Annotated in this window: 116 protein-coding genes and 1 pseudogene; 62 read left to right on the top strand and 55 right to left on the bottom strand. The window is 68.1% G+C overall.

The window, feature by feature from the left end; translation table 11 throughout:
• Nucleotides 1-125: 125 nt before the first annotated feature.
• The 4 genes from pabB to ACYQOP_RS19060 are packed head-to-tail and all read left to right on the top strand — an operon-like array spanning nt 126 to nt 3,391.
• Complete coding sequence (pabB, locus tag ACYQOP_RS19075) at nt 126-1,523, top strand: aminodeoxychorismate synthase component I (protein ID WP_461223468.1); 1,398 nt, start codon at nt 126-128, stop codon at nt 1,521-1,523.
• The gene (locus ACYQOP_RS19070; protein ID WP_461223467.1) at nt 1,520-2,122 is read left to right on the top strand and encodes an anthranilate synthase component II; all 603 of its coding nucleotides are present in this window, start codon (nt 1,520-1,522) and stop codon (nt 2,120-2,122) included. The genes pabB and ACYQOP_RS19070 overlap by 4 nt, the downstream gene beginning before the upstream one ends.
• Entirely contained in the window at nt 2,109-2,954 is an 846-nt protein-coding gene (locus ACYQOP_RS19065; protein WP_461223466.1) for an aminotransferase class IV, read from the top strand. The genes ACYQOP_RS19070 and ACYQOP_RS19065 overlap by 14 nt, the downstream gene beginning before the upstream one ends.
• The gene (locus tag ACYQOP_RS19060; RefSeq protein ID WP_461223465.1) at nt 2,927-3,391 is read left to right on the top strand and encodes a DoxX family protein; all 465 of its coding nucleotides are present in this window, start codon (nt 2,927-2,929) and stop codon (nt 3,389-3,391) included. The genes ACYQOP_RS19065 and ACYQOP_RS19060 overlap by 28 nt, the downstream gene beginning before the upstream one ends.
• A 37-nt stretch (nt 3,392-3,428) precedes the next feature.
• On the opposite strand, the gene mazG is transcribed toward ACYQOP_RS19060, so the two are convergent.
• On the bottom strand, nt 3,429-4,259 hold the full coding sequence (gene mazG, locus ACYQOP_RS19055) for a nucleoside triphosphate pyrophosphohydrolase (RefSeq protein ID WP_461223464.1): 831 nt from the start codon (nt 4,257-4,259) through the stop codon (nt 3,429-3,431).
• 739 nt (nt 4,260-4,998) lie between these two features.
• On the opposite strand from mazG, the gene ACYQOP_RS19050 reads away from it, so the two are divergent.
• Nucleotides 4,999-6,117, top strand: a complete 1,119-nt coding sequence (locus ACYQOP_RS19050; RefSeq protein ID WP_056425726.1) for a replication protein RepA — start codon at nt 4,999-5,001, stop codon at nt 6,115-6,117.
• Between the two features lie 89 nt (nt 6,118-6,206).
• Entirely contained in the window at nt 6,207-6,677 is a 471-nt protein-coding gene (locus ACYQOP_RS19045) for a winged helix-turn-helix domain-containing protein (RefSeq protein ID WP_461223463.1), read from the top strand.
• 3 nt (nt 6,678-6,680) lie between these two features.
• Here ACYQOP_RS19045 and ACYQOP_RS19040 read toward each other — a convergent pair whose 3' ends face one another.
• On the bottom strand, nt 6,681-7,379 hold the full coding sequence (locus ACYQOP_RS19040) for a DJ-1/PfpI family protein (RefSeq protein ID WP_461223462.1): 699 nt from the start codon (nt 7,377-7,379) through the stop codon (nt 6,681-6,683).
• 83 nt (nt 7,380-7,462) lie between these two features.
• Between ACYQOP_RS19040 and ACYQOP_RS19035 the strand changes: the two genes are divergently transcribed.
• The 5 genes from ACYQOP_RS19035 (at nt 7,463) to ACYQOP_RS19015 (ending at nt 12,150) form a co-directional block, all read left to right on the top strand.
• Nucleotides 7,463-8,476, top strand: coding sequence for a GlxA family transcriptional regulator (locus ACYQOP_RS19035; RefSeq protein WP_461223461.1), 1,014 nt, complete (start codon nt 7,463-7,465; stop codon nt 8,474-8,476).
• A 145-nt stretch (nt 8,477-8,621) separates the two neighbouring features.
• Entirely contained in the window at nt 8,622-10,361 is a 1,740-nt protein-coding gene (locus tag ACYQOP_RS19030; protein WP_461223460.1) for an ArnT family glycosyltransferase, read from the top strand.
• Nucleotides 10,358-11,101, top strand: a complete 744-nt coding sequence (locus tag ACYQOP_RS19025; protein ID WP_461223459.1) for a glycosyltransferase family 2 protein — start codon at nt 10,358-10,360, stop codon at nt 11,099-11,101. The genes ACYQOP_RS19030 and ACYQOP_RS19025 overlap by 4 nt, the downstream gene beginning before the upstream one ends.
• Nucleotides 11,102-11,189: 88 nt before the next feature.
• The gene (locus ACYQOP_RS19020; RefSeq protein ID WP_056425711.1) at nt 11,190-11,531 is read left to right on the top strand and encodes a lipid-A-disaccharide synthase N-terminal domain-containing protein; all 342 of its coding nucleotides are present in this window, start codon (nt 11,190-11,192) and stop codon (nt 11,529-11,531) included.
• Between the two features lie 10 nt (nt 11,532-11,541).
• On the top strand, nt 11,542-12,150 hold the full coding sequence (locus ACYQOP_RS19015; protein ID WP_461223458.1) for a pyridoxamine 5'-phosphate oxidase family protein: 609 nt from the start codon (nt 11,542-11,544) through the stop codon (nt 12,148-12,150).
• Between the two features lie 116 nt (nt 12,151-12,266).
• On the opposite strand, the gene metC is transcribed toward ACYQOP_RS19015, so the two are convergent.
• Complete coding sequence (metC, locus tag ACYQOP_RS19010) at nt 12,267-13,457, bottom strand: cystathionine beta-lyase (protein WP_461223457.1); 1,191 nt, start codon at nt 13,455-13,457, stop codon at nt 12,267-12,269.
• A 286-nt stretch (nt 13,458-13,743) separates the two neighbouring features.
• Between metC and ACYQOP_RS19005 the strand changes: the two genes are divergently transcribed.
• The 8 genes from ACYQOP_RS19005 to ACYQOP_RS18970 all read left to right on the top strand — a co-directional run bounded on the left by ACYQOP_RS19005 (nt 13,744) and on the right by ACYQOP_RS18970 (nt 22,953).
• Nucleotides 13,744-14,751 (top strand): amino acid ABC transporter substrate-binding protein, encoded by a 1,008-nt coding sequence (locus ACYQOP_RS19005; protein ID WP_461223456.1) that lies wholly within the window; start codon nt 13,744-13,746, stop codon nt 14,749-14,751.
• A 177-nt stretch (nt 14,752-14,928) separates the two neighbouring features.
• Complete coding sequence (locus tag ACYQOP_RS19000; protein WP_461223455.1) at nt 14,929-16,089, top strand: amino acid ABC transporter permease; 1,161 nt, start codon at nt 14,929-14,931, stop codon at nt 16,087-16,089.
• Between the two features lie 2 nt (nt 16,090-16,091).
• Nucleotides 16,092-17,225, top strand: a complete 1,134-nt coding sequence (locus ACYQOP_RS18995) for an amino acid ABC transporter permease (RefSeq protein ID WP_461223454.1) — start codon at nt 16,092-16,094, stop codon at nt 17,223-17,225.
• Nucleotides 17,222-17,983 (top strand): amino acid ABC transporter ATP-binding protein, encoded by a 762-nt coding sequence (locus ACYQOP_RS18990; RefSeq protein ID WP_311274576.1) that lies wholly within the window; start codon nt 17,222-17,224, stop codon nt 17,981-17,983. Before ACYQOP_RS18995 ends, ACYQOP_RS18990 begins: the two co-directional genes overlap by 4 nt.
• 134 nt (nt 17,984-18,117) lie before the next feature.
• Nucleotides 18,118-18,513: a hypothetical protein gene (locus tag ACYQOP_RS18985; RefSeq protein WP_056425689.1), complete on the top strand. Its 396-nt coding sequence runs from the start codon at nt 18,118-18,120 to the stop codon at nt 18,511-18,513.
• Nucleotides 18,514-18,688: 175 nt separating this feature from the next.
• Nucleotides 18,689-20,728 (top strand): YgiQ family radical SAM protein, encoded by a 2,040-nt coding sequence (locus ACYQOP_RS18980; protein ID WP_461223453.1) that lies wholly within the window; start codon nt 18,689-18,691, stop codon nt 20,726-20,728.
• A gap of 288 nt (nt 20,729-21,016) precedes the next feature.
• Nucleotides 21,017-21,922 carry an EamA family transporter RarD gene (gene rarD, locus ACYQOP_RS18975; RefSeq protein ID WP_461223452.1) on the top strand — a complete coding sequence of 302 codons (906 nt, stop codon included), beginning with the start codon at nt 21,017-21,019 and terminating at the stop codon, nt 21,920-21,922.
• Between the two features lie 38 nt (nt 21,923-21,960).
• Entirely contained in the window at nt 21,961-22,953 is a 993-nt protein-coding gene (locus ACYQOP_RS18970) for a P1 family peptidase (RefSeq protein WP_461223451.1), read from the top strand.
• 27 nt (nt 22,954-22,980) lie between these two features.
• Here the strand turns inward: ACYQOP_RS18970 and ACYQOP_RS18965 are convergent, their stop codons facing one another.
• From ACYQOP_RS18965 to ACYQOP_RS18955, 3 genes are all read right to left on the bottom strand, one after another.
• Nucleotides 22,981-24,546: a calcium-binding protein gene (locus tag ACYQOP_RS18965; protein ID WP_461223450.1), complete on the bottom strand. Its 1,566-nt coding sequence runs from the start codon at nt 24,544-24,546 to the stop codon at nt 22,981-22,983.
• Nucleotides 24,547-24,704: 158 nt separating this feature from the next.
• Nucleotides 24,705-24,983, bottom strand: a complete 279-nt coding sequence (locus tag ACYQOP_RS18960; protein ID WP_419952632.1) for a hypothetical protein — start codon at nt 24,981-24,983, stop codon at nt 24,705-24,707.
• A gap of 20 nt (nt 24,984-25,003) precedes the next feature.
• Nucleotides 25,004-25,210 (bottom strand): hypothetical protein, encoded by a 207-nt coding sequence (locus tag ACYQOP_RS18955; RefSeq protein ID WP_056425674.1) that lies wholly within the window; start codon nt 25,208-25,210, stop codon nt 25,004-25,006.
• A 269-nt stretch (nt 25,211-25,479) separates the two neighbouring features.
• Between ACYQOP_RS18955 and ACYQOP_RS18950 the strand changes: the two genes are divergently transcribed.
• Nucleotides 25,480-27,018 (top strand): ATP-binding protein, encoded by a 1,539-nt coding sequence (locus ACYQOP_RS18950; RefSeq protein WP_207411216.1) that lies wholly within the window; start codon nt 25,480-25,482, stop codon nt 27,016-27,018.
• Between the two features lie 202 nt (nt 27,019-27,220).
• Nucleotides 27,221-27,460 carry a hypothetical protein gene (locus ACYQOP_RS18945; RefSeq protein ID WP_461223449.1) on the top strand — a complete coding sequence of 80 codons (240 nt, stop codon included), beginning with the start codon at nt 27,221-27,223 and terminating at the stop codon, nt 27,458-27,460.
• Between the two features lie 47 nt (nt 27,461-27,507).
• Here the strand turns inward: ACYQOP_RS18945 and ACYQOP_RS18940 are convergent, their stop codons facing one another.
• From ACYQOP_RS18940 to rutA, 6 genes are all read right to left on the bottom strand, one after another.
• Entirely contained in the window at nt 27,508-28,839 is a 1,332-nt protein-coding gene (locus ACYQOP_RS18940) for a solute carrier family 23 protein (RefSeq protein WP_461223448.1), read from the bottom strand.
• Between the two features lie 74 nt (nt 28,840-28,913).
• Nucleotides 28,914-29,444 carry a flavin reductase gene (locus tag ACYQOP_RS18935; RefSeq protein ID WP_461223447.1) on the bottom strand — a complete coding sequence of 177 codons (531 nt, stop codon included), beginning with the start codon at nt 29,442-29,444 and terminating at the stop codon, nt 28,914-28,916.
• Nucleotides 29,445-29,591: 147 nt separating this feature from the next.
• On the bottom strand, nt 29,592-30,371 hold the full coding sequence (rutD, locus tag ACYQOP_RS18930; protein ID WP_461223446.1) for a pyrimidine utilization protein D: 780 nt from the start codon (nt 30,369-30,371) through the stop codon (nt 29,592-29,594).
• On the bottom strand, nt 30,368-30,757 hold the full coding sequence (gene rutC / locus ACYQOP_RS18925) for a pyrimidine utilization protein C (RefSeq protein ID WP_056425656.1): 390 nt from the start codon (nt 30,755-30,757) through the stop codon (nt 30,368-30,370). Before rutC ends, rutD begins: the two co-directional genes overlap by 4 nt.
• A gap of 206 nt (nt 30,758-30,963) precedes the next feature.
• Complete coding sequence (gene rutB / locus ACYQOP_RS18920) at nt 30,964-31,695, bottom strand: pyrimidine utilization protein B (protein ID WP_461223445.1); 732 nt, start codon at nt 31,693-31,695, stop codon at nt 30,964-30,966.
• Nucleotides 31,695-32,795, bottom strand: a complete 1,101-nt coding sequence (rutA, locus tag ACYQOP_RS18915; RefSeq protein ID WP_056425650.1) for a pyrimidine utilization protein A — start codon at nt 32,793-32,795, stop codon at nt 31,695-31,697. The genes rutB and rutA overlap by 1 nt, the downstream gene beginning before the upstream one ends.
• Nucleotides 32,796-33,138: 343 nt before the next feature.
• On the opposite strand from rutA, the gene ACYQOP_RS18910 reads away from it, so the two are divergent.
• Entirely contained in the window at nt 33,139-33,498 is a 360-nt protein-coding gene (locus ACYQOP_RS18910; protein WP_026175908.1) for a c-type cytochrome, read from the top strand.
• A gap of 70 nt (nt 33,499-33,568) precedes the next feature.
• Here the strand turns inward: ACYQOP_RS18910 and rutR are convergent, their stop codons facing one another.
• Entirely contained in the window at nt 33,569-34,210 is a 642-nt protein-coding gene (gene rutR, locus ACYQOP_RS18905; protein WP_461223444.1) for an HTH-type transcriptional regulator RutR, read from the bottom strand.
• A 140-nt stretch (nt 34,211-34,350) separates the two neighbouring features.
• Nucleotides 34,351-35,253: pseudogene (gene puuE, locus ACYQOP_RS18900) on the bottom strand (allantoinase PuuE); the annotation flags it as partial.
• Between the two features lie 589 nt (nt 35,254-35,842).
• Here puuE and ACYQOP_RS18895 point away from each other — a divergent pair.
• From ACYQOP_RS18895 to chrA, 9 genes are all read left to right on the top strand, one after another.
• Nucleotides 35,843-36,130 carry a type II toxin-antitoxin system RelE/ParE family toxin gene (locus ACYQOP_RS18895; RefSeq protein ID WP_461225386.1) on the top strand — a complete coding sequence of 96 codons (288 nt, stop codon included), beginning with the start codon at nt 35,843-35,845 and terminating at the stop codon, nt 36,128-36,130.
• A gap of 11 nt (nt 36,131-36,141) precedes the next feature.
• On the top strand, nt 36,142-36,432 hold the full coding sequence (locus ACYQOP_RS18890) for an addiction module antidote protein (RefSeq protein ID WP_056149621.1): 291 nt from the start codon (nt 36,142-36,144) through the stop codon (nt 36,430-36,432).
• A 67-nt stretch (nt 36,433-36,499) separates the two neighbouring features.
• Nucleotides 36,500-37,120 carry an urease subunit gamma gene (locus ACYQOP_RS18885; protein ID WP_056425642.1) on the top strand — a complete coding sequence of 207 codons (621 nt, stop codon included), beginning with the start codon at nt 36,500-36,502 and terminating at the stop codon, nt 37,118-37,120.
• A complete protein-coding gene (locus ACYQOP_RS18880; RefSeq protein WP_461223443.1) occupies nt 37,117-37,677 on the top strand; it encodes an HD domain-containing protein in 561 nt (186 codons plus the stop codon). Before ACYQOP_RS18885 ends, ACYQOP_RS18880 begins: the two co-directional genes overlap by 4 nt.
• Nucleotides 37,677-39,404 (top strand): urease subunit alpha, encoded by a 1,728-nt coding sequence (gene ureC, locus ACYQOP_RS18875; RefSeq protein ID WP_461223442.1) that lies wholly within the window; start codon nt 37,677-37,679, stop codon nt 39,402-39,404. The genes ACYQOP_RS18880 and ureC overlap by 1 nt, the downstream gene beginning before the upstream one ends.
• Nucleotides 39,405-39,412: 8 nt before the next feature.
• Nucleotides 39,413-39,940 carry an urease accessory protein UreE gene (locus ACYQOP_RS18870; RefSeq protein ID WP_461225384.1) on the top strand — a complete coding sequence of 176 codons (528 nt, stop codon included), beginning with the start codon at nt 39,413-39,415 and terminating at the stop codon, nt 39,938-39,940.
• Between the two features lie 94 nt (nt 39,941-40,034).
• Nucleotides 40,035-40,709, top strand: a complete 675-nt coding sequence (locus tag ACYQOP_RS18865) for an urease accessory protein UreF (protein ID WP_461223441.1) — start codon at nt 40,035-40,037, stop codon at nt 40,707-40,709.
• A gap of 11 nt (nt 40,710-40,720) precedes the next feature.
• Nucleotides 40,721-41,350, top strand: a complete 630-nt coding sequence (gene ureG, locus ACYQOP_RS18860; protein WP_056256188.1) for an urease accessory protein UreG — start codon at nt 40,721-40,723, stop codon at nt 41,348-41,350.
• A 197-nt stretch (nt 41,351-41,547) separates the two neighbouring features.
• A complete protein-coding gene (chrA, locus tag ACYQOP_RS18855; protein ID WP_461223440.1) occupies nt 41,548-42,762 on the top strand; it encodes a chromate efflux transporter in 1,215 nt (404 codons plus the stop codon).
• Between the two features lie 61 nt (nt 42,763-42,823).
• Here chrA and ACYQOP_RS18850 read toward each other — a convergent pair whose 3' ends face one another.
• Nucleotides 42,824-43,207 (bottom strand): hypothetical protein, encoded by a 384-nt coding sequence (locus tag ACYQOP_RS18850; RefSeq protein ID WP_461223439.1) that lies wholly within the window; start codon nt 43,205-43,207, stop codon nt 42,824-42,826.
• Nucleotides 43,204-44,121 (bottom strand): hypothetical protein, encoded by a 918-nt coding sequence (locus ACYQOP_RS18845; protein WP_056453735.1) that lies wholly within the window; start codon nt 44,119-44,121, stop codon nt 43,204-43,206. Before ACYQOP_RS18845 ends, ACYQOP_RS18850 begins: the two co-directional genes overlap by 4 nt.
• Before the next feature lie 265 nt (nt 44,122-44,386).
• On the opposite strand from ACYQOP_RS18845, the gene ACYQOP_RS18840 reads away from it, so the two are divergent.
• From ACYQOP_RS18840 to ACYQOP_RS18830, 3 genes are all read left to right on the top strand, one after another.
• Nucleotides 44,387-44,974, top strand: a complete 588-nt coding sequence (locus tag ACYQOP_RS18840; protein WP_461223438.1) for a nitroreductase family protein — start codon at nt 44,387-44,389, stop codon at nt 44,972-44,974.
• Between the two features lie 8 nt (nt 44,975-44,982).
• Entirely contained in the window at nt 44,983-45,594 is a 612-nt protein-coding gene (locus ACYQOP_RS18835; RefSeq protein ID WP_461223437.1) for a flavin reductase family protein, read from the top strand.
• 180 nt (nt 45,595-45,774) lie between these two features.
• Complete coding sequence (locus ACYQOP_RS18830; RefSeq protein ID WP_461223436.1) at nt 45,775-46,233, top strand: hypothetical protein; 459 nt, start codon at nt 45,775-45,777, stop codon at nt 46,231-46,233.
• Nucleotides 46,234-46,281: 48 nt separating this feature from the next.
• On the opposite strand, the gene ACYQOP_RS18825 is transcribed toward ACYQOP_RS18830, so the two are convergent.
• Both ACYQOP_RS18825 and ACYQOP_RS18820 read right to left on the bottom strand, forming a co-directional pair.
• The gene (locus tag ACYQOP_RS18825; RefSeq protein WP_461223435.1) at nt 46,282-46,962 is read right to left on the bottom strand and encodes an aldolase/citrate lyase family protein; all 681 of its coding nucleotides are present in this window, start codon (nt 46,960-46,962) and stop codon (nt 46,282-46,284) included.
• 52 nt (nt 46,963-47,014) lie between these two features.
• Nucleotides 47,015-47,932, bottom strand: coding sequence for a LysR family transcriptional regulator (locus ACYQOP_RS18820; protein ID WP_461223434.1), 918 nt, complete (start codon nt 47,930-47,932; stop codon nt 47,015-47,017).
• A 99-nt stretch (nt 47,933-48,031) separates the two neighbouring features.
• Between ACYQOP_RS18820 and ACYQOP_RS18815 the strand changes: the two genes are divergently transcribed.
• The 4 genes from ACYQOP_RS18815 (at nt 48,032) to ACYQOP_RS18800 (ending at nt 53,070) form a co-directional block, all read left to right on the top strand.
• Nucleotides 48,032-49,201: an MFS transporter gene (locus ACYQOP_RS18815; RefSeq protein ID WP_056425596.1), complete on the top strand. Its 1,170-nt coding sequence runs from the start codon at nt 48,032-48,034 to the stop codon at nt 49,199-49,201.
• A 116-nt stretch (nt 49,202-49,317) separates the two neighbouring features.
• The gene (locus ACYQOP_RS18810) at nt 49,318-50,457 is read left to right on the top strand and encodes a lytic transglycosylase domain-containing protein (RefSeq protein WP_461223433.1); all 1,140 of its coding nucleotides are present in this window, start codon (nt 49,318-49,320) and stop codon (nt 50,455-50,457) included.
• Nucleotides 50,454-52,109, top strand: coding sequence for a DUF2336 domain-containing protein (locus tag ACYQOP_RS18805; RefSeq protein ID WP_461223432.1), 1,656 nt, complete (start codon nt 50,454-50,456; stop codon nt 52,107-52,109). The genes ACYQOP_RS18810 and ACYQOP_RS18805 overlap by 4 nt, the downstream gene beginning before the upstream one ends.
• A 67-nt stretch (nt 52,110-52,176) precedes the next feature.
• Nucleotides 52,177-53,070, top strand: a complete 894-nt coding sequence (locus ACYQOP_RS18800) for an EamA family transporter (RefSeq protein ID WP_461223431.1) — start codon at nt 52,177-52,179, stop codon at nt 53,068-53,070.
• Nucleotides 53,071-53,267: 197 nt separating this feature from the next.
• Here the strand turns inward: ACYQOP_RS18800 and ACYQOP_RS18795 are convergent, their stop codons facing one another.
• Entirely contained in the window at nt 53,268-54,038 is a 771-nt protein-coding gene (locus tag ACYQOP_RS18795; RefSeq protein WP_056425585.1) for an NAD kinase, read from the bottom strand.
• 86 nt (nt 54,039-54,124) lie between these two features.
• Here ACYQOP_RS18795 and cutA point away from each other — a divergent pair, with 86 nt between their 5' ends.
• Complete coding sequence (gene cutA / locus ACYQOP_RS18790) at nt 54,125-54,445, top strand: divalent-cation tolerance protein CutA (protein ID WP_461223430.1); 321 nt, start codon at nt 54,125-54,127, stop codon at nt 54,443-54,445.
• Between the two features lie 102 nt (nt 54,446-54,547).
• Here cutA and ACYQOP_RS18785 read toward each other — a convergent pair whose 3' ends face one another.
• The 13 genes from ACYQOP_RS18785 to croR all read right to left on the bottom strand — a co-directional run bounded on the left by ACYQOP_RS18785 (nt 54,548) and on the right by croR (nt 66,712).
• Nucleotides 54,548-54,715 carry a hypothetical protein gene (locus ACYQOP_RS18785; RefSeq protein WP_156467719.1) on the bottom strand — a complete coding sequence of 56 codons (168 nt, stop codon included), beginning with the start codon at nt 54,713-54,715 and terminating at the stop codon, nt 54,548-54,550.
• A 222-nt stretch (nt 54,716-54,937) separates the two neighbouring features.
• Nucleotides 54,938-55,135, bottom strand: coding sequence for a hypothetical protein (locus ACYQOP_RS18780; RefSeq protein WP_056425576.1), 198 nt, complete (start codon nt 55,133-55,135; stop codon nt 54,938-54,940).
• Nucleotides 55,136-55,345: 210 nt separating this feature from the next.
• Nucleotides 55,346-56,641, bottom strand: a complete 1,296-nt coding sequence (gene oxlT, locus ACYQOP_RS18775; protein WP_056425573.1) for an oxalate/formate MFS antiporter — start codon at nt 56,639-56,641, stop codon at nt 55,346-55,348.
• Between the two features lie 135 nt (nt 56,642-56,776).
• Entirely contained in the window at nt 56,777-56,953 is a 177-nt protein-coding gene (locus tag ACYQOP_RS18770; RefSeq protein ID WP_461223429.1) for a hypothetical protein, read from the bottom strand.
• Nucleotides 56,954-57,264: 311 nt separating this feature from the next.
• Nucleotides 57,265-58,419 carry a glycosyltransferase family 2 protein gene (locus ACYQOP_RS18765; protein WP_461223428.1) on the bottom strand — a complete coding sequence of 385 codons (1,155 nt, stop codon included), beginning with the start codon at nt 58,417-58,419 and terminating at the stop codon, nt 57,265-57,267.
• Nucleotides 58,416-59,168 (bottom strand): lysophospholipid acyltransferase family protein, encoded by a 753-nt coding sequence (locus ACYQOP_RS18760; protein WP_311274599.1) that lies wholly within the window; start codon nt 59,166-59,168, stop codon nt 58,416-58,418. The genes ACYQOP_RS18765 and ACYQOP_RS18760 overlap by 4 nt, the downstream gene beginning before the upstream one ends.
• A gap of 59 nt (nt 59,169-59,227) precedes the next feature.
• The gene (locus ACYQOP_RS18755; protein WP_461225382.1) at nt 59,228-60,772 is read right to left on the bottom strand and encodes a phytoene desaturase family protein; all 1,545 of its coding nucleotides are present in this window, start codon (nt 60,770-60,772) and stop codon (nt 59,228-59,230) included.
• Nucleotides 60,773-60,953: 181 nt separating this feature from the next.
• Nucleotides 60,954-62,159 (bottom strand): ABC transporter permease, encoded by a 1,206-nt coding sequence (locus ACYQOP_RS18750; protein ID WP_461223427.1) that lies wholly within the window; start codon nt 62,157-62,159, stop codon nt 60,954-60,956.
• Entirely contained in the window at nt 62,156-63,133 is a 978-nt protein-coding gene (locus tag ACYQOP_RS18745; RefSeq protein WP_461223426.1) for an ABC transporter ATP-binding protein, read from the bottom strand. The genes ACYQOP_RS18750 and ACYQOP_RS18745 overlap by 4 nt, the downstream gene beginning before the upstream one ends.
• 11 nt (nt 63,134-63,144) lie before the next feature.
• A complete protein-coding gene (locus ACYQOP_RS18740) occupies nt 63,145-63,531 on the bottom strand; it encodes a DUF2141 domain-containing protein (protein ID WP_461225380.1) in 387 nt (128 codons plus the stop codon).
• Nucleotides 63,532-63,569: 38 nt separating this feature from the next.
• Nucleotides 63,570-65,177: a phytoene desaturase family protein gene (gene crtI / locus ACYQOP_RS18735; RefSeq protein ID WP_461223425.1), complete on the bottom strand. Its 1,608-nt coding sequence runs from the start codon at nt 65,175-65,177 to the stop codon at nt 63,570-63,572.
• Between the two features lie 143 nt (nt 65,178-65,320).
• Nucleotides 65,321-66,157, bottom strand: coding sequence for a TrmH family RNA methyltransferase (locus tag ACYQOP_RS18730; protein ID WP_461223424.1), 837 nt, complete (start codon nt 66,155-66,157; stop codon nt 65,321-65,323).
• 75 nt (nt 66,158-66,232) lie between these two features.
• Entirely contained in the window at nt 66,233-66,712 is a 480-nt protein-coding gene (croR, locus tag ACYQOP_RS18725) for a 3-hydroxybutyryl-CoA dehydratase (protein ID WP_056425543.1), read from the bottom strand.
• A gap of 179 nt (nt 66,713-66,891) precedes the next feature.
• Here croR and ACYQOP_RS18720 point away from each other — a divergent pair, with 179 nt between their 5' ends.
• From ACYQOP_RS18720 to ACYQOP_RS18710, 3 genes are all read left to right on the top strand, one after another.
• Nucleotides 66,892-67,503: a cation transporter gene (locus tag ACYQOP_RS18720; RefSeq protein ID WP_461223423.1), complete on the top strand. Its 612-nt coding sequence runs from the start codon at nt 66,892-66,894 to the stop codon at nt 67,501-67,503.
• 64 nt (nt 67,504-67,567) lie between these two features.
• The gene (locus ACYQOP_RS18715) at nt 67,568-68,419 is read left to right on the top strand and encodes a metallophosphoesterase (protein ID WP_461223422.1); all 852 of its coding nucleotides are present in this window, start codon (nt 67,568-67,570) and stop codon (nt 68,417-68,419) included.
• A gap of 116 nt (nt 68,420-68,535) precedes the next feature.
• Nucleotides 68,536-68,757: a hypothetical protein gene (locus tag ACYQOP_RS18710; RefSeq protein ID WP_056425532.1), complete on the top strand. Its 222-nt coding sequence runs from the start codon at nt 68,536-68,538 to the stop codon at nt 68,755-68,757.
• A 3-nt stretch (nt 68,758-68,760) separates the two neighbouring features.
• Here the strand turns inward: ACYQOP_RS18710 and ACYQOP_RS18705 are convergent, their stop codons facing one another.
• On the bottom strand, nt 68,761-69,138 hold the full coding sequence (locus ACYQOP_RS18705) for a 4a-hydroxytetrahydrobiopterin dehydratase (RefSeq protein WP_461223421.1): 378 nt from the start codon (nt 69,136-69,138) through the stop codon (nt 68,761-68,763).
• Nucleotides 69,139-69,452: 314 nt separating this feature from the next.
• On the opposite strand from ACYQOP_RS18705, the gene ACYQOP_RS18700 reads away from it, so the two are divergent.
• The 8 genes from ACYQOP_RS18700 (at nt 69,453) to ACYQOP_RS18665 (ending at nt 76,671) form a co-directional block, all read left to right on the top strand.
• Nucleotides 69,453-70,433 carry an ABC transporter substrate-binding protein gene (locus ACYQOP_RS18700; protein WP_311274602.1) on the top strand — a complete coding sequence of 327 codons (981 nt, stop codon included), beginning with the start codon at nt 69,453-69,455 and terminating at the stop codon, nt 70,431-70,433.
• Nucleotides 70,434-70,491: 58 nt separating this feature from the next.
• Nucleotides 70,492-71,229 (top strand): ABC transporter permease, encoded by a 738-nt coding sequence (locus tag ACYQOP_RS18695; RefSeq protein WP_419952672.1) that lies wholly within the window; start codon nt 70,492-70,494, stop codon nt 71,227-71,229.
• Nucleotides 71,210-71,959, top strand: coding sequence for an ABC transporter ATP-binding protein (locus tag ACYQOP_RS18690; RefSeq protein ID WP_461223420.1), 750 nt, complete (start codon nt 71,210-71,212; stop codon nt 71,957-71,959). Before ACYQOP_RS18695 ends, ACYQOP_RS18690 begins: the two co-directional genes overlap by 20 nt.
• A 210-nt stretch (nt 71,960-72,169) precedes the next feature.
• Nucleotides 72,170-72,499, top strand: coding sequence for a hypothetical protein (locus ACYQOP_RS18685; protein ID WP_311274603.1), 330 nt, complete (start codon nt 72,170-72,172; stop codon nt 72,497-72,499).
• Between the two features lie 164 nt (nt 72,500-72,663).
• Nucleotides 72,664-74,466: a lanthanide-dependent methanol dehydrogenase XoxF1 gene (gene xoxF1, locus ACYQOP_RS18680; protein ID WP_419952660.1), complete on the top strand. Its 1,803-nt coding sequence runs from the start codon at nt 72,664-72,666 to the stop codon at nt 74,464-74,466.
• Between the two features lie 134 nt (nt 74,467-74,600).
• Entirely contained in the window at nt 74,601-75,209 is a 609-nt protein-coding gene (locus tag ACYQOP_RS18675; protein WP_056424425.1) for a c-type cytochrome, methanol metabolism-related, read from the top strand.
• On the top strand, nt 75,209-76,063 hold the full coding sequence (gene xoxJ / locus ACYQOP_RS18670) for a rare earth element methanol dehydrogenase accessory protein XoxJ (RefSeq protein ID WP_207413130.1): 855 nt from the start codon (nt 75,209-75,211) through the stop codon (nt 76,061-76,063). The genes ACYQOP_RS18675 and xoxJ overlap by 1 nt, the downstream gene beginning before the upstream one ends.
• A 62-nt stretch (nt 76,064-76,125) precedes the next feature.
• A complete protein-coding gene (locus tag ACYQOP_RS18665) occupies nt 76,126-76,671 on the top strand; it encodes a L,D-transpeptidase family protein (protein WP_461223419.1) in 546 nt (181 codons plus the stop codon).
• A gap of 11 nt (nt 76,672-76,682) precedes the next feature.
• Here ACYQOP_RS18665 and folK read toward each other — a convergent pair whose 3' ends face one another.
• The 15 genes from folK to ACYQOP_RS18590 form a co-directional block, all read right to left on the bottom strand.
• Nucleotides 76,683-77,156, bottom strand: a complete 474-nt coding sequence (gene folK / locus ACYQOP_RS18660; RefSeq protein WP_461223418.1) for a 2-amino-4-hydroxy-6-hydroxymethyldihydropteridine diphosphokinase — start codon at nt 77,154-77,156, stop codon at nt 76,683-76,685.
• Nucleotides 77,153-77,530 (bottom strand): dihydroneopterin aldolase, encoded by a 378-nt coding sequence (gene folB, locus ACYQOP_RS18655; protein ID WP_461223417.1) that lies wholly within the window; start codon nt 77,528-77,530, stop codon nt 77,153-77,155. Before folB ends, folK begins: the two co-directional genes overlap by 4 nt.
• Nucleotides 77,527-78,363, bottom strand: a complete 837-nt coding sequence (gene folP, locus ACYQOP_RS18650; RefSeq protein ID WP_461223416.1) for a dihydropteroate synthase — start codon at nt 78,361-78,363, stop codon at nt 77,527-77,529. Before folP ends, folB begins: the two co-directional genes overlap by 4 nt.
• A 213-nt stretch (nt 78,364-78,576) precedes the next feature.
• The gene (locus tag ACYQOP_RS18645) at nt 78,577-78,945 is read right to left on the bottom strand and encodes a hypothetical protein (protein ID WP_207413125.1); all 369 of its coding nucleotides are present in this window, start codon (nt 78,943-78,945) and stop codon (nt 78,577-78,579) included.
• Nucleotides 78,926-79,639 (bottom strand): hypothetical protein, encoded by a 714-nt coding sequence (locus ACYQOP_RS18640; protein ID WP_461223415.1) that lies wholly within the window; start codon nt 79,637-79,639, stop codon nt 78,926-78,928. The genes ACYQOP_RS18645 and ACYQOP_RS18640 overlap by 20 nt, the downstream gene beginning before the upstream one ends.
• Complete coding sequence (pqqE, locus tag ACYQOP_RS18635) at nt 79,636-80,793, bottom strand: pyrroloquinoline quinone biosynthesis protein PqqE (protein ID WP_461223414.1); 1,158 nt, start codon at nt 80,791-80,793, stop codon at nt 79,636-79,638. Before pqqE ends, ACYQOP_RS18640 begins: the two co-directional genes overlap by 4 nt.
• Nucleotides 80,790-81,866 carry a pyrroloquinoline-quinone synthase PqqC gene (gene pqqC, locus ACYQOP_RS18630; RefSeq protein ID WP_056424405.1) on the bottom strand — a complete coding sequence of 359 codons (1,077 nt, stop codon included), beginning with the start codon at nt 81,864-81,866 and terminating at the stop codon, nt 80,790-80,792. Before pqqC ends, pqqE begins: the two co-directional genes overlap by 4 nt.
• A gap of 148 nt (nt 81,867-82,014) precedes the next feature.
• A complete protein-coding gene (pqqB, locus tag ACYQOP_RS18625; RefSeq protein ID WP_056424402.1) occupies nt 82,015-82,914 on the bottom strand; it encodes a pyrroloquinoline quinone biosynthesis protein PqqB in 900 nt (299 codons plus the stop codon).
• Nucleotides 82,915-82,958: 44 nt separating this feature from the next.
• On the bottom strand, nt 82,959-83,048 hold the full coding sequence (gene pqqA / locus ACYQOP_RS18620) for a pyrroloquinoline quinone precursor peptide PqqA (RefSeq protein WP_018043604.1): 90 nt from the start codon (nt 83,046-83,048) through the stop codon (nt 82,959-82,961).
• Nucleotides 83,049-83,227: 179 nt separating this feature from the next.
• Nucleotides 83,228-83,932, bottom strand: a complete 705-nt coding sequence (locus ACYQOP_RS18615; RefSeq protein WP_056424399.1) for a response regulator transcription factor — start codon at nt 83,930-83,932, stop codon at nt 83,228-83,230.
• A complete protein-coding gene (locus ACYQOP_RS18610) occupies nt 83,929-85,542 on the bottom strand; it encodes a sensor histidine kinase (RefSeq protein WP_461223413.1) in 1,614 nt (537 codons plus the stop codon). Before ACYQOP_RS18610 ends, ACYQOP_RS18615 begins: the two co-directional genes overlap by 4 nt.
• Nucleotides 85,543-85,634: 92 nt before the next feature.
• Nucleotides 85,635-86,009: a hypothetical protein gene (locus tag ACYQOP_RS18605; protein WP_461223412.1), complete on the bottom strand. Its 375-nt coding sequence runs from the start codon at nt 86,007-86,009 to the stop codon at nt 85,635-85,637.
• Between the two features lie 48 nt (nt 86,010-86,057).
• Nucleotides 86,058-88,826 (bottom strand): type I DNA topoisomerase, encoded by a 2,769-nt coding sequence (gene topA, locus ACYQOP_RS18600; RefSeq protein WP_461223411.1) that lies wholly within the window; start codon nt 88,824-88,826, stop codon nt 86,058-86,060.
• 210 nt (nt 88,827-89,036) lie between these two features.
• Nucleotides 89,037-89,870, bottom strand: coding sequence for a molybdopterin-binding protein (locus ACYQOP_RS18595; RefSeq protein ID WP_461223410.1), 834 nt, complete (start codon nt 89,868-89,870; stop codon nt 89,037-89,039).
• The gene (locus tag ACYQOP_RS18590) at nt 89,867-90,772 is read right to left on the bottom strand and encodes a cytochrome b/b6 domain-containing protein (protein ID WP_461223409.1); all 906 of its coding nucleotides are present in this window, start codon (nt 90,770-90,772) and stop codon (nt 89,867-89,869) included. The genes ACYQOP_RS18595 and ACYQOP_RS18590 overlap by 4 nt, the downstream gene beginning before the upstream one ends.
• 165 nt (nt 90,773-90,937) lie before the next feature.
• On the opposite strand from ACYQOP_RS18590, the gene ACYQOP_RS18585 reads away from it, so the two are divergent.
• The 4 genes from ACYQOP_RS18585 to dprA are packed head-to-tail and all read left to right on the top strand — an operon-like array spanning nt 90,938 to nt 95,025.
• Nucleotides 90,938-91,882, top strand: a complete 945-nt coding sequence (locus tag ACYQOP_RS18585) for an aspartate carbamoyltransferase catalytic subunit (protein ID WP_311275153.1) — start codon at nt 90,938-90,940, stop codon at nt 91,880-91,882.
• The gene (locus ACYQOP_RS18580; RefSeq protein ID WP_461223408.1) at nt 91,882-93,198 is read left to right on the top strand and encodes a dihydroorotase; all 1,317 of its coding nucleotides are present in this window, start codon (nt 91,882-91,884) and stop codon (nt 93,196-93,198) included. The genes ACYQOP_RS18585 and ACYQOP_RS18580 overlap by 1 nt, the downstream gene beginning before the upstream one ends.
• Nucleotides 93,195-93,803, top strand: a complete 609-nt coding sequence (plsY, locus tag ACYQOP_RS18575; protein WP_461223407.1) for a glycerol-3-phosphate 1-O-acyltransferase PlsY — start codon at nt 93,195-93,197, stop codon at nt 93,801-93,803. The genes ACYQOP_RS18580 and plsY overlap by 4 nt, the downstream gene beginning before the upstream one ends.
• 31 nt (nt 93,804-93,834) lie before the next feature.
• Nucleotides 93,835-95,025, top strand: a complete 1,191-nt coding sequence (gene dprA, locus ACYQOP_RS18570; RefSeq protein ID WP_461225378.1) for a DNA-processing protein DprA — start codon at nt 93,835-93,837, stop codon at nt 95,023-95,025.
• 279 nt (nt 95,026-95,304) lie between these two features.
• Here dprA and ACYQOP_RS18565 read toward each other — a convergent pair whose 3' ends face one another.
• From ACYQOP_RS18565 to ACYQOP_RS18535, 7 genes are all read right to left on the bottom strand, one after another.
• Nucleotides 95,305-96,234, bottom strand: a complete 930-nt coding sequence (locus ACYQOP_RS18565; RefSeq protein ID WP_461223406.1) for a beta-propeller fold lactonase family protein — start codon at nt 96,232-96,234, stop codon at nt 95,305-95,307.
• Nucleotides 96,235-96,410: 176 nt separating this feature from the next.
• Nucleotides 96,411-96,941: an SRPBCC family protein gene (locus ACYQOP_RS18560; RefSeq protein WP_056424374.1), complete on the bottom strand. Its 531-nt coding sequence runs from the start codon at nt 96,939-96,941 to the stop codon at nt 96,411-96,413.
• Nucleotides 96,942-96,969: 28 nt separating this feature from the next.
• Complete coding sequence (locus ACYQOP_RS18555; protein ID WP_056454114.1) at nt 96,970-97,566, bottom strand: DUF447 domain-containing protein; 597 nt, start codon at nt 97,564-97,566, stop codon at nt 96,970-96,972.
• 4 nt (nt 97,567-97,570) lie between these two features.
• Nucleotides 97,571-99,154: a DUF6513 domain-containing protein gene (locus ACYQOP_RS18550; protein ID WP_461223405.1), complete on the bottom strand. Its 1,584-nt coding sequence runs from the start codon at nt 99,152-99,154 to the stop codon at nt 97,571-97,573.
• Nucleotides 99,151-99,729 carry an amino acid kinase family protein gene (locus tag ACYQOP_RS18545; RefSeq protein ID WP_461223404.1) on the bottom strand — a complete coding sequence of 193 codons (579 nt, stop codon included), beginning with the start codon at nt 99,727-99,729 and terminating at the stop codon, nt 99,151-99,153. Before ACYQOP_RS18545 ends, ACYQOP_RS18550 begins: the two co-directional genes overlap by 4 nt.
• On the bottom strand, nt 99,726-100,433 hold the full coding sequence (locus ACYQOP_RS18540; RefSeq protein ID WP_311275160.1) for a (5-formylfuran-3-yl)methyl phosphate synthase: 708 nt from the start codon (nt 100,431-100,433) through the stop codon (nt 99,726-99,728). The genes ACYQOP_RS18545 and ACYQOP_RS18540 overlap by 4 nt, the downstream gene beginning before the upstream one ends.
• A 35-nt stretch (nt 100,434-100,468) precedes the next feature.
• A complete protein-coding gene (locus ACYQOP_RS18535; RefSeq protein WP_461225376.1) occupies nt 100,469-101,017 on the bottom strand; it encodes a DUF3280 domain-containing protein in 549 nt (182 codons plus the stop codon).
• A gap of 266 nt (nt 101,018-101,283) precedes the next feature.
• Here ACYQOP_RS18535 and ACYQOP_RS18530 point away from each other — a divergent pair, with 266 nt between their 5' ends.
• From ACYQOP_RS18530 to ACYQOP_RS18495, 8 genes are all read left to right on the top strand, one after another.
• Complete coding sequence (locus tag ACYQOP_RS18530) at nt 101,284-102,510, top strand: ABC transporter substrate-binding protein (protein WP_461223403.1); 1,227 nt, start codon at nt 101,284-101,286, stop codon at nt 102,508-102,510.
• 154 nt (nt 102,511-102,664) lie between these two features.
• On the top strand, nt 102,665-103,651 hold the full coding sequence (locus tag ACYQOP_RS18525; protein ID WP_461223402.1) for a YVTN family beta-propeller repeat protein: 987 nt from the start codon (nt 102,665-102,667) through the stop codon (nt 103,649-103,651).
• Nucleotides 103,652-103,743: 92 nt separating this feature from the next.
• Nucleotides 103,744-104,178, top strand: a complete 435-nt coding sequence (locus ACYQOP_RS18520; RefSeq protein ID WP_207413108.1) for a cupredoxin domain-containing protein — start codon at nt 103,744-103,746, stop codon at nt 104,176-104,178.
• Between the two features lie 14 nt (nt 104,179-104,192).
• Complete coding sequence (locus ACYQOP_RS18515) at nt 104,193-104,435, top strand: hypothetical protein (protein ID WP_056424355.1); 243 nt, start codon at nt 104,193-104,195, stop codon at nt 104,433-104,435.
• Entirely contained in the window at nt 104,432-105,187 is a 756-nt protein-coding gene (locus ACYQOP_RS18510) for an ABC transporter ATP-binding protein (protein ID WP_056424352.1), read from the top strand. The genes ACYQOP_RS18515 and ACYQOP_RS18510 overlap by 4 nt, the downstream gene beginning before the upstream one ends.
• Nucleotides 105,184-106,077, top strand: coding sequence for an ABC transporter permease (locus ACYQOP_RS18505; protein WP_461223401.1), 894 nt, complete (start codon nt 105,184-105,186; stop codon nt 106,075-106,077). Before ACYQOP_RS18510 ends, ACYQOP_RS18505 begins: the two co-directional genes overlap by 4 nt.
• Nucleotides 106,074-106,700 carry a hypothetical protein gene (locus tag ACYQOP_RS18500; protein ID WP_056424346.1) on the top strand — a complete coding sequence of 209 codons (627 nt, stop codon included), beginning with the start codon at nt 106,074-106,076 and terminating at the stop codon, nt 106,698-106,700. Before ACYQOP_RS18505 ends, ACYQOP_RS18500 begins: the two co-directional genes overlap by 4 nt.
• 478 nt (nt 106,701-107,178) lie before the next feature.
• A complete protein-coding gene (locus tag ACYQOP_RS18495; RefSeq protein WP_461223400.1) occupies nt 107,179-109,629 on the top strand; it encodes a TonB-dependent receptor in 2,451 nt (816 codons plus the stop codon).
• Nucleotides 109,630-109,728 lie beyond the last annotated feature (99 nt).

The raw sequence follows: 109,728 nt of genomic DNA, 5'->3' as shown, positions 1-109,728 counted from the left end.
CCATGCAGCCCGCGCGGCTTCCGTCGGATCGCGACCCGTGTCACCTGTGGCGCGTCATCAGGAAACCATGCCGCAGGAGGGGCCCGTGTCCCAGCCCGCGCCAAGCTCTTAAGTCCGACAGCATCATGTGGACCCGCGAGATCCCCTTCATCGATCCCGTCGCGGCGGCGGAGGCGTTCTCGTCCCTGCCGGGACTGGCCTTCCTCGACAGCGCCATGCGCCACGAGACCCTGGGGCGCGTCTCGATCGTGGCTGCCGACCCGTTCGGGCGGTTCCGCTACGCGAACGGCCGCGCGTCGCTCGACGGACGCCCGCTCGAGGGGTCCGGCCTGGAGGCCCTGCGCGCCTGCCTCGCGCCCTACCGGTTGGCGAGCGACGAAGCGATCGGCTTTCCCGGCGGGGCCATCGGCTATTTCGCCTACGATCTGGGCGCCTGCCTGGAGCGGGTGACGCCGCCGGCCCGCCGCGCCGGCCTCACCGACGACATCGCCTTCAATCTCTACGACACGATCCTGTCCATCGACCATGACAGCCGCACCTGCCGGCTCGTCGCCACCGGCTTTCCGGAACGGACGGATTCCGCCCGCGCCGACCGGGCACGGGCGCGGCTCGACCGTTTCGCGGAGTTGCTCGCGGGCGGCGGCGGCGCCCGGACGAGAGCAGAGGCCGCGCCCCTCGCCTGGCGCTCCAACTTCACCAGGGCTTCCTACGAGGCGGCGGTGGAGACGGTCCGCGACTACATCCGGGCCGGCGACATCTACCAGGCCAACATCGCCCAGCGCTTCGAGGCGGCCCTGCCGGCGGGATACGATCCCTTCTCGCTCTATCACCGCCTGCGTGAGACCAACCCGGCGACCTTCGGCGCTTATCTGTCCTTCGACGCTCTCACCATCGCGTCGAGCAGCCCCGAGCGCTTCATGAAGCTGCAGGGCAGGGCAGTGGAGACCCGGCCGATCAAGGGCACCGTGCGCCGGGTGGAGGACCCCGCCGAGGACCGGGCTCTGGGCGAGGCGCTCCAGGCCAACGTCAAGGAGCGGGCCGAGAACATCATGATCGTCGATCTCCTGCGCAACGACCTCTCGCGGATCTGCGAGCCGCACAGCGTCAAGGTGCCGGTCCTGTGCGGGCTCGAATCCTACGCCTCTGTCCACCACCTCGTCTCCGTGGTGACCGGGACCCTGCGCCAGGGGCTCGACGCCATCGACCTGATCGCCGCCACCTTCCCCGGCGGCTCGATCACCGGGGCCCCGAAACTGCGCGCCATGGACATCATCACGGAGATCGAGGGCGATGCCCGCGAGCTCTATTGCGGGGCCATCGGCGCACTCGGTTTCGACGGGTCGCTCGACACCTCCATCGCCATCCGCACCGTGTTCATGGACGGGGCCCGCGCCGTGCTCCAGGCCGGGGGAGGGGTGACGCTCCTCTCCGACCCGGCCGCGGAGTACGAGGAGACCCTGACCAAGGCGGCGCGGGTCTTCGCCGCCTTCGAGCCGGATCGCAACCGGGGCGAGGCGTCATGATCCTCGTCGTCGACAATTACGATTCCTTCGTCTTCAACGTGGTGCGCTACGTGGAGGAGCTCGGCCAGGAGGTGAGGGTCCTACGCAACGACGCCGTCGACGTCGCCGGCATCCGCGCGCTCGCCCCCGAGGCGTTGATCCTCTCCCCAGGCCCCTGCACCCCCAACGAGGCCGGCGTGACCTTGCCCGCCATCGAGGCCCTGTCCGGCGAGATCCCGATCCTCGGCGTCTGCCTCGGCCACCAGGCCATCGGTGCGGCTTTCGGCGGTCGGGTCGAGCGGGCGGCGCGGCCGCTCCACGGCCAGGCGACGGCGATCCGGCATGACGGGTCCGGCCTGTTCGCGGGCCTGCCCGACCCGATGCAGGTGGGCCGCTACCATTCCCTCATCGTCACGCCGCAGCCGGGCATGGACGAATCCCTCGTCGTCGATGCCGTGTCGGGGGAGGGCGAGGTGATGGCCCTGTCTCATCGGCGCCACCCGACGATGGGCGTGCAGTTCCACCCGGAATCGGTGCTGACCGAGAACGGCCACGCGGTGTTCGGCAACTTCCTCGATCTGGCGCGCCTGTGGCGGGAGAGCCGCGATGCTGTGGTTTGACGGTGCCCTCCACGAGGGCAGCCGCCATGTTTTCGACCTCGCCGACCGGGGCCTGACCCTCGGGGACGGCCTCTTCGACACGGCCCTCTGCCTCGGCGGCCGCCTCGCCTTCCATGAGGCGCATCTCGCCCGGCTCGCCGCCTCGGCCGACGATCTGGGCTTTTCCATCGACCGGGAGGCAGTGGGGGAGGCGATGCGCCGCGTCGCCGCCGCCATCGGCGACGGCGCGCTCCGCACCACGATCACCCGCGGCTCCGGCCCGCGCGGCCTCGCCCCGCCGGAGCCGGCCCGGCCGGTCTGGTGGATCGCCGCCACGCCGCGCCGGGCGGGGTCGGGTTTCGCGCCGGTCTCGCTGCATCCGAGCGGGATCCGCCGCAACGAGACCTCGCCGGCCGCGAGGATCAAGACGCTGGGCTATCTCGACGCCATCCTCGCCGCCCGGGAGGCGAGGGCGCGGGGATTCGACGAGGCCCTGTTCCTCAACACCAAAGGCTACCTCGCCTGCGCCGGGACCGGCAACCTGTTCGCAATCCTGGACGGGCGCCTCGTCACCCCGCCCCTGTCGGACGGCGTACTGCCCGGCATCGTCCGGGCGCAGGTTCTCGGCTTGGCACAATCCCTCGGCATCGGGACCACGGAACGCTCCCTCGCCCTCGAGGAGGTCCTGGCCGCCGAGGCGGTGCTCATGACCAATTCCCTGCGCGGCCTGTCTCCCGTCACGGCGATCGGGACGACGGCGTTCCCCGGCGGGCACGAGACCGTCGCCGCGTTGAGCCACGCGCTCCGCCGTCTCATCGCCGAGGAATGCGGCGTCGCGCCGGAAGTGGCGTGAGGCCGGGCGGCATCGCGCCGAAGGCCCCCACGACGGAGGCCCCAACGCACAGCCGCCTGCTCTCGCGGCTCGGCCTCGCCGCGCTCTATGGCGGCATCGGCCTCCTCCACCTCGCGGCCGCCGACAGGTTCCTGCCGATCATGCCCGATTGGGTGCCCTGGCCGAGGCAGGTCGTCATCCTGACGGGTCTCTACGAACTCGCCTGCGTGGCGGGCCTGTTCGTCGCGCGCACCCGCCGCGCTGCCGGCTACGCCCTGGCCGCCTACGCGATCTGCGTGTTTCCGGCCAATATCAAGCACGCGGTCGAGGGGATCTCCGTTCCCGGCCTGCCCGATAGCTGGTGGTATCACGGGCCCCGCCTCGCCCTCCAACCGGTTCTGGTCTGGTGGGCGCTCCACGCCACGCGGATCGTCGATTGGCCGTTCTGGCGGCGGTAGAGCGCGGGCGGGCGAACGGACCGAAGCAAGCCGGCGATCAGGCTTCCGAACGCTTCACCCGCTGCCAAGCCGCCTCCATGGCGGAAAGATCGGCCTCGTCCAGGCTTGCCCCATCCTCCGCGATCAAAGCCGCCATGGCGTGGAAGCGCCGCTCGAACTTGATATTCCCTCTTTTCAAGGAATATTCCGGGTCTATTCCAGAATGCCGGGCGAGATTCACCACCGCGAAGAGCAGGTCGCCGATCTCCTCGGCGAGGTGATCCGGGTCGTTCCGCCCGAGCGCGTCGGCGACCTCGTCCACCTCCTCGCGGATCTTGGCGACGACCGAGGCCGCGTCCGGCCAGTCGAATCCGTGCCGCGCCGCGTTGCGGCTGATCTTCTCGGCGCGGGTGAGGGCGGGCAGGGCCTTGGCGACGGAGCCGAGGAGGTCGCCCCCGGCGTGTTCGGACCGCCCCGTCTTCTCCGACCGTTCCGCCGCTTTCGCTGCATTCCAGTTGGCGTCGAGCTGCGCCAGGTTCAGGCGCTCGGGACCATCCGCCAGCAGCGACCCATCCGCCTCGAACACATGCGGATGCCGCCGGATCAGCTTGGCGCAGATCGTCCGGACCACGTCGTCGAAGGCGAAGCTCCCGGCCTCCTCGGCGACCCGCGCCTGGAACACGACCTGGAGCAGGAGGTCGCCGAGTTCCCCCTGGAGATCGGCGAGATCGCCGCGTTCGATGGCGTCCACCACCTCGTAGGCTTCCTCCAGCGTGTAGGGGGCGAGGCTGTCGAGGGTCTGGACCTGGTCCCAGGCGCAGCCCCGTTCGGGATCGCGCAGGGCCGCCATCAATCGCAGCAGGGTCTCGATCGGGGCTTCGGATGTCACGGGCTCACCATGCTGGAGAAAGTCAGGAAGGGGGAAGGGCGCAGGTCCGGGCTCGGCCACGGTTAGGCCAACCGGTGGCGTCCCCTCAAGCCGGTGTCGCAGGAGGCGCGATCCATCCTCGTCTGTGCCGAACCTGTGGACCGGGAGAGGAGGAATTCTGGAAATTCCAAGATATCGATCAAAAAAACGTGCCGTCCGGTAAAGCGAACGACCCACCGACCCATTAGGAAAGATATCAGTAACCTCTTTTTAGAGAGTCAGTTCAGCAAGTTATATGGGACGGCGAATTCGCGTGGTCTCCCCGTAGGTTGAGACCCTTTCGCGTATCGAACTCTGCGCGAGGACGTATCGAACTCTGCGTGGTGCCGTATCGGATTCTGCGCTGTCGCGGCCCCGATCCGTATGGGATTCTGCGCCGATCCGTATGGAATTCTGCGGGGAGAACGGGGTTTGCCGGTGAAGTATGGGGATAGAACGGAATTCCGGCCCGTATCGAACTCTGCGTAGACCTCGGAAGGGCTTAGAGGCGCGGTCTCTTCCGGCAGCGGGATCGCCGCACGGGTGCGGCGATCCCCCGGCTGCGGGGTTCCGTGGCCGAGCCCTTGGCCGAGCCCTTCGCCGAGCCCTTGGGCCGACTCCGTGGATTGTCGGGATAAGATCCGGCCCCGGCGACTCCTGGCCTCGGAATCGTGCGATGGCGGGAGTTCAGTGACCAGAGCCGCCGGTATCGATGACAGCCATGGGGATCGAGGAGAAGCTCGCCCAGATCCGTGATCCCGACCTCCTGGAGGAGGTCGAGGCCGGCCGCGGCAGCTTCCTGTTCGGAAGCATCGTCGAGCATATCCTCCATCGGCAGCGTGCCCGCGACGCCGAGGCGGCGAGCCTGCGCGAGGCCGCCGACATGCGCGGCGCCATGCCCCGCGACCGGCGCCGGCGCGACATGGTGCGCGAGGTCATCGAGAACGAACCGACCCTGCCGGAGAACCTGCAGCACATCCACAGCGTGCTGGCCTTGTGCGGCCTGCCCTATCGCGATCCGGGCGATGCCCGCGAGTTCTTCCGGGAGTACGGCCGCAATTCCCTCAGCCTGCTGGCCGGCCGCCTCAAGAACCCGGTCAATGGCGAGATGGAGTTCCAGGGCCTGCCCTACGGCCCCAAGGCCCGCCTCGTCCTGCTGCATCTCTGCACCGAGGCGGTGCGCCAGCGCAGCCCCACCATCACGGTGGCGGACAGCCTGTCGGGCTTCATGAAGGAGATGGGATTTTCCGTCACCGGCGGCGAGCGCGGCACGATCCGGCAGTTCAAGGAACAGCTCAACCGGCTCGCCGCCTGTACCCTGCAGATCGGCCTCTGGGACGGCAGCGACAAGGCCAGCACCCTCAACGTGCCGCCCTTCCGCCAGCTCGACCTCTGGCTCTCGCACGGATCGGGGGAGGGGCAGGTCTGGTCGAAGACCGTCCAGTTCCACCAGGATTTCTACGACAACCTGATCCAGCACGCCCTGCCGGTGGATATCCGCGCGGCCCGCGCCTTCGCCGGCTCGGCCCGCAAGCTCGATCTCCTGTTCTGGCTCGGCTACCGCCTGCGCGTCCTGCAGCGCCCGCTGCGGCTGACCTGGGCCAACCTGCACAGCCAGTTCGGTGCCGACAATGCCAGCATCCGCAGCTTCCGGCAGGCGTTCAAGGCCGATCTCGCCCATATGCAGGAGGTCTTCCCGAAACTACCCGTCTCCCTCGACGAGGCCGGCATGATGCTCCAGCCCGCCCATCCGAGCGCCCTGCTGGTTCCGCCCAGGCTCGGCGGGGCGAAGGCGGGCGCATCCAAGGCCGGTGCGGCACGGCGCGCCCTCGCGGGCTGAGACATCTTCCGAATATTCTAGAGGAATATTCCATCCCGGCACGCCTTCTGCTAGATATTCCGTAATTGGAATATTCCAGAGGTGCTACCATGTTCCTGACGGAAGCCGAGGCCGAGGCACGCCTCTCCGACCTCTATCGTGAGCGGGCCCGGATCGAGCGGGCCATCGCCGACCTCACGCTCTTCCTCGATATCGGCCGCCGGATATCCGAGCCCAGCGGAGGGGCGGGGGACGGGCGGCGCGATCCGGCCCCGGTCGCCCCGTCGCCGGATTCGGCAGGCGAGGAGCCTGCGGGCGAATCCGGCGGCGACCGGTCGCAGGCCCGGCGCGAGGGCCGTCTCCTCATGGAGGCCGCCTCCGAGATCCTCGAGGAGGCGGGCCGTCCCCTCCACGCCGCCGAGATCCTGGAGGGTCTGACCCTGCGCGGCCTGTCGGTCCCCGGCATCGATCCGGTGGCGGCCCTCAACACCCGGCTGTGGAAGCGCTCGGGACCCGACGGTCCGTTCCAGCGCCTCGGCGACGCGGTCTATGCCCTCGCCTCCGGACCCGATGACGAATGAGGCTCAAAACCCCCCGTTCCCGGTGATCCCCGCGATGATCGTTTCGCGGGCGGTGCGCGAGGCAGCGAATCGTGCGCGGGCAGCCGCGACCACCTCAGGCGAGGCGGTGCCGGGATGGCCCGCCGAGAAGGGCGGGGCCGGCGCGTATTCGAGAGCCAGCTGGATCGTCTCGGCTTCCGTCCGGCCCGCGAGTTCCGCCACCGCCGCGAGGGCGAAATCGAGGCCGGCCGTGACGCCGCCCCCGGTGATGATCCGTCCGTCGCGCACGATTCGCTCGTCGACGGGAATCGCCCCGAAGGCCGCCAAGAGGTCGAGGGCGCCCCAATGGGTCGTCGCGCGCTTCCCCCGCAGCAGGCCCGCCGCCCCGAGGATGAGGGCGCCGGTACAAACCGAGGTGACCAGGATCGGCCGCTCGGCTTGGGCGCGCACGAAATCGAGCACCGGCGCGTGCGTCATCAGGGCGTTCACGCCGATCCCGCCCGGAATGCAGAGGAGGTCGAGGGGCGGGCAGGCGGTAAGATCCGTCGTGGGCGTCAACGGCAACCCGGTGGCGCTGACCACGGTGGCGCGGTCGAGGCCGACGAGATGGACGCGCGCGCCGGGCAGCGAGGCGAAGACCTCGTAGGGCGCGGTGAGGTCGAGCTGCTGCACGCCCTCGAAGGTCAGGAGGCCGATCTCGAAGCGGATCTCGGTCTGCGGCATGGCAAGGGTCTCCGGGAGGGGGCGGCAACGGAAAGGCCGCGACTGGACAGATCCGACGATACCGGCGCAGGTTGCCGGCCGACATGACCAAAAACCCTCGTATCCTGCCAAACCAACCATTGCGGGAGCGACCACTCGCCGTGGCAATCCTGGCCTATCCGGGGGTGCAGCTCCTCGATGTAGCCGGTCCGCTCCAGGTTTTTGCCACCGCCAACGACCTTTTCGTCGACGCCGGACGGCCATCCCCTTATCGGGCCAGCGTCGTCGCCGAGCGTGCCGGCTCCGTCGTCACCTCCTCGGGTCTCGCACTGACCGCCGAGGGTCTGGTTCCGAATTCCGGCTCCATCGACACGCTGATCGTCGCCGGCGGGCGTGGGGTTCATGCCCATCTCGACAATCCCGGCCTGGTCTCCTGGCTGTCCGGCCGGGCCGCCCGGTCGCGTCGCGTCGCCTCGGTCTGCACCGGGGCCTTCCTCCTCGGGGCGGCGGGCCTCCTCGACGGCCGCCGCGTGGTCACCCACTGGACCCGCTGCGATGCCCTGCGGGCCCTCTATCCGGCGGCGAGGGTCGAGGCCGACCCGATCTTCATCCGCGACGGCGCGCTCTGGACCTCGGCCGGGGTCACCGCGGGCATCGATCTCGCGCTGGCCCTGGTGGAGGCCGATCTCGGGCGGGAGACGTCCCTGGCCGTGGCGCGTCACCTCGTCGTGTTCCTCAAGCGGCCCGGCGGGCAGGCCCAGTTCAGCGCGGCCCTTTCGCTTCAGGGCGGCGACGACCGGTTCGGCCGCCTCCATGCCTGGATCGGCGAGAACCTCGCCGCCGATCTGACGATCCCCGCTTTGGCCGACCGGGCCGGGATGAGCCCGCGCAGTTTCGCCCGGCATTACCGCGCCGCGACGGGCCGCAGCCCGGCCGAGGCGATCGAGGGCATCCGTTTCGAGGCCGCTCGCCGGCTGCTGGAGGAGACCGACCTGCCGCTGAAGCGCATCGCCGAACGCTGTGGCCTTCGTGCCGAGGAAACCCTGCGCCGGGTCTTCCTGCGCCGGATCGCGACGACGCCCGGTGATTACCGCCGTCGTTTCGCTGCTTTTGCGTGATCCTGGCAGCGCTCCTCCGATGCGGGCGAATTTGACTTTCCCGGCCGCATCATCGACACCGCCGCCCGTCGCGGCATCGACCGATCGTCAAGGGCTGCCCGTCGGCCCGGAGCCGCCCCATGTCCGCCCCACTGCGTCCCGTCTCATGAGAACCGCCGATGCCGGACATGCCGTCCCGCCCGGCGATGGAGCGGGCTTCCTCGACAGGCTGATCGAGGCGGCCTCGGCGAGCCATGCCCGCGCCTGCGCCCTGCTCCTGGCCCTCTGCCTCGTCTGTTTCCTGCCGGGCTTCGTCTCGCTCCAGCCGATGGACCGCGACGAGCCGCGCTTCGCCCAGGCCTCGAAGCAGATGATCGAGACCGGCGACATCGTCGACATCCGCTTCCAGGGCGAGGCGCGCCACAAGAAGCCGGTGGGGATCTACTGGGTGCAGGCCACGGTGGTGAAGGGGGCCGAGGCCCTGGGGGTCGACCGGGCCCGCACCACCATCGCGCTCTACCGCGTGCCCTCGCTGATCGGCGCGCTGTTGGCGAGCCTGTTCACCTATTGGGCGGCCCTCGCCTTCCTGCCGCGCCGGGGCGCGCTCGTCGCCGCCGCCCTGTTCTCGGCCTGCATCATGATCTCGGCGGAGGCGCGCCTCGCCAAGACGGACGCCCTCCTCACCGCCTGCTCGGTCGCCGCGATGGGCGCGCTGGCGCGGGTCTGGCTCGGCCGGATCACGCCCGGACGGACGCGGGGCCGGCCCGATCTCACGACCGTGCTGGTGTTCTGGCTGGCCATGGCGATCGGCATCCTGATCAAGGGGCCTATGGTGCCGCTCTTCGTCGGGCTCGCCGCGTTCGCGCTGTCGCTGAAGGAGCGGTCCGGCCGTTGGCTCATGGACCTGCGTCCCGGCCTCGGCCTCGGGCTGACCCTGGCCATCGTCGCCCCCTGGTTCGTCGCCATCGCGTGGAAGAGCGGCGGCGCGTTCTTCGGCGAGGCGGTGGGTCGCGACATGCTCGGCAAGGTGGGGGGAGCCGCCGAGAAGCACGGCGCGCCGCCCGGCACCTATCTGGCGGTGTTCTTCGCCACCTTCTGGCCGGGGGCCGCCTTCGCGGCGCTGAGCGCGCCCTTCGCCTTCGCCAATCGGCGCGACGATGCGATCGCGTTCCTCCTCGCCTGGATCGTGCCCGCCTGGATCCTGTTCGAGGCGGTGCCGACCAAGCTGCCGCATTACGTCCTGCCGCTGATGCCGGCCGTGGCGATCCTCACCCTCCTGGCCGTGGGGCGCGGCGCCCTCGATCCGGGCCGGCGGGGAGCCAGGGCCGTGGCCGCCCTGGCGGTGCTGATCCCGGTCGGCCTGACCCTCGGCCTCGTCGGCGTGGCCTGGACCTTCGACCACGTGATCCCCGTCGCCGGGCTGCCGCTGCTGCTGGCCTCCTGCGCCGCCGCGATCCTCGCTGTCGTGCTGTTCGCCCGCCGCCTGCCCGAACGGGCGCTGGCCTGCGCCATCCTGGCCTCGGCCCTGCTCTCGCCGGCGGTGTTCGGCCTGACCCAGCCGGTGCTCGCGGCGCTGAAGGTCTCGCCGCGCCTCGCCGCCCTCCGCGACGGGCTGCCCTGCGCCGCCCCGAAGGTCGCCAGCCTCGGCTACCGCGAGCCGAGCCTCGTCTTCCTCATCGGGACGGACCTCGCCATGCTGAATACCGGGGCCGAGGCGGCGGAGTTCCTGGCAGGGGGCGGCTGCCGCCTCGTCTTCGTCACCGAGCCGTTCCTGGACGAGTTCCGGCGGGCGGAGACACGCGCTAAGGATACCCCCGTCAAGGCTGCCCCGGTCGGCCGGGTCTCCGGCTTCAACATCAACAGCGGCCGGCGGATCGACCTCTCGGCCTATGCGGTGACCCCGTGACCCAAACCGACACAGCCCCCTCCACCCGCCTGTCCATCGTCGTCCCGGTGAAGAACGAGGCCGGCAATGTCGAGAGCCTCGTCACCGAGATCGAGCGCGCCTGCTCGGCCCTGGTCCCGTTCGAGGTGATCTATGTGGATGACGGCTCCACCGACTCCACCGGGGCGGTCCTTGGCGATCTGCGCCGTACCCGGCCCTGGCTGCGCGTGGTCCGCCATGCCCGCAGCGGCGGGCAATCGGCCGCGATCCGCAGCGGCGTCGCCGTGGCGCGGGGCGCCCTCATCGCCACCCTCGATGGCGACGGCCAGAACGATCCGGCCTTCATCCCCGCCCTGGTGGCAGCGTTGGAGGAGGGCGGCCGGAGCACGGGCCTGGCCCAGGGCCAGCGCGTCGGCCGCAAGGACGGGCGCCTGAAGACCCTCCAATCGCGCATCGCCAACGGCGTGCGCGGCCGCATCCTCAAGGACGACACCCGCGATACCGGCTGCGGCATGAAAGTGTTCCGGCGCGAGGTCTACCGGGCGCTGCCCTATTTCGATGCGCTGCACCGCTTCATGCCGGCCCTCGTCGCCCGCGAGGGCTACCGCGTGGTCCATGCCGACGTGGTCGACCGGCCGCGCTTCACCGGGCGCTCCAATTACGGCCTGTTCGACCGGCTCTGGGTCGGGCTCCTCGATCTCGCGGGGGTGTGGTGGCTGATCCGCCGCAAGCGGCCCTCGCCCGAGGCGGTGGAGATCTAGACCTTTGTCGTGCCAAGCTCTTTTTTCGCCGAACCGGCATCCACTTCGGCGCAGGGCGCTCTCGTGACCGGTGGGGAGGCCTGAACCCATGCTGATGCAGCTTTCGGAAGACCTGAGCGGCTACGCCTACGACATCTTCGTCACCAAGTTCGACGGCTGGCTCGTCTTCGGCATCCTGGCCCAGGTCGTGTTCGGTGCCCGCTTCATCCTGCAATGGCTGGCGAGCGAGAAGGCTGGCCGCAGCGTCATGCCGCTCTCGTTCTGGTTCCTCTCCATCGCGGGCGGGCTGATGACCCTGGTCTACGGGCTGGTGCGGCGCGAGCCGGTCATCATCTTCGGACAGGCCCTCTCGACGGGCATCTATCTCCGCAACGTCGCGCTGATCCTGAAGGAAAAGCGCCGGAAGTCCGGGGCGGATCCCGTTCCGTGACGTTCTCGGCATGACTCCCCCGACGATTCCGCTGCCGGATTTCTTCGACGATCTCGACGCCAGCCTGGCGCATCTCTGGCAGCTTCTGGAGGACGGGCCGAGGCTGCGCCGCAACGCCTTCCACATGCCGGCCCTCGCCACGGTGGATTCCGACGGCTGCCCGCAGGTCCGCACCATCGTCCTGCGCGAGGCCGACCGGCGGACCGGGATCCTGCGCTTCCATTGCGACCGCCGGTCCCGCAAGGCCGCCGAGATCGCCGCCTCCGGCCGGGCCGCGCTGCACGGCTACGATTCGGCGAGCAAGGTCCAGATCCGGGTCTCGGGCCCGGCCACGCTCCATACCGACGATGCCCTGGCGGATGCCGCCTGGGACGGATCGATGACGATGAGCCGGGTCTGCTATGGCGTGGCGCCGGGGCCCGGCACCGAACTCGCCTCGGGCGAGGGCTATTCCCTGCCGGAGACCGACGCGGCCATCGCCGCCGGCTGGCCGAATTTCTGCGCGGTTCAGGTGAGTGCCACCCGGCTCGAATTCCTGTTCCTCGACCGGCGGGGACACCGGCGCGCCGCCTGGAAGCGGGACGGCGACGGCTGGGCGGGGACCTGGCTGGCGCCGTGAAAGACCCTCCTCCCCCTTGTGGGGAGGAGTTGGAGGTGGGGGTGGCTGGGTGACCCTGTTGCGGAGTCCGGCGGAACCACCCCCACCCTCGATCCCTCCCCACAAGGGGGAGGGGCTCATCCCATCGAGGCGCGCAGGCGTGCGAACCCCGCATCGAGATCGGCCTGCAGATCCGAAATCTCCTCGAGGCCGATATGGAAGCGCAAACCCGGTCCGCCCGGCTCCCAGCGCGTGGCGGTGCGGTAGGTCCGGCAATCGAACGGGATGACGAGGCTCTCGAAGCCGCCCCAGGAAAAGCCCATCCCGAACAGTTCGAGCCCGTCGAGCATCGCCGCCACGGCGTTCGCCGGAGCCGGTTTGAGGACCACTCCGAACAGGCCGGACGACCCGGAGAAGTCCCGCTTCCAGATGGCGTGGCCGGGATCCTCCGGCAGGGCCGGATGCAGCACCCGCAGCACTTCCGGCCGCGCCTGCAGCCAGCGCGCCATGGCGAGGCCCTGGCGCTCGTGCTCGCGCAGGCGCAGGTTCATGGTGCGCAGGCCGCGCAGCGCCAGGAACGCATCCTCCGGCCCGGCGCACATGGCGAAATGCTCGAAGGTGCGGTGGAGCGCCGGCCAGTATCGTTCGTTGGCCGAGGTGAGGCCGAGGAGCAGGTCCGAGCCGCCGCTGAGATATTTGGTTCCCGCCTCCACGGCGATGTCGACGCCCCGCTCATGCGGCGGGAAGAACAGCGGCGTCGCCCAGGTATTGTCCATGATGACGGCGGCGCCATGCGCATGGGCGACCTCCGCGATGGCCGGCACGTCCTGCATCTCGAAGCTCTGCGAGCCCGGCGCCTCCACCAAAACCGCCTTGGTGTTCGTTTGCATCAGAGCGCCGATGCCGGCGCCGACGAGGGGATCGTAATAGGTCACCTCCACGCCGAAGCGCTTCAGCACGCCGTCGCAGAAGATGCGGGTGGGGCGGTAGGCACTGTCGGTGACGAGGAGATGGTCGCCCGCGCTCACCACGCTCATGAGGGCGACCGTGAGGGCGGCGAGGCCGGAGGGTGTCAGCACCGTACCCGCCGCCCCGGCGAGCTCGCTCCAGGCCTGGGTGAGCGAATCCATCGTCGGCGAGCCGCTGGTGCCGTAATCGTAGCGCCCGCGCCGGTGCTGCAGGTCGTCATAGGTCGGGAACAGCACCGTCGAGCCGCGATAGATCGGCGTGTTGACGAAGCCATGCTGCGCGGACGGATCGCGCCCCGCATGGACGAGGCGTGTGGCCGGGCCGAAGCGGGCGGGATCGCGGGGAGGGGTGTTCGACATGGAAACCCGTATGCGGGGAGGGCGGTTGCGCCGCAACCTCAGCCTCGCGGGAGACGACGCGTCAACCTCGCGCTGCCTAAGCCCACCGTCATTCCGGGTCGCCGAAGGCGAGCCCGGAATCCAGAGTCGCGACGGATGTTGGAATCAGCGCTGACGCGGCCGCATGATCGCGATCCATCCTCGCAATGTATGTGCGTCTGGATCCCGGGCTCCGCTATGCGGCCCCGGGATGACGATGGTGAGGGCGGCGGCTTGACCGCGGCGGCCGATCCTCTGCAATGCGCGGATGCGACTGGTCTCGATCCCGCTCCTCGCCATCCTCACCGCGTCTCCTTCCCTCGCCCAAGGCACCCTCGCTCAGGTCAAGGCGCGGGGGCATCTCGTCTGCGGCGTCAGCGGCGGGGTCGCGGGGTTCAGCATTCCGGACAGCCAGGGCCAGTGGCGCGGGCTCGACGTGGATTTCTGCCGGGCGCTGGCGGCGGCGATCTTCGACGATCCGGCCAAGGTGCGGTTCATCCCGCAATCCTCGGCCGCGCGCTTCACCGCCCTGCAATCGGGCGAGATCGACGTCCTGTCGCGCAACACCACCTGGACCCTGTCCCGCGACACCGCCGCCATGAACTTCCCGGTCATCACCTTCTATGACGGGCAGGGGTTCCTGGTGCGAAAGTCCCTCGCCATCATGTCGGTGAAACAGCTCGACCGGGCGACGATCTGCCTGCAGCAGGGCACCACCACCGAGCTCAACCTCGCCGATTGGTTCCGCACGCGGGGCCTGACCTACAAGGTCGTCACCTTCGCCAATAGCGAGCAGACGCTGGGCGCCTACGAATCCGGCCGCTGCGACGCCTATTCCACCGACAAATCCTCCCTCTACGGCGAGCGCCTGAAGACGGCGCATCCGGACGAGCACGTCATCCTCGACGAGGCGATCTCGAAGGAGCCGTTCGCCCCCGGCGTACGCCAGGGCGACGACCAATGGCGCGATCTCGTCGCCTGGACCCATTACGCCATGATCGACGCCGAAGAGGCGGGCATCACTCAGGCCAATGTCGAGGAGATGCGTCGATCGGCGCTCAGCCCCGACGCGAAGCGCATCCTCGGCCTTGAGGGCAAATACGGCGAGGGCCTCGGCCTCACCACCGACTGGGCCTACCGAATCGTCCGCCATGTGGGCAATTACGGCGATTCCTTCGAGCGCAATGTCGGCGCGCAGACACCGCTGAAGATCCCGCGCGGCCTGAATGGCCTCTGGAACCAGGGCGGCCTGCAATACGGGCCTCCGATCCGGTGAGGGGCGTGTGGGAGCAAGACCCTCCCCCCTTCGCGGGGGAGGGTGCCCGCGGAGCGGGCGGGAGAGGGGCCGGCACAGGTCTTTCCGGAGAGGGCGCTCCCCTCACCCGACCTTCGCTGACGCGAAGGCCACCCTCTCCCGCAGGGGGGAGAGGGGTTGCGCGTGGAGGATGCCGTCATGGCTGAATCCCGAAAGACCTCCCTGCGTGCCCTCGCGCTCCAGATCGTCCTGGCACTCACCGTCGCCGGTCTGGTCTATTTCGCCGCCTGCAATGCCGCGCAGAAGCTCGCGAAACAGGGCATCGTCGCCGGGTTCGGCTTCTTGTCGCGCAATGCCGGGTTCGACATCGGCCAGCGGCTGATCCCCTACGCGGCGGCGACCTCGACCTATCTCGACGCGTTCCTGGTGGGGCTCTGCAACACACTGCTCGCCGCGGCGCTGGGCATCGTCCTCGCCACGCTGATCGGCTTCGTGGTGGGCATCGCCCGGCTGTTGCCGAACCTCCTCGCGCGCGGGCTGGCCTCCGCCTATGTCGAGGCAATCCGCAACGTGCCGCTGCTGCTGCAACTGCTCGTCTGGTACGTGGCCGTGCGGGTGGCCCTGCCCTCGGCCGAGGCTCCTGCGAGCCTGGGGGGCGCCTTCGTCTCGCAGCGCGGTCTCGTTCTGCCGAGCCCCGAATTCTCAGGCGCCGCCTGGCTGGTGCCGATCGCTTTCCTCGCCGGCATTGCCGCCCTGTCGCTCCTGCGGCGGCGGGCGCGCCGCGCGGCCGAGACCGGCCTGCCTCCGGTCAGGGCCTGGCTGCCGGGGTTGGCCCTCACGATCCTCCTGCCGGGTCTCGCCTGGATCGGGCTGGCGCTGGCCGGCCATCCGGTCGCGGTCGATTGGCCGGCGCGCGGCCCCTACGACGTCGAGGGCGGCCTGCCGATCCTGCCGGAATTCGCCGCCCTGGTTCTCGGGCTCTCCACCTACACCGCCGCCTTCATCGCCGAGATCGTGCGGGCCGGCCTCTCCAGCGTGGCGCGGGGGCAGGGGGAGGCGGCCTCCGCCCTGGGGCTGAGCCGGGGCCAGAGCTTGCGTCTCGTGGTGGTCCCGCAGGCGATGCGGGCGATCGTGCCGCCGCTCACCAGCCAGTATCTCAACGTCACCAAGAACTCGTCGCTGGCCGTGCTGATCGGCTATCCCGACCTCGTCCACGTCTTCATGGGCACCGTGCTCAACCAGACCAACCAGGCGGTGGAGGTGGTGGCGATCACCATGGCGGTCTACCTCACGCTCAGCCTCGCCACGGCCTTCCTGATGAACCTCTACAATCGCCGCGTGACCATGGTGGAGCGCTGAGGATGGAGGGATTCGTCCGCGCCGATCTCGTCGCCTCGCGCCCGCCGCCCGCCACCGTCGGCGGACCGCTGGGCTGGCTGCGCCGGAACCTGTTCTCGAGCCTCGGCAATGGGCTCACCACCCTTGCGATCCTGGGATTGCTCGCCTGGCTGCTCCCCATCGCGATCCGCTTCCTCGTCATCGATGCGGTCTGGACCGGGGCGTCGGGCGATGCCTGCCGGCCGGAAGTGGCGGGGCGGCCGGTGGGGGCCTGCTGGGCCTTCATCGCCGACAAGTTCAACTACCTCGCCTATGGCTCCTACCCCGCCGCCGAGCGCTGGCGCCCGAACTTCGCCGTCGCGCTGCTGGCCTTCGCCGCCGGATGGATGCTCTGGCTCGGGGCGCCCCGGCGCGATCTCGGCGCGCTCTTCGCCTTCCTGGTCTTCCCGGTCCTGGCCTACCTGCTTCTCTCCGGCGCACCGTCCCTCGGGCTGACGACCGTCGCGACGGGCCTGTGGGGCGGCTTCCTCGTCACCGTGGTGGTGGCCACGGTGGGCATCGTCGTCTCCCTGCCGCTCGGCATCCTGCTGGCGCTGGGGCGGCGCTCGACCATGCCGGTGGTGCGCGTGCTCTCCACCGCCTTCATCGAGTTCTGGCGTGGCGTGCCGCTGATCACGGTGCTGTTCATGGCCAACGTGATGCTGCCGCTGTTCTTGCCCGGCGACATCACCGTGGACCGCCTGCTGCGGCCGCTCGTCGGCATCGCGCTCTTCGCCTCCGCCTACATGGCCGAGGTGGTGCGCGGCGGGCTGCAGACCGTGCCGAAGGGGCAGGCCGAAGCTGCGGCAGCGCTCGGCCTCGGCCGGGGCCAGGCGCTGCGCCTCGTCATCCTGCCCCAGGCCCTGAAGGTGGCGCTGCCCGGCATCGTCAACACGATGATCGGCCTGTTCAAGGACACCACCCTGGTCTCCATCGTCGGCATCAGCGATTTCATCCGCGTGCTGGAAGCCTCGCGCGCCGATCCGCGCTGGTCGGCCGCCACCATCCCGGCCACCGCCTACATCTTCGCCGCCCTCGTCTATTTTGCCGTCTGCTTCGGCATGGCGCGCTATGCCGGATTCATCGAGCGTCGCCTCGCGGCGGGAGAGAGACGATGACGAGTGAATCCTTGAAGGCACCGCAGACCTCCCCCGCCGTCGCGCTCTCCGGCGTCAACAAGTGGTTTGGCGCCCACCACGTCCTGCGCGACGTCGACCTCACGGTGGCGAAGGCCGAGAAGATCGTGATCTGCGGCCCCTCGGGCTCGGGCAAATCGACCCTGATCCGCTGCGTCAACGGGCTCGAGGCGCATCAGCAGGGCACGATCCGGGTGGACGGGATCGAACTCACCGGGGCGCAGGCGAGCGTGGACGCCGTGCGCCGCGAGGTCGGCATGGTGTTCCAGCACTTCAACCTGTTCGCCCATCTCACCGTGCTGGAGAACTGCACCCTGGCCCCCATCCACGTGAAGCGGATGGGCCGGGCGGCGGCCGAGAAACTGGCGATGGAGTATCTTGAGCGCGTCCGCATCCCGCAGCTGGCGGGGAAGTTTCCCGGCCAGCTCTCGGGCGGGCAGCAGCAGCGGGTGGCGATCGCCCGCGCTTTGTGCATGAGCCCGAAGGTGATGCTGTTCGACGAGCCGACCTCGGCCCTCGACCCGGAAATGGTGAAGGAGGTTCTCGACACCATGGCCGAGCTGGCGCGCGGCGGCATGACCATGCTCTGCGTCACCCACGAGATGGGCTTCGCCCGCGAGATCGCCGACCGCGTGGTGTTCATGGACGAGGGCCAGATCATCGAGACCGCTCCGCCGGCCGATTTCTTCGACAGGCCCCGGCATTCCCGGACACAAGCCTTCCTCAGCCAGATCCTGTGACCGTCTCCTGCCAGCGACATGAGAAAGGGTCAGAAAATGGCACGGTCCGCCCGCCCGCCGATGCTCGGGTTCGTTAACGGCCTTGGTTTAAAACCGGTGATCAAGGTGTTGAGTATTTGTAGAAAGCGTATCGCGTGCGTATCTTGCGCTTCCTCGTCATCGGCAGCGTCTTTGGGCTGAGCATCCTGGCGATCGGATTCGTCAGCGCCGACCGGCTGGCCCATCTTCCGGCGGCGCCCGCGCCACAGATGGTGCAGGCTCCGATCGTGAGCGAGCCTCAGGATACCGGCTCGATCCCGACCCTGCTCCAGCCGGGCGTCCTCTCCACCACAGGCCCGGTGGCCCCCCGCCCGACGGGCGCGAAGCCCGCCTCGGCAAAGCCCTCCGCCTCCTCGGCGGGCAAGCCCCCGGTGACCAAGACCGCTTCCGCGAAACCCGTCCCGGCCAAGCCGAAGGCCACGGACGGCTTCGACACCGAACGCCTCAACGCTCTCCTGCGCGGCGACCCGATCACCCCGCCACGGCGGTGATCGGGGGCCGCCCGTTCCTCGGGCGGCGGGGCGGGGTGTGAAGCGGCCGGCAGCAATTCGGGCCGGGTAAGCGGCTCGCCACCCATCTCGAGCCGCCGATGGTTTTTGGAAGGCCTCTTATTCGAATTCGACCTTTCGTTGAGCTTGCGGCCCGGGCGGTCTATGCACGGACCCCATGGACCTTCAAGCTTCCCCGAGTCGATCCGTGGCTCCCCTCGCCTGCAACCTGCAGCCTCTCCGGAAGGCGGCGCCGTTCCTGCCCATGTGCCGCGCCGAGATGGACGCGCTCGGGTGGGATGCCTGCGACATCGTCCTGGTGACGGGGGACGCCTATGTCGATCATCCGAGCTTCGGCATGGCGATCATCGGCCGGCTCCTCGAATCGCAGGGCTTCCGGGTCGGCATCATCGCGCAGCCCGACTGGCAATCGGCGGAGCCGTTCAAGGCGCTCGGCCGGCCGAATGTGTTCTTCGGCGTTACCGGCGGCAATCTCGATTCGATGGTGAACCGCTACACGGCGGACCGTCGCCTGCGAAGCGACGACGCCTACACGGCGGGCGGACAAGGCGGCGCCCGCCCGGACCGCTGCACAATCGTCTACACCCAGCGCTGCCGCGAGGCCTACAAGGACGTGCCGATCGTCCTCGGCGGCATCGAGGCGTCCCTGCGCCGCATCGCCCATTACGATTACTGGTCCGACAAGGTGCGCCGCTCGATCCTGGCGGACGCGAAGGCCGACCTCCTGCTCTACGGCAATGCCGAGCGCGCCGTGGTCGAGGTGGCGAACCGCCTCGCGGCCGGCGCGGCGCCGCACGAACTCGACTCCGTCCGGGGCGTCGCCCTGTTCCGCCGCGTGCCCGAGCATTACACCGAGCTGCCCGCCGACGATCTCGATTCCGCCGACGAGGCCGCCTCCCGCCGTCCCGGCGAGACCGTGATCCGGCTCCCCGCCTACGACGAGGTCAAGGACGACAAGGAGGCCTATGCCCGCGCCTCGCGGGTGCTGCACCGGGAGGCCAATCCCGGCAACGCCCGTCCCCTCGTCCAGCGCCACGGCGACCGCGACCTGTGGCTGAACCCGCCGCCGATCCCGCTCTCCAGCGAGGAGATGGATGCGGTCTACGACCTGCCCTACGCCCGCGCCCCCCATCCCTCCTACGGCGATGCGAAGATCCCCGCCTGGGACATGATCAAGTTCTCGGTGACGATCATGCGCGGCTGCTTTGGCGGCTGCACCTTCTGCTCCATCACCGAGCACGAGGGCCGCGTCATCCAGAACCGCTCGGAAGACTCGATCCTGCGCGAGATCGAGCTGATCCGCGACAAGACACCGGGCTTCACGGGCGTGATCTCCGACGTTGGTGGCCCCACGGCCAACATGTACCGGATGGCGTGCAAGGACCCGAAGATCGAGGCGGCGTGCCGCCTGCCGTCCTGCGTCTTCCCGGACATCTGCCCGAACCTCAACACCTCGCACGACGACCTGATCCGGCTCTATCGCAAGGTCCGCGAGGTGGAGGGCGTGAAGAAGGTGATGGTCGCCTCCGGCGTGCGCTACGATCTGGCGGTGCGAAGCCCCGAATACGTCGAGGAGCTCGTGACCCATCACGTCGGCGGCCGTCTCAAGATCGCGCCCGAGCACACCGAGCGCGGCCCCCTCGACCTGATGATGAAGCCGGGGATCGGCACCTACGACCGCTTCAAGGAGATGTTCGACGCCGCCGCCAAGAAAGCCGGCAAGAAATACTACCTGATCCCGTATTTCATCGCGGCGCATCCGGGCACGACCGACGAGGACATGATGAACCTCGCCGTCTGGCTCAAGAAGAACGACTATCGTGCCGATCAGGTCCAGACGTTCCTGCCCTCGCCCATGGCGACGGCCACGACCATGTATCACACCGAGATCAACCCGTTGCAGGGCGTGCGGCGCGGCGGCAGCGAGCCCGTCGACGCGATCAAGGGGATGCGGCAGCGCCGGCTGCACAAGGCGTTCCTGCGCTACCACGACCCCGAGAACTGGCCCATCTTGCGCGAGGCGCTGCGGGCCATGGGCCGCGCCGATCTCATCGGGCCGAGGCCGGACCAGCTGATTCCGTCCTCGCAGCCGCCGGGAACGGGGCTCGGTGCCGGCAAGGGACAGGGCCAGCCGCGCCCCATGCGCCATCCGGGCGCGCCGCGTTTCACCACGAAGGGCGTGCCGCTGAGGAAGTGACGGTCTCGTGCGTTCGGCAACTGAAGGCTTCAACGGCGGCTTTCAGGGTTCTTTGCCCCGAAGCTGATCTTCCCCGGGGCCGCTAAGGGGCAAAGCGGTCGATGACAGGCGACAGGTTTCGAGCAAGAAACCGCCGCTCTGCCGCTCTGCCGCTCCCGATCACGGTCATTCCGTCGCGGAACCGAACGGCCTCTCCATCCAGATCGGCTCCCCGATCCCCCACCGGAGCCGTCCCGCGAGACTTGGTGTAAACCCCGTCCCAACCTCGCAAGGGAGGGGAGGAACGTCGTGGGTCTGATCTACGCGCTCGGTGCCTATCTGAGCTGGGGCCTCGTCGTCCCGGTGCATTTCCGGCTGCTCGATGCCGTGCCGGCCGGCAGCATCCTGGCTCATCGCATCGTCTGGTCGAGCGTGCTCGTGGTCGCCCTGCTGGCGATTCTGCGCCGGCGGGTGCGCAACCCGTTTCCCCTGAGGCGGCGCCATCTCCTCCTCGTCGTCTCGGCCGGGCTCATCGCCGTCAACTGGCTGCTCTACCTCGTGGCGGTCCAGTCCGGGCACATGCTCGATGCGAGTCTGGGCTACTTCATCAACCCGCTGATGAGCGTGGCGCTGGGCGCCCTCGTCCTCGGTGAGCGGCTGCGGCCGGTCCAGGCCGTGGCGGTGGGGCTCGCCGCCGCCGGGGTGGTGCTCGCAGTGGTGCTGGCCGGGCACCTGCCCTGGCTGTCCCTGTGCCTCGCCGCCAGCTTCTCGCTCTACGGGCTGGTGCGCAAGGTCGTGGGAGTCGACGCCATGGTGGGCTTTGCCGCCGAGACCTTCCTGCTCCTGCCCCTCGCGGGAATCTACCTCGTCGGCCTCGCCGAGCCCGTGGTGAAGGGCGATCCCGTCCGGCTCGCGCTGCTGCTCCTCACCGGCGTCACCACCGCCCTGCCACTGATCTGGTTCGCTGCCGCCGCCCAGCGCCTCACCCTCTCCACCCTCGGGCTGATGCAATACCTCGCCCCCTCCTGCCTGTTGGGGCTCAGCGTCCTCGTCTATGGCGAGCGGCTGGAGCCGCATCGACTGGTCCTGTTCGTCCTGATCTGGCTGGCGCTCGCCCTCTATGCCGCCGATTTCCTCCGCGCCGCGCGGCGGGCCAAGACGCCGCCGGAACCCGTCGCCGCTGGCCTCGACCGCCCCGGCATGAGATCGTTCTGAGAGACATTTGGAGGATCCGCGAGATTCGGAGGATTCCGATGCGCAACCGCATCACCGACATCGCCGGTATCAGGGTCGGCCACGCCCATGACGCGCGGGTGGCGAGCGGCACCACCGCGATCCTGTTCGACGCCCCGGTGGTGGCCGGGGTGGACGTGCGCGGCGGTGGGCCGGGCACCCGCGAGACCGACCTCCTCGACCCCGAGCGCACGGTGGAACGCATCGACGCCCTGGTCCTCTCCGGCGGCTCGACTTTCGGCCTCGATGCGGGCGCCGGCGTCGTGGCCTGGCTCGCCGAGAGGGGGAGGGGGTTTCCCATTGGCGACATCCGCGTCCCCATCGTGCCCGGCGCGATCCTGTTCGATCTCCTCAACGGAGGCGACAAGGAGTGGGGCCGCGTCTCGCCTTATCGCGACCTCGGCTACGCCGCCGCCGCCGCTGCGTACGAGGATGTCGCCCTCGGCACCGTCGGCGTGGGCTACGGCGCGCGCACGGCCAACCTCAAGGGCGGCCTCGGCTCGGCTTCCTCCCTGGTGGACGGCACGCCCGCGCGGGTCGGGGCGCTGGTGGCCGTCAACGCCTTCGGCCGGGTCACGGTGGGGGAGGGGCGGCATTTCTGGGCCGCACCCTTCGAGCGGAACGGCGAATTCGGCGCTCTCGGCTTCCCCGATCCGATGCCGGCGGACGCCTTCACCTGGCCGCGCGAGGCTCTGCCCGGCAGCAGCACCACCCTGGCCATCGTCGCCACCGACGCGGACCTGACCAAGGCCCAGGCCCGCCGCCTCGCGGTGATGGCACAGGACGGGCTGTCGCGGGCGATCCACCCGGTTCATACCCCGCTCGACGGTGATGCGGTCTTCGCGGTCTCCACCGGCCGGGTCGCGCTCTCCGACCCCATCACGGACCTCGCCCGCATCGGCGCGGCGGCGGCCGACACGCTCGCCCGTGCGGTGGCGATCGGAATTCACGCAGCGACGAGCCTGCCGGGGCTGGCGATGCCGCCCGCCTGGCGGGACCTGTGGGGCGGGTGAGGTCCCCCCAGGTGGTTCTCGACGCTCCTACAAAACGTAGAAATCGTCCGCCGTCAGCTTGAGGTTCGCGTCGAGTGTGGCGAATTGCACGGCACTCGCACCGCCGTTGCCGTCGGCATCGTACGACACGGCGCCGGTCTTGGAATTGTAGAGGATCCGATGATCGGCATCGGTGGCCTTGGCGCCGATGATGAGGGCGTCGGAGGTGAGATGGCCCTTCGCGAGGGCGGCAAAGACCGGGTGATCGAGCCTGATCCTGTCGTCGGACACGGAAAAGTCGACGATCCGGTCGACGTTCGACACGGCATTCGGCGTGCTATCGAAGACAAAGGTGTCGTGGCCCGAACCGCCCGTCAGAATGTCTTTGCCGAGACCGCCGAAGAGAATGTCGGCTCCATCGCCACCCGACAGGCGGTCGTTTCCCGCAAGACCTCGAAGCGTATCGTTGCCGGCGAGCCCGAGGAGCGTATTCTTGAGCTGGGAGCCCGTGATGAAATCTATCAACTCCGATCCGGTGACGTTTTCGATGGAAATCAGATCGTCCTTTTTTCCCATCGTGTCGTAGCCGGACGATTGCTCCAGGTTCACCCTGACGCCGTTGAGCCATCCGGTGTGGAGAGAGTAATCCACCGTATCGATCCCTCGCCCGCCGTCGAGATGATCGGCGCCCCAGAGGCCGGAGAGGATGTTGTCCTCATCGGAGCCGATGATCGTATCGTCGCCTCCCGTTCCCACGACGTCTTGAATGCCGATCAACTTGTCGTCCTCGGACGACGAGAGGGAGCGCCCAAAGCCGCTCCCATCTGGATTGCCCACCAGTTCGACGATCACACCCGTCGAGGCCGTGATGTCGTACCGGACCGTGTTGTGGGTTCCGCCGCCGCCGTTGATGATGTCCGCGCCGGCACCGCCGCTGAACGCTTCGTAGGACGCCGTCTTCGATCCCATGAAGGAATCGGCCTTGCCCGTACCGATGATCAACTCGACGTTCTTGATCGAATCCACGAATCCGTAGGTATCGGTCGCCGTGCCCTTCTCGAGATCGACCTTGATGGCCCTGCCACCGGACTCGCGACTGTAGTCTACGACATCGTAATCCCCGATCCCTCCGTCGATCGCATCCTTGCCGGAGCCACCCACGAAGGTATCCGAACCGAAACTGCCGAGAAAGGTATCGGCCTTTTGGCCGCCGAAGAACTTATCGTCTAGAGACGCACCGTAGACGGTCAGTGCAATGGGGGCGAACAGCTTGAGGAGCGGCCCCTTATCATCGAAACTCGAATCGGTCAGTGCAATACGAAAGGCATTCGCGTTGAGCGAAAGTCCCGACATCGTCCATTGCGTTGATCCATCGACGTGGATCAGGCTGATCGACTTGATCGTCCCGGCTTTGATGTCTCCGCTTTTTGTGTATTGGAACCCGGATCCTACCAGTTCCATTCCATAGGAGGTGCCATCGTCGCGCGAGAGTGTATATTTGGTGGCCGATGTCTTTCTGAGAAATCCTGCGGACCATGCGCCATGGATTGCTTCAATATCGAAGTAGTTATCTTCAACTTGAACGGTGGCCATGGATATTCCCCAGTCGATCAAGGGAGCAATCATGGGTTTTCAGGTGGAAGTCGAGATTCTCTTCCGCAACACTCTTAAAATCGACGATCTGTTGCGATTTTGCCGCAAATCGACCGACAATGTGATTTGGTCGTGATGAGCAGCGCCCGAAGATGCGCGGGGAGGGAGGTCCGTAAGGCTCACGCCTCCTTGGCGTCCTCCACCAGCTGCGCCAGCCCGGCATCGACCTCGGCGCCGAGCATCGCCCGCTCGGCATCGCTGAGGTCGCGTGCCCATTTCGGCCCGGCGAAGCCGGCGGCGCATTTGGCGCGCTCTGCCGCGATATAGGCCTCGGTCTCCTCCGGCTGCCGACGCATCGCCTCGGCAAAGCCGAACCACGCTGCCCGCTCCACCACCGCGAGACGGGCGCGCAGGCGGATCATCACCGCCCGGTCCGGGCTGACGCTGTCGTCGCTCATGAGGATCGCGCTCCCGGATGTCAGCGCCGCTGGTCGCAGCGGGTCTTCACGTAGCTGTCCTTGTCGGCGCCGTGGCCGGCATTGGCCGCGAGGACCGGCCCCTGCATCAGGCATTCCTGCAGGGTGTGAGCCTGCCCGGTAATCACGTCGAGGGCGGTCTCCCGCGTGCAATCCGGGGCCTGGACGGTGGAGGCGCAGACGAGGGCGACGACGAGGATGGTGTTCATGACAGGCGAACTAGATGCCCCGGGCGAGCCGGCAAGGGAGTCCGGCAGGAAAATGCAACGCATCCGCCCCACTGCTCATTCGAGGCCTTCCTCTCGGGAAGGGCTATGCTCATAGGATAAAAGACCTACGTTAGTTGTCCTAGGATAATGGACCTATTCTTCTCCTGGAGCGTCCCTGTGGATGTGGGAAGGGCAGGGGGAGGTCGCCTGAGCCCATCCGTGCTAGGGTCGCCATCGTCGCGGACGGGTTGCGGGACAGCGGAGCGGGAATGACGGTCGGGATCGAGATGGGGCTGAGCATGGGCCCGGGCGAAGAGCCCGCCCGGCTCGATCTCGAGGAGCTGCTGGCCACCCGTCTCCTGGTCCAGGGCAATTCCGGCTCGGGCAAGTCGCATCTGCTGCGGCGGCTGCTCGAACAGAGCGCCGGCTCGGTCCAGCAGGTCATCATCGATCCCGAAGGCGATTTCGTCACCCTGGCAGAGGCTTACGGCCACGTGGTGGTGGATGGTGCCCATGGGGAGGGCGATCTCCAGGCCATCGCGGCGCGGGTGCGCGCCCACCGGGTCTCCGTGGTGCTCACCCTGGAGAGCCTCGACATGGAGGCACAGATGCGCGCGGCCGCCGCCTTCCTCGGCGGTTTGTTCGAGGCCGAGCGCAGCCATTGGCACCCCGTTCTCGTCGTCGTCGACGAGGCGCAGATCTTCGCACCGGCCGCGGCCGGCGACGTCTCCGACGAGGCGCGCAAGGCTTCCCTCGGCGCCATGACCAACCTGATGTGCCGCGGCCGCAAGCGCGGGCTCGCGGGCATCATCGCGACGCAGCGCCTCGCCAAGCTCGCGAAAAACGTGGCGGCGGAAGCCACCAACTTCCTGATGGGCCGCACCTTCCTCGATATCGACATGGCCCGCGCCGCCGACCTGCTGGGCCTCGACCGCCGCGGCGCCGAGCGGTTCCGCGACCTCTCGCGCGGCGAATTCGTGGCCCTCGGGCCCGCGTTGAGCCGTCGGCCGTTGGCCCTGCGCATCGGTCCGGTCTCCACCTCGGCGCGCTCGGGCTCCCCGAAGCTCGTGCCGCTCCCCGCCCCCGCCGATGCGGATCTGCGCGCCCTGATCCTCACCCGCTCGGCCGAGGACGGCCCTGCCTCCTGGGCCCCGGCTCCGCGCACCCCTCCGACACCGCGCGCCAGCCCGGCCGATCTGCTGCGTGAGCTCAGTGCCTACCGGCCCGAACCCGCCGAGGCGCCCGAGCCCCTGAGCGAGGAGGATCTGCGGGCCGGGCTCGACGAGATCCTGCGGGGCATCGCCACCGACCCGGATGCCGGGCGTCAGCCGGTGGCGGTGATCTATCAGGACTTCCTCGTCCGCTGCCGCATGCGTGGGCTCGACGGTGAGTCCCTTACTCTCGCCGCCTTCCGCCGCCGCCTCGGCGTCGCCCGTGCGGGAATCGACGGGCAAGGCGCCCCGGCCGACAGCGACGGGCGCTGGGAGGAGGCGCAAAGCGCCGCCGCCGCCCTGCCCGACGAGGTCCAGGGCCTGTTCCTGCTGCTCGCTCGCGCCGCTCTGGCGGGAGAGCCCTGCCCCGGCGACGAGGCCCTGGCCCGCGCCATCGGCAGCCGTTCGCCGGGCCGGGCACGGCGTCTGCTCGCCTATGTCGAGACCCGTGGCACCATCGTCTGCCGCATGGATTTTCGCGGCAACCGCGTCATCGCTTTGCCGTCGCTCGGCTGTGAGACCGGCCCCGGCGACCCGAAGGCGAGCCTGCCGGGCAGCGTCGAGCCCGAGATGCCGGGGCTGTTCGCGGCCGAATGAGCCGCGCTCCCGGCACCGAACCACGCTTGGTCCGCTCGATTCCTGCCGGATAGGGGCCGATCGTCCTCTGCCTGTCGGCAGCATGCTGCACAGTGCGGCGGCAATTTCTGTTGCTTGGTTGGGCAGTCCTGCTCAAGGATTGGGACCTCGAATCGATGATGCCGGTGGGTCGGCATCGGAATCGACGATGAGGACGACACCCATGACGGCACGTTTGTCCACCGGTCTTCTCGCCCTTGCCTCGGTCCTGGCAGCCTCCGCTGCCTCGGCCCAGAGCTATACCGCGCCGGCCGGCCTCCCGGCGGTCGTGGCACCCGGCGGCCTCGTAGGCCAGGCCGCCTTTGATGCTCGCGGCAGATACGCCGCCTCCGCGCCCCGCCGCGGGGATGAGCGCGACATCACCACCGGCTCCGCCCGTCGCAGCGGGTACAGATCCCGCTGAGGCCCGAGTGAGGCTCGGATCCGGGGGCGTCGTGAGACGGGGTCCGTTCAGGCCCGGACGCTGGCCGGATCGGCCGGTGCGCGTCCGAGCCTCGTCAGCCCGAGCAGATGATAGATGAGGATCGCCCCGAACGTGGCGGTGCCGATGCCGCCGAAGGCGAAGGAGCCGAATTTCAGGGTCAGGTCCCCGGCGCCGAGGACCACCGCGATCCCGACGGTGAGGAGATTGCGGGCATTGGCGAAATCGACCCTGTTCTCCACCCAGATCCGGCCGGCGGTGGCCGCGATCAGCCCGAACACCACCACCGACAATCCGCCGATCACCGGCACCGGCAGGGTCAGGATCAGCGCTCCGAATTTCGGGCACAGGCCGAACAGGATCGCGGTGAAGCCGGCCACCACGAAGACCAGGGTCGAGTAGATCCGGGTCATGGCCATGACGCCCATATTCTCCGCATAGGTTGTCACCCCGGTGCCGCCGAGCCCGCCCGACAGCATGGTGGCGAGGCCGTCGCCGAGGAAGGCGCGGGCGATGTAGGGGTCGAGGTTGCGGCTCGTCATCGCGCCGATGGCTTTGATATGGCCGAGATTCTCGGCGATCAGCACCACGAAGACCGGGGCGATGAGGGCGATCGCCTTGGTGTCGAACACCGGCGCGACGAAGCCCGGCACGCCGATCCAGGGGGCGGCCATGACGGCGGAGAAATCGATGGGCTTGGCGAGACCGAACCCGTTGGCGAGGAGGAGATAGAGAAGGTAGGCGAGGGCCGCCCCGATCAGGATCGGCAGGCGCCGGGCGAGGCCGGGCGCGTAGATGGTGATGACGCTGACGATGACCACCGTCAGGAGGCCGAACCAGGTGTCGAAGGCGGAGGCCGAGATGATCCGCGTCGCGATCGGCGCGAGGTTGAGGCCGATGGCGGCCACCACCGCTCCGGTCACCACCGGTGGCATCACCCGCTCCACCCAGGCATAGCCGACGAGGCCGATGACGGCGCCGACGAGGCCGTAGAGCAGGCCCGCCGCGATGATGCCGCCGAGCGCCACGGCGATGTTGGGGTTCGGCCCCGCCCCGGCATAGCCCGTGGCTGCGATCACCACCCCGACGAAGGCCGCCGACGAGCCGAGATAGCTCGGCACCCGGCCGCCGGTGGCGAGAAAGAAGATGAGTGTACCGATGCCGGAGAAGAAGATCGCCAGGTTGGGGTCGAACCCCATCAGGATCGGCATCAAGGCCGTGGCGCCGAACATCGCCACCACGTGCTGGAAGCCGAGGAGCACGGTCTGGCCCGCCGGCAGGCGCTCGTCGGGCATGACGTCCGCGGCCTCGGCCGTCGCATCTCTGGCGCGCCAGACGGGGAAATAGGGTTCGGCTGCCATGGTCTCGTGGTCTCCGGGCGGTGGATCGCGTGAGGCGAGGAGCGTGACGGGATGCTCGGGGCGAGGCCGGACGGTCAGACGGCGGCGGGGTGCGGCGGAGCGACCGCCACGGGCAGGGTGTGGTAGCGCCGGCCGGCATAGACGAGACCCTGTTGGCCGGCGGGCTCCGAGAGATCCACCACCTCGCAGAACAGCACGTCGTGGCTGCCGACGGCGTGGCGCGCCACGATGCGGCAATCGAAGGCGGTCAACGCCCCCTCCAGCACCGGTGCCCCGGTGGTGAGCACTCCCCAGGCCCCCGCCGCGAAGCGCTCGTCCATGGGGGTGCGGCCGCCGAAGGCGCCGGCGATGGCGGCCTGCCCGCCCGACAGCGTGTTCACGCACAGGGCCGCATTGGCGCTCACTGCGGCATAGGCGGAGGAGGTTCGGTTGATGCAGACGAGGAGCGTCGGCGGCGCGTCGCTGACGCTGCAGACGGAAGAGGCCGTGAAACCGGCCCGTCCGCCCGGCCCGTCGGTGGTGACGAGATGGACCGAACTGGCCAGATGGGCCATCGCCTCGCGAAAAGCTCCGGCCTCGACCGTGGGCAACGTCGTTTCGGTCATGGCGGAGCTTTCATCCTAAGCAGGTTCAGCAAAAGTGGTCACCGGTTTCGCGCCTGAACACCGGCAGCCCCTCGAGGATCCGAGCGAGATGGCGCGCTGGCTCGCCAAGACGAACCGGTCGAGCCGGATGAGCCATGACGAACTCCCTCAGGGCCGGTCGAGGAAGGTGACGAGGGTGCGGTTGAACGCCTCCGCCTGCGTCACGCTATGCGCGTGGCCGCCGCTCTTGGCCAGATCCAGCGTGGCGTTGGGCAACGCCGCCGCGAGTTCCTCCGAGCGCAGATAGGGCACGAGCACGTCGTCGGCCGCTGCCATCACGAGGGTTTCGTGCGGGATACCGGACAGATGCGCGGTGAGATCGAAGGCTTCCAGCGCCGCGATCCGCCGCAGCGTGTTCTCAGGTCCGGGAAAATGCGCCAGGGCATGAGCCTCGTCCGCCGCGACGCGCTCCGCGTTGAGCGAAAGCCAGGGCGCCGGATAGAGGAAGATCGCCTGCGCGGCCACGTAGGCTTCGGGGCCGGCATGGGCCAGCAGGGCCTTGCGGGCGGCAAAGCACCGCTTCGTCGCGGAATCGGCCCTGGCCCATCCGTTGATGACCACGAGCCGCCCCACCCGGGTGGGATGGGCACGCGCCAGTTCGAGGCCGATGAGCCCGCCGAGCGCATGCCCGACGATGTCGGCTGTGGCGATGCCGAGATCGTCCATCACCCGAAGGGCGTCGGCGGCCATGGCGGCGATGCTGTGACCCTGTTCCAGCGCATCGGGCGAGCGCCCGGTGCCGCGATGATCGTAGCCGACCACCCGGAACCGCTCGGCCAGGGCTGGAATCTGCGGCGCGAAATAGCCACACGATCCGCCGAGGCCCGGCGAGAGCAGGATGGTCCGTTCGCCGTCCCCGTGGATCTCGTGATGGATGGTCGCGCTCACGGCTTGCCCACATGCGCGACGGAGGCGATCTCCACCAGGGCGTCCGGCTTCACCAGGCCGCACTGGATGCAGTAGCGCGCCGGCTTCTCGCCGGGGAAGTAGCTGGCATAGACCGCGTTGATCGCGGCGTAATCGGCCCAGTCCTTCAGGAAGATGTGGTTGAAGGTGACGTCGTCCATGGTGCCGCCGGCAGCGGTCACGACGCCCTTGATCGTCTCCAGCACGTGTCTCGTCTGCGCGCCGGCATCGCCCACATGGACGACGTTGGCATCTGCATCCAGCGGCAGGGTGCCCGAGACGTAGAGCACGCCGTCGGCGAGCGTTCCCGGAACGTAGGGGGCCAGCGGCTTCCCGGTGCCGGGGGGAATGATCACGGTCTTGGGCATGGTTCGCGGTGCTCCCGTTCCATCGTCGAAATGGCCGTCTTCGTCGTCTGTGTCGTCTTGCCCACCCGTGACCTCATCTTGAGGTGCCCGCGTCAGCGGGCCTCGAAGGAGGCCTCCAGGCCCCTGGGAGCGAACTGAAAGCCTCCTTCGAGGCCTCCGCTACGCTGCGGCACCTCAAGATGAGGTCGAGGGCGCGAGGGAGGGTGTCACTCCGCCGCGGCGGCGTCCCGCTCGCCCAGGGCCGCCTCGAAGCTCGCGACATCCGAGACCCAGCCGAAGAAGGTCTCGATATTGGTGAGCGCGCCCGCCTGCAGGCTGTCCGGCCCCGCCTGATGCGTCGCGTCGGCGAGGACGATGCCGAAATATTCGAGGAAGAACCCGTCACGCAGAGTCGATTCCACGCAGACATTGGTGGCGATGCCGGTGAAGACCAGGGTGCGGATGCCGGCCGAGCGCAGCAGGCTGTCGAGCTGGGTGTTGTAGAAGCCGCTGTAGCGCGGCTTGCCCAGCACGATGTCGCCGGGCTCGGGGCTCAGCGCATCCACCAGGGCGTAGTCCCAGCTTCCCTTGGCGAGCAGCCGCTCGTTCATGTCGGGGCGGCTGCGCATGGTCTTGAGGGCGTTCGACTTGTGCCAGTTCGGCGAGCCCGGCCCTCCGGCCTCGACATAGTCCGGGTCCCAGCCGTTCTGGAACCAGACGATCCTGATCCCGGCCTTGCGGGCGGCAGCGACGGCCGTCGCGATCCGTCCGATCACCGGCCCGGTCGCCGAGACGTCGAACCCGGCGAGATCGAGATAACCGCCCTTCGTGGCATAGGCGTTCTGCATGTCGACGACGATGAGGGCCGTGGCCTCGGCAGCGAAGGCGATGGGTTCCGGCCGCGCGGGGAGGGTGATGCCGCCATGGCGTCCGGCTGCGTCGTGATAGCCGGCGATCATCACGCCACCTTCGCCATCGGCACCGCATCGGCGGTGACATGCGCCCGCGAGCGCATCAGCGGCTGGATGCGGGTGCCGTAGGCATCGAGCCCTTCGAGGAAATCGTCGAAGACCAGGAGCACGCCCTCGGTGCCGGGCACGGTGGCGACCTCGTCGAGCATGCGCGCCACCTCCGCGTAGGAGCCCACGAGGGTGCCCATGTTGATGTTCACCGCCGAGGTCGGGTCGGCCATCTGGCGCACGTTGGTGTCGGCCCCGGATTTTGTATCGGCCGCGCCCTGGACCCCGAGCCAGGCGATGGCCTCCTGATCCGCTCCCGCCTTGTAATGCTCCCAGGTGGCGCGGGCCTCCTCGTCGGTCTCGGCGGCGATGATCATGAACAGCACGTAGGAGGAGACGTCCCGGCCCGTCTCGGCCTTGGCGAGTTCCAGTCGCTCCACCGTGGGGGCGAAGGCTTTGGGCGTGTTCACGCCCTTGCCGAAGCAGAAATTGTAGTCGGCATATTTCGCCGTGAACGCCATGCCGGCGGCCGATTGGCCGGCGCAGATGATCTTCATCTCCGCCTGCGGCCGGGGCGAGAGCCGGCAATCGTCCATCTGGAAGAACTCGCCCTTGAGGTCGCAGGACCCCGTCTCCCACAAATCGCGCAGCACCTGGGCGTATTCGGAGAGGTATTCGTAGCGCCGCGAAAAGTACTCGTCGCCGGGCCACAGACCCATCTGCGAGTATTCAGGCCGCTGCCATCCCGTCACGAGGTTCAGCCCGAAGCGGCCGCCGGAGATGGAATCGATGGTGGAGGCCATCCGGGCGGTGATGGCGGGGGGCATGCACAGGGTGGCGGCGGTGGCGAAGAGCTTGATCCGGCTCGTCACGGCGGCGAGGCCCGCCATCAGCGTGAAGGATTCGAGGTTGTGGTCCCAGAACTCGGTCTTGCCGCCGAAGCCCCGCAGCTTGATCATCGACAGGGCGAAATCGAGCCCGTAGCCTTCGGCCTTGAGGACGACCTGCTTGTTCAGTTCGAAGCTCGGCTTGTATTGCGGCGCATTCTCCGACAGGAGCCAGCCGTTGTTGCCGATAGGAATGAAGACGCCGACATTCATGACAACCTCGCTGAGCTGGCAGAGATTGGACGATGGGATCCAATGCCGGTCAAGGTTGCGAACGGAGTGTACCGTGTTCGCCCCGTCCGATGGTGAACGGTAGCTGTTTGGACCATATGATCAAACTCTAAATCCAACAGATATAGGTGTTTGCCCAAACTCTCTCCGATTTGCCCGGTGGGGAGGCGGCGTCTGCTGAATTGCGGGGCGGATACGCGAATCTTCTCTTCCCATCCTCGTGACGTGACACGTTCTCGTGAGTCTTCCCTCTCGGACATTGCCTTCGGGAAGCATGCGGTCAGTAATCTGGAGGTATTCAAAACAACCACGGAGAGGAAACCCCATGCGGTACCCGATGCTCGGTGCTCTCGTCGCGATGCTGCTTCCGATGGCGGCCCATGCCGAGGGCGATGCTGCCGCCGGCGAGAAGGCGTTCGCGCCCTGCAAGGCCTGCCATGCCTTCGGCAAGAACGGCGTCGGCCCGGATCTGACGGGGGTTGTCGGACGCAAGGCGGCCTCCCTCGACGGGTATTCCTACTCGGCCCCGCTCAAGGCGTCCGGCCTCACCTGGGACGAGGCGAACCTGCACGAATGGCTGAAGAACCCGAAGGCCAAGGTGCCGGGGACGAAGATGGTGTTCGCCGGCTATCCCGACGACAAGAAGATCGATGACGTGATCGCGTATCTCGCCTCGAAGAAATAGGTTTTTCGGGGATCTCGCCGATGGGGCTCGCTTCCAGAGCGGGCTCCTGGACGCGAAATCCGCCGAGTGCCTATCGCAGGCCCAGCCCGGTGAGGATCAGGGCCTGCGTGCTCGCCACGGTGCTCTCGAAGAAGTCGGATTCGTCGAGGCTCCGGCCGGTGACCGCATCCACCTGGACCGCGAAATCGGCGTAGTGCTGGGTGATCGCCCAGATCGAAAAGATGAGGTGGTGCGGGTCGTGTGCACCGATGCGGCCCTGGTCGATCCAGCCGCGCAGGATCGCCGCTTTGCTTTCCACCAGCCCGCGCAGGGGGCCTTCGAGCTCGGCCCGCAGGAGCGGTGCGCCCTGGACGATCTCCAGGCAGAACAGCCGCGAGGCCTGCGGCGCATCCCGCGACAGGGTCAGCTTGGCGCGGATATAGGCCCGGATCGCGTCGGCGGGCTCGCTGTCCGCGTCGAAGGATTGCAGGGGATCGAGCCAGACGTCGAGGACGCGGCGCAGCACCGCCACGTAGAGCTCTTCCTTGGAGGGGAAGTAGTAGAGGAGGTTGGCCTTCGACAGGCCGGCCCGCTCGGCGAGCCGATCGACGCTCGCCCCGTGCAGGCCGAGCCCCGAGAACACCTCCAGTCCGGCATCGAGGATCGCCTCGCGCCGCGCCGCGCCGTCCTTGCGGCGACGGCGTTCGGGGGGCTTCTCGACGGTCGTTGGCACGGAGATGCGGTCCTGTCGGGTTTCGAAGAAGCGGCTGGGAACTCCACGGCCTCACGCGTTCCCCTCGTCCCGTCGGGGATACCGCTTCGAGGATGGAGTAGGAACGCCCGTTCCGTCCAGCGGGCGGGGGATCAGCCCGGCGGATGAGTGTTCATCCAATGCTCGGCGATATCGATCCGCCGCGCGACCCAGACGTCCTCATGGGCGGCGATATGGTCGAGGAAGCGGGCCAGCGCCGCGATCCGTCCCGGCCGCCCGACGAGGCGGCAATGCAGGCCCACCGACATCATCTTCGGCGCGGTCTCGCCCTCCGCGTAGAGCGCGTCGAACGTGTCGCGCAGGTAGGTGAAGAAGTGGTCGCCGGTGTTGAACCCCTGAAGGGCGACGCATTTCATGTCGTTGGCGTCCAGCGTGTAGGGCACCACGAGGCCGCGTCCGCTCGGCCCCTCGATCCAGTAGGGCAGGTCGTCGGCGTAGGAATCGGCGAGCCAGGTGAAGCCAGCCTCCACGCCGAGATCGAGGGTGTGGACCGAGGAACGGCCGGTGTACCAGCCCAGCGGCCGCTCGCCGGTGATCTCCGTGTGGATGCGGATCGCCTCGTCCATATGCGCCTTCTCCTCCTCGCGGGTGAAGTCGCGGTAGTCGATCCATTTCAGGCCGTGGCAGGCGATCTCCCAATCGGCCTCCTTCATGGCCGCGGCGATATCGGGATGGCGGGCGAGCGCCGTGGCGACGCTGAACACGGTGACGGGAACGTTCCGCGCCTGCAACAGCCGCCAGATCCGCCAGAAGCCCGCACGCGAGCCGTATTCGAACATCGATTCCATGTTCATGTGCCGCTGGCCCGGCCAGGGTTGGGCGCCGACGATCTCCGACAGGAACGCCTCCGAGGCAGCATCGCCATGCAGGATGCAGTTCTCGCCGCCCTCCTCGTAGTTGAGCACGATCTGCACCGCGATCCGCGCGCCGTTCGGCCAGCGCGGATGGGGCGGGTTGCGGCCGTAGCCGACGAGGTCGCGGGGATAGGTCACGGGGCCTGCCATGGGTGTCTTCGAGATTTGACGACGCCCCCGCATTCGACGCCGGAGCGAGGAGGCTGCGCAAGCCCCGGTACCAGGGCTTCGTATCGAGGTCGACGCAACTGTGAACGATGAGAGCATGAGCCGCTGCGTCTTTCCGCGGCCGCGGAGCGGAGCCCGGAATCCAGAACCGCTGCGAGTGCTGAATGTGGCCTTTGGGACTAAGCTCGCTTTTAGCGACTTGAAATGATGAAGAAGCTCGCTCGGAATCGAAATGACCGCCGCTAACCTTCGCGGCCTTGACCACGATACATCAGGTCGTTGACCCGTCGGGCAATCCGTGCGATTTGACCAGTATCGCGAGACGTATGAGTAGCACGCTCATCCTCGGGCATACCCCAAATCATCTAAGAACGACGCGCCCTTGCATCGCATGGGTCGAACAGGCGCGTCCAATCTCCTTTGCCGTGGTAGATCCACCCGAAGTTTTCAGGCCGTTCCTCATCCGAGGGCGGCCTTTTGCGTGTCCGAGGACCGACATATGCCTGCTCATCACAAATTCTCACTATCCACTGATTGCAAATCCGTAGCCTATGGGCTACGTGTTCTCGATATGGAGATTCGCCGCACCAACGAATTCGACCGTTGGCTGAAGGGGCTTCGCGATGTGCGCGCAAAGTCACGGATCGCGTTGCGCCTCGACCGTCTGGCCCAAGGCAATTCCGGCGATATCAAGCCTGTCGGCGAGGGAGTCAGCGAACTAAGGATCGATTATGGACCAGGCTATCGGATCTATGTCGTTCGTAGAGGCGAGGCTCTCGTTATCCTGCTGTGCGGTGGCGACAAGGGAGACCAGGTTCGCGACATCGCTCGGGCTAAGATGATCGCGCGGACTGTATGAGGGATCGAGTGATGACCACGACCCAGCCCTATGACTCGGCGGATTATCTCGACACAGATGAAGCTGTGGCCGAGTATCTGGCCGCCGCGTTCGAGGAGGGAGACGCCGCCCTCCTGCGGCATGCGCTCGGCGTCGCCGCGCGCGCTCATGGCATGACCCAGATCGCCAGAGAGACGGGTCTCTCCCGCGAGAGCCTGTACCGGGCCTTGTCCGACGAGGGCAATCCGAGCCTCGATACGACCATGCGCGTCTTGAAAGCCCTCAACCTGCGCTTGACGACGACGGTGGTCCCGGCGCCCTAGGAACCGGCCCGCGCATGGTCCTTGCCTGCCGACCGTCGCACCCCGCGACCAACACCCGAGGTTTCCCGTGCTCCTGACCCCGCGCGAAAAGGACAAGCTCCTGGTCGCCATGGCCGCCCAGGTCGCCCGCAACCGGCTCGCCCGCGGCGTCAAGCTGAACTATCCCGAAGCGATTGCGCTCATCACGGATGCCGTGGTGGAGGGCGCGCGGGATGGCCGCTCGGTCTCCGAACTGATGCAGGCGGGCGCCCATGTCCTCACCGCCGACCAGGTGATGGAGGGCATCGCCGAGATGATCCACGACATCCAGGTGGAGGCGACCTTTCCCGACGGGACCAAGCTCGTCACCGTCCACCACCCGATCCGCGGCGCGCCCTCGTCGGATGTGCCGGGCATTGTGACGACGCTTCCGGGCGAGATCGTCTTCAACGACGGCGCCCCGCGCACCCTGCTCACCGTGGCCAATGTCGGCGACCGGCCGATCCAGGTGGGCTCGCATTACCATTTCTACGAGGTGAATCCGGGCCTCACCTTCGAGCGCGAGAAGGCGAGGGGCCAGCGCCTCGACATCGCGCCGGGCACGGCGGTGCGGTTCGAGCCGGGCGCCACACGGGAGGTCTCCCTGGTGCCGCTGCTCGGTGCCCGGACGGTCTACGGATTCCGCGGTGACGTGATGGGGTCCCTATGACCGACGAGACATCCCGCCTGCGCGATGGCATCCTCCTCGTCACCCGTGCCGCCGAGTTCGCCGCGCGGCGTCACGTGGGACAGACCCGGAAGGGCGCGGCGCGCGAGCCTTACGTGAACCACCTCGCCGAGGTGGCCTCGCTCCTGGCCGCGACGGCCGAAGCGCCCGATGCCGATCTGGTGGCGGCGGGCTGGCTCCACGACACGGTGGAGGATACCGGGACGAGCCGCGAGGAGATCGAGCAATTGTTCGGTCGGCGCGTCGCCGAACTCGTGGCCGAGGTCACCGACGACAAGTCGCTGCCCAAGGCCGAGCGCAAGCGGCTCCAGGTCGAGCAGGCGCCGCACAAGTCGCCCGGCGCCCGCACCCTCAAGATCGCGGACAAGATCAGCAACCTGCATTCGCTCGTGGCGAGCCCCCCGGACGATTGGAGCGCGGAGCGCGTGGCGAACTACATCGATTGGGCGAAAGAAGTCGTTGCCGGCTGTCGCGGCGTCAACGCGGCGCTGGACGCTCTGTTCGACCGCGCCGTCGCAGAGGCACGAGAGGCCGCCTGATGTCCAACACACCCCGCCCCGCCTCCCTCGCCCGCTCGGCCTATGCCGACATGTTCGGCCCCACCACGGGTGATAAAATCCGTCTCGCCGACACCTCCCTCGTCATCGAGGTGGAGCGCGACCACACCACCTATGGCGAGGAGGTGAAGTTCGGCGGCGGCAAGGTCATCCGCGACGGGATGGGGCAGTCGCAGGTGACGAATGCCGATGGCGCGGTGGACACCGTCATCACCAATGCCGTGGTCCTCGACCATTGGGGCGTGGTGAAATGCGATGTCGGCATCGTGAAGGGGCGGATCTTCAAGCTCGGCAAGGCCGGCAACCCGGACATCCAGCCCGGCGTCGACATCATCGTCGGCCCCGGCACCGAAGTGATCGCCGGCGAAGGCAAGATCCTCACGGCCGGCGGGTTCGACAGCCACATCCACTACATCTGCCCGCAGCAGATCGAGGAGGCCCTGTGCTCGGGCGTCACCACCATGCTCGGCGGCGGCACCGGCCCGGCGCACGGCACCTTCGCCACCACCTGCACCCCCGGCCCCTGGCATCTCGCCCGGATGATCGAGGCGGCGGATAGCTTCCCCATGAACCTCGCCTTCGCCGGCAAGGGAAACGCCTCGCGGCCCGAGAGCCTCGTCGAGATGGTCCGCGCCGGCGCCTGCGCCCTGAAGCTCCACGAGGATTGGGGCACCACGCCCCAGGCCATCGACACCTGCCTCACGGTGGCCGACCTGCATGACGTGCAGGTGATGATCCATTCCGACACGCTCAACGAATCCGGCTTCGTCGAGGACACGATCCGCGCCTTCGCGGGGCGGACCATCCATGCCTTCCACACGGAAGGGGCGGGGGGCGGCCACGCGCCGGACATCATGAAGGTGGCGGGGCTGATGAACGTGCTTCCGTCCTCCACCAACCCGACGCGGCCGTACACGAAGAACACCATCGACGAGCATCTCGACATGCTCATGGTCTGCCACCACCTCGACCCGGCGATTCCCGAGGATCTCGCCTTCGCCGAGAGCCGCATCCGCAAGGAGACCATCGCGGCCGAGGACATCCTGCACGATATCGGTGCGCTCTCGATGATGTCGTCGGACAGCCAGGCCATGGGCCGGGTCGGCGAGGTCGTCATCCGGACCTGGCAGACGGCGGACAAGATGAAGCGCCAGCGCGGGAGCCTGCCGGGCGACGCCTCCGGCAACGACAACCTGCGCGCCCGCCGCTACATCGCGAAATACACGATCAATCCGGCCATCGCGCATGGCGTCTCGGCCCATGTCGGCTCGGTGGAGGCGGGCAAGCTCGCCGATCTCGTGCTGTGGACCCCAGCCTTCTTCGGGGTGAAGCCCGACCTTGTCATCAAGGGCGGCATGATCGCCACTGCGCCGATGGGCGACCCCAACGCCTCGATCCCCACGCCCCAGCCGGTGCATTACCGCCCGATGTTCGGGGCGATCGGCCGGTCGCCCTTCGCCACCGCGCTCACCTTCGTCTCGAAGGCCGCCATCGAGGACGGGCTCGGCGAGAGGCTCGGGGTGCAGAAGCGGCTCATCGCCGTGGAGAACGTGCGCGGCGGCATTTCGAAGAAGAGCATGATCCTCAACGACGCCACGCCGGACATCGAGATCGACGCGGAGACCTACGACGTGCGCGCCGATGGCGAGCTCCTGGTCTGCGAACCGGCCGAGGTGCTGCCGATGGCCCAGCGGTATTTCCTGTTTTGAGCTCTTCCCTGATCCGCGCCACGAAAGTGATCCGCCGAGACGCGCTCTCGGGCGAGATCGTCGACCGCATCGTCCTCGACCATGGCGACCGGCATCGCCGCCGCATGGCCATGCGCGGGGTCGGCGGACTGTCCTTCCTGCTCGACCTGCCCGAGCCGACGGTCCTCGACGACGGTGACGCCCTGGTGCTGCAGGATGGCCGCCTCGTCTGGGTCGAGGCGGCGCCCGAGCGGCTGCTGGAGATCCGGGCCGCCGACGATCTCGCCCTCAAGCGCCTGATCTGGCACATCGGCAACCGGCACATCCCGGCCGAAATCGGCGCGGACGCGGTCCATATCGCCTACGACCACGTGCTGGCCGAGATGGTGCGGGGCTTAGGGGGAACGGCCGAGCCGGTGGAGCGTCCGTTCCGGCCCGAGGGCGGGGCCTATGCCGGCGAGGCTGCCGGGCACCACCACGGGCATGGCCATGCCCACGAACATGCTCACGATCATCCTCATCCTCATCCGCACAGCCACGGCACGGTGTCCGGTTGAGCCTCGTCCTCTGCCCCCATCCTCTGCCCCATGGGCCGCTGGCGGTTCGGGCTTCCGGGGAAGGGCGCCCGGTACGATGAGGGGCGAACCCTCGATGATCGACACCGTTCGGCTCATGGCCTGGCTCTCGCCGGGCTATCCGGTCGGGGCCTATGCGTATTCGCATGGGCTCGAATGGGCCGTGGAATGCGGCGATGTCGGCGGCGAGGCCTCGCTGCTCGCATGGCTCGGCGACGTGCTCGAACGGGGCGCGGTGCGAAACGACCTGATTCTTCTGGCCCATGCCCATGCCGCCGCCGAGGCGGGGGACGTCCCGGTGCTGATGGAGGTCAACGACCTCGCCGTCGCCCTCGCGCCCACGCGCGAACTCCACCTCGAGACGACCCAGCAAGGCCGCAGCTTCGTTGACGCCACCCGCGCCGCCTGGGGAAGCGCGGATCTCGACCGGTTGAGCGAGGCGCTGCCCGGCGAGGTGGCCTACCCGGTGGCGGTCGGGCTCTCGGCCGGCGCCCATCGCATGGCGCTCGCCCCGGTGCTCGCCGGGTTCGGCCTCGCCTTCCTGCAGAACCTCGTTTCGGCGGCGCTGCGCTGCGCGCCCATCGGCCAGAGCGCCGGCACGCGGGTGATCGCGTCCCTCACCCCTCGGGTGGCGGGTTTGGCCGCAACCATCCCGCCCCTGAGCCTGGACGAGATCGGCAGCGCGACACTGCGCCTCGATCTCGGCTCGGCCCGGCACGAGACCCAGTATTCTCGGATCTTCCGCTCGTGAAAGACCCCGTCATGACCTCACTGAACGGCCACTCACCGAACGGCCCCTTGCGCGTCGGCATCGGCGGCCCTGTCGGCTCCGGCAAGACCGCCCTGATGGAACAGCTCTGCAAGCGCTTCCGCGATCGCTTCGAGATCTGCGCCATCACCAACGACATCTACACCAAGGAGGATGCCCGTATCCTCACCGTGGCCGGCGCCTTGCCCGAGGAGCGGATCATGGGCGTCGAGACCGGCGGCTGCCCGCATACGGCGATCCGCGAGGACGCCTCGATCAACCTCGCGGCGGTGGCCGAGATGCGCCGACGCTTCCCGAAGCTCGACCTGATCCTGATCGAATCCGGCGGCGACAACCTCGCGGCGACCTTCTCGCCGGAACTCGCCGACCTCACCCTCTACGTCATCGATGTCGCCGGCGGCGAGAAGATCCCACGCAAGGGCGGCCCCGGCATCACCCGGTCCGATCTCCTCATCGTCAACAAGACCGACCTCGCCCCCATGGTCGGCGCCGATCTCGGGGTGATGGAGGCGGATACCCGGCGCATGCGGGGCACGCGGCCCTACGTGTTCTCCTCCCTGCGCGAGGGGCACGGCGCCGACACGGTGGCCCGCTTCATCGTCGAGGCCGGCGGACTGGGATAGGTTCCGGGAGTCATCCCACCCACGACCTCATCCTGAGGCGGCGCAGCGCAGCGGAGCCCTCGAAGGAGGTGTCCAGGGAGCGCCAGTCAGGCTGGAGCCCTTCTTCGAGGCCGCTTCGCGGCACCTCAGGATGAGGAATTCGGGTAGGAAGACGTCGTGGGAGCGAGCCCGCCCCCGTCCCCTCGAGGTCCTCCCACGTGACGACACCCCTTTTCGCCCGCGAGGGTTCCGTGCGGGAAGTCTTCCTCGCCTTCCTCAAGCTCGGGCTCACCGCCTTTGGCGGCCCGATCGCCCATCTCGGCTACTTTCGCGAGGAGTTCGTGCACCGTCGGCGCTGGCTCGACGAGGCGGCCTATGCGGATCTCGTGGCCCTGTGCCAGTTCCTGCCCGGCCCGGCATCGAGCCAGGTCGGGTTTTCCCTCGGCCTGATGCGGGGAGGGGGATTGGCCGGTGGGTTGGCGGCCTGGTCCGCCTTCACCCTGCCCTCGGCGCTCCTTCTCGTGGCCTTCGCCTATGGCGCCGGTGCCCTCGGCGGCCCGGTCGGATCGGGCATCGTCCACGGGCTGAAGCTCGTCGCCGTGGCGGTGGTGGCGCAGGCGGTCTGGGGCATGGGCCGCAGCCTCGCGCCCGATGTCACCCGCGCGTCCATCGCCTTTTCCGCTCTCTGCCTCGTCACGGCACTCGCTGGATCGGCGGGGCAGGTCGTTGCCATCGCGGCGGGAGCCATGGCCGGCCTCGTCCTGTGCCGGCAGGCGGCCGGAGTGCCGGGCCAGCCGCTCCGCTTCCCGGTCTCGCGCCGGGCCGGCAGTCTCGCACTCCTCCTGTTCGGCCTGCTCCTCGTTCTACCTTCGCTCCTGGCCGAAGTTCTGGCCTCGCAGGGGCTCGCCATGTTCGATGCGTTCTACCGCGCGGGCGCCCTCGTCTTCGGCGGAGGCCATGTGGTGCTGCCGCTCCTGCGCACGGCTCTGGTCGAGACCGGCTGGATCGGCCCGGATGCATTCCTGGCCGGCTACGGCGCGGCCCAGGCCGTGCCGGGGCCGCTTTTCACCGTCGCGGCCTATCTCGGCGCTGTCCTCGGGCCTGAGCCGAACGGTCCGGCCGGGGCCGTCATCGCCCTGGTTGCGGTCTTCCTGCCGGGCCTGCTCCTGGTCTACGGCGCGCTGCCGTTCTGGGATGCGTTCCGCGCGAAGCCTTTGGCGCAGGCGGCCATGCGGGGCGCCAACGCGGCAGTGGTCGGGATCCTCGCCGCTGCCCTCTACGATCCGCTCTGGACAGGCGCCGTCCTCGGCCCGCGTGATTTCGCCCTCGCCGCCGGCGCGTTCCTGCTCCTGACGATCGGCGCGGCCCCGCCTTGGATCGTCGTCGTGCTGACAGCCGCCTCGGGGGCCGGCTTCGCGGTTCTCGGAGGCTGAGGCCCCCTCAGTCCCATCCGGTCGATTCAGGAGGGGGCCGTAGGATGGAGCCTGGAAAAAGTCATCCCTCGCAATTCGCGGCGAGCAGCGCCAGAATGCGCTGGAAACCCTGATACTGCGCCATGCTGGACGGGTGCCGGATTTCAGCCGCATCGGGGAGGATGCCGGCAAATCCCGATCCGGTATCGGCGACGAAGGGGCGCGGGCCGACATGGACGCCCATCCGGTTGGTCACGTCGACCTCGCCGCAGACGGCGCCCGCCTTGCCCGGTCGCAGCCGGGAATAGCGTGCCTCGGCCGGGCTCTTGAGCCCCTTGCCCAGCAGCGCCGTCGTGGCGGCGGTGACCTCCGCTCCCACCGTCGCGTCGGATCCGTCGGTGATGGTCTGCGCCGTGGCGGGCACGGCGGCGAGAAGGACGACGGACACGCAGACGGTCCGGATCATGACGCCTTCGCCACCACTTCGATGTCGCGGTCCATCCCGCTCTCGACCTTGAACTCGCGGGTGTAGACCTGCCCGTCATGGCGGGCGATGAGAACGTAGTCTCCCTCGGCCAGGGTCACCTGCGGGAAGGCGCCGATCGCTTCGCGGATCGTGTCGCCGCCCGGCGTCAGGACGCTGAAGGCGGTGCCGGCGAAGGCCTCTGCCCCGGGCGCGGCCACGAGCTTGAGGGTCACCGTGGCGGCCCGGTGGTTGAGGGTGGCGTCGGTGACCTTGCCGTTCTCCACCTTGAGGTCGGCACGCTGGATCGCGTTCGATTCCCCATAGTTCGAGACCACGTGGTAGGTCCCCTCCGGCAGGCGGATCAACTCGCCCGCCTTGACGCCGCTGCGCACGAGGCGCCCTTCCGAATTGGTGCCGATGGGCACGAAGACCGAAAAGGCGAGTTCGGCGGGGGCGATCTTCATGTCGCCGATGGCACCAGAGAGCTTGAGCGCCCCCGCGGTGATCGTCAGGCGGTCGCTGAGTGCCGCGCCCGCCATGGTGATGCGCTTCGAGGCGCTGGCGAAGCCGTAGGTGACGGTGGCGACGTAGGTGCCGGGTGCCAGGGTGAAGCTCGGATCCGCCGCCTCGGACCGCGCGACGATGTTCGGCCGCACCCCGTCGGACCGGTCCTCGTAGATGCGCCAGGCGAGGCCGGACCGTACAGGCTGGTTGCTGCCCGCGAACAGGGCGGTGAGGGCGAGCGGTGCCTCGCCCTCGACAGGTGGGCTCGGCAATTGCGGTCCCGTGATCGAGGGGGAGGGCAGGGCCGGACCGTTGCGACCGCCGAACGGGTCGCGCTCCTGCGCCTGCGTCGGAAACGCCGCCATCGCCATGGCTCCCGTCACCGCGAGCGCGCGCATTACCGGTCCCATCCGCTATCTCCTTCACGGCGCCACCATGCACGGGGCCGCCATGCATGTCGGCGATTGCCAAGCTGCGGACCGCACGGCATGTTTTCGCGCCCGGCGCTCTCCCGCCGAGAGCGACGGCCCGCTTTGGAACCGGACCGTGGCGGCTCCAAGGCCAAAGCCCTTCGAGGTCGAGGCTCGTTCCGAGGCAATAACTCCTTCCGGGGCCGAAGCTCTTCGCCTGGGCTTGGATTTCCGCCGCTTCCCTTCTTCGCGCCGAACAGGTTCCATGGACAGCACATCCGACACTTTCCGGAACGACACGATCGACCTCCTTCGCGTCCGCCGTTCGGTTCCGCCGGTCAATCTCGATGGGCCGGGTCCGAGCACCGAGGAGCTCGATGCGATTCTCACCATCGCGTCCCGCGTACCGGACCACGGCAAGCTCAGCCCCTGGCGCTTCCTGGTGATCGAGGGCGATGCCCGCCTGCGCGTGGGTGAGACCATCGCGGAGGCCTATGCGGCGGACCACCCGGAGGCCGATCCGAAGCGCCTCGATCTGGAGCGCCACCGCCTCGCCCACGCCCCCCTCGTGGTCGCGGTCGTCTCCAGCGCCGCCCCCCATGTGAAGATCCCGGAATGGGAGCAGGTGCTGTCGGCCGGTGCCGTGTGCATGAACCTCGTCGTCGCGGCCAATGCCGCGGGCTTCGCCACTGCCTGGCTGACCGAGTGGTTCGCCTATGACCGCCGCATTCTCGACGTCCTCGGCCTCGATCCGCGCGAGAAACTCGCGGGCTTCATCCATCTCGGCCGTGCCCGCGAGGTTCCGGGCGATCGCCCGAGACCGGCCCTGGCCGACATCGTCACCCGGATCTGAGCCGCGCCATGCATTACGATTCCGAGAACCGCACCCTGCCGCACAACCCGCTGAAGGCCCTGGTCGCCCCCCGGCCCATCGGCTGGATCAGCGCGATGAACAAGCAGGGGCAGGTCAACCTCTCCCCCTATTCCTACTTCAACGCCGTCGCTACCGGCCCCGACATGGTGATGTTCTCGTCCTCAGGCCGAAAGGATGCGATGACCTTCGCGGAGGAGGGCGGGGAGTTCGTCTGCAACTTCGCCACCTACGATCTGCGCGACGCCATGAATGCCACCTCGGCCCCCCTCGCCCGGGGCGACAGCGAGTTCGTGGCGGCCGGGCTGACTCCGGTGCCATCGCGCAAGGTGCGTCCGCCACGGGTCGCCGAGTCCCCCGCCGCCTTGGAATGCCGGTGGCTCCAGACCGTGCCCCTGACACCTCTCGACGGCAGCGAAGCCAACCACTTCCTAGTGATCGGGCAGGTTGTGTCGATCTATGTCGACGATGCCTTCATCAAGGACGGCCGGGTCGATACCGGCGCCATGCATCCTCTCATGCGGGGAGGATATTTCGATTATTTCAGTGTTACCGACGACGCGCGTTTCGAGTTGAAGCGTCCGCCCGGAGCAGGTCAGTAGCCTCGGTTCGGCCAGTCTCCCACCAACGGCGCAAGCTGAGCCATGACGAGAGTGGCCGGGGTCTGCTTCGTGTCAAAGTGGGAACCAAGATGAGGGGCAAAGCCTTAATGGGCCGAGCCGTCGTTCGGCGACTCCTTTCCGCGAAACGCCTGAGGGGGCGCTCGCACAGGTAGTCCTATCATGTTCCTCAAGTTCACCGCACCGCTTCTGCTGGCCGCTACTCTCGCGACGCCGGCTCTGGCGCAAACGACGACCCGGCCGCCCACCATGCTGATCCATGGCAATTACTGCGGGCCCGGCAACAATGCCCCACTCCCGCCCATCGACGCCCTCGATGCGGCCTGTGCCCGGCACGACGCCTGCACGCCGGATGGCGGGCTGCCCAGCAAGGCCTGCAACCTGCGCCTTCAGCGCGAGGCCGAAGTCATCTCCCGGAGCCCGCGCCAGCCGGACGACATCCGCTCCCTCGCCGGTCTGATCTCGGTGGGCGCTTCGATGATGCTGGCGGATACGGGCTCACGCTCCACCCCCGACGTAACGGCCGTCCCCGTCAGCCACGACATCGTCTCGCCCGAAGCGCAGCGTGCTCCGACCGCTCGGACCCTGCCGGCGGATGAGGACGGCGAAGCCGCCGAATAGGCTGGCCCCGACGCGCCTGAACGATGAAGCGCCTTCTTGCCGGCACCGTCATCTCTCCGTGGACGGTGCCGGGGCGCGACCGCCGAAAGCGGTGACGAATCCGGCCTGATCCGGTTCGAGAACGAGCTTCGCTTCGAATCCATCGCTCCACGCAGCATCGACCTCGTCTGCGAAGTCGCCCCACGGCGGGCATGCCGCGTCGATCGCGGCGACCCTCGCTGCGGCGGCGGCGAGACGAATGAGGGAGCGGACCTGAGCGAGGGGCGGTCTCAGCGCGCCGCCGCGATCACGGGTGGTGAGCGCCCCGATCTCGGCCCTGATGGCCTCGGCGTCCCAGGCGATACCGGCGAGACGCCCACTCGCATCCGCGAGGGTATGCGAGGTCAGGGCGCCTCGGGCCGTCTCGATGAGAGGGAGGATCTGCGTCGACCCGTCGGCCAACCCATGTATCGCTTCATCGACGGCGAGCCGCGCACCGAGGCGCATGACGTCGCGGACGCCTTCGCAGCGGGACAGCACGATGCCGTGCGGCGCCATGGCCATCATCGCCGGGAGGTCACGTTCCAGTTCCCCCGAGCGTAGGTAGATCAGCGGTGCGCTCTGCTTGCGGTCGAGGAAGTAATCCGGCGATGAGAGACCGGTGACATCCACGATCAGCGCATGCGCGCCGCTCGCTATCGCCGTCGCGATGGCCCCTGAATCCCCAGGGACGATCAGGAATGCGCGCATGACGGCCTCTCCCGTATTCCGGCGCGGGACGTCCGATCGCTGCCGATCACCTTCATGAAACCGGTCCCTGGCTACGGCCCATGCGCTCGGCGAGGAAATCCACCAGGACCCGGATGCGGGCGGGCATGGCCGGCCCGCCGACGAACACCGCATGGATCGCCTCGCGGTCCTGGGGATTGTACGCCTCCAGAAGCGGCACGAGGCGGCCCGCCGCGAGATCCTCCGAGATATGGAAGGTGCCGACACGGGTGACGCCGATGCCCTGCAGGGCGAGTTGCACCAGGGTCTCGCCATTATTCGCCGCGATGTTGCCGCGCACCGCCAGGAGGTGGTCGCGCCCGTCTTCGCGGAACGGCCAGCCCGGCTCGATCCGGCGGAAGTTGAAGTCGAGGCAATTATGGCCGGCTAGATCCCCCGGAACCCGTGGCGTGCCGGCCCGGGCGAGATAGGCGGGTGAGGCCACGACCATTCGCCCGGTCTCGCCGAGGCGCCGGGCGGTAAGGGGGCTGTCGGCCAGCGGCCCGAACCGGATCGCGAGATCGGTCCGCCCGCCGCTCACATCGGCGATCTCGTCGCTGAGGTCGATCTCCACCACGATCCCCGGATGGCGGGCGACGAAATCGCCGATGAGGGGAACCACCACACGCCTGCCATGGGCCATCGAAGCGCTGACGCGGACCCGGCCGCGCGGGCAGCCCTGGTCGGCGATCTGTGCTTCGGTCTCGTCGAGATCGGCGAGGATCCGCCGCGCCGCCCGGGCATAGGTCTCGCCCTCGGCGGTGAGGTGCAGGGAGCGTGTGGTACGCACGAGGAGCCGGACGCCGAGCCGGGATTCGATGCGTGCCACCACCCGGCTCACGGCCGAGGGGGTGAGGCCGAACCGGCGCGCGGCCGCCGACAGGCTACCCTCCTGAGCCACGGCGAGGAAGACCGCCATGTCTCCGGCCCGGTCGACCTTGTCGCGCAGCATTGATGCCTCCGGCGCACGGATGTTGGTCCCAGCACGATACTACCAGGGAGAAGCGGTATCCGCCATGTGCTGTTCCGGAACAGACGGAAAGCACGAATCATGAGACTCAACCTTCCCCTGCTGGCGCTGTCGGCCGGTGCCTTCGGCATCGGCGTCACCGAGTTCACGCCGATGGGCATGCTGCCGCTGATCGCGAACGACCTGCAGGTCTCGATCCCGGCGGCGGGTCTCGTCGTCAGCGCTTATGCGATGGGCGTGCTCATCGGTGCACCGTTGATGACGCTGGCCTTTGCCCGGATGCAGCGCCGCCGCCTGCTCGTCGGATTGATGGGCATCTTCACTCTCGGCAACCTCCTCTCGGCGGTGGCCGACAGCTATACGATGTTGATCGTCGCCCGCCTCGTCACGTCCCTGAACCATGGCGCGTTCTTCGGGGTCGGGGCGGTGGTGGCGGCGGGCATCGTGCCGCCCGAGCGCCGCGCCGCTGCCGTCGCCGCGATGTTCTCGGGGCTCACCATCGCCACCATCGGCGGCGTGCCGCTGGCGGCTTGGGTCGGGGAGATGCTCGGCTGGCGCGCGGCTTTCTGGGGCATCGCTGCGGTGGGGGCCGTGGCCATGCTGTCGCTGCGCCTGGCTCTGCCGCCCCTCGAGGCCGAGGCCGGTGGCGACATGCGGGCCGAACTCCGCGTCCTGATGCGGGGGCCGGTGCTCGCTGCCCTCGCCCTCACCGTGCTCGGGGCGAGCGCCATGTTCACGGTATTCACCTACATCGTGCCGATCCTGCGGATCGAGACGGGAGCCGCGACGCCGTTCGTGACGGCGATGCTGGTGCTCTACGGAATCGGCCTCACCGTGGGCAACTGGGCCGGCGGGCGCTTCGCCGATCGCTCGGTGGACGGCACACTCGTGGCCTCCCTGGCCGGCTTGGTGGCAGTGTTGGTCCTTTTCGCCTGGGGCATGCGCTGGGAGATCCCGGCCGCCATCCTGATCTTCCTCTGGGGCGTCGCCAGCTTCGCCCTGGTGCCGCCGCTGCAGATGCGGGTGATGGAGAGGGCACAGGACGCGCCCAACCTCGCCTCGGCCATGAATGTCGGTGCATTCAACCTCGGCAACGCCATCGGTGCCGCCCTCGGCGGAGGCGTGATCGATGCGGGCCTCGGCTATCCGGCCGTCCCCCTCGCCGGGGCTGCCATGGCCGCTGCCGGCCTCGCGATGCTGGTGGCCCTGCGCCGGGGGCGGCGCGGGTTGGCGGAACCCGTATCGTCCTGAAACTTATACAGGTTCGGGACGGCGCGAGTGGCGGTTTCTTTAACCTTTATTTACCATAACCGGAACAGATTAAGGCTTAGGCCGACATCGTCAGGTCCGCCTGCAGCCGGACGGTCATGTTCCTCTTCACGACGCCCCCCGCCAGCACTCGCGAGACCGGCCTCGGCCGGGACGCGGGCACGCGGAACGGGGCGACCACGGGAACGGCCGCCGGATCGGCTTCGGCGGGCGTGGTCGATGCGATCCGCAGCGGCGCGCGCAGCACCGGCACCGAATTCGACTACCTTCTCGCCACGGCCAAGCGAGAATCCTCCCTCGACCCGTCGGCCAAGGCCGCCACGTCCTCGGCCACCGGGCTGTTTCAATTCATCGAACAGACCTGGCTCGGGACGATGAAGAATGCGGGGCCCAAGCTCGGCCTCTCGGCCTATGCCGACGCCATCACCGCCCGGCCCAACGGCACCTATGCGGTCGAGGACGCCACCACCCGCCAGACCATCCTGGATCTGCGCCGTGACCCTGCGGTGGCGGCCACCCTGGCGGGCGCCCTGACCCAGCGCAACGGCGAGGCGCTCACCGCCGCCCTCGGGCGCGAGCCGACCGGCGGCGATCTCTACGCCGCCCATGTTCTCGGTGCACGGGGGGCGGCGACCCTGATCGGCACCGCCCAGGCGAGTCCGGCGCGCGCCGCCGCCCTCGACATGCCGGAGGCGGCCGCCGCCAACAGGAGCCTGTTCTACGACAAGACCGGCCGCCCTCGTGGAGCCGCCGAACTCTACGCGCTCCTGTCCGCCAGCCAATCCGCGTCGCGGCCCGCTCCCACGGCCCTGACGGGTGCCGCAGCCGAGCCGGCCTCCACCACCGATCCCGTCTCCGCCTATGCGGCCATCGATGGCGGCGGATTGCGGGCCCTGTTCCAGACCGACAAGCGCCAGGGGGCGATGTCCGAGGGGGTCGCCCGCCTCTGGCAGGGCAGGGCCACGTCACCGTCGCCGGAGCCGACGCGCAGCGCGCCGACCTATTTCCCGCGCTCGGACGGGACGGGAGAGACGGCCTCCGTGACGGCCGCAATCCCCGCGGAGCCGGCGAAGGTCGCGGCGACGGCCTCGCCCACCGCCGCCACGGCCACCGCCCTCGTCGGCGCACCGCTGCCCCCGCGCCGGCCCGCCGAATTCACTGCCGCCGCCCCGTCGGCCGGACCCTTCGCCTCCAAACCTCTCGATCTCTCACTCTTCGCGACCCGGAGCGGTCAATGATCATCCGCCAATTCCTGTTTTGGACCCGTGACGCTTCCATCGACCGTCGCGCGGAGGCCGCGGCGGCGCTGACCCGGGCCTATCTCTATGGCGGCCTCGATGCCGGGGCGGCGCGCGACGCGCAATCGGCGATCCTGGCGCTTCTCGACGATCCGGCCCTCACCGTGCGTCGGGCCCTGGCGCAGGCCTGCGCCGGTTGCGCGACTGCACCCCGCTCGCTGGTCGTGGCTTTGGCGGGCGACCATCCCGACATCGCCGCCCTTGTGCTACGGCGCTCCTCCGTCCTGACCGATGAGGATCTCGTCGACGGCATCGCCGTCGGCTGCGAGACCACCCGCACCGCCATCGCCGCCCGGCTCGGCCTCTCCCACGCGGTGGCCGGCGCCATGGCCGAGATCGGCGGCGTCCCTTCGCTCACCACCCTTGTGCGCAACCGCAGCGCCCGCATCACCACCGGCAGTCTGCTGCGCATGGTGGAGCGGCACGGCGGCGATGCCGGCCTCAGGAACGCCCTGACGCTACGGGCCGACCTGCCCCTCGAAGTGCGGCAGGCCGTCACCGCCCGTGTGGCGGCATCGCTCTCGGCCTTCGCCATCGCCTCGGGCTGGCTCACCCCGGCGCGCGGGGAGCGGGCGAGCCGCGAGGCCCTGGAGCGCAGCACCCTGGAGGTAAGCGCCGGTGCCGACGGGGCGGATCTCGCGCGCCTCGTGAGCCATCTCCGCATCCGGGAACAGCTCAATGCCGGCCTGATCCTGCGGGCGATCCTGTCGGGCCGCATGGCCTTCGCGGAGGCGGCGCTGTCCGATCTCACCGGCCTGAAGGCCGACCGCGTGGCTGGGCTGATGCACGACCCCTCCGCCTCGGGCTTCGCGGCCCTCCACCGCCGCGCCGGATTGCCGCCCGTCCTGCTGCCCGCCTTCGTCGCCGCGCTCTCGGCCTGGCGCGAGGCCGGTTTCCAGGCCGAGCCGGGCCAAGCCAAAACCAGCCAAGCCAAAACCAGCCAAGCCAAAACCAGCCAAGCCAAAACCAGCCAAGCCAAGCCCGGGAATGCCAGCCTGTCGCGCCGGATGATCGAACGCGCCCTCACCGCCTGCGAGACCATGCCGCTCGCCGAGGCGCAGAGCGTCGTCGCGCTTCTGGCTCGCTACGAGGCCGAGGCCGCCCGCGAGGAGGCCCGCGTCGCAGCCAAGGCCATGGAGGAAATGGCCAGCCGGGAGCCCCGGACACGAATGCAGATCCTCGACGCCGAATGGCGCCTGGCGCAGCAGCTCGTCTCTCCCCGGCCGGCCCAACCCGTGCCGCTGGCCCTCCAGCCCGTCCGCATCGACGCCGTCACCATCGAGCAGGGGCAGGCGATGGAATCCGTGCTCGATGCCCTGTCCGACGGGCTCAGGGCGAGTGTGCGCGAGGCGAGGGCGCAGGTCCACCCGCTCGCCGCCGCGCCGATCGATCTGACTGGCCACGACCTCGTGACGATCGACGTGCCCTCCATCGTCGTGTCCCAGCCGGAATTCGACATCGTACCCGACCCCGTGCGGATCGAAATCGGCGTATCGCCGACCCACGAGGCCGATGCGATCCTGGATGCGATCCCCGGCGCCCTGATCGCCAGCTACCGCGCCGACCGCGACCGAATGCGTCTGGCAGCCTGACCCGACGGGGTGCGACCGGCCTCCGCCTGCCGTCGCCCCTTCGCCCTCATCCGGCTATGAGGGCGGCATGACAGGCACCGACACCAGAGCCCTTCTTTCCGGCCTCGCCCCCGTGGCTGCCCTGGTAGGCTCGATACTCTCCCTCGTGATCGGCACCTCCTTCGCCAAACAGCTGTTCCCGGTCATCGGCGCGGAGGGCACCTCGGCCTACCGCGTCACCCTGGCGGCGGTGCTGCTGCTCGCCGTATGGCGGCCCTGGCGCCGGTCGCTCAGCCGTCGCGCTGCCGGTGTGGTGGTGCTCTACGGGTTCGTGCTCGGCTGCATGAACCTGCTGTTCTACCTCTCCCTGCGGACGATCCCGCTGGGGCTCGCCATCGCCATCGAGTTCGTCGGGCCTCTCACGGTGGCGGTGGCCTCGTCGCGGCGCGCCGTCGATCTGGTCTGGGTGGTGCTCGCTCTGCTCGGCCTTTGCCTGTTGCTGCCCCTGGATCGGGCGAGCGCCGGCCTCGATCCCCTCGGCGTCGCCTTTGCGCTGGGCGCCGCCCTGTGCTGGGCGCTCTACATCCTCGTCGGCCAAAGGGCGGGGCACCTGCCCGGCGGGCAGGCGGTCGCCCTCGGCATGAGCGTGGCGGCCCTGGTCATCCTGCCCTTCGGCATTGCCGGCGCGGGCACGGCGCTGCTTTCGCCCTCCATCGTCGTGGCCGGCCTCGCCGTGGCGATCCTGTCGAGCGCGATCCCGTATTCCCTGGAGATGGTGGCGCTGCGGGGCCTGCCGCGCCAGACCTTCGGCATCCTGCTCAGTCTCGAGCCGGTCTGCGGCGCGCTCGCCGGTTACCTCATCCTCGGGGAGCGTCTCACGCCCCTGCAGGGAGCGGCCATCGCCTGCATCATGACGGCCTCGGTGGGCAGTACGATTGGCGCCTACCGGGCGAAGCGGGCGGATCCGAACCGATCGGCATGAACGAGAAAACGTATGTGATGCAGGTATTTGCGAGATTTTATTCTCGCGGCTGATGAGATGAGCGCTGACACTTGAGACGACTGGAAAAGGCGCTGGTTGTGACAGGTACGCTCACGCGAGACGCACCGATCGCGGCAGGAAAGGCCGTGTCCCGTCCCCGAGCTCTTGCGGGCGTTCCTGTATATGCCGCCGGCGTATCAGCCGAACTGTTCGCGAAGAATCCGCTCGTCCAGGCTGTGGCCGGGATCGTGGAGGAGGGTGAGGTCGGTCTTGAGGTCGAGCCAGGTCTCCACGGTGCAGACCCGGCGGAACTCGGTGTGGTCGGCCACTGCCGCCACCGGGCGATGCGCCGCGTCGAGCACTTCCACATGGATGCGGGCGTGATCCGGTAGCAGGGCTCCGTGCCAGCGCCGGGGGCGAAAGGCCGAGATCGGTGTCAGCGCCAGAAGCCGAGAATTCAGGGGCAGGATCGGACCGCCCACCGAGAGGTTGTAGGCGGTGGAGCCGGCGGGCGTCGCGCAGAGCACGCCGTCGGCGATGAGCTCGGGCAGGCGCACATGTCCGTCCACCGAGATCTTGAGCTTGGCGGTCTGGTGCGTCTGGCGCAGCATGTAGACTTCGTTGATGGCCCGCGCCGTGTGCCGGCGCCCTTCCACGTCCACCGCCTCCATCATGAGCGGGTGGATGGTGCTGCGCTTGGTGCTCTCCAGCCGTTCGAGGAGGTTGTCCTCACGGTACTCGTTCATCAGGAAGCCGACGGTGCCGCGGTTCATGCCGTAGATCGGTATGCCGGCCAGCATGAAGCGGTGCAGCGCCTGCAGCATTAGCCCGTCGCCGCCGAGCGCCACGATCACGTCGGCTTCTTCGGGGGCGACGCTGTCGTAGCGCCGCATCAGCGTATCCGCCGCACCGCGCGCATCGGCGGTGGGGCTCGCGATGAAGGCGATCCTCTGGAAGCGCCGCGCCATGGGTGATCGTCCGCTCGTGTTGACGCCGGGCTCGACCGCGCGCCTCATTCCGCTCGGAACAGGCCGCAGACCGGGAGACCCATAGCATGGAGCGTCCGCTTCTCGTCTACACCACCTTTCCCGATGCCGAGACGGCGCTCGCCATCGGCGAGGAACTGGTGCGCGCGCGGCTCGCCGCCTGCGTCAACGTCCTGCCGGGAATGCGGTCGGTCTATGCCTGGAAGGGCGCGGTGGAGCGGGGCGACGAGGTCGTCGCCATCCTCAAGACCCGGGAGGGGCTCGCAGACGACCTCGCGACTGCGCTGAAACAGCGCCACCCGTACGAGACGCCGATCATCCTGCACCTGGCTACGAGCGGGGCGGATGCCGCCACTGCGGCGTGGATCCTGGGCGAGACCGGCGGTTGAGGCGCGTGCGGTCACTCTCCCGCCGGGCATGAAAAACCCCGCCTCGGCTCAGCCTGGCGGGGGGAACCGGTACTGGACGGGTGCCGATCGATCGGCCTCGGCTCAGGCGGCCAGACGGTAGGAGGCCTGGGCGTTGTCGTTGATGGCAACGAACATGCCGGCCGAGGTCGTGTTGGAGACCGGCTCAGCCGATTCGGGGCGGTCCGTGAGCAGCGCCAAAGCAGGGCCGACGGCGACGGCGGCGAGGCCGAGGATGAACAGAGCGATCATGAAGGGAGCCTCTCTTGCAACTGCAATGAAGCCTATATCGCACCGCACCATGGTGTTTGGTATATCACATTCCGTATGACGGTTATGTTCCGGACGCGGATCTGCGGATGAAGGCCACTCTGCGGTCGCACGAGGGGCCAGCCGGTCATCGGGAAGGTGCGTGAGTGTCGGGAATGCGACGGGGGGCGCCGTTCCGGTGCCGGTAACCTGACGGTGGGCGTCTCAGCGATGGTTGCCGCCGGACACGCCGGGCATCAGCGGAAGTGCATGATAGCCGTCGCCGAAGATGATGATCGATAAGGTCAGGCCTAAGGCCGCTACATACAGCACCGCGAAGAGGTCGCGGTTGGCACCGGCCGTGGCGAGCACCAGGGCCGCGAACGGAATGCTCTGTAGGGCGAGGATGGCGGCGATGTTCATCTCGGGCACTCCGGCGGTAGCCGAGCAGAGTTGGACATGACGGCGCATGGGGCAACACGGGGGCGGCGGACAGGATGGCGCACCGTGTGCCGGGCCGGAGATGGCGCTCCTCGGAGGGGCGCCATCGAGGCCGGTCGCTGAAGGAGCCGGTCATCGGCTCCTTCGGTCGTGCCGGGCTCGCCCCGCCGGTCGGGCGGGACGAGCCGGGGATCAGGCGTGGGCCAGGGCGCCCGCCGGAGTGACCGAGCCGTTGGCGACGTGGTGGCGCTTGAGCATCGGCCGGAGGACGGCCACGGCCAGGAAGGCGGCGAAGAGATCCATGACCGCCACGGTGTACAGCACCGTCGCCCAGGTGCCGGTGGCCTGCATCAGCAGGTTGCCCACCGGGACGAACAGGGCGGCGAAACCCTTGGCGCAGTAGAGCACGCCGTAGATCTTGCCGATATGCTTGGAGCCGAACGTGTCGGCGGCCGTGGCGCTGAACAGCGAGTAGACCTCGCCCCAGGCCAGGAACACGATGCCCGACAGGATCACGAAGGCCCAGGGGTTCGAGCCGAAGTAACCCAGGGCGACGATGCCGATACCCTCCATGGTGAAGGCGATGAACATCGTCTTCTCACGCCCGATCCGGTCGGAGATGTAGCCGAAGAGCGGCCGCGAGATGCCGTTCATGATCCGGTCGAGCATCAGTGCGAAGGGCAGGGCCGCCATGGCGAAGAAGTACAGGTTGACCTGGAACTCCTTCACGCCGAGATCCTGCGCGATGACGCCGAGCTGGGCCACGGCCATCAGGCCGCCGGTGACCGTGCAGGTGAACATGAGCAGCATCACGTAGAAGACCGGCGTGCGCAGGGCTTCCCCGAGGGTGTAGTCGCGCCGGGTCTGCAGGACCTTGGTCGAGAAGATGACCTGGTCCTTGGCCGGGGAGCGCAGGCCGATGGCGGCCAGCATGATGACCGCGCCCTGGATCAGGCCGAAGATGAAGAAGGCCTGGGCGTAGCTGCCGTGCGAGATCATGCTGGCGATCGGCAGGATGGTGAGGGCCGAGCCGGCGCCGTAGCCGCCCGCCGTCAGGCCGACCGCGAGGCCGCGCTTGTCCGGGAACCATTTCAGGGCGTTGTTGATGCAGGTGGCGTAGACACAGCCCACACCGATACCGCCCGCCACGGAGCCGAGATAGAAGCCGGTGAGCGAGGTGGCGTAGGAGTTGATGACCCAGGCGAGGCCGGTCATCAGACCACCGAACATCACGACCCGGCTCGGGCCGTATTTGTCGATGAAATAGCCTTCAATCGGGGTCAGCCATGTCTGCACCACGACGAAGATCGTGAACGCGACCTGGATCGCGGCGCGGTCCCAGCCGAACGTCTTCTGAATTTCCGGGACGAACAGAGTCCAGGCGTACTGGATGTTCGCCGCGGCGACCATACAGGCAACGCCGAGAATAAGTTGGAGCCACCGCTTTGAAGGTTGCACCGCTATGGGCGCGGTCACGGACGTCGCCATGAGCTTTCTCCCTGATCATGGACATGGATACTTGAAGGCTTGGTGGTCGAGGCACCCCAGCGCATCGGCTTCCTTGGCCGCGGCAAGTGATCGTCGAGATCAGAGGTCGCTGGCTGGTATTCAGTATTTGGCATATCAGATTGGCTTGCAAGCACCATAATGCATGATCCCAAGAGGATTCATCCAGAATTCGCGAAATTTTGCTCCGAAGCGCCTCACGGATGAGCAGGATTTTTCATCCACCACAGTCGGGAAAAATAATTTCACCGGCTTGGCCGCGACGATGACGGGAAGGCAGAAGATCGAAGCCATCGCATTCCGAGCTGTTTGACCGGCACGGGCAGGCTATGATCGGATCCCTGTCGGGGTAGACAATGTCGTGCCGCGTAGATCCGAGTATTCGATCTGCATAAATTATAAAACCAAGAGTTTTTTGATATTTACGTCAAAAAAAACAAACACTTGGTATACTTCGTTCCACGCTCCGGCGGTCTCCGGTTCAGCCGACGCGTCGTCGTGATGCCGGGCCGATCCTTTGGTCGCGGGGATAGAAATCCTGTGTGCGGCCGGTCAGCTGGGGAACAGCCGACAGGCGACGGTACCGCTTGAAAACCCGGCCTCGCCTACGGCTGGGAATGGGGCGTCTTCGTCCCCTTCACCGGATAGCTCCGCCCCTTCCACACCGCCGCTCCGGCGCGCTTGGGGTCCAGCAGCACGTTCCACTGGATCGCCAGGGCCACCACCACACCGAGCGGGTGGAGGAGGATGGTCGCGGCCGGCTCGTGGGTGATGAGGGTGATCGCCGCGCGGGTGGCGAGCGACACGACGAGGGCAGCGAGCGCCACCAGCCCGGCCGTCGGAGTCGCGAGGCCGAAGGCGGCGGCGAGAACGAGCAGCAGCGGCAGGACATGACCCGCGAGCAGGAGCAGCGTCCAGACGGGGAGGGCACGGGGCGTGGCCATACCCTCATGGGCGTTCTTCGAGAAGCCGGCCCAGGATTCGGCGAGGTTCCGGTACATCCGGCAGGTGGCGAGCGCGTGCCCGGCCACGAGGTCGGTCCGATGCCCGGCATGGCGCAGGATCCGGGGCAGGAACACGCCGTCATGCAGGAGTCCGCGGATGGCGCCGTGGCCGCCGGTCTCACCGTAGACGGAGCGGTCGATGAGGACGAGCTGGCCGCAGGCGGCGCCGAGTGCCGGACGGAGCGAGGCGCGCATCATCGGCACGGGGAGGTAGCCGACGAGGAGGAAATTGATCATCGGCACGGTGAGCCGCTCGCCCAGGCTGCGCATGATCTGACGCGGCACGGCGCTCACCAGGGCGGCCCCGGTGGCGCGGGCATGGGCGACGAGCCCTGCCGCGGCACTGGGCGCGAGGGAGACGTCCGCGTCGATGAAGAGGAGCTGCCCGCCCCTCGCCTCGGCCGCGAGGGCAGCGCAGGCGTGGTTCTTCCCCGTCCAGCCCTCGGGCAGGGCGGGCACGGGGACCAGCCGGAGCCGGGGATCGGTCTCCGCCAGGGCGCGGACGAGGCCCGCCGTGCCATCGGTGGAATGGTCGTCCCCCACCAGCACCTCCACGGCGATGCCGGTGCTCGCCAGCGCGGCCCGCACCGTGTCGACGATGGTGCCCTCCTCGTCGCGAGCGGGGATCAGGATCGAGACCAGCCCGTCCTGCGCCGCTTCCGGCTCCGGCGTGCGCAAGGCGATGAGGTTCGCGCAGGCCAGGATGGCGGGGAGGAGGGCGAAGGCGAGGGCGACGAGCGCCAGGACGAGGGTCACGGGGCTCTGTCTCCCTCGGGGCGATGGGCGGGGTCGAAGCGGCGACCGGTGAGGATAGCCCGCATCCGGCGCCAGCCGTCATAGATTCCGCCGATACCCTTGCCGCCGGAGGTCAGCGTCGTGAAGCGGTCGGGCTCGCGGGCGACGACGTCCGCGGAGAGCCGGTCGAGGGTGGCGGTCAGGTCGGCCTCCATCCGGGCCAGCCGCTCCGGCCGGGGCAGGGCGAGGAGGTCGGCACCCCGCACCGGCGTGCCGAAGGCCGCGAAGGCTTCAGCGCCTCGCTCTTCCCAGAAGGCGTAGTCCAGGGCCAGGGGCACGAACAGCGCGTCCGGGGCGATCTCGGGGAGTCTCGCCACACCCGCGCGCAGGTCGAGCGGGCGGGCGCGGACATCGACGAAGCGTCCCTGCGCCGTGATCCAGAGCATCTGTCCGGGCGCGCCGAGGATCACGCGGGAATGGGCAAGGAACTGCGCCGCCCCGCGCAGCGACTCGAGATCCACCGGAAACGCGCCGATTCGCCCGAAGACCGCGTATTTCTCCAGCGCCGACGCATCGAACGGGGCGTGGCTCGTCCGTTCCGGAAACAGGCGGCCGGCCAGGAGGATCACCACGGCCGCGTCCCACCAGGACGGATGGTTGAGGACGACGACGATGGGGCCGGCATGACCGGCGCAATCCGGCGCGCCCCAGCGGGCGAGCCGGAGCGCGTTCATGTGCCGGCGCAGGAAGCGGTCGAAATACCCGACCATGAACCGCCAGATCAGCGGCGAATGACGGGGAGCCGGTCGGGCCGGGGACGCCGGCGGCCTCACGCGCTCTGCCGTACCTCGCTACCGGCCGCCCCACCCTGCCGAGCGTCGGAATCGAGCGCGTCGGCGGCGATCCAACCCGACATCATCACCATGGGCATGCCGGGGCCGGGATGGGCCGCGCCACCGGCGAGATACAGGCCGCGCACCTGCCGCGAGCGGTTGCCCGGCTTGAACGCGCCCATGAACTTGCCGTGCGAAGCGAGGCCGTAGATCGCCCCGTTGAGCACCTTGTAGCGCTCGTGGATGTCCTGCGGCGTCAGATGGCGCTCGACGACGATGCGCTCTTCGAGATCCGGCATGTTGCCCGTGCGCTTGAGCTTGTCGAGGATGACCTGGCGGTAGGCCGGGAACATCTTGGACCAGTCGTGGTGCGGCCTCAGGTAGGGCGTGTGGACGAGGACGTAGAGCGCCTCGCCTCCTTCGGGAGCCACCGACGGGTCGGTGGAGGAGGGGGCGGCGAGATAGGCGGTCGGGTCCGGGGCCGGCTCGCCCTTGCGGTAGATGTAGTCGAACTCCTCCTCCGGATCGCGGGAGAAGACGAAATCGTGGTGGTTCAGGTGCTCGTAGCGCTTGTTCAGGCCGAGATAGAGCACCACGCCGGAGCAGGCCGGCTCGAAGCTCTTCTTCTCGTAGGCCTTGCCGACATCGCCGCCGACGAGCTCGCGGTAGGTCCGCACCGAATCCATATTGGAGATCACCGCGTCGAACGGGGTGATGCCGGCGGCGGTCTTCACGCCCTTCACCGTGCCCTTCTCGATGGCGAGCCCGGTGACTTCGTCGCCCGGCCGCAGGGTGGCACCGAGTTCGGAGGCCAGCTTCGTCAGCGCCTCGGCCACCGCGCGGGTGCCGCCCATCGGGTACCAGACGCCCTCGGCGGTCTGCATGTGGGCGATGGCGCAGAGCACGGCCGGCGCGCCATAGGGGGACGAGCCGACATATTGCACGAAATGGTCGAGCATCTGCGCGAGGCGCGCATCCTTGACCTTCGAGCGGATGGTGCCGGCAACCGACGAGCCCATGCGGAGGGAAAGCACGTCCCGCAGGGTACCGGGATTCATGTTGGCGCGGATGTTGATCGTGTCGAACAGATCCTCCACCGGCTTCCAGAAGAAGAACTTGTTCGAGACGTCGTGCAGGTGCTCGGAGATTTCGAGGAACTTCTTGTAGCCCTCACCGGCGCCGGTATTGGGCGCGAAACGCTCCATGTCGGCGGCCATGGTGGGCACGTCGGCCATGAGGTCGAGATGGGTGTTGTCGTCGAAGAAGCAGCGCCATTGCGGATCGAGGCGGCGCAGGTCGAGATAGTCGTGGATGTTGCGGCCGGCCTCCTGGAAGATGCGCTCCAGCACCTTCGGCACCGTGAGGATGGTCGGGCCCATGTCGAAGCGGAATCCGCCCTCGTGCAACACCGCTGCCTTGCCGCCGAGCCAATCGTTCTTGTCGTAGAGAGTGACCGTGTGGCCGCGCGCAGCGCTGACGCAGGCCGCCGCGAGGCCGCCCAACCCTGCGCCGACCACGGCGACCGAAGACCCGATCCGCATGTTCATCGTCACTCCCTGGGCCCGGCCGATGCCGCGCCTCACGGGTGAAGCTAGACCGGATCGCCGCGCGGTCAACGCGCTAACCGGTCGCGCCGCCGGAGTTATTGCCCATTACAAGGCCGAGAGCGGGGATTGGAGGTTCGGGCCGGCCAGTTTCGGGTTCGAGGTGACGCCCGCAGGCTCACACCACCCGGCGCGCCACCAACCCCACCGCGGCCACCAGGCCCAAGGCCGCCACGGTGATCATCACCCCCCAGGCCGGCATGGCCGCGGCCATGCCTTCGCCGAGCGCCGTCTGATAGGCTTCGATCGCCCAGGCGTTGGGGGTGAGCCAGCCGACCTGCTGCAGCCAGGGCGGCATCAGGAAGCGTGGGACCATGCTGCCGCCCACCGCCGAGAGCAGCAGAACGCCGAAGGTGGACGCGAGATGCGCCTGCTGGCGGGTATTGGCCGCCGCGCAGGCGGCGAGCGCCAACCCCGCCGCCATGGCCGAGACGAGGAACGAGGTGACGATCCAGGCCGGCCAGTGCGGGCCGATCTCGACCCCGTAGACCAGGGCGGCGGCGGCGAAGATCAGCCCGGCCTGGACCACGCCCTGGATCACCAGGAACAGGAACTTCCCCACCACCACCACGGCGAGCCCTCCGGGCCCGGCCATGAGCCTGTCGGCGAGGCCCGATTGCCGCTCCTCCACCAGGGACATCGCTCCCTGCATGGCCGCGAACAGCAGGAATACGGCGGTGATGGCGCCGGCATAATAGCTCACCCGCTCGTTGGTGCTGCCCGAGGCGGTGCTCTGGCGTTCCACCAGGGAGGCGAAGGAGAACGGCTCCTTGCGGGTGCGCTGCTCGGCGAAGGCCGAGTTGAGGAAGGCGCGTTCGTCCGGCCCGATCTTGCCCGACCGTTCCACGTCGGCGACGATCCGGGCGAGGACCACGTCGGGCAGGGCCTCGTTGAGGATGCGCTGCAACTGGCCGAGCGCGATCGGCGTGGCCAGGGCCCGGGCGGGGTTCTCGATGAGGACCACGGGCTGGGCGGCCTCGGGCGGGGCTCCGGCCACGGGCGCGTCGAGGTCGCCGCGCAGGACCAGGGCGGCGTCCACCTCCCCGCGCCGGACCGCGCTCGTCGCCCCGGCGAGATCGGTGGCCTTCAGACGCTCGATGCGCAGGGAGGTGTCGGCCTCCAGGGCCGTCATCAGCCGCTCGGTGGTTGCCGTGCGGGCGAGGTCGACGAGACCGAGATGGATGCGGATCCGGTCGCCGATGGCGCCCGAGAAGATCGCCGCGAAGATCATGAAGATCACGGTCGGCAGGACGAAGGCCATGACCAGGGCGGCGCGGTCGCGCCGAAGGCTGATCAGCATCACCCGGAAGGCGGCGGTGATCATGCCTCGTGTCCCGTGCAGAGGGGCATGGGCCGGTCCGGCCCGGCGCGGTCGAGGGCCTCGCGATAGATCGCGTCCAGGCCCGGCGCGCGGATGCGGATTTCCCCCACCGGCACGCCTTCCGCCCGCAGGCTGACGAGGAGGGCGGTCCCGTCGAGCCCGGCCCTGTGGCTCGCCCTCCAGGTCAGTCCGGTATCGATGGGCGTGAATCCCGCCCGGCGCAGGGCCGCCACGGCGTCCGGGCCGGCGGGATTGGTGAGCGCCACCTCGTGTTCGGGCACTTCCGCGCGGATGCGTTCGAGGAGGAGGGCGAGCCGGCCTTCATGGATGAGCCGCCCGTCCGCCAGGATGGCGACCCTGTCGGCGAGGCGTTCGGCCTCGGCGAAATCATGGGTGGCGATGAGGATCGCGGCGCCCTGTTCTCGCAGGCGCGCGAGCACCGCATGGATCGCGGCGCGCGCGTGCAGGTCCACTCCCTGGGTCGGCTCGTCGAGGAGGACGAGGCGCGGCCGCGCCATCAGGCTCGCGGCGATATTGGCCCGGCGCTGGTAGCCGCCGGACAGGTGGCCCACCGGACGCCGCGCCACCTCGCCGAGATCGGCCAGATCGATGGCGGCCTGGACCGCCGCCTTGCGCTCGCGCCGGCCGATCCCGGAGAGCTGCGCGAAGACGGAGAGGTTCTCCGCCACGGTGAGGCGCGGATAGAGGGCGATCTCCTGTGGCACCCAACCGATGGCGCGCCGTGCCTCGCGCTCACGGAACGGATCGGCGCCGGCGATCCGCACGGTGCCGCTCTCCGGCGGCAATCGTCCGGCCACGATGCGCATGAGCGAGCTCTTGCCGGCGCCGTTCGGGCCGAGCAGGGCGAGGGTCTCGCCGGCCTCGATCCGGCAATCGACGCCCCGCAGGACCCGCTGCCCGCGATAGGCGAGGACGGCGCCCCGGACCATGACCAGGGGCTCCTGTCCCGGACTCATCCTGGGCGGGTTCAGCGGGGTGGCAGGGCGCGGACGAGGCGCACCCGCAGGGCGAGACCCGGTTCGCGCACGACGACGCGCGCACGGGCGAAATCCGGTCGCGCGCGCGCCGCCTCGCCGGAAAAGCCATAGGGTTCGAGGGGAAGGCCAAGGCCCGTCCGGTCGAGGCGACGATTGCCGTTGAGATCCTGATAGGCCGCCACCGCGTAGGCGCCGGGTTCGATCCCCGTGAGGATCACCCGCTGGCTCCTGCCGTCGGCGGGAACGTCCTGCCCATTGCGACACTCGGTCTCCGACAGGCCGCCCTGGCACAGAGCGACGTAGACCGCACCCGCCCCCGGCTCGATTCCCTCCACCACGACCTCGACGGTGGCTGCCCGCGCGGGATCGAGAGGCATGACGAAGGCCAGCGCCAAAGCGGTCGCGAAGAAACGCCTCACGAAGCTTCGCCCGACGTGGCGAGCGGCTGGGTGGTGGGGATGCCGGCGGCCTCCGCACCCACGCGCCCGGCGGACAGTTCCTCGATGAGGAGACGGGCGGTGATGCGCGCGCCCTCGTAGATCACCGGCAGGCCCGAACCCGGATGCGTGCCGCCGCCCACGAGGTAGAGCCCTGGCCCGAACCGGTTGTGAGGGCGGAAATACAACATCTGCATCAGGTCGTGGGCGAGGTTGAAGGTGGCGCCCTCATACACGAAGAAATCGTCGCGCCATTGCGACGGGTCGACGATGCGCTCGTAGCGGATGCGATCCTCGATATCGTCGAGGCCGAGCAGCTTCAACCGGTCGAGGACGAGGCGGCGGTAGCTCTCACGGGTGGAGGGCCAGTCGATCCCCGACTTCAGGTTCGGCACCGGCACGAGGACGTAGAGGCTGGTATGGCCGGCCGGCGCCATGCCGCCATCGGTGTAGCCCGCGTGCTGGACATAGAGGGAGGGCTGCATCGGCAGGGTGCCCTCGGTGATTTCCCGGATGTTGCGGGCGTATTCCTCCGACAGGAAGATCGTGTGGTGGCCCAGCGCCGCCGGCACTTTCCCCTCGATCCCGAGATACATCATGAAGGTCGAGCAGGAGAGGCGGGCCTTGTCGATCTTGGCGTCGCGCCAGCGTGGGCGATGCGTCTGCGGCACCAAATCCTTGATCACCTTGGCGAAATCGCCGTTGATGACCACCGCGTCGGCCTTCAGGGTCTCTGTCCCGCAGACCACCCCGGTGGCCTTCTTGCCATCGAAGATCACCCGGTCGACCGAAGTGTCGAGGCGGATGTCCACGCCCATGCGGCGGGCGAGCCCGGCCATCGCCTCCGACACCGCGCCGCAGCCGCCGACGGGATGGTAGACCCCGTGTTCGTATTCGAGGAACGACAGGATCGTGAACAGGCTCGGGCAACGGAACGGCGACATCCCGAGATATTTGGTCTGGAATGCGAAGGCGAGGCGGACCCGCGGGTCCTTGAAGTAGCGCTGCAGGTCCTTGTCGACGCTGCGGCCGGGATGGAGGTGGGGCAGGGCGGCGATCATGGCCGGCGAGGCCATGGCGCGCAGGGTGTGGAAGGCCTGTTCCAGCACGGGCTTGAAGAATTTCAGCTTCACCCGGTTGTCGGCGAAGAACTTGCGGACGTTCTTGGCGTCGTCCGGGGCGATGCGGGCGATCTCCGCCTCGAGGCGCTCCATGTCACCGGTGGCACGTATCTCGCCCGAGACCCCGTTCCTGCCCTCCGCATCCTTACCCTCGAACACGAGGTGATATTGCGGATCGAGCCGCTCCAGCTTGACGTGATCCTCGAGACGCTCGCCGCATGTCTCGAAGATGTCGGCGAGGATCTGTGGATAGAGGAAGAAGGTCGGGCCGATATCGAAGCGGTAGCCGCCGGGCGCCTCCACCGTCTTGGTCCGGCCGCCGACGGCAGGGTCCTTCTCGACCACCGTGACGTGGATGCCCGCTCGTGCGAGGAGCAGCGCCGTCGCCAATCCCCCGGGGCCGGCGCCGACGATGATGACGCGGCGTCCGGACAAGGTCCGCATGCCATCCCGAGACTGAAGCAACGCGTTGAACTCCTTCGGCGACAGGCCCCCTACGGCGGATCGTTCCTCCCGTAAGGGGTATCGAGATTCATTCCAAGCTCAAGGTCGCGGCGTCCGGAATCCCCGACGCACCGGCCTAGCTTGCCGCCTAATCTCGACCGGCATCACCAGCGGGACAATGGGTGCGGATTGTCGCGTGCCTGCATCGCCAGATGGTGGAGCGCCAATGCTCCCGCTGTCGCCACGTTCAGCGAGTCGAATCCCGGTGCCATGGGAATGCGCACTGTTCGGGCGCGCGCCATCAGGCCGTGCGACAGCCCCGGCCCCTCGGTGCCGAGGAGCAGAAGCGTGCGTGGCGAGGGCGGCAGGTCCGCGAGCACCGCCTCCCCGCGCGGGCTGAACGCCAGGGGGACGAGGTCGTTGGCCTGCGCGAAGTGCAGCATGGCCTCCGCCTCCAGCCGCGCGAACGGCACGATCAGCGCCGCGCCCGCCGAAACACGGATCGCCTTGCGATAGAGCGGGTCGCAGGTGGCGGAATCGAGAAGGATGCCGGTGGCTCCAAACGCGGCGGCGTTGCGGAACAGGCCGCCGACATTGTCATGGTTGGTCAAGCCGACGAGCCCGACCATCGTGACGGGCGCCGGGGACGGAGGCAGGACGAGAGGTGGGGGCGCTCCGCACGAGGCCACCGCCATCACGCCCCGGTGGATGGGGAAGCCGGCGATGGCGCTCATCACCGCCTTCGAGGCCGTATAGACCGGCACCGAAGCGGACAGGGCGGCGAGCGCATCGGAAAGGGGCGCCAAGCGCTCGTGGCTGAGGAGCAGTGATTCGGCCGGGAAACGCGCGGCACCCGAGAGCAGGACCCGCAGGGTCACCTCCCCCTCCACGATGAACCGGCCCTCGCGGCCGATCAGGTCGCGCTCCCGCATGGCGGCATAGGCCGCGATGCGGGGGTCGGAGGGGTCGTCGATGGGGATGGGTGTCACCGCTGGCCGCATCCTATGCCCTGGCAGACGAAGCGCATGGCCGGAGCTGCCCTCTTCCCACATGCGGAAAGAGGGGTATGCGCGGCGCTACGCGTTCGCGGGGCGGCCGCCCATGCGGATGGCGAGCGGGTCGGCCTCCTCCTTGGTCGGGACCTTCACCAGGGCCTCTCCGTCGAGGACGACTTCACCCGCCACCGAGCAGGTGCATTTGAGCCGGGCGCGGCGGCGCTCGGGGACGAGCTCAGCCACTTCCACCGTCACCTGGACGGTGTCGCCGATGCGGACCGGCGCGCGAAAGTTCAGGGTCTGGCTGATGTAGATGGCGCCGGGGCCGGGCAGGCGGGTGCCGAGCACGGCCGAGATCAGCCCGGCCGTATACAGGCCGTGGGCGATGCGGGTGCCGAAAGGCGTGCGGGCCGCGAAGTGCTCGGACAGGTGGATCGGGTTGCGATCGCCGGTGATCTCGGCGAAGCCCACCACGTCGGAGGAGGCGATGACCTTGTTCAAGGTTTCGGACAATCCGACCTCGAGATCCTCGAAATACAGGACGCGCAGCTCTGGCATCATCGGTCGGTCTCCCCCCGTCTCACGTCGTACTCACGGGACTTGGCCCCGCATCCGACGTGTCGCGTCGCACAAGCGCTGCTGCAAATCCAGCGCAAGCACGCCGAAAATCGCGGCTCGACAGGCCTGTCGTCGTCGGTCCAAGAGGCAAAGACTTTTTCGAGAGCCGATCCTGAGAGCCGATGACCGACGCATCCACCCCGGCAGGTCACGCCACCCTGCGCCCGGTCGTCCTGCGGGTGGCGGGACTGAACCTCGCCTATTTCAGCATCGAGATCGCCGTGGCTTTGGCGATCGGCTCCCTTGCGCTCATCGCCGACAGCCTGGATTTCCTGGAGGATGCGGCGCTCAACCTGCTGATCTTCGCCGGGATCGGCTGGAGCCTGCGAAACCGGGCGCGGCTCGGCATGGCGCTGGCCGGCATCCTGCTGCTGCCAGCACTCGCCACCGCCTATGCCGCCTGGGAGAAAGTCTCCGACATGGCGCCCCCCGCGCCGCTGCCGCTCACCCTTGCCGGCCTCGGCGCCCTCGGCGTGAACCTCGTCTGCGCCATGATGCTGGCGCGTCACCGCGAGGGCGGGGGAAGCCTGACCCGGGCAGCCTATCTCTCGGCCCGCAACGATGCCTTTGCCAATCTCGCCATCATCGGCGCAGGCCTCGTCACGGCGCTCACCCTCTCGCCCTGGCCCGATCTCGTGGCGGCGGCCGGCATCGCCGTGCTCAACGCGGATTCGGCCGTGGACATCCTCAAGGCCGCCCGTGCCGAATGGCGCGCGGCGCATCCCGTCGCGTGAGAGCGTGCCCCGCCGCCCGGCCGCGCTAATGCCCGGCATCGCCAAGACGATGAGGTTCTGAAAGATGCGCCTGTTCCCGATCTCCGACCTGCATCTCGAGCGCCGGCGTCCGGAGACGATCGCGCGGCCGGCAGAAGCGTTCGACGTGCTGGTCTGTCCCGGCGATCTTTACGAGGGCCGGCCCGAGCTCGGCCTCGCCGCCCTGCGACAGATCGCGCGGGGCCGTCCCATCGTGCTCGTGCCGGGCAACCACGAACATTATGCGCCGACGGGTGACCCGCGCACCGCGCCCGAATTGATCGCCGCCCTGGAGGCCGAGGTGGCGCGGATCAACACGTCGGGGGAGGGCGGTCCGGTCCACCTCCTCAACCACGGTGCCAGCGTCGTCCTCGATGGAATCCGCTTCGTCGGCACTACGCTCTGGAGTGACTGGTCGCTGGCCGGTCGCTGGCTCGACGAGACCGTCGCCGACCACCCGGCCGACCCCGTCGCCTTCGCCGCCGCGCGGATGACCGACCCGGTGACCGGTTCGCGAGAGTTTCGCGGGTCGATCCGCAAGGGTGACGGCACGGTCTGGTCGCCCGCCGATGCCATGGCGGCGCATCTGGCCCAGAAGGCCGAGCTGACCGGCGCCCTCGCCGTGCCGCATCCCGGCCCTACCGTGGTCGTCACCCACCATCCGGCCAGTCCACTGGCGGCCGACGCGTTCCGGACCACGCCCGGCGTGCCCTGGTGGGTGCCGGCCTTCTACGCCACCACCGCTCTCGACGATCTCCCCGAGGCGAGCCGGCCCGATCTCTGGGTCTCCGGCCATTTCCACTCCGGCCACGACCTGCGCGTCGGCCGCACCCGCTGGATCGCCAACCCGGTGGAGGGGGCGACTTACTCGGCCGAGAGGTTCGTCGATCTGGGGTGAGGGGCAGGCCTCGACTCTCCGATCATCTTCGAGAGAGCGGGCTCACGCGAAACCGAAGCCCTCCGTCCGACGTAGAGGGCCGAGGGGCACGGCCCCGCCTCGCACCGGAGCCTGTCATGAACACCTTCATCGCCGTCGTGCTCGTCTGCGCCAACGCGATCCCGATCGAGGCCTGTTCGGACGACAAGGCGAGCGAGGTGCGCAAGGTCCGCGTTTCCAACGAACTCGGCTGCACCAACGGCTGGCAGGAAATCATCTCCCGCACCGATCTCAACGAGGAGATCGGTAAGACCGCCTATCTCAAGACCGAGTGCCGGAGAGTGAAGGAGGCGCGGTGAGCCCTACTTGTCGTACTTGATATAAGCGAAGCGCGCGTCGCTGGGCGTGCCCTCCAGGCCTTGGCCTTCCGTTCCGGGCTGCCAGCCCACGACCTCCTCGATCTTCTTCGCCAGGGCAAAATCCTTGTCGGTGATGCCCTTGGCGGCATGGTTCATCAGCCGCACTTCGACCCAGGCATAGGAAGCGGTGAGATCCGGATGGTGCCAGGCGGCCTCGGCGAGGTGCCCCACCGTGTTGATGACCATCAGCGTGCTCTTCCAGCTCGCTGTCTTGTAGGTCCGCCGGATCCAGCCATCCTCGTAGGTCCAGGCGGGCAGCTCGGCGCTCAAACGCTCCGCGATGGTGGCGTCGTCGATAACGTCTTCGCGTGATCCGGCCATGGCCTGCATTCCTGTTGGGTGAGGTGGATAAAATCCAGCGACTGGATGTCGTGATGGTACCAAAGGCGTTCCGGGTCCGGACCCTGCCCCGAGCAGCGTAGTCCGGCAAGTTTTCCGGAGCTCGGGTTTTTCGGATTTCTCGCCCCCGGTCGTCCGAGCTCGTCACCTGCGGCCACTCGACCGTGGCGCGCGTCGGTGGACGACGGAGATGTGAGACCCTATTAAATATAAGAACCGCCGGGCAGTCTCAGTGATGAGGCCGTCGAACGGCAAAATCCGGGCTTTCAAAATCCGGTTCCAGGGAGACGATGCTCATGCTGTCACGGCGCGGATTGCTCGCGACGGCGGCGCTCTGGCCCATGGCCGGCGCGGTGGCGGCCGCATCGGCGAGCGTGCGCGTCGGCAGCCTGCCCTTCGGCACCGTGTCCTGGGAGGCCGCCATCATCAAGGCGCGCGGCCTCGACACGGCCAACGGCTTCACCCTCGACGTGGTCAAGCTCGCCGGTAACGACGCCGCCCGCATCGCCTTTCTCGGCGGTCAGGTCGACACCATCGTGGGGGACCTGCTCTGGGCCGCCCGCCTCGGCAACGAGGGCAGGGCGATGCGCTTCATCCCCTATTCCACCACCGAGGGATCGCTGATGGTGCCGCCCGGCAGTTCCATCGCAGGTCTCAAGGATCTCGTCGGGAAACGCCTCGGAATCGCCGGAGGGCCCCTCGACAAGAACTGGCTGCTGCTCAAAGCTCAGGCCAAGGATGCCGCCGGGATCGACCTCGAATCTCAAGCGCAGATCGCCTATGGCGCGCCGCCCCTCCTGGCCCTGAAGCTGGAACAGGGAGAACTCGACGCAGCCCTGCTCTACTGGACCTATTGCGCACGGCTCGAGCCCAAGGGGTTCCGTCGCATTATCGGCTCCGACGACATCATGCGCGCCTTCGGCGCCACCGGCTCCATCGCCCTCATCGGCTACCTGTTCGAAGGGAGCACGGTCTCGGGCAAGGGCGAGGCGATCGCCGGCTTCGCCCGCGCCTCGCGCACCGCCAAGGAGATGCTCGCCAACGACCCGTCCGCCTGGGAGGTGGTACGGCCGCTGATGTCGGCCGATGACGAGCCGACCTTCGAGGCCCTGAAGCGGGACTTCCTCGCCGGCATTCCGCGCCGACCCATCGCCACCGAGCGCGGCGACGGTGAGCGCCTGTTCGGCGTTCTGTCCAAGCTCGGCGGCGAGCGCCTCGTCGGGGCGGGGACGACCCTGCCCCCCGGCCTGTATTTCGACGGGGCCGGAAACGGTTGAGCCGCTGCGGCCTCTCCGATCGGCACGGCGGACATTGATCCGGCCCGGCTCCAACGCCATGGGGGTGGCGACCCGGCTCGTCTCCGTCCTGCTGCTGCTGGCGGCTTGGCAGGCGGCGGCGAGCCTGGCGGGATCGCGGCTCCTGCCCGCACCGCTCGCGATCCTCGATTTCATCGTCAGTGAATCGGCCAGCGGCGACCTCTGGCGCAATGTCGGCATCACCCTCACGCGGGTGGGCGTCTCCTTCATGATCGCCATGGGGCTCGGCGTGCTCCTCGGGATCGCCCTCGGACGCCTCAAGGGCTTGAACCTCGCCCTCGACACACCGCTCCTCATTCTGCTCAACACCCCCGCCCTCGTCATCACCGTGCTGGCCTATATCTGGGTCGGCCTCAACGAAGGGGCCGCGGTACTGGCCGTGGTGCTCAACAAGCTGCCCAACGTGGCGGTGATCGTGCGGGAGGGCGCGCGGGGCCTCGATCCGGGGCTCGAGGAAATGGCGCGGACCTACCGGTTCGATCGCCGCACCTGGATCGCCCACGTCCTGGTGCCGCAACTGCAGCCGTTCGTCGTGGCCGCGGCCCGGTCCGGCCTGTCGCTGGCCTGGAAGATCGTGTTGGTGATCGAGCTGCTCGGGCGGCCGAACGGCGTCGGTTTCGCCATCAACTTCTACTTCGTTCAGAGCCTGAACGTGGCCGCTATCATCGGCTACAGCGTCGTCTTCATGAGTGTCATGATCGCCATCGACATCCTCATCCTCCAGCGCCTCGAAGCGTATGTCCGGCGCTGGCGCTGAGATGGCGGACGCTCTCTCCGTCTCCATCCTCCGCAAAGTCTACGGCGCCGATGGGCCGGAGCCGGTGGAGGCGGTGCGCGACCTCTCCTTCACCATCCGCCGCTCGGAGATCGCCTGCCTCATCGGCCCTTCCGGGGCGGGCAAGACCACCACCCTGCGCATCCTGCTCGGCCTCGACGACGCATACGAGGGCGCTGTGACCCCCGATCCGCGCGAGGCGGGGATCGCCATGGTCTTCCAGGAGCCTCGCCTCCTCCCCTGGCGCAGCGTCGAGCAGAACGTCCGCCTCGGCCTGCCCCGCCCGGAGCGGGGGCGTGATCTCGATGGCCTGTTCGAATCCCTCGGGCTGACGCCGTGGCGCGGCCGCTATCCGGGAAAGCTTTCCCTGGGCATGGCGCGTCGCGTGGCCCTCGCCCGCGCCCTGGCCCTACGTCCCCGCATCCTGGTGCTCGACGAGCCCTTCGTGTCCCTGGATGACAGGGCCGCCGCGTCCCTTCGGGAGATCGTGGTGGAGACGGTGGGGCGCGAGGGGATGAGCGTGCTCATGGTCACCCATAACGTCGCGGAGGCGATCGAGATCGCCGACCGGCTCCTGCTCGTTTCCGCGCGCCCAGCGAGCCTGCTCGCCGACGTGACCCTCGACCGGCCGCGCAACAGACGCGACCGGGCATGGTCGGAGGCCATGCGCGAGGATTTGGCGAATCGCTTTCCGGGCGTCATCGCCGCTTGAGCGGCGTTTACCGTCCTGCATGAGGCGCAAGATATCGCCGACGCAACATTATGCACATGCGCACAAGACGTAAGGCGCATGCGCGGCGCGCTACGTACTCATGCGGCGAGACAACGCAGCGCCCGATCCAATGGCGCCCAATCGATGTTTCCGCGCATGCAGGGGGCACTCGATCTATTTTGCGAGCAGGCAAAATAATGCTTATTTCGAATGGTGAAACTTGCCCTCCCGTGGGACGAAGCGGTCGTTTCCACCAATGGTCTCTGCTGCAAGAGAGAGAATCTGGCATGCCAGGCCGAGCTCATGCATGGAGTGCATAAGAAGCGCCTGCGTCTTACAAATGCTTTTGTCTTTGAACTTGGCGATTTTGCAACGCAGCATTTCCTTGTGCAGGTGCATGAAATGCCTGCCGGGGAAGACATTCGTTCACCAGGACTTGATGCAGACCATGCTCAAGCTTGCTCAATCGAGTTGACGCCGCCGAGATTTTTCTTAGAGTTCATTCAAGCTTCGGTTCGGAGGGGCGCCGCAAAGGGGTAGCGGCGACCGGGAGAGCAGGCGGTGGTTGAGGCGAAAGTTTCGCGGAAACAACCGCTTAGGAGACTCTATCGAAGTGAACTATCCCTGTCGCAAATAACAGGTCGCGCAAACGGAAGCAGGTCGAACTGCTCTCCAGTTGTGTCAAAGACTTGTCGGAGGAATGCATGAGAGCGGTCCATCTTCTCGCACTCGGCGCTGGTCTGGTGGCTTCGGCCCCCGCCTTCGCCAACGACGACGTCCTGAAGCGCTCGGCCGATCCGGCCCAGCAGGTTCTGCAGACGGTCGATTACGCCAATACGCGCTATTCGAAGCTCGACCAGATCAACGCCAGCAACGTGAAGCAGCTGCAGGTGGCCTGGACGTTCTCGACCGGTGTCCTGCGCGGCCACGAAGGCTCGCCGCTCGTCATCGGCAACATGATGTACGTGCACACCCCCTTCCCGAACATCGTCTACGCCCTGGACCTCGACAAGGACGGCGTGATCGTCTGGAAGTACGAGCCCAAGCAGGACCCGAGCGTCATCCCGGTGATGTGCTGTGACACGGTCAACCGTGGTCTCGCCTATGCCGACGGCGCGATCATCCTGCACCAGGCCGACACCACCGTCGTCTCGCTCGACGCCAAGTCCGGCAAGGTGAACTGGTCCGTCGTCAACGGCGACCCCAAGAAGGGTGAGACCAACACCGCGACGGTTCTGCCGGTCAAGGACAAGATCATCGTCGGCATCTCCGGCGGCGAGTTCGGCGTGAACTGCCACGTCACCGCCTACGACTCGAAGTCGGGCAAGAAGGTGTGGCGCGGCTACTCGCAGGGCCCCGATGCCGACATGATCATGGACCCGGAGAAGACGACGTCTCTCGGCAAGCCGGTCGGCAAGGATTCCTCGCTGAAGACCTGGGAAGGCGATCAGTGGAAGACGGGCGGCGGCTGCACCTGGGGCTGGTTCTCCTACGATCCCAAGCTCGACCTGATGTATTACGGCTCGGGCAACCCCTCGACCTGGAACCCCAAGCAGCGTCCGGGCGACAACAAGTGGTCGATGACCATCTGGGCGCGTAACCCCGACACGGGTGCGGCCAAGTGGGTCTACCAGATGACCCCGCACGACGAGTGGGACTACGACGGCATCAACGAGATGATCCTCACGGATCAGAAGATCGACGGTAAGGATCGTCCGCTCCTCACCCACTTCGATCGTAACGGCTTCGGCTACACCCTCGATCGCGCCACCGGCGAGCTCCTGGTCGCCGAGAAGTTCGATCCGGTGGTGAACTGGGCTTCCAAGGTCGACATGGACAAGGGCTCCAAGACCTACGGTCGTCCCCTGGTCCAGGCCAAGTACTCCACCGAGCAGAACGGCGAAGATACCAACTCCAAGGGTATCTGCCCCGCGGCTCTCGGCACCAAGGACCAGCAGCCTGCTGCGTTCTCGCCGAAGACCAACCTGTTCTACGTGCCCACCAACCACGTCTGCATGGACTACGAGCCGTTCCGGGTCTCCTACACCCCGGGTCAGCCCTATGTCGGCGCGACGCTGGCCATGTACCCGGCCCCCAACAGCCACGGCGGCATGGGTAACTTCATTGCCTGGGACGGCGTCGCTGGTAAGATCAAGTGGTCGAACCAGGAGCAGTTCTCGGTGTGGTCGGGCGCCCTCGCCACCGCTGGCGACATCGTGTTCTACGGTACCCTCGAGGGTTACCTGAAGGCCGTTGACTCCAAGACCGGCAAGGAACTCTACAAGTTCAAGACCCCGTCGGGCATCATCGGTAACGTGATGACCTACCAGCACAAGGGCAAGCAGTTCGTCGGCATCCTGTCGGGTGTCGGTGGCTGGGCCGGCATCGGCCTCGCGGCCGGCCTGACCGACCCGAACGCCGGTCTCGGCGCGGTGGGTGGTTACGCTGCCCTCTCGAACTACACCAACCTCGGTGGTCAGCTGACCGTCTTCTCGCTGCCGAACTAATCGGTCGCACGAAGTCTGAGACAATAGGGTGCCGGCGCGGGTTTCCGCGCCGGCACCTTTATGATTAGATCGTTATTAAGAACACTTCGAACGTCGGTCGAACGGGCCGACGGTTGCTCCTGGGAGAAACGTCGTTGCAGTATCAAAGCAAAGCCGCCATCCGTCCGCTCGTGGCCGCCCTCGTTTTCGCATTCGCTTCCGCCGGCGCCGTTCAGGCCCAGGATGCCAAGCCCGCCGCTGATCCTGCCGTTGCGAACCAGCTCGATCCGAATGCTCCTGAAAAGGACGCCAAGCTGATCGACAAGTATCAGGCGGTGAAGGTCGAAGACGGCAAGTATTCCGATGGGGATGGCGCCCCGACCTACCACATCACCAACGACGGCAAGAAGTTCGACTGGTACGCCTATTCCGGATACCGCCGCTACCATGCCGAGTGCCACGTCTGCCACGGCCCCGACGCCATGGGTTCGACCTACGCGCCCGCCCTCAAGGACTCGCTGAAGCGCCTGTCTTATGAGGAGTTCGTCGGCATCATCGCCGGTGGCAAGCAGGACATCAGCTCGAGCGGCACCAACGTGATGCCCGCCTTCGGCGATAACAAGAACGTGATGTGCTACGCCGACGACCTCTACGTCTACCTGAAGGCCCGCGCCTCCGGTGCCATGCCGCGCGTGCGTCCGACCGATAAGGAAGACAAGCCGGAAGCGGCCAAGAAGGCCGAGAAGGAGTGCCTGGGCGGCTAATGGCACGCTTTGGCTCCTTCACCACGACGGTTTGCGCGCTCCTGCTGATCTCGGCAGGGGCGCGTCCCGCATTGGCGCAGTCGCTTCCCGACCTCGTCACCACGGATGTCCTGCGCGTCTGCGGCGACCCGGGCAACATGCCGTTCTCCGAACGCAAGGAGAACGGATTCGAGAATAAGATCGCGGCGATCCTCGCCGACGAGCTCAAGGTCAAGCTCCGCTATTACTGGCTGACGCAGGGGCCCGGATTCGTTCGCAATACGCTCGGGACCGGGTTGTGCGACCTGATCATCGGCTCGGCTGCCGGCGGTGAGCTGGTTCAGCACACCAATCCCTACTACCGCTCCAGTTATGCCCTGGTCGTCCGCAGCGGCGAGCTCGACGACGTGACCCGGCTCGACGATCCGAAGCTCAAGGGCAAGTCCATCGGTGTCATCGGGGGGACGCCACCCGTGAACCGGATGGGTGAGCTCGGCTTGATCGCGTCGATGAAGGCCTACGCTCCCTACCAGCTCGATCCCTCGCGCAAGTACCAGACGGTCTCCGCCGAGGTCATCGGTGATCTCGCCGAGAAGACAATCGACGCCGCGATCCTGTGGGGGCCGGCCGCGGGTTGGCTCGCCAAGCAGAGCGGTGTCGCCATGAAGGTCGTGCCGCTGCTGCAGGAGCCTGATCGTCCTGCTCTCACCTTCCGCATCGCCATGGGCGTGCGGATGGAGGAGAACGATTGGAAGCGCAGCCTCAACACGATCCTGCGCAAGCGCCGGGCCGATATCGAGAAAGTTCTGCGCGACTACGACGTCCCGTTGCTTGAGGACGAAGGCAACAAGCTGCTCGAGCCGGCCGCGCCCTGACAGGTCGTCAGGACTCGCGGGGTTTGGTATGAGCCCCCCAGGTTCGAGCGGAGAGAGTGGCAATGCGACGATGGCGGATCGGCCTTGCGGTCGGAGCTCTCTTCGCCTTGGGTGCGGTGGGGATCGTCGCGGTCGATCGCGCCCAGATCGGCCGCGTCGCACCTGAGCTCGTCGCCGAGCCTGAACGGGCCGACCACGTCCTCGTCGAGAAGTCGGCCCGCCGCCTGACTCTTCTGCGCGAGGGCCGCGTTCTGGCGACCTATCCCGTCTCTCTCGGATTCTCGCCCATCGGTCACAAGCAGCGGGAGGGCGACGGGCGTACGCCTGAGGGGCTGTATTCCATCGCCTACCGCAACCCGCTCAGCGTCGCCCATCTTTCCCTGAAAGTGTCCTATCCGAACGAGGCCGATACGCTGGCCGCCCATGACGGCGGCTACGAGCCGGGCGGCGACATCATGATCCACGGGATCATGAACGGCTTCTCCTGGCTCGGCCGGCTCCATCGGCTGAAGGACTGGACCAGCGGCTGCGTCGGTGTGGCCAATGACGAGATGGCAGCCATCTACGCGCGGGTGGATGTGGGAACGCCCGTCGAACTGCGTCCCTGAGCGGGCGGATCTCAGTCCCGCACGATACCGGTGGTGTCGAGCTTCGACAGGGCCTGGCTCACGGTCTCCGGCCCGATGACCAGATCCGGCGCGATCTCGGCGAGCGGAACGAGGACAAAGGCGCGCTCCCGCACGAAACGATGCGGTAGGACGAGACGCTCGTCGGAGATCGCCGCCCCCTCATACGAGAGCACATCGATATCGATGACGCGTGGCCCCCAGCGCCGCTCGCGCACGCGACCCATGGCGGTCTCGATGGCGAGACCTGTCTCCAGCAGATCGTGCGGAGTCAGGTCGGTCTCGACGGCGATGGCCGCGTTGAGGAACCAGTCCTGATCGGTATCGCCCCAGGGGGGCGTGCGGTAATCGCTTGACCGTGCCGTGAGACGGATGCCCGGGCTGGCTTCGAGCCGCCGGATGGCTTCGGCGATGGTCGCGGCCTTGTCGCCGATATTGCTGCCGAGACCGAGATAGGCGGCACTCATCGCGGGAGTACGGCCCGGCTGCGCAGGATCGAGATGGCGACGCCGTCGATCACTGCCGGTACCGGCGCGCTCGGCTTGTCGACGCGCACGACGATGCTGTCCACGCCCTCGAACCGCTCGAGGATCTCGGCGGCGATGGCCTCGGCCAGAGCTTCGATGAGGGCGAAGCGCCGGGTGGTGGCGATGCGCACGACGATCTCGGTAAGGTCGGCATAGCTCACGGTCTTCGCCACATCGTCCGACAGACCGGCCGGCCGCAGGTCGATCCGGCAGTCGAGGGAGATGTAGAAGCGCTGGCCGATCCGCGCTTCCTCTTCGAGGAGGCCGTGATAGGCGAAGACGGCGATGCGTTCGACCAGGATGCGGTCGGTCATGAGGCTGTCCGCATCACGGCGTCGACCACGCGAAGGGCGTCGACATGGGGCGCCACGTCGTGGACGCGGACGATGTCGGCCCCCAGCGTGGCGGCGAGGACATGGCTCGAGAGCGAGCCGAACAGGCGATCCACCGGCTTCGTCTCGGCATCGTGCAGGCGCCCGAGCATCGACTTGCGCGAGACGCCGACGAGGACGGGAAAGCCCAGCGCCTTGATCTCGGGCAGGCGCCGCAGGGCTTCGAGATGCTGGGCCCAGCTCTTGCCGAAACCGATCCCCGGATCGAGTACGATGTCCCTATCCGAGATGCCGGCGCGGCGGGCGATGTCGAGGGATCGCTCGAAGAAGCGCAGCATGTCGGCGATGATGTCGATCGCGGGATCGATGGTCTCGCGATTGTGCATCACCATGACGGGCGCGCCATGGGCAGCCGCCACGCGGGCGATGTCGGGCTCGCGCTGCAGGCCCCAGACATCGTTGACGATGCGCGCGCCGGCCTCCAGCGCCGCATCGGCGGTGGAGGCCTTGTAGGTGTCCACCGAGATGGGGACCGCAAGGCGCGGGGCGAGATCGCGGATGACGGGCAGGATGCGGGCCTGCTCCTCCTCGGCCGACACGGGCGTATGGCCCGGCCGCGTTGATTCTCCGCCGATATCGATGAGGGCCGCCCCTTCCGCCACGAGCGCGCCGGCCTGGGAGCGTGCCGCCTCGACATCCTCGAAACGTCCGCCATCGGAGAAGGAGTCCGGGGTGACGTTGAGGATACCCATGACGAGCACGCGCTCTCCGAGACCGGGCAGAAGGGTTTTCAGGATCGGAGGAGAAGACGTCACGGGAGCTCTTCGACGAGGGATCGATCTCTATGCTGTAGACCAGGATGGTCCCATTCTTCCACCTCATCCTGAGGTGCCGAAGCAAAGCGAAGGCCTCGAAGGAGGCCTCCAGGTCGTGTCGCGAGGACTGGAGGGCGCCTTCGAGGCCACTTCGCGGAGCCCCGGGATGAGGTGGGTGGATAGGAGCACCGAATCTGGGGTGGATCCCGCCGGTTACACTCCGCCGCGATAGCAGCGGATCTCGGCTTCGGCCTGGGCACGGCGAAGATCCGCGACCTTGTCGTCGAATACCTTGGTCGATTTGAATTCGTTCGAGCGGGCGCCGATGCCTTGGCGCATGGACAGGACCGTGCTCGCCTGGACGTATTTGTCATAAGTCAGGATCGACGCGAGGGCGTCGATGGAGCAGGAGCAGCGAGAGAGCGCTTCCCGCGATTGTCCGTTGGCCGCCATGCAGCCGAACACGTAATCGGCCCGTGCCTCGGTGGGGTAATCGTTCTCGCTCTCCACGGCCTGGGCCGGTGCGGAGGCGACGCCGAGCGCGAGAGCGATAAGACCGCCTTTAGCCAGCATTCGGATCATAAGTCAGGTTCTCCTGGAGAAGCTCGCCGCCATCCTTGGACTTCGACTGCGCTTCGATGGAGAGCAGCTCGCCGGGCACGGCAGACGACGTCACGAAGGTGTATTTCAGGTTCTCGAGGCCGCGCATGCGGTCCTTCATCTTGTCGTCGATGAAGGGCTGCACCTCAACGCGCCAGGCATCAACTGTCTGTCCCTTCACGGTGGCCGTCGTCGCGGTCACCGTCGCGCTGTCTCGCAGGGCCTTGCGGATCCCGTTCTTGATGTAGCGTGGGTTGGCCGAGAGCACCTTGGCGAGGTCGATGAGGTGATGTTCCAGAAAAAGGGTCATCACCGGGTTGCCGGGCATGTCGTTGAACGGGCCGGCGGGGAAGCGGTTCGCGCCCGAAAACATCTGTACGCGGATCGTCCGGTTTTCCGGCGCCGCACCGGGCTCGATGGTGAGCTTGATCTGGTCGTCCATGGTCGGGCCGAACGGACCCTTGGAGATGCCGCTGCGCCGGAGATAGGCGTAGGTGAGGGTCGAGCCCGGCGGCACGTTCTTCATCTGCGGCTCTTCGAAGAGCAGGTCCGAGGCGTTGGGCGGGGTGGCGGTGTTGGCCTTGGTGACAGCGGGCGCATCGGCCGGGGGCGTACCCTGCGCCAGGGCGGGCAGGCCGGCAAACGAAAGAGCGAACGCGACGAGAACGGGCTTCACAGGGGAGCATCCTCTTTCAGGGGCGGCGGCGCAACACGGTCCACGTTGCTGCCGATCGTCCGGTAGACATAATCGGGCGGTGTCTCGGCCGCCTCTTCCTTGGCGAGTTCCCGCACCTTCGAATGGAGGGGGGAGAGCGAGCAGGCTGGGTCGGTGGCGGCGGCATCGCCGGCCAGAGCCAGCGCCTGACAGCGGCAGCCGCCCCAATCCTTCTCACGCCGGTCGCAGGAGCGGCACGGCTCCTTCATCCAATCCGTCCCGCGATAGGCGGTGAAGGCCGGGGAATTCGCCCAGATATCGGCGAGCGAATGGTCGGACACGTACCAGAATTCGAGATGCTTGATGGTCTCGGCGGCGTGGCAGGGGAGCACCTTACCGGCTGGCGTCACGTTCATCAGCTTGCGGCCCCAGCCGCCGGCGCAGGCCTTGGGGTATTTCGCGTAATAATCGGGCACGACCAGATCGATGACGAGCTGGCCCTTCAGCCGCTCGCGCGCCGCCTCGACGATACGGATCGACTGATCGACCTGGGCCTTGTCCGGCATCAGAGCGGCGCGGTTCACATAAGCCCAGCCGTAATACTGGGTATGGGCGACCTCCAGGCGCTTGGCGCCGAGCTTGACGGCGAGGTCGATGAAGCCCTCGACCTCGTGGATGTTGCCCCGATGGATCACGGAATTCAGTGTCAGCGGAAGGCCGAGCTGGGTCACGCGTTCGGCAAAGGCGAATTTCTGCGGCTGAGCGTTCTTCAGGCCGCCGATTTTCTCCGCGTTGGCCGCGTCGACGCCTTGCACCGACAACTGCACATGGTCGAGGCCCGCGTCGTAGAGGGCGTCGAGCTTGGCCAGGGCACCGCCGACGCCCGACGTGATGAGATTGGAATACAGGCCCAGCTTGGCGCAGGTCTGGGTGATCTCGACGATGTCGCTGCGGGCCGTGGGCTCGCCGCCGGAGAGGTGGACATGCAGCACGCCGAGAGCCGCCGCCTCCGTCAGCACGCGCTGCCATGTCGCCGTGTCGAGCTCGCCCGAGCGCCGGTCGAGTTCGAGCGGGTTCGAGCAATAGGGACAGCGCAGGGGACAGCGATGGGTCAGCTCCGCGAGGAGCCCGACCGGAGCCGGCAGGGAAGGGGTATTCGGCGTGATGGCGTTCATCGCTCCAGAACCCGTTTCGTGGCGAGGTCGTTGAGCATGGCCAGGACGTCGACCTCGATCACGTCCGGGTCGGCGGTGAAGGTCTCGGCGAGCTTCACCGCAATGTCTCGCACGCTGCGCTGCCCATCCACGAGGGATAGGACCGCCACGGCATTGGCGTCGAGATCGAAGGTGCGCTCGGGGGCCAGCAAGACGTGCTGGCCGCGCACTTCGTCGTGGCGCAGGCGGACGCCGCGAGGCAGACGAGGCACGTCGCCCGACCGGATCGTGCCGGTGCCGGCCGCCTGCGCCACCTCGGGCACGAGGCCGGTGCCGGGCGTCCAGGCATCCGGCGGGGTCATGCCCGGAGCCACATAGGAGAAGTAGAGCGCGTCGAGCTGCGTCCAGAGCACGTTGCACTTGAAGGTCAGCGCGGCCATGGCCTGACGCTGCAGCTCGGGCGTTGTGGCGTGCTGCTTGACGTAGTCGATGGCGAATTCCGCATCGCGGGGGGCCTGGGTCAGGCGTTTGTCGAAATAGGCCAGCGTGTCCTTGGTGATGAAATCGTAGTTCTTCAGCATCCCGGCCACGCGCTCGGAGATGATCGTCGGCGAGAACATCTCGGTGAGCGACGAGGCGATGGCCTCCAGCAGCGAGCGCTCCTTCACGAAATGCACGTAGGCATCCACCGAGAAGCGCGTCGCCGACAGGATTCCTTGCGTCGATTCCACGTAGTCGCGACGGAAGCCGACGCCCTCGGCGAGCTTGAGCCAGCGCTCGATGCCGCCATCGCCGGGTGCGTCGCCATCATGATCGACGATGCGCTGGCGCCAGACGCGGCGCAGGCTCGCATCCTCCATGCGGGCGAGCACGGCGGCGTCCTTCACCGGGATCATGGCCTGGTAATAGTAGCGGTTGAGGGCCCAGGCCCGGACCTGGTCCTTGTTCAGCTTGCCGTCGTGAAGCAGGCGGTGGAACGGATGCAGGTTGTGATAGCGCCTCGCGCCGATGTCCCGAAGCGCCGCTTCGAGTTCTTCGGGGCTGAGCAGGCGCTGGGACTCGTCGGTCTTGGGCGTGGGGAAAGGCGCGGTCATGGCGTAGCTCGGCGTTTCGACGAAGGGCGGCGAGGAGAACTTTTCTTATAGATGGCGCCGATTTCCGTGAAGGCCACGGACATGGGCCGCACAATCCCATTGGACACAATATAAGGTGGCGGCATTAAAATGCCAGCCGGGCGCTGATCTAGAGCGCCAGGGTCAGCCCGTCATGGGCGACAGTCCAGCCTTCCGCCTCTACCGATCGGCGTTCGTCCGATTCTTCCACCAGCACAGGATTGGTGTTGTTGATGTGAACGAAGACCCGGCGACCGATTTCCACATCGGCGAGCGCGGCGATCGATCCACCTTGTCCCGTCATCGGCACGTGGCCCATGCGCCATCCGGTCTTCACGCCGACCCCGGCGCGGATCATGTCGTCGTCGAGCAGCACGGTTCCGTCGAACAGAAGCGCGTCGACACCCGATATGCGTCGCTTCAGCCCGTCCGTGACGCGGGCGCAGCCGGGAATATAGGCGAGGCGACGCCCACCGGACTCGATCATCGCACCCACGGTGGTCTCGGTCTCTGCGCCGATCTCCATGGTCTCGTCCTCGAGCCAGAGCGGCACCTTTCCCGGCACCGAGAACAGTGTGACGGTCAGGCCGGGAACCGGCTCGAAGGCATGGTCGAGGGCGATCTTCTCGCGCGACACCACGTCGGCGGCCATCACGTCGAAGACCCGGTTGGCGTTGACCGAATCGAGGATGCCGGAGGTGGCGTAGAGCGTGTAGGGCTGGCCTTCGCGCAGGGTGAGCAACCCCGCCACGTGGTCGACATCGCCATTCGTCAGAAGCACGGCATGGATCGGCGAATGGCGCAGGCCTTCGCGCGGATGCATGGCCGGATTGTCGAAGAGTTGCTGCCGGATGTCCGGCGAGGCGTTCACCAGGAGCCAGCGCTCGCCATCGGGCGACACGGCGATGCTCGACTGGGTTCGAGGGCGCACCTTCGAGGAATCCTCGCGGGCGAGCGAGCAGATGGGGCAGCGGCAATTCCACTGGGGAAGGCCGCCGCCCGCGGCCGAGCCGAGGATCACGACATGCATGGCTGAACCGGCGCTGCCTCGATCCTCAAGCACGACATGATGTCTTAGTTGAAGGTGTCGATCTCAGCCGACTCGTAGCTGGTGACTTCCATGCCGACACAGATCTCGGAAACGACGGGGGCAGCCCAGGTCATGGTGTTTCTCCTAGATGGTTTCTTGAACGTCAGCAGCGTCCAGATCTCGCTTAAGAAGATCCTAAGACACTGACGGCGCAGTCATTTCTGTCGCGGGAGCTATATCGACAATTCCGCCGGACTCTTCAAGCGATAAATTGCCGGATCGTCCCGGAACAGGCCGAGAAAGCGCATCGTGCTCAGTGGCGGAAATCCTGGCCCCGCAGGTCGAGCATGAAGCCCCGGCCCCGCACGGTAACGATGACCGGCCCGCCGAACCGCACGAAATCGGACAGCTTGGTACGTAGGTAACCCACGTAGACATCGACGACATTCAGCGACAGGCCGCCCTGGCCCGCCCATAATTTGTCGAAGATGTCGCCGCGCGACACCGGCTGGTTGGCCTTGTCCATGAGGAGAGCGAGGAGCTCCGCCTCGCGCGGCGTGAGGCGCGCCGTCGCATCCCCGAGGGAGACCTGACGGATGTTGAGATCGAGGACGAGCTTGCCTGCGGTGACGATGGTGCGCGGCTGGTCCGATTCCTTGCGGCGCAGGAGATGCGTCTGCAGCCGGGCGAGGAGTTCGTCGAAGACGAAGGGCTTGACGATGTAGTCGTCGGCCCCGAGCGCCAATCCTTCCGCCCGGTCACGGACCTCGTCGCGCGCCGAGAGGAACAGGATCGGGCCGGGATAGCCGCCTTCGCGCAGGGAGCGGCAGACATCGTGGCCGGACCCGTCTGGCAGGGTGATGTCGAGGACGACGGCGCCGGGCGCCTCGTCACGGGCGGAGGTGAGTGCGTCGTCCACGCAACCGGCTACGCCCACGGAGAACCCTTCGGCCTCCAGGCCCCGCGCCAGCATGGCCCTGATGTCGCTGTCGTCCTCGACGATGAGCACTCGCGTCATGCGGCGCTGTCCTTCCGCTTCGTTTCCTGTCCGTCCCCGGGATCGAGGTCGAGGATGGGCAGGACGAGCGTCACGCGCGCGCCCTTCCCATCCTCGCCCGCACCGAGGCTGATCGCCCCATCATGGCGCTCCGTCACCCAGCGCGCCAGTGCCAAGCCGATGCCAAAGCCCGATTCCCCGGAATGGCCTTCCCGCCGAAAGCGCTCGAACAGGTCCGCACCCGCCGCCGGGAAGCCCGCGCCGTCATCCGTCACCGTGATCGTGGCGGAACGCGCCTCGTCGACGGTGAGTCCCACGACCACGCGCGTCAGGCCCGTCGCGTGCCGCAAGGCGTTGTCGATGAGGCTCTCCACCACCTGCCGCAGCCATTCCCTGTCCGCCAGGAGCGTGACGTCGCGGCGGCCCGGTTCGAGGGTCAGGGCCACCCGCCGGCGCGCCGCCTCAGAGGCCGCGCTGTCCACCGCATCGGTGAGGATGGCCACGGCGCTGGTGGCGCGCCGGTCGAGCTCGATCTGGCCGGATTCGGAGCGCGCGACCCGCAGGAGATCCTCGACGCGGCGCTGCAAGCGGAGTGCCCGCTTACGGATGGTGGCGAAGACCGGCGCGTAATCGACCCCCGGCCTGCCGGCCGAGCGGGCGGCGATGTCGCATTCGCCGAGGATGACCGTGAGCGGCGTGCGCAGCTCATGGCTCACATCGGCGAAGAAGCGCCGGCGCGACCGGTCCACCGCCTCCAGGCGCTCGTTGGCCGCCCGCAGGTCGGTGGTCCTCGCCTCCACCGTATCCTCGAGGGCAGCGCGGTCGGCGGCGAGCCGCCCCTCGCGCCGGGCGAGGCGTGCGGCCATGCGGTTGAAGTTCGCCACCAGCAGGCCGAGCTCGTCCCGCGTCGCCACCGACAGCCGCGTATCGAGCTCGCCGCGCCCGACGGCGCCCGCCGCCCGCCGCACCGCTTCGATCCGTGCCAGGGTCGGCCGGGTCACCGCCCGGTACAGGACGAAGACGAGGGCCAGCGCCAGGACGACGGCGGCAAGCGACGCGATCCGCAGGGTCGAGGACAGGTGGCGCGCCTCGTCCGAACCCGCGATCATCGAGCGGCGCTCGACTTCGATGAGAAACGAGAGCGGCTGGCCGGTCATGGCGCCGAATCCGTTCAGCGCGCCGCGAATGGTGTTGCGCCGCTGCTCTTCTTCCGACTGGCGCAGGACCTGGGAGACCTGCCGGTCGAGGATGGCCCGGGCAGAACGGAGCTGAGCGAGGGGACGCGTGCGCGCCGCATATTGCATCCGGTCGAGGGGATCGTCGCTGACGGCGATGCTCCTGCCGAGAGCCTCGTCGACGGCCACCAATGCCCGGTCGACATTGGCCCGGGCGATGGCGAGCCCTTCCGGCTGTGCATCGGGATTGCTCACCGCCTCCAGGGCCGCGAGCCCGTACTGGGTCATTCGCCCGGACAGTTCCACCAGCAATTCGAGCCGGCCCTGTGCCGCGAGCGTCCGATCAATGGTGCGTTCGGCCGCGCCGATGGAGCCCAGCACCCCCAATGCCGCCAGGACGACCAGAAGTGCTGCGCCCCCGAGCAGCAGCGCGAACCTCACCTTCAAAGAGCGCATCGCTTATGGCCGCCCGTGTCTCGCCGTTCCCCGGAGGGTGAGCGATAGCGCAATCCGCCAGGGCGTCCAGACCCATCACAGATGGGACCGGGTCACAGGTCTTTCGGCAGGCTCTCCCGCGCCGCGCAGCGCCACCGCGTCACGTGCCATTCGGGGTGGCTCTCCTGCCAGGTGGCGAGCGCGCTCTGAGCGGTGCGCAGGCAGATGAACGGATTCGTCGCCTCGTAGGACAGGGAGATCCTGTCCTCCTTGCACTGGGAGGGCTGCGCCGCGAGGCAGATGGAGAGCAGGATCAGCATGGGGCGAAAGCCTCGAGCCGCGAATGACAATCCGGCAATGGTCCGCCAGACCGGCGGGCGGACGCAAGGGCGGATGAGGGCGTTCGCACGCGTAGGGTTGTCGCGGACGACAGGGCCGTCGGGAGCATCCCCCCTCTCGCCGAGTGCAGGGAGAGGGGGGATGCGCATCGTCGTTGCGTCGGTCTCGCCTCCAGGGAGGAGAGGCGAGCCGATGGATCAGGCCTTCTTGCGCGTGGCCGGCTTCTTCGCCGTAGTGGTTTTGGCAGCACTCGTCTTTGCTGCCGTCGCCGTGCTTTTCGCGGCCGTCCCGGCCGGTTCCTTGGCCGCCGTCGCCTTGGTCGCCGCCTTCTTGGCGGGAGCCTTCGCCGTCCCCGCCTTGGTCGTGGTCTTGGCAGCCGTCTTGGTCGCGGTCTTGCGGGCCGGAGCCTTCTTCTTGCTGCCGCCCGCCGCTTCGCGGGCGGCGATCAGTTCAAGCGCCTGGGGCAGGGCGATGTCCTCGGCGGCCATGGTCTTGGGCAGGGTCGCGTTGGTGGTGCCGTCGGTAACGTAGGGGCCGTACTTGCCCGATTTCACCACGATGGCCTTGCCCGTCTCGGGATGCGCCCCGAGGGAGCGGCCGGGATCGGAGGCTGGACCCCGACGACCGCCACCCTGCTCTTTGGCAACGATGAGATCGATGGCGCGGTTGGCGCCGATCTCCAGCACGTCGTCGTCGCGGCCGAGATTGGCGTACATTTTTCCGTGCTGGACGTAAGGTCCGAACCGCCCGAGATTGGCCAGGATCGGCTCACCGGTCTCGGGGTGCTTGGCGACTTCGCGGGGGAGGGAGAGCAGGCGCAGGGCCTTCTCCAGATCCACCGCGGAGGGGCTGAGCCCCTTGGGCAGAGAGGAGCGCTTCGGCTTCTCCGCGCCCTTCTCCGTCGACGCCTCGCCGAGCTGTACGAAGGGGCCGAAGCGGCCATCGCGCAAAGTTACCGGCAGGCCACTGACGGGATCGTTGCCGAGCACGCGGGTGCCCGGCTGACCGCCGTTCTCGGACGAGCCATCGCCCTCGCCCTCGACGCCGGAGGCGGCGAGCTGGCGGGTGTACTTGCACTCCGGGTAGTTCGAACAGCCGACGAAGGCGCCGAACTTGCCGAGCTTCAGCGACAGCTGTCCCGAGCCGCAGGTCGGGCAGGTGCGCGGGTTCGAGCCGTCCGCCTTTTCGGGGAAGATATGCGCGCCGAGCAGATCGTTCAGCGCGTCCAGCACCTCGGTGACGCGGAGCTCCTTGGTTCCGGAGATCGCTGCCGAGAAATCCCGCCAGAAGTCTCGTAGCACTTCACGCCAGTCGATCTCGGCATTCGAGACCCGGTCGAGCTGGGTCTCGAGGTCGGCGGTGAAATCGTACTCGACATAGCGCTTGAAGAAGCTCTCGAGGAAGCCGGTGACGAGGCGGCCCTTGTCCTCGGCGACCAGGCGCTTCTTCTCGATCTTCACGTATTCGCGGTCGCGCAGGGTCTGCAGCACGGCGGCGTAGGTCGAGGGCCGGCCGATGCCGAGTTCCTCCATGCGCTTGACGAGGCTGGCCTCGGAATAGCGCGGCGGCGGCTCGGTGAAGTGCTGAGTCGAGACGATGCGCTCGCGCTTCAGCGCGTCGCCCGCCTTCATCGGCGGCAGGCGCTTGCCGTCCTCGTCCTCCTCGTCGTCCTTGCCCTCCTGGTAGAGGGTCAGGAAGCCATCGAACTTCACCACTTGACCGGTGGCCCGCAGCTCGATCCTGCGCGGGCCGACGGAGGCGACGATGTCCACCGTGGTGCGTTCGAGCTCGGCCGATTCCATCTGGCTGGCCACCGTGCGGGTCCAGATCAACTCGTAGAGCTTGGCCTGTTCGGCATCCACGTAGCGGGCTACCGACTTCGGTAGCCGGCTCATGTCCGTGGGACGCACGGCCTCGTGGGCCTCCTGGGCGTTCTTCGCCTTGGCGCTGTAGCGGCGCGGCGCGGTGGGGAGGTAGCGCTCGCCGTATTCCTTGCCGATGACGCGACGGGCATCGGCGATGGCCTCCGGCGCCATGTCGACGCCGTCGGTCCGCATGTAGGTGATGAGACCCACCGTCTCGCCGCCGATCTCGACACCCTCGTACAGCTTCTGCGCGGCGCGCATGGTCTGGGCGGGAGCGAGGCCGAGCTTGCGCGAGGCCTCCTGCTGGAGTGTCGAGGTGGTGAAGGGCGGGGCGGGGTGGCGCTTGGCGGGCTTCGCCTCCACGCTGCCGACCTCGAACGTGGCGAGTTCGAGGTCGCGCTTGAACGCGGCGGCGTCCTCGCCGTTGCCGACGTCGAGACGCTGGATGCGCTTGCCGTCGGCACCGACGAGACGCGCCTCGAACACCGCACCCTCCTGGGTCACCAGGGTCGCGACCAGAGACCAGTATTCGCGGGGCTTGAACGTCTCGATTTCACGCTCGCGCTCGCAGACGAGGCGCAGGGCCACGGACTGGACGCGGCCGGCTGAGCGGGCACCCGGCAGCTTGCGCCAGAGGACCGGCGAGAGGTTGAAGCCGACGAGATAATCCAGCGCCCGGCGCGCCAGATAGGCGTCGACCAGGGCCTGGTCGATCTGGCGCGGGTTGCGCATGGCGGTGTCCACCGCCGCCTTGGTGATGGCGTTGAAGGTCACGCGCTCGATCGGCATGCCCTTGATCGCCTTGCGGGCGTTCAGAGCCTCGACGACGTGCCACGAGATGGCCTCGCCCTCGCGATCCGGATCGGTGGCGAGGATCAGGCCGTCGGCACCTTTCAGTGCCCTGACGATCTCCGAAACGCGCTTCGAGCCGCGGTCGTCGAGCTCCCAGAGCATGCGGAAATCCGCCTCCGGGTCGACGGAGCCGTCTTTCGCCGGAAGGTCGCGGATATGGCCGAACGAGGCGAGCACCTCGTAGTCGCGGCCGAGATATTTGTTGATCGTCTTGGCCTTGGCCGGCGACTCGACGACGACGACTTTCATGTGCGGATCAGCCTCTCGTCAGCGCCCGAGCTGCCGCCGGGGCTCGCAGCCGGCGGGGTTCACACCCGTCGGGACTCACAAATTGTGTGCAAGACGTAAAACATGGCCTGGCACCATGGCCGGCCCGGCGCTTGGCGGGGGACAAGTGGGTCAAGGGCGCGGGGTTGTCAAATCGGAAGGAGCCCGGGCCTTTGCAAGATCCGGTACCTGTCAGATCCCCGCATACCATTCGTAGCCGCGATCCTCCCAATAACCGCCCTGACCGTCTCCGATCCCGGACAGGCTCTCCACGACCTCGATCCTCATGACGTATTTGGCGTGTTTGTAGCCAAGCTGGCGCTCGACCCGCAGGCGCAAGGGCGCGCCGTTCGAGACGGGCAGGACCTTGCCGTTCATGTCGTAGGCCAGGATCGTCTGCGGATGGAAGGCGTCGGTGAGGTCGATGCTCTCGTAGTACCGGATCGGACGACCGTTCGGACCGCCATCGCCGGCCTCTATCTCAGCCACGTCCCCACCCTCGAGACCGCCACCGGCCATCTCCATCGTGTCGGCGCAATGGAACACGACGTAGCGCGCATTCGGCTTCAGCCTCGCCCGGGTCAGGACTTCGCCGAGCGGGACGCCCGTCCACTTGCCGATGGCGCTCCATCCCTCGACGCAATCGTGCCGGGTGATCTGGGTCCGCGAGGGCAGGGCGCGCAAGTCGGCGAGGGACAGGTCCTGCGGCTGTTCGACGAGGCCGTCGATTTTCAGCCTGAAGGTCGCGAACCCGGCCTTGGCCAGGGTCTTGAAATCGTCGTCCGGAGGGTCGATCGTCCCGTTCGGCTTGAACCAGGGCGAGATGTCACCTTCGTAAAACTCGTGGGCGAGGGAGGTCGGCGTCAGCAGGAGACGCTGCACGAACAGGTTGGCATCCTCCCCGAGCTTCAGCGTGCGCCGTCCCCAACCGGTGCCGGCGATGCGGTCGCAGCCGCCGAGGAAGGCGGAACCCAGCAGGCCGGCCGCGCCGGTGAGGATGCCGCGACGGTTGGGAGCGCGCGTCATCGGCCCTTCCTCGGATCGGAGGTCTCGCCCGGGTAGGAAGTCTTGCCCGGATCGGAGGTCTTGGTCGTCTCGATCACGAACCAGCCGGTGACCATGCCGCGCAGATTGTTCCAGGCCCCCGAGACCAGCACCAGTGCCACATGGACGAGGGTGAAGAGCACCAGCAGGTTCGTGACGATGAAATGGACGGTCCGCGCCGATTGCCGGCCGCCGAACAGGGCGGGCAGGGGCAGCACGGCGTTGAAGCCCGGCGACATGGCGAGGCCCGTGAGCAGCATCAGCGGCAGGAGGATGGCAATCACCACGAGGTAGCTCAGTTTCTGCAGCGTGTTGTAGCGCCGGGCTTCGTCGCCTTTCGGGAAGGTTAGGGTGAGGTGCTCGCGGACCGAGCCGCCGAAATTCTTCAACTGGTCTCTCTGAGGCACGATCCGGCGGCGCAACTGGCCGCTCTCGAGGCCGTAGATGAGATAGATCAGCCCGTTGATCACGAAAGCCCAGGCGAACAGGAAGTGCCAGCGGCGCCCGGTGGCGAGGTCCTGCTGCGCCGGCAGGGTGATCCAGGCGGGGAAGGCCCGGCCCGTGGCCTGTCCCTGCACGGTGGAGAGGCCGAGCCAGCCGGTCGTGTCGATCGCGTGACCGGCGATCCTCACGATCCCGCGCGCCGCTCCCTCCGCCGTCTCGTCGTTCGTGATGGCGAGGAGGGGCGCGTCGAAGGTCGAGGCCGAGCCCAAGTACAAAGCCGGATGGGCGTTGAAGATCTGTAGCCCGCTCATCAGCAGCACGGCGAGGCAGACGAGGTTGATCCAGTGCGCGGCCCGGATCACCGCGGGGTGGCGGAAGATCCAGCGGCGTTGGATCGTCTCGATCCGCTCGTCGGGCCGTCTCGTCGTGCTGGCTGCCAAGGGGCGGACTCCGGCCTCGATCACGTCTCGCGCCCATCCCGAATCACCGGGTGCGCGCATGCTCGGCGAGACTACGAGCCAGGGGGTGGAAAGGTTACACGTCCCGGACTTCTTGCCGGGCTCCTTGCCGCTCCCCGTCCGCCTCCCTATAGCCATGGTCTCAGAATGACCGTCGCACCCGCCTCCTTCCCCCATCGGCACCTTCTCGGCATCGAGGGGCTGTCGCGCCCCGACATTGAGGCCCTCCTCGACCGGGCGGAGGATGCCGTGGCCCTCTCCCGCCAGGTGGAGAAGAAGCGCACCACCCTGCGCGGCCGCACTCAGATCAACCTGTTCTTCGAGCCCTCGACCCGCACCCAGAGTTCGTTCGAACTCGCGGGCAAGCGTCTCGGCGCCGATGTGATGAACATGTCGGTGGCCTCCTCCTCGGTGAAGAAGGGCGAGACCCTCATCGATACGGCCGCCACCCTCAACGCCATGCGGCCCGACATCATCGTCGTGCGCCACCACTCCGCCGGGGCCGTGCATCTCCTGGCCCGCAAGGTCGATTGTTCCGTGGTCAATGCCGGCGACGGCGCCCACGAGCATCCGACCCAGGCCCTCCTCGACGCGCTCACCATCCGCCGCAACAAGGGGCGGATCGAGGGCTTGAGGGTGGCGATCTGCGGCGACGTCCTGCACAGCCGCGTCGCCCGCTCCAACATCATCCTGCTCCAGGCGCTCGGCGCCCGCGTGCGGGTCATCGGACCCTCGACGCTGCTCCCCACCGGGATCGAGCGCTTCGGCGTCGAGGTCTTCACCGACATGCGCAAGGGCCTCGAGGGCTGCGACATCGTGATGATGCTGCGGCTCCAGCGCGAGCGCATGAACGGCTCCTTCGTGCCCTCGGTGAAGGAGTATTTTCGTTATTTCGGCCTCGATGCCGAGAAGCTGGCGCTGGCCGCGCCCGACGCCCTGGTGATGCATCCGGGGCCCATGAACCGCGGCGTCGAGATCTCGTCCGAGATCGCCGACGGGGCGCAATCCCTGATCCGCGAGCAGGTGGAGATGGGGGTCGCCGTCCGCATGGCGGTCCTCGAAGCCCTCGCGACGCATCTGCCGAACGCCTGATGGTCATGACCGGACACGTCCTCCTCACCCATGCCAGCCTCCTCGATCCGGCCACGAGCCGCGAGGGGCCGGGCCATGTCCTCGTCCAGGACGGGCGCATCGCCGACATCGCCTGGGGTGCGTCACCCGCCGCCCCCGAGGGCGCCGAGATCGTCGATTGCGGCGGCCATGTCCTGAGCCCCGGCCTCATGGATCTCCGCGCCTTCGTCGGCGAGCCGGGCGCCGAGCACCGTGAGACCCTGGCCAGCGCCAGCGCGGCGGCGGCGGCCGGCGGGGTCACCACCCTTGTCTGCATGCCCGACACCAACCCGGTCATCGACGGGCCGGCCATCGTTGACTTCGTCCTGCGCCGCGCCCGCGACACGGCCTGCGTCACCGTCCTGCCCGCCGCCGCCATCACCAAGGGGCTGGCTGGCCAGGAGATGACCGAGTTCGGTCTGCTGCAGGAGGCCGGCGCCGTCGCCTTCACCGACGGCCTCAAGGCCGTTCGCAACGCCCAGGTGATGCGCCGCGCCCTCACCTATGCCCGCGATTTCGACGCCCTGCTGATGCAGCACGTGGAGGAGCCCGACCTCGTCGGCGAGGGCGTGATGAACGAGGGCGAGATGGCCTCGCGCCTCGGCCTCGTCGGCATCCCGCGGGAGGCCGAGACGGTGATGCTGGAGCGCGACATCCGCCTCGTTCGCCTCACCGCCGGCCGCTACCACGCCGCCATGATCTCATGCGCCGATTCGGTGGAGATCGTGCGGCGGGCCAAGCACGACGGCCTGCCCGTCACCTGCGGCGCCTCGGTGAACAACCTCGTCCTCAACGAGGGCGATATCGGCCATTACCGCACCTTCTGCCGGCTCTCGCCGCCGCTGCGGCACGAGACCGACCGCCTCGCTTTGGTGGAGGCCCTGAACGAGGGCGTGATCGACGTCATCGTCTCCGATCACAATCCCCAGGATGTCGAGACCAAGCGCCTGCCCTTCGCCGAGGCCGCCGATGGGGCGCTCGGCATCGAGACCCTGCTCGGCGCGGCGCTCCGCCTCGTCCATACCGGCGACGTGGCGCTGCCTCGCCTGCTGGAGGCCCTCACCGTCACCCCGGCGGCGATCCTGCGGCGCGAGGCCGGGCGTCTCGCCGTCGGCGCGCCGGCCGATCTCGTGCTGATCGATCCCGACCTGCCCTACGTGCTCGACAAGCGGACCCTGAAGTCGCGCTCCAAGAACTCGCCCTTCGACGAGGCGCGGCTGCAAGGAGCTGCGATCCTGACCATGGTCGGCGGGCGCATCGTCTACCGGGCCGCGCAGGGTACGGAGGCGGCGGCGTGACCCCCGTCCTCGATGCCGGCTGGCCTCTCCTGCTCGCGAGCCTCGCCGGCGGTTACCTCGCCGGCTCCATCCCGTTCGGGCTGATCGTCACGCGTTTTGCCGGCCTCGGCGACGTCCGCGCCATCGGCTCGGGGAATATCGGCGCCACCAACGTGCTGCGAACCGGCCGCAAGGGGCTCGCCGCCGCGACCCTGCTCGGCGATGCGCTGAAGGGTACCCTCGCCGTGCTGGCGGCGAAACAATTCGGCGAAGGTGCGGCCTTGGCGGCCGGGCTCGGCGCCTTCCTCGGCCACCTCTTCCCGGTCTGGCTCGGGTTCAAGGGCGGCAAGGGCGTCGCCACCTTCCTCGGCGTGCTCCTCGCCTTCAGCCCCATCGGGCTCGCCGCCTTCGCGGCGATCTGGCTCGGCCTCGCCTTCACGTTGAAATACTCGTCGCTCGCCGCGCTTGCCGCCTCAGCCGCGACACCCATCGTCCTGTGGGTGGCGGGACAGCCTGCGGTTGCGCTGCTCTTCCTCATGCTCGCGATCCTGCTATGGTGGAAGCACGCTCCCAACATCCGCCGACTGCTCGACGGCTCCGAGGGGCGGATCGGGCAGAAGGGCTGACCTTCCGTCGAGGGAGGTCCGGGGCATGGGCATGCAACTCAACCCCGCCCAGCGCCTCGACTGGCTCCGGCTGATCCGCACCGAAGGCGTCGGCCCGCGCACCTTCCGCACCCTGATCAACCGGTTCGGCGGCGCCGGTGCGGCGCTGGAAGCCCTGCCGGACCTCGCGAAACGCGGGGCCAAGCGCGTCGTGCCGGTGACGCGGGCGCAGGCGGAAGCCGAATTGGAGGCGGCGGCCAGGATCGGGGCCCGCCTCGTGGCCATGGGCGAGGACGATTACCCTAAGCTGCTCCAGGCCGCCGATTCGGCGCCGCCCCTGATCGCGATCCGGGGGCAGGCGGCGATCCTCTCCCGGCCCGCCATCGCCATCGTCGGCTCCCGCAACGCCTCGGCCGCCGGCCTCGGCTTCACCGAGCGTCTGGCGCGGGGCCTCGGCGAGGCCGGCCTCGTGGTGGTCTCGGGGCTGGCGCGCGGCATCGATGCCCGCGCGCACAAGGCGTCCCTGGCCTCGGGGACGGTGGCGGTGCTCGCCGGGGGCCATGACCGGATCTATCCGGCCAATCATCAGGCCTTGGTGGAAAGCATTCTCGATTCCGGCGGCGCGGTGTTGGCCGAGATGCCCATGGGCTGGGAGCCCCGCGGCCGGGACTTTCCCCGGCGCAACCGTATCATCTCCGGCCTCGCCTACGGTACCGTGGTGGTGGAGGCCGCGCGGCGCTCGGGCTCGCTCATCACCGCGCGCTTCGCCCTCGAACAGGGCAGGGAGGTCTTCGCCGTGCCCGGCTCGCCCCTCGACCCGCGCGCCGAGGGCACCAACGACCTCATCCGCCAGGGCGCGACCCTGGTCTCGGAGGTGGAGCACGTCACTTCCGCCATCGCGCCGCTGCTCGGGCGCGGGGATTTCGAACAGGGGACCGGCCAGCTCGCCCTCGACCGGCCCGACCTCGCCGACGCCCCGATCTTCTGGGACGAGCTCGACGGGATCGGCGGCCCGGCCCCCGAGGCGGAGGAGAAACTTGAGGGGCTGGAGCCCGAGGAGGCGGAACCCGCCGACGACCGCGCTCGCCTCATCGCCTATCTCAGCCCGACCCCCATCGGCACCGACGATCTCGCCCGCGCGGCGGGGCTCAGCGTGCGCATCGTCCAGACGACGCTGCTGGAACTCGAACTCGACGGCCGGATCGAACGGCATGGCAGCGGAGCCGTGTCGCTGGTGTCGTAGGGAGGGCGAATGTCCGTCCCTCTCGCCACCTGCCTACTGGTTCGCCCATCGCGCGGGATGCGCTGTCCTGCCCTCCCCCCAGCGGATCTCGGGCCTGCCCGAGATTCATCGAGCTTGTGGGGAGGAATTGGAGGCGGGGGTGGTTGGGCGACCCTGATCCTTCGGAGGCTGGCGGAGCCACCCCCACTCCTAACCTCTCCCCACAGGGGGGAGAGGGACGCGGTCTGCCTGAAAAAGCAGGTGTGGGAATGCCCTAGCGCCACCGCGCGGATGCGCGCCCTACCGCAAAAAGTCCCCGAACGAGCGCGGGCCGTCCGGCACCGGGATGTCCTTGATCACCTTCAGCGTCGTGGCGTCGATGACGCCCAGCGTGTTGGAGCCCCAGTTGGTCACGTAGAGGCGGCTGCCGTCGCGGGAGGCGGCGATGCCTTCCGGGTGGTCGCCCACCTCGATGGCCGCCACGTTGGTGAGGGTCTTCAGGTTGAACACCGTCACGGTGTTCGAGTACTGATCGGTGACGAAGCCGCGCGTGGCGGTGAGGGCCACCACGTAGGGCCGCTCGCCGGTGGTGACCCGGCCGAATTCCCGCCGTCCGGCCACATCGATAACGGAGACGTCGTTCGACATGACGTTGGCGGTGTAGGCGCGGCTGCCGGTCTCATCGAGGGTGATGCCGAACGGGTGCTCGCCGACCGGGATCTTCACCGTCTCGGTGGCGGTGGCCGCATCGACCACGGAGACGGAATTGCCCTCGCGGTTGGCCACCAGGATCGTGGCGCCGTCCGGCGTCACCGCGATGCCCGAGGGCGAGGCGCCCACCTGGATCTCGGTCTCGATCTTGGAACCGTCGGCCGAGACCACGAAGATGCGGCTGCCGTACCAGTCGGCCACGTAGACCACGCCGGATTTCGGATTGACGGCGACGCCGAGCGGGCCGCCGGGCAGGGCGAGCGTGCCCGTCACCGCGCGGGCGTCGAGATCGACGATGGCGAGGCCGTGGCCCTCGGGGCGGGTGACGTAGGCGGTCTTGCGATCGAGCGACAGGGCGATGCCGGCCGGCGCCCCGTCCACCGGAATCTGCGCGGTGACGACCTGCGTGTCGAGATCGATCACGGCGAGGATGTTGGCCCCCTGCGCCGTGATCAGGGCCTCGTCGGCGAGGGCGGGGGCGGTGGTCAGGGTGAGGAGCAGGCCGACGACCTGCGCCACTCTCCTCCCCCTTGTGGGGAGGAGTTGGAGGTGGGGGTGGTTGGGGGACCCTCCTGCTGCGGAGGCTGGCGGAAGCACCCCCACCCTCGGTCCCTCCCCACAAGGGGGAGGGAGGAGCGCGTCGCCACTCGGTTCGGTGCAAGCCACCGGATCCGAGGCCCTAGGGTAAAACAGGCTCAAGAGCCCTTCTCGGCCTTGGCCTTCACGTTATCCAGGCCGGCCTTGTAGAGGCCGAGGACGGCCGCCTTGGAAGCCTCGTCGTTCAGGTCCGGCGGCGGATCGTTGTTCATGTAGCCGCGGTAGAACGCGCCGCGCCACGTCACCTTGGACTTGGCGCCGTCGCCCTCGACCTCGATGGTCGAGGAATAGTCGTTCACCGGCAGCGTCTTCACGTCCACCTTGGTGATCCGGTACATGTAGGTCTTCTTCTCGGCGTCGTATTTGGCGAGCTCTTCCTCGACCGTGGCGCCGCCCTTGAGGGTCAGGACGCGGGTGGCCTTGACCTCGTTGCCGCCCTTGCCCTCGGTCTTTTCGACCACGGGAATCCAGCTGCCATCCTGGAAGTTGCCGAGCACGGCCCAGACCTTGTCGGCCGGGGCGTTGATCTCGATGGTCTGCGAGACCTTCTGGCGGGTCGGGCCATGGGCCTGCGCCGCGTAGGATACCGTGGCGAGCGCCGCCACGGCGGCCAGCGTCTTGAATCTCATCAACCCTGTCTCCTCGGGAACGCACCTTCTAGGGTGCTTGGGGGGCTCGTGCGAGAACCGGTTCGTCGCGCCCGAGGGCAGCGGCGACCTTGTCCTCGATCCAGTCCCAGGCCTCGCGCTCGGCGGGCCCGGCTGTCTTGGATATCGCGATGGCGTGGTAGCGCATCTCCGTCAGGATCTTGTCCGGCTCCAGCATGTGCAGGCGCGTCGACAGGATCGCCGCCTCCAGCACCGCGCCTTGAGCCCGGTTGTAGCCGAAGAACGGCATATGGCTGGCGCTGTGTACCATGCGGGCACGATAGCGCGGGCGCGTCGCATCGTCCTCCACAGAGATCACCTCGAACTCGGCATGGCCGAAGCTTTCGGCGAGGCGCCGGCCCGGGATGCGGTCGCAGGGCAGGGTGGCCCAGTCGCGCCGCCCGGTGACCGCGCCGGCGATCACCCGCACGTCGCTCGGGCTCGACGCGGCGAAGACCGGGTTGGCCTCGAGGTTGAGGATGGTGGGGGAGGGCCGGAACGGGGCCAGCACCCAATCCTCGCCCTCGCGGATGAGGCCGAAGGGCACGAGATGCAGGTCGCCGGAGGGCGAGGTGGTGGTGACGATGGTCTCGAGGATCAACGGCATCGGATCAGGACTCGCCGCTCTGGTCGGGCCGGTCGTTCGGGACGAATTTTCCGCAGACGATGCGGCCGCCCTCGTCCGAGAGCGCATCGCCGGCCCGCGACCGGCGGGCCTCGTTCGGGGCTGGCTCGATCGTCTCCGGTCTGGCCGCACCCGCTTCCGGGGGCACGGCATCGCGGGTGGCGCGCTCCGCGCCGCCGGGGCCGGAATGCTTGGTATGCCCGGCCTTCTTGAAGGCAGTGGTGTCCTCGACCTCCTCGTCGGCGGCGACGCCCCAGCGCAGGGGCTCGTCCTGGACGTAGCGCTTGCCGAGGCGCCAGGCCGTCTCGGCCTTGGTCAGCTCGCCGCCGAGATAGAAGGCGTGGGCCCCGTCGGCGGCGACATCGAGATCGGGAAAGAACGCCATGGCATCGGTGCCGATCGTGTGGACGTCGCGGTTGAAGGCGTGGATGCCGTCCTCGGCCACCGCGATGCGGTAGTTCGGGTCGCGCACCTCCGCCGCCTGGGCCGCGATCTCCGCCGGGGTCTGCACGAAGGGGCGCTTGTCGTGCACGGCCAGCAATTGGCGTCCGTAGCCCTTGGGCAGGGCGGAATCGGCCTTTGCGGCGAACATCACCCGGCGGGCGGCGTCGTGCTCCTCCACCGTGCGCCGGGTGTGGTTGGAGACCTGGACGATCAGGACGTTGCGGATCGACAGTTCCGAGCACATGCCGACGAGGAGGGCGGTGACGCCGAGGCTGTCGGCCTCGGTGAGTTCGGTGAGGTTGCCGGTGCCCATCATCATCTCGATGCCGGGCCAGCGCTTGCGCGTCTCGTGATAGCGCGTGATCGATTCGACGAAGCCGAAATGGATCGGCTCCAGGATCGGGTCGGCCATGTAGGGCCGGCCGGCCTTCTCCATGCGCTCGATGGCGCGGTCGAGGGAAGGCAGGTCGTCGGGCCGCATCGGCACCAGGATCGGCACCGCATCGGTCTCGAAGGCGAGGTCCAGAGTTTCCTCGTTGAGGCTCAGGAGAAAGTCGGCACCGGCCTTCGCCCCGCGGGTCAGCTCGTCGAGGGAGAAGGAATCGACGCTGACCTTCAGGCCCGCCCCCTTCAGCAGGCGCACGCACTCTTCGAGATGCGGGAACTCGGTGTCGGGGAGGCCGCCGAGATCGATCACGTCCGCGCCGCGTCGCGCCAGGTCGAGGCCCTTGGCCAGGATCTGCTCGGGATTCATCTTCGAGGCATCGACGATCTCGGAGAAGATGCGCAGATCGTGCCGCGAGAGATCGACGTTGCGTCCCGCGAGGCCGAGATAGGCCGGAAGGTCGACCACCTCGTCCGGCCCGCGCTCCACCGGCAGGCCGAAATGGGCGGACAGCGCCTCCGGATTGGCGCGGCAGCGGCCCGGCAGGACGATGCGCGTGGCACCGTCGGGGATCGTCACGCGGCGGCGGATGATTTCCTCGGTCATCAGCGCGGCGACCTTCACACCGGCATCGGCGATGCTCCAGGTAAAGCGCTCGGCCGGCAGGGTCGCGGCGACCTTCTCCAGACGCGCCTTCGCCATCCGGCCGGTGATGAAGACGAGATGTTCGGGCGCGCTCACGCAGCGGCCCTTACGATATCGGCGCCCGGACCCCGGATCACGATCTCGCCAGCGTAGGACGCGGCGAAGGCGGGAAAGGCCGCGTCGACCACGCCCATCCGGACGAGGTCGGACACGCTCGCACCCGCCGGGCGATCGATGGATTTCACCAGGATGCAGCGGGGCGCCTCGAGTTCGGTGGCGAGCCAGAGGGCGAGGCTGTCCGACGTGACGTCCCAGGACTCGGGGATGGAAGGGTGTCCGTCTTTTAGCGCGACAGGGTCCCAGATGACGGACGCCTCGGCCGAGCGGGCTTCCATTACGCTGCGCACGATGGCGAGGCGCGGCTCGCCCTCCGAAAGCACCTCCGCCATCCGGCCCATGGCATTGAGGGCGAGGCGGTGGGCGAGGGCGTCCGAGAAGTCCAGTTGTCCCTGGGCCTGACGCACCGCGTCGGCGAACGGACCGCCGCCCGGCACGACGATGCAGCGGCCTTCGCCACCATCCGCCAGGACGCCGAGAAGCCGTCCGAGCCGCGCCGCGTCCGAGACGAGGCTGCCGCCGAGCTTCACGATGGTGGGAGGCGCGCCCGTCACGCCGCGTTCCGCCGGTCGAGCCCGCGAAGAGTCTGCACGGCCAGGGCCACGCGCTCCGCGTCGAGGCCGCGCGTCCGGTCGCTGCCGAAGCAGAGGCCGCCGCGAAAGCCGAGATAATCCGGCCGGTGCACGGCGAGGACGGCGATGTCGGCGATCGTCAGCGATCCCGCGAGACCGGAGAGCAGGCCATGGAGGCGGGCGTCGGCGGTGAAGGCCGAGAGGCGAGGGGCGGGCAGGAGGTCGCCGAGGCGCCGGCCGTCTTTGGCGGCGGTGTCGATCATCACCCCGGCAAAGCCCGCCCCGGCGAGGCGGCCGACGAGGTCGTCCGGCATCGGTGCTCCGGCGAAGAGGACCGCGATCAGGCGGCCGGGGGCGGCCCGCGCCGCGGCGGCGAGGGCGTCGTCGTCGAAATCGGCCCGCACGGCGACCTTGACGTAGCCGATGCCGGTCCCGGCCATCGCCGCGACCGATCCGGGCAGGGAGGCGGCGTCCTGCGGCTCGCCGGCCACCGCGCTGCTGACGGCCTCGTCCGCGATGGACGCGACGATCGCCCGGACCGTCTCGACGGGGAGCGCCCCGAGCGCGCCCCGGACGGGGTCCTTGGCATCGACGAGGTCGGCGCCCGCCCGTGCCGCCATCACGGCCTCGTCGGCGTCGCGGACGCTGACGAGGAGGCGGGGACGCGCGCGCAGATCGGATGACATCGGCTTCGACACGGAATGATGGGGCAACGGGAGACTCAGGATCGGTTGGGCAAGGGTTCGGCCAGGAGACGGTTCTTGACCACCCATCGCATGGCATGGGCCCATGTGTCGTCGGTATCGGCCCGGATCACCACCTGTCCAGCCCGCACGACCTTGCCGGAAGCGGCGTCCGAGATGACGACGTAGAGATTGAAGATCTGGTTGGAGCCCTTCTCCACGAAACCGTTGACGGCGAGATCGGCCCCGAGGCTCTTGGCGATGGTGGCGGCGCAGCCCTCGCATTTGAAGAGGGGAGCCTGTTTGGCGATCTCGGCGGCCTGGGGCGCCACGTCCACGACCTCCACCGCATTGCCGGCGGTGAGCGCCTTGCGGAGCTCGTCCGTGACCAGGGCGAGGCGTCGAGCTTCGTCGGGACGCGCCTTGCGGCCGCCGACCACACCCGGATCGTTGAGTTCGATCCCGAAGATCGCCGCCTTGTCGGGGGCGGCGAGGGCCGGTTCCACCAATACCGGACCCGCCAGAATCGCGAGCACGACGGCCCGCGCCACCGCGTGTCCGAGGCTGGGGAGTGGCAATGAAACCATGGGCTTGGCGCGACGAGACCTGACGAATGGGGACATGGCGAACCTGTGTCACGATCGATGCGGCCTGCGGCGGACACCGCGCCCGTGCCTTGAAAGTCGAGCAGTGACCGGATTTGACAAGTCGTGCAAATCGGCTCGCCCGCTCCGAGCGATCTCGCGTGTATTCGCGCTCATCGGCGCGCAAGCGACGCTCCGCCGCGCCTTAGGGTTTCCTTATGCTTCCGCGATTGAGCGTATCCGCGCAATGTTGTTAGCGTGCCGACCGTATGAACGCATCGCTCCTCTCCCGATCCGCCGCCCTCGTCCTCACGCTCGGCCTCGGCGGCACGGCGTCCCTCGCGGTGGCGCAGGAACCGGCGGCCTCCGCGCAGGCGGCGGAGGCCGCTCCGGGTGACACCCATATCGGCCTGATCTACCGGCCCGAGATCGCGCCGTCCTCCTACGATGCCGAGGCCGCGCCGGAGGATGAGGGCGTCGCCGGCGCCCGCATGGCGGTGAAGGACAACAACACGACCGGCCGCTTCACCAAGCAGACCTACGCACTCGACGAGGTCGCTCTGACGGAAGGGAGAAGCGCCGTCGACGCCGCCCGCGATCTCGTGGGCAAGGGGATCCGCTATCTCGTCTTGGCGCTGCCGGCCGATGAGGTTCTGGCGGTCGCCGACGCGGTCAAGGGGGAGGGCGTGACCGTGTTCAACACCGCCGCGCCCGACGACCGCCTGCGCGGCGCCGAGTGCCGCAAAAACGTCTTCCACGTGATCCCGAGCCGGGCGATGCAGACCGACGCGCTGGCGCAGTTCTTCACGCTGATGCGCTGGCGCAAGATGTTCCTAATTGTCGGCCCCAACGACAACGACAAGCTCTATGCCGACGCGTTCCGGGCCTCGGCCAAGAAGTTCTCCCTGAAGATCACCGCCGAGAAGCCCTGGACCTTCGGCCCTCTCGCCAAGGCGCGGGGCGACACGCCGACCCGCTCCGAGGCGATGGTCTTCACCCGAGGCGTCGATTACGACCTCGCCATCGTCGCCGACGAGGCCAATGATTGGGGCGACTACGTCCCCTTCCGCACGGTGGACCCCCGGCCGGTCGCGGGAACGCAGGGGCTCATCGCGGCCACCTGGCACCCGACTCTGGAGACCTGGGGGGCGGCGCAGGCGCAGAACCGCTTCCGGCGTCTCGCCGGCCGGCTGATGCGGCCTCTCGATTACCAGGTCTGGGCGGCCGTGCGCTCGGTGGGCGAGGCGGCGACGCAGAAGAAGACCGCCGACCCGGCCGTGCTCGCACCCTACTTCGCCGACCCGGCCTTCAGCCTGCCCGCCTACAAGGGCGTCTCGCTGACCTACCGTCCCTGGGACCATCAGCTGCGCCAGCCGATCATCGTGGTGCAGCCCAAGGCCATGGTGACCGTGGCGCCCGAACAGGGCTTCACCCATCAGCGCACGCCGCTCGATACCCTCGGTGTCGACCTTCCCGAGACGGCGTGTAAGTTCTGACGGTCCGCGAATGGTCGGGGATCTGCGAATTTTCGCGCCCGTCCTGCGGCAACGCGCTTGCGTTCCGCGTGCAGGCATGCGCTCCCCGTCAGGACAAACTGCACTATAATCACTGTCAATCGCGCAAAGAAGCGATGCCCAGGGAGAAGACGGAATGAGCCTCGGCTTCAAGGCAGGCGTGTGTGTGGCCGCCCTCGTCGGTGCGACGATGGCTTTGACCGCCACCGCGCAGGCCTACACGGTCTACGTGACCAACGAGAAGGGCAACACCGTCAGCGTCATCGACACGGCGACGATGGCCGTGACCGGAACCTGGAAGGTCGGTCGGCGCCCGCGCGGGGTGACGACGAGCAAGGACGGCAAGGAGCTGTTCGTTTGCGCCAGCGACGACGACCGCATCGACGTGCTCGACACCGCCACCGGCAAGGTGGTGCGTTCGCTCCGCTCCGGACCCGATCCGGAGCAGTTCATCCTCGGCCCCGGCGGCAACCCGCTCTACGTCGCCAACGAGGATGACAGCCAGGTCACGGTCATCGACATCGAGAAGAACAAGGTCCTGGCCGAAGTGCCCGTCGGTGTGGAGCCGGAGGGAATGGGTCTGTCGCCGGACGGCAAGATCCTGGTGAACACCTCCGAGACCACCAACATGGCGCATTTCATCGACACCGCCACGTTCCAGGTGATCGACAACGTGCTGGTGGATGCGCGGCCGCGCTTCGCCGAATTCACCTCGGACGGCAAGTTCCTCTGGGTCTCGGCCGAGGTCGGCGGCACGATCAGCATCATCGACGTCGCCGCGCGGCGGGTCATCAAGAAGATCATCTTCAAGATCCCGGGCGTGAACGACGAGGCGATCCAGCCCGTGGGTATCCGCATCACCAAGGACGGGACCAAGGCCTTCGCAGCGCTCGGCCCCGCCAACCGCATCGCGGTGATCGATGCCAAGACCTACGAGGTTCAGAAGTACCTACCCGTGGGACAGCGGGTCTGGCAGCTCGCCTTCACCCCGGACCAGAAATTTCTGTTCTCCACCAACGGCTCCTCCAACGACGTCTCAGTGGTGGATGTGGAGGCGGACAAGGTGATCAAGAGCATCCCGGTGGGATTGCTGCCCTGGGGGGTGACGGTATCGCCGAATTGAGGTGCACTTTCCCTCCCCACAAGGGGGAGGAGGGACGCGCGGATATGCCGAAGGACGGACCGCCTCAAGGCGGCCAATGGGAGGACGATCACATGACGAGGACGATGCGGACGATCACCCTCGCCCTGGCGGCCCTGCTCGCCACCGGGCCGGCCTCGGCCCTCGATCTCACGAAGAAGCGCTCCACCCTGCCGGATCTCGTCCTCGGCAATGAGGAGGGCAACGATTTCGTGGTCGAGAACCGGGAGATCGAACTCGAATCCGGCAAGGCCTATCGCTTGCGCATCGTCGCCAAGGGCCGGCAGGAATATAAGTTCTATGCCACCGAGTTCTTCCGCAACATCTGGTTCAACCAGATCGTGATCCAGCATCTCGAGATCCACGGCAGCGGCCCACCGGACCACCTCGAATTCGACGATCCGGGCGAGATCGCCATCGAGTTCGTGACGATCAAGCCGGGCGAATATCCCTGGTCGATCCATGGACTCGAATCCAAGGGCATGACCGGCAAATTCATCGTCAAGTAAGGCAGGGCCTCCGCATGCGTCTCCTCATCCCGACCTTCGCCCTCCTCCTCGCCGCCGGCCCGGCGCTCGCCGACGACAAGGCCGCCTGTGCCGAGGGCATCGCCATGATCAAGGACGCCCTCGCCAAGGGGCCGTCCGAGACCGCCGCGCCGAAGCTCAAGAAGGCGCTCCGCGTGGCCGAGCGCGAGCAGGGCGAGGGCGAGTTCGACGAATGCCTCGATGCCGTCGGTGACGCCAAGCGGGCGATGAAGCCGTGAGCGACGGGGCAGGGGAGAGTGCGGCCCTCGACGTGGCCGGCGTGAGCCATCGCTTCGGCGCGCGCGCGGCCCTGTCCGACGTCTCGATCCGGGTGGAGCGGGGCCGGTTCATGGCCCTGCTCGGCCCCAACGGCGCCGGCAAGACAACCCTGTTCTCGGTGATCACCCGGCTCTACGCCAACCAGGACGGCCGGGTCTCGATCTTCGGCCACGGCCTCGACCGCGAGCCGTCCCGGGCGCTCGCCCGCCTCGGCGTGGTGTTCCAGGCCCGGACCCTCGATACCGACCTCACCGTCGAACAGAACCTCCTCTACCATGCCAGCCTGCATGGCATCGCGCGCCGGGCCGCGAAGGCCCGCATCGCTGCGCTGCTCGCTCGCGTGGGCCTGAGCGACCGGCGCGACGACAAGGTGCGCACCCTCTCCGGCGGCCAGTCGCGGCGCATCGAAATCGCCCGCTCCCTGGTGCATGAGCCGAAACTCCTCCTCCTCGACGAGCCCACCGTGGGGCTCGATCTCGAATCGCGTGCCGACATCGTCGCCATCGTCCGTGCCCTGGTGCGGGAGGAGGGGCTTTCGGTCCTCTGGGCGACCCATATCTTCGAGGAGATCGACGCGGCCGACGACGCGGTCGTTCTTCACAAGGGCCGCATCGTCGCGCGGGGGACGGCCGCGTCCATCGCTGAAGGCGACGAGACTTTGGAAGCCGCCTTCCGGCGCCTCGTCGCCGAACCGCCGAGGCAGGCCGCATGACGAAGACCGTCGCCACCACCGCTTCGACGGCTGCGAACGTCACCGAAAAACCGGTGCCCCATCTCGGCCGCCTCGACGCGGTCGGCTACCTGATTTGCCTCGGCGGCATCGTCCGTCGCGAGTTGCTGCGGTTCTTCAACCAGAAGGAGCGGTTCTTCTCCGCCCTCGTGCGGCCGCTGGTCTGGCTGTTCATTTTCGCGGCGGGCTTCCGCAACACGCTCGGGGTCTCGATCGAGCCGCCCTACCAGACCTACGTCCTCTACGAGGTCTACGTGGTGCCGGGGCTGGCCGTGATGATCCAGCTCTTCAACGGCATGCAATCCTCGCTCTCGATGGTCTACGACCGCGAGGTCGGCTCGATGAAGGTCCTGCTGACGAGCCCCTATCCGCGCTGGCTGCTGCTGCTGGCCAAGCTGATCGCCGGCGTCACCGTCTCGGTGGTCCAGGCCTACGCCTTCCTCGCCATCGCCTGGTTCTGGGAGCTCGACATCCCCCTCATCGGCTATGTGGCGGCGCTGCCGGCCTTCATCGCCTCGGGGCTGATGCTCGGCGCCATCGGTCTGCTTCTGTCCTCGATGGTCAAGCAGCTCGAGAATTTCGCCAGCGTGATGAACTTCGTGATCTTCCCGATGTTCTTTGCTTCATCGGCCCTCTACCCGCTCTGGCGCATCCGCGAATCGAGCGAGACGCTCTACCTGATCTGCATGGCCAATCCCTTCACCCATGCCGTCCAGCTCGTGCGCTTCGCCCTCTACGGACAGTTCGAACCCGTGGCCTGCGCCGTCGTCCTGGGCACGACCATCGCCTTCTTCACCCTCGCCGTCATCGCCTACGATCCCGGTCGCGGCATCATGGCCCGGCGCGGCGGACCGGCCGGAGACAATTCATGATTTTTTCGCGGACATTCGTGCTGGCCATGGCGGCCGGCGCTCTCCTCTGTGGGCCGGCCCTCGCTCAGCCCAAAGCCGATCCGGACTGGCCTTGCGTCCAGCGCAAGGTCTCGACCCTGAGTCCCGGCACCGTCTGGACGGGGCCGGATCTGGAGGCCGCCGGCCCGTGGGGCGACGATTACGAGGCGGCCTCGCTCGCCCAGAAGATCGCCTCGCGCCGCACCGACCTGAGCGAGGTCGATCCGCTGCTCGACGAGTTCGTCGCCAAGGCCGGGGACGAGAAGGCCAAGCGCCTGACGCGGGTCTTCGCCGGCGTGTTCGAGGTCGTCAACAACGAGCGCAGCCGGGTCATCGGCGGCATCGCGCGCTATGCCCAGGGACAGCGGCGCATGGCCGAGCGCATCCGCCAGGAGGCCGACCAGATCAGCGCGGTGAAGGACGGCCCGAGCGCCAACGACGCCCGCGAGATGCCCAAGGAGGCCTCGGAACTGGAGACGAAATTCGCTTGGGATCGGCGCATCTTCCAGGAGCGCAGCCAATCCCTCAATTATGTCTGTGAAGTGCCGACCCTGCTGGAACAGCGGCTCGGCGAGGTCGCCCGCAAGATCCAGGCGCGCCTCTGACCCGACGGCCTCGACGCCTGCAAACCCGCATCCTCGTCAGGCCCGCCGAATCCCAGCGGGCCTTTTTCATGTCTCCTACGAGGTTCTCCGTAAGCCCGACCCAAGGGTCACGTTCACGCAGGCCCGGTCTTCGATCCATGCGGCCGGGCGGGTCCCGCTCACCGCGTTCGATTCGCCCGGCATGACGTGAGGCCGCCACGTTCGAGCGGCCTGCTCAATCCAAGAATTCACCGAAAACATTCCGGCACCGTAGATTGCCGAATGATCCCGTTTGTCGTTCCTATTGGTCCCGAAGCCTCTGAATTCTCAGGTGAATTATGTTGCGCGGAGGTCACGCGAAGACACCATCTCCGTAAGACCCTTATGAGAATCGGTGAAACCCCTCGTCACCGGATTGTCCAAGCCCGATACGCTCCGCAACATTGATCAACGAGCCGGGAAAACCGGCCACGCTGTGGAAACCGAAGGGTCTTGGGACATGAAGAAGCGGACGCTGCGGAGCAGCCTCCTCGTTTCGGTAGCGCTGCTGCCGGGCGTCGCCTACGCGCAGGGCACGATCGTCGGCGGCCAGCAGGCCGTGACGCTGCAGGAGCTCGATGTCGTCGCCACCACGCCATCGGCGAGCGTGCGCAGCGCCCAGGGCGTCCTGCTCGGCCAGGAGCGTGACAAGCTTCCCCAGAATACCAGCGTCCTGACATCTGCTGACGTGAACCGGGTCGGCACTCCGAGTGTGCTGCGCGCACTCGACGAGCGGATCGGCTCGATCAGCATCAACAACGCGCAGGGCAACCCCTTTCAGCCGACCATCACCTATCGCGGCTTCGAAGCCTCGCCGCTGGGCGGAAGCCCGCAGGGCGTTGCCGTCTACGTGAACGGCAACCGCTTCAATACCTCGTTCGGCGACACCGTGCAGTGGGACCTCATCCCCGACATCGCCGTCGACCGCATCGAGCTCGAAGGCTCGAACCCGGCCTACGGCCTCAACGCCCTCGGCGGCGCCCTGAGCGTGCAGCTCAAGAACGGCTTCACCTATCAGGGCACCGAATTGAACCTCTCGGGCGGCTCGTTCGGGCGCTTCGGCGGCTCGTTCCAGCACGGACAGCGCTCGGACAATGTCGGCCTCTACATCGCCGGCACCGCGCTCTCGGAGAATGGATGGCGCAAGCACTCGCCCTCGCGCCTGCGCCAGTTCTACGGCGATCTCGGCGTGCAGGCGGAGAAGGGTGAGTTCCACCTCAACTTCATGGGCGCGGTCAACAGCCTGACCGGTAACGGAACCCTGCCGGTCGACCTGCTCGATTTCCGGCGCAACGAGGTCTTCACCTATCCCGACAAGACGCTGAACGCCTTCGGGCGGATCGGGATCTCGGGCAACTACGACATCTCGCCCACGGTCACCCTTTCCGGCAACGCCTATTACGGCCGGTTCGAGCAGAACACTGCCAATGGCGACGCCGCCGAGGTGGAGCGCTGCGAGGAGAACGAGCGCTTCCTCTGCTCGGAAGGTGCCAACGAGGAGCAGTTCTTCCTGCGCGACCGGTTGAACCGCCGCGTCCAGGCGAGCAGCATCCGCACGGCGAACTTCGCCCGGCTTCCGGCCTTCGCCGAGCGGTTCGACGAGGGCGGCCCCTACGCCTTCCTCAACTCGACCCGGACCAACACCGAGAATTTCGGTGTTTCGGTCCAGACCACCGTGCGTGAGACGCTGTTCGGCCTGCCCAACCGCTTCGTCCTCGGCGGTTCGTACGATGGCGGTCGCACGGCCTTCACCGCCGACAATGCCGTTGGCGGCCTGACCTTCGACCGCGGCTTCTACGGGCCCGGCGTTGTCGTGCGCAGCGACGACAACTCGATCACCCCGGTGAGCGTGAAGTCGAGCAACGATTACGGCGGCATCTTCCTGTCGAACAACACCGACCTGACCGACCGCCTGACCCTGACGCTGCAGGGCCGCTTCAACATGGCCAAGATCGTGCTGGAAGATCAGCTCGGCACGGCGCTGAACGGCAACCACTACTTCCAGCGGTTCAACCCTGGCATCGGCGCGAGCTACAAGATCGTGCCCGACTTCCTCACCGTCTATGGCGGGTATGTCGAGGCGAACCGCGCGCCCACCCCGGCCGAGCTCTCCTGCGCCGATCCTCTCGCCCCGTGCTCGCTCACCAACTTCTTCGTCGGCGATCCGCCCTTGAAGCAGGTCATCTCGCGCACGGTCGAGGCGGGTTTCCGCGGCAAGCTGCCCTCGCCGATCGAGCTCGGGGTGCTGAGCTGGAAGGCCGGCGTCTTCCGCGCCCGCAACGAGGATGACATCACCTTCGTGCCGTCCGACATCACCATCGGCCGCGCCTATTTCAAGAATGTCGGTTCCACCCGCCGCCAGGGCGTCGAGGCGAGTCTCGCCATCACCACCCCGGTCTGGAACGCCTTCGTCGATTACGCCTTCGTCGACGCGACCTTCCAGTCGCCGCTGACCTTGGCCTCCGGCGGCAACCCGTTCGCCACCCCGAACCCGGCCCAGCCGGACAATTCGGAAGCCAACCAGATCTTCGTGAGACGCGGCGACAAGCTTCCCGGCGTCGCGCCGCATCAGGTCAAGATCGGTGTCCAGTACATGGTCACGCCGGAATGGAAGGTCGGCGTGCTCGCCCGCGTCGCCACCGGCAAGTTCCTCGTCGGCGACGAATCGAACCTCAACAAGACCACCGGCAACTACGCGGTCATCGGGTTCAACACGAGCTACCGGGTGAGCGAGAATCTGGAGGTCTACGGCTATGTCGAGAACGCGCTGAACGCGAATTACGCGACCTTCGGCACCTTCTCGCCGGTCGGCGAGGTTCCGATCCTGGCCCTGCCCAATGCCAGCTCTAACCGGAGCCTGGCACCCGGCGCGCCGATCGCGGCCTATGGCGGAATGCGCATCTTCTGGTAGGCGCCCTCGAGCCCCTACGTTGGGCCACCGCTCCGGAGACGGAGCGGTGGCCTTTTTTGTCGGTCGCCACATTCGGTCGCCACGTTCGGTCACCATGTG

This window comes from Methylobacterium sp. CM6247, assembly GCF_054817925.1.
The sequence above is the reverse complement of the archived record's forward strand: the minus strand, read 5'-3'. Positions and strand labels throughout refer to the sequence as shown.

Bases quoted from the DNA above. Each gene is read 5' to 3' on its own strand.
- pabB (WP_461223468.1), top strand. From the start codon at position 126: ATGTGGACCCGCGAGATCCCCTTCATCGATCCCGTCGCGGCGGCGGAG.
- ACYQOP_RS19070 (WP_461223467.1), top strand. From the start codon at position 1,520: ATGATCCTCGTCGTCGACAATTACGATTCCTTCGTCTTCAACGTGGTG.
- ACYQOP_RS19065 (WP_461223466.1), top strand. From the start codon at position 2,109: ATGCTGTGGTTTGACGGTGCCCTCCACGAGGGCAGCCGCCATGTTTTC.
- ACYQOP_RS19060 (WP_461223465.1), top strand. From the start codon at position 2,927: ATGCGGCGTCGCGCCGGAAGTGGCGTGAGGCCGGGCGGCATCGCGCCG.
- ACYQOP_RS19050 (WP_056425726.1), top strand. From the start codon at position 4,999: ATGGGGATCGAGGAGAAGCTCGCCCAGATCCGTGATCCCGACCTCCTG.
- ACYQOP_RS19045 (WP_461223463.1), top strand. From the start codon at position 6,207: ATGTTCCTGACGGAAGCCGAGGCCGAGGCACGCCTCTCCGACCTCTAT.
- ACYQOP_RS19040 (WP_461223462.1), bottom strand. From the start codon at position 7,379: ATGCCGCAGACCGAGATCCGCTTCGAGATCGGCCTCCTGACCTTCGAG.
- ACYQOP_RS19035 (WP_461223461.1), top strand. From the start codon at position 7,463: ATGACCAAAAACCCTCGTATCCTGCCAAACCAACCATTGCGGGAGCGA.
- ACYQOP_RS19030 (WP_461223460.1), top strand. From the start codon at position 8,622: ATGAGAACCGCCGATGCCGGACATGCCGTCCCGCCCGGCGATGGAGCG.
- ACYQOP_RS19020 (WP_056425711.1), top strand. From the start codon at position 11,190: ATGCTGATGCAGCTTTCGGAAGACCTGAGCGGCTACGCCTACGACATC.
- ACYQOP_RS19015 (WP_461223458.1), top strand. From the start codon at position 11,542: ATGACTCCCCCGACGATTCCGCTGCCGGATTTCTTCGACGATCTCGAC.
- metC (WP_461223457.1), bottom strand. From the start codon at position 13,457: ATGTCGAACACCCCTCCCCGCGATCCCGCCCGCTTCGGCCCGGCCACA.
- ACYQOP_RS19005 (WP_461223456.1), top strand. From the start codon at position 13,744: ATGCGACTGGTCTCGATCCCGCTCCTCGCCATCCTCACCGCGTCTCCT.
- ACYQOP_RS19000 (WP_461223455.1), top strand. From the start codon at position 14,929: ATGGCTGAATCCCGAAAGACCTCCCTGCGTGCCCTCGCGCTCCAGATC.
- ACYQOP_RS18995 (WP_461223454.1), top strand. From the start codon at position 16,092: ATGGAGGGATTCGTCCGCGCCGATCTCGTCGCCTCGCGCCCGCCGCCC.
- ACYQOP_RS18990 (WP_311274576.1), top strand. From the start codon at position 17,222: ATGACGAGTGAATCCTTGAAGGCACCGCAGACCTCCCCCGCCGTCGCG.
- ACYQOP_RS18980 (WP_461223453.1), top strand. From the start codon at position 18,689: ATGGACCTTCAAGCTTCCCCGAGTCGATCCGTGGCTCCCCTCGCCTGC.
- ACYQOP_RS18970 (WP_461223451.1), top strand. From the start codon at position 21,961: ATGCGCAACCGCATCACCGACATCGCCGGTATCAGGGTCGGCCACGCC.
- ACYQOP_RS18960 (WP_419952632.1), bottom strand. From the start codon at position 24,983: ATGAGCGACGACAGCGTCAGCCCGGACCGGGCGGTGATGATCCGCCTG.
- ACYQOP_RS18955 (WP_056425674.1), bottom strand. From the start codon at position 25,210: ATGAACACCATCCTCGTCGTCGCCCTCGTCTGCGCCTCCACCGTCCAG.
- ACYQOP_RS18950 (WP_207411216.1), top strand. From the start codon at position 25,480: ATGACGGTCGGGATCGAGATGGGGCTGAGCATGGGCCCGGGCGAAGAG.
- ACYQOP_RS18945 (WP_461223449.1), top strand. From the start codon at position 27,221: ATGACGGCACGTTTGTCCACCGGTCTTCTCGCCCTTGCCTCGGTCCTG.
- ACYQOP_RS18940 (WP_461223448.1), bottom strand. From the start codon at position 28,839: ATGGCAGCCGAACCCTATTTCCCCGTCTGGCGCGCCAGAGATGCGACG.
- ACYQOP_RS18935 (WP_461223447.1), bottom strand. From the start codon at position 29,444: ATGACCGAAACGACGTTGCCCACGGTCGAGGCCGGAGCTTTTCGCGAG.
- rutC (WP_056425656.1), bottom strand. From the start codon at position 30,757: ATGCCCAAGACCGTGATCATTCCCCCCGGCACCGGGAAGCCGCTGGCC.
- rutB (WP_461223445.1), bottom strand. From the start codon at position 31,695: ATGATCGCCGGCTATCACGACGCAGCCGGACGCCATGGCGGCATCACC.
- rutA (WP_056425650.1), bottom strand. From the start codon at position 32,795: ATGAATGTCGGCGTCTTCATTCCTATCGGCAACAACGGCTGGCTCCTG.
- ACYQOP_RS18910 (WP_026175908.1), top strand. From the start codon at position 33,139: ATGCGGTACCCGATGCTCGGTGCTCTCGTCGCGATGCTGCTTCCGATG.
- ACYQOP_RS18895 (WP_461225386.1), top strand. From the start codon at position 35,843: ATGGAGATTCGCCGCACCAACGAATTCGACCGTTGGCTGAAGGGGCTT.
- ACYQOP_RS18890 (WP_056149621.1), top strand. From the start codon at position 36,142: ATGACCACGACCCAGCCCTATGACTCGGCGGATTATCTCGACACAGAT.
- ACYQOP_RS18880 (WP_461223443.1), top strand. From the start codon at position 37,117: ATGACCGACGAGACATCCCGCCTGCGCGATGGCATCCTCCTCGTCACC.
- ureC (WP_461223442.1), top strand. From the start codon at position 37,677: ATGTCCAACACACCCCGCCCCGCCTCCCTCGCCCGCTCGGCCTATGCC.
- ACYQOP_RS18865 (WP_461223441.1), top strand. From the start codon at position 40,035: ATGATCGACACCGTTCGGCTCATGGCCTGGCTCTCGCCGGGCTATCCG.
- ureG (WP_056256188.1), top strand. From the start codon at position 40,721: ATGACCTCACTGAACGGCCACTCACCGAACGGCCCCTTGCGCGTCGGC.
- ACYQOP_RS18850 (WP_461223439.1), bottom strand. From the start codon at position 43,207: ATGATCCGGACCGTCTGCGTGTCCGTCGTCCTTCTCGCCGCCGTGCCC.
- ACYQOP_RS18845 (WP_056453735.1), bottom strand. From the start codon at position 44,121: ATGGGACCGGTAATGCGCGCGCTCGCGGTGACGGGAGCCATGGCGATG.
- ACYQOP_RS18840 (WP_461223438.1), top strand. From the start codon at position 44,387: ATGGACAGCACATCCGACACTTTCCGGAACGACACGATCGACCTCCTT.
- ACYQOP_RS18835 (WP_461223437.1), top strand. From the start codon at position 44,983: ATGCATTACGATTCCGAGAACCGCACCCTGCCGCACAACCCGCTGAAG.
- ACYQOP_RS18830 (WP_461223436.1), top strand. From the start codon at position 45,775: ATGTTCCTCAAGTTCACCGCACCGCTTCTGCTGGCCGCTACTCTCGCG.
- ACYQOP_RS18825 (WP_461223435.1), bottom strand. From the start codon at position 46,962: ATGCGCGCATTCCTGATCGTCCCTGGGGATTCAGGGGCCATCGCGACG.
- ACYQOP_RS18820 (WP_461223434.1), bottom strand. From the start codon at position 47,932: ATGCTGCGCGACAAGGTCGACCGGGCCGGAGACATGGCGGTCTTCCTC.
- ACYQOP_RS18815 (WP_056425596.1), top strand. From the start codon at position 48,032: ATGAGACTCAACCTTCCCCTGCTGGCGCTGTCGGCCGGTGCCTTCGGC.
- ACYQOP_RS18810 (WP_461223433.1), top strand. From the start codon at position 49,318: ATGTTCCTCTTCACGACGCCCCCCGCCAGCACTCGCGAGACCGGCCTC.
- ACYQOP_RS18805 (WP_461223432.1), top strand. From the start codon at position 50,454: ATGATCATCCGCCAATTCCTGTTTTGGACCCGTGACGCTTCCATCGAC.
- ACYQOP_RS18800 (WP_461223431.1), top strand. From the start codon at position 52,177: ATGACAGGCACCGACACCAGAGCCCTTCTTTCCGGCCTCGCCCCCGTG.
- ACYQOP_RS18795 (WP_056425585.1), bottom strand. From the start codon at position 54,038: ATGGCGCGGCGCTTCCAGAGGATCGCCTTCATCGCGAGCCCCACCGCC.
- cutA (WP_461223430.1), top strand. From the start codon at position 54,125: ATGGAGCGTCCGCTTCTCGTCTACACCACCTTTCCCGATGCCGAGACG.
- ACYQOP_RS18785 (WP_156467719.1), bottom strand. From the start codon at position 54,715: ATGATCGCTCTGTTCATCCTCGGCCTCGCCGCCGTCGCCGTCGGCCCT.
- ACYQOP_RS18780 (WP_056425576.1), bottom strand. From the start codon at position 55,135: ATGAACATCGCCGCCATCCTCGCCCTACAGAGCATTCCGTTCGCGGCC.
- oxlT (WP_056425573.1), bottom strand. From the start codon at position 56,641: ATGGCGACGTCCGTGACCGCGCCCATAGCGGTGCAACCTTCAAAGCGG.
- ACYQOP_RS18770 (WP_461223429.1), bottom strand. From the start codon at position 56,953: ATGGCTTCGATCTTCTGCCTTCCCGTCATCGTCGCGGCCAAGCCGGTG.
- ACYQOP_RS18760 (WP_311274599.1), bottom strand. From the start codon at position 59,168: ATGGTCGGGTATTTCGACCGCTTCCTGCGCCGGCACATGAACGCGCTC.
- ACYQOP_RS18755 (WP_461225382.1), bottom strand. From the start codon at position 60,772: ATGCGGATCGGGTCTTCGGTCGCCGTGGTCGGCGCAGGGTTGGGCGGC.
- ACYQOP_RS18750 (WP_461223427.1), bottom strand. From the start codon at position 62,159: ATGATCACCGCCGCCTTCCGGGTGATGCTGATCAGCCTTCGGCGCGAC.
- ACYQOP_RS18745 (WP_461223426.1), bottom strand. From the start codon at position 63,133: ATGAGTCCGGGACAGGAGCCCCTGGTCATGGTCCGGGGCGCCGTCCTC.
- ACYQOP_RS18740 (WP_461225380.1), bottom strand. From the start codon at position 63,531: ATGCCTCTCGATCCCGCGCGGGCAGCCACCGTCGAGGTCGTGGTGGAG.
- ACYQOP_RS18730 (WP_461223424.1), bottom strand. From the start codon at position 66,157: ATGCGGCCAGCGGTGACACCCATCCCCATCGACGACCCCTCCGACCCC.
- croR (WP_056425543.1), bottom strand. From the start codon at position 66,712: ATGATGCCAGAGCTGCGCGTCCTGTATTTCGAGGATCTCGAGGTCGGA.
- ACYQOP_RS18720 (WP_461223423.1), top strand. From the start codon at position 66,892: ATGACCGACGCATCCACCCCGGCAGGTCACGCCACCCTGCGCCCGGTC.
- ACYQOP_RS18715 (WP_461223422.1), top strand. From the start codon at position 67,568: ATGCGCCTGTTCCCGATCTCCGACCTGCATCTCGAGCGCCGGCGTCCG.
- ACYQOP_RS18710 (WP_056425532.1), top strand. From the start codon at position 68,536: ATGAACACCTTCATCGCCGTCGTGCTCGTCTGCGCCAACGCGATCCCG.
- ACYQOP_RS18705 (WP_461223421.1), bottom strand. From the start codon at position 69,138: ATGGCCGGATCACGCGAAGACGTTATCGACGACGCCACCATCGCGGAG.
- ACYQOP_RS18700 (WP_311274602.1), top strand. From the start codon at position 69,453: ATGCTGTCACGGCGCGGATTGCTCGCGACGGCGGCGCTCTGGCCCATG.
- ACYQOP_RS18695 (WP_419952672.1), top strand. From the start codon at position 70,492: ATGGGGGTGGCGACCCGGCTCGTCTCCGTCCTGCTGCTGCTGGCGGCT.
- ACYQOP_RS18690 (WP_461223420.1), top strand. From the start codon at position 71,210: ATGTCCGGCGCTGGCGCTGAGATGGCGGACGCTCTCTCCGTCTCCATC.
- ACYQOP_RS18685 (WP_311274603.1), top strand. From the start codon at position 72,170: ATGGTGAAACTTGCCCTCCCGTGGGACGAAGCGGTCGTTTCCACCAAT.
- xoxF1 (WP_419952660.1), top strand. From the start codon at position 72,664: ATGAGAGCGGTCCATCTTCTCGCACTCGGCGCTGGTCTGGTGGCTTCG.
- xoxJ (WP_207413130.1), top strand. From the start codon at position 75,209: ATGGCACGCTTTGGCTCCTTCACCACGACGGTTTGCGCGCTCCTGCTG.
- ACYQOP_RS18665 (WP_461223419.1), top strand. From the start codon at position 76,126: ATGCGACGATGGCGGATCGGCCTTGCGGTCGGAGCTCTCTTCGCCTTG.
- folK (WP_461223418.1), bottom strand. From the start codon at position 77,156: ATGAGTGCCGCCTATCTCGGTCTCGGCAGCAATATCGGCGACAAGGCC.
- folB (WP_461223417.1), bottom strand. From the start codon at position 77,530: ATGACCGACCGCATCCTGGTCGAACGCATCGCCGTCTTCGCCTATCAC.
- ACYQOP_RS18645 (WP_207413125.1), bottom strand. From the start codon at position 78,945: ATGATCCGAATGCTGGCTAAAGGCGGTCTTATCGCTCTCGCGCTCGGC.
- pqqE (WP_461223414.1), bottom strand. From the start codon at position 80,793: ATGAACGCCATCACGCCGAATACCCCTTCCCTGCCGGCTCCGGTCGGG.
- pqqC (WP_056424405.1), bottom strand. From the start codon at position 81,866: ATGACCGCGCCTTTCCCCACGCCCAAGACCGACGAGTCCCAGCGCCTG.
- pqqB (WP_056424402.1), bottom strand. From the start codon at position 82,914: ATGCATGTCGTGATCCTCGGCTCGGCCGCGGGCGGCGGCCTTCCCCAG.
- pqqA (WP_018043604.1), bottom strand. From the start codon at position 83,048: ATGACCTGGGCTGCCCCCGTCGTTTCCGAGATCTGTGTCGGCATGGAA.
- ACYQOP_RS18615 (WP_056424399.1), bottom strand. From the start codon at position 83,932: ATGACGCGAGTGCTCATCGTCGAGGACGACAGCGACATCAGGGCCATG.
- ACYQOP_RS18610 (WP_461223413.1), bottom strand. From the start codon at position 85,542: ATGCGCTCTTTGAAGGTGAGGTTCGCGCTGCTGCTCGGGGGCGCAGCA.
- ACYQOP_RS18605 (WP_461223412.1), bottom strand. From the start codon at position 86,009: ATGCGCATCCCCCCTCTCCCTGCACTCGGCGAGAGGGGGGATGCTCCC.
- topA (WP_461223411.1), bottom strand. From the start codon at position 88,826: ATGAAAGTCGTCGTCGTCGAGTCGCCGGCCAAGGCCAAGACGATCAAC.
- ACYQOP_RS18595 (WP_461223410.1), bottom strand. From the start codon at position 89,870: ATGACGCGCGCTCCCAACCGTCGCGGCATCCTCACCGGCGCGGCCGGC.
- ACYQOP_RS18585 (WP_311275153.1), top strand. From the start codon at position 90,938: ATGACCGTCGCACCCGCCTCCTTCCCCCATCGGCACCTTCTCGGCATC.
- ACYQOP_RS18580 (WP_461223408.1), top strand. From the start codon at position 91,882: ATGGTCATGACCGGACACGTCCTCCTCACCCATGCCAGCCTCCTCGAT.
- dprA (WP_461225378.1), top strand. From the start codon at position 93,835: ATGCAACTCAACCCCGCCCAGCGCCTCGACTGGCTCCGGCTGATCCGC.
- ACYQOP_RS18560 (WP_056424374.1), bottom strand. From the start codon at position 96,941: ATGAGATTCAAGACGCTGGCCGCCGTGGCGGCGCTCGCCACGGTATCC.
- ACYQOP_RS18555 (WP_056454114.1), bottom strand. From the start codon at position 97,566: ATGCCGTTGATCCTCGAGACCATCGTCACCACCACCTCGCCCTCCGGC.
- ACYQOP_RS18540 (WP_311275160.1), bottom strand. From the start codon at position 100,433: ATGTCATCCGATCTGCGCGCGCGTCCCCGCCTCCTCGTCAGCGTCCGC.
- ACYQOP_RS18535 (WP_461225376.1), bottom strand. From the start codon at position 101,017: ATGGTTTCATTGCCACTCCCCAGCCTCGGACACGCGGTGGCGCGGGCC.
- ACYQOP_RS18530 (WP_461223403.1), top strand. From the start codon at position 101,284: ATGAACGCATCGCTCCTCTCCCGATCCGCCGCCCTCGTCCTCACGCTC.
- ACYQOP_RS18525 (WP_461223402.1), top strand. From the start codon at position 102,665: ATGAGCCTCGGCTTCAAGGCAGGCGTGTGTGTGGCCGCCCTCGTCGGT.
- ACYQOP_RS18520 (WP_207413108.1), top strand. From the start codon at position 103,744: ATGACGAGGACGATGCGGACGATCACCCTCGCCCTGGCGGCCCTGCTC.
- ACYQOP_RS18515 (WP_056424355.1), top strand. From the start codon at position 104,193: ATGCGTCTCCTCATCCCGACCTTCGCCCTCCTCCTCGCCGCCGGCCCG.
- ACYQOP_RS18505 (WP_461223401.1), top strand. From the start codon at position 105,184: ATGACGAAGACCGTCGCCACCACCGCTTCGACGGCTGCGAACGTCACC.
- ACYQOP_RS18500 (WP_056424346.1), top strand. From the start codon at position 106,074: ATGATTTTTTCGCGGACATTCGTGCTGGCCATGGCGGCCGGCGCTCTC.
- ACYQOP_RS18495 (WP_461223400.1), top strand. From the start codon at position 107,179: ATGAAGAAGCGGACGCTGCGGAGCAGCCTCCTCGTTTCGGTAGCGCTG.